The 115343-nt window shown below is 72.2% G+C and carries 102 protein-coding genes, 1 pseudogene and 2 riboswitches (1 of these 105 running past the window's edge); of the genes and pseudogenes, 36 read left to right on the forward strand and 67 right to left on the reverse strand.

All coding sequences use genetic code 11. From position 1 onward, the window contains the following. Positions 1-819: 819 nt before the first annotated feature. The 4 genes and pseudogenes from EMA17_RS19105 to EMA17_RS19120 form a co-directional block, all read right to left on the reverse strand. Positions 820-2409: a Na+/H+ antiporter gene (locus EMA17_RS19105; protein ID WP_126638286.1), complete on the reverse strand. Its 1590-nt coding sequence runs from the start codon at positions 2407-2409 to the stop codon at positions 820-822. Positions 2410-2493: 84 nt separating this feature from the next. Then, the gene (locus EMA17_RS19110) at positions 2494-3438 is read right to left on the reverse strand and encodes an RluA family pseudouridine synthase (protein ID WP_126638287.1); all 945 of its coding nucleotides are present in this window, start codon (positions 3436-3438) and stop codon (positions 2494-2496) included. Positions 3439-3710: 272 nt separating this feature from the next. Continuing rightward, positions 3711-4328: pseudogene (lspA, locus tag EMA17_RS19115) on the reverse strand (signal peptidase II); the annotation flags it as partial. Between the two features lie 31 nt (positions 4329-4359). After that, the gene (locus tag EMA17_RS19120; protein WP_246126764.1) at positions 4360-4824 is read right to left on the reverse strand and encodes a TraR/DksA family transcriptional regulator; all 465 of its coding nucleotides are present in this window, start codon (positions 4822-4824) and stop codon (positions 4360-4362) included. A gap of 628 nt (positions 4825-5452) precedes the next feature. On the opposite strand from EMA17_RS19120, the gene ileS reads away from it, so the two are divergent. Next, positions 5453-8602, forward strand: a complete 3150-nt coding sequence (ileS, locus tag EMA17_RS19130; RefSeq protein WP_126638290.1) for an isoleucine--tRNA ligase — start codon at positions 5453-5455, stop codon at positions 8600-8602. Between the two features lie 137 nt (positions 8603-8739). Here ileS and EMA17_RS19135 read toward each other — a convergent pair whose 3' ends face one another. From EMA17_RS19135 to mraZ, 17 genes are all read right to left on the reverse strand, one after another. Then, positions 8740-10029: a DivIVA domain-containing protein gene (locus EMA17_RS19135; protein ID WP_126638291.1), complete on the reverse strand. Its 1290-nt coding sequence runs from the start codon at positions 10027-10029 to the stop codon at positions 8740-8742. A 45-nt stretch (positions 10030-10074) separates the two neighbouring features. Then, positions 10075-10359 carry a YggT family protein gene (locus tag EMA17_RS19140; protein ID WP_020552920.1) on the reverse strand — a complete coding sequence of 95 codons (285 nt, stop codon included), beginning with the start codon at positions 10357-10359 and terminating at the stop codon, positions 10075-10077. Positions 10360-10424: 65 nt separating this feature from the next. Beyond that, positions 10425-11069: a cell division protein SepF gene (locus EMA17_RS19145; protein ID WP_078977600.1), complete on the reverse strand. Its 645-nt coding sequence runs from the start codon at positions 11067-11069 to the stop codon at positions 10425-10427. A gap of 73 nt (positions 11070-11142) precedes the next feature. Next, positions 11143-11868: a YggS family pyridoxal phosphate-dependent enzyme gene (locus tag EMA17_RS19150; RefSeq protein WP_126638292.1), complete on the reverse strand. Its 726-nt coding sequence runs from the start codon at positions 11866-11868 to the stop codon at positions 11143-11145. A 43-nt stretch (positions 11869-11911) separates the two neighbouring features. After that, positions 11912-12643: a peptidoglycan editing factor PgeF gene (gene pgeF / locus EMA17_RS19155; protein WP_126638293.1), complete on the reverse strand. Its 732-nt coding sequence runs from the start codon at positions 12641-12643 to the stop codon at positions 11912-11914. A gap of 73 nt (positions 12644-12716) precedes the next feature. After that, a complete protein-coding gene (gene ftsZ, locus EMA17_RS19160) occupies positions 12717-13889 on the reverse strand; it encodes a cell division protein FtsZ (RefSeq protein ID WP_246126765.1) in 1173 nt (390 codons plus the stop codon). Between the two features lie 290 nt (positions 13890-14179). Beyond that, positions 14180-15004: a cell division protein FtsQ/DivIB gene (locus EMA17_RS19165; protein ID WP_126638295.1), complete on the reverse strand. Its 825-nt coding sequence runs from the start codon at positions 15002-15004 to the stop codon at positions 14180-14182. A gap of 21 nt (positions 15005-15025) precedes the next feature. Further along, the gene (murG, locus tag EMA17_RS19170) at positions 15026-16120 is read right to left on the reverse strand and encodes an undecaprenyldiphospho-muramoylpentapeptide beta-N-acetylglucosaminyltransferase (protein WP_078979537.1); all 1095 of its coding nucleotides are present in this window, start codon (positions 16118-16120) and stop codon (positions 15026-15028) included. Positions 16121-16125: 5 nt separating this feature from the next. Next, a complete protein-coding gene (gene ftsW / locus EMA17_RS19175) occupies positions 16126-17445 on the reverse strand; it encodes a putative lipid II flippase FtsW (protein WP_126638296.1) in 1320 nt (439 codons plus the stop codon). A 9-nt stretch (positions 17446-17454) separates the two neighbouring features. After that, positions 17455-18939 (reverse strand): UDP-N-acetylmuramoyl-L-alanine--D-glutamate ligase, encoded by a 1485-nt coding sequence (murD, locus tag EMA17_RS19180; protein WP_126638542.1) that lies wholly within the window; start codon positions 18937-18939, stop codon positions 17455-17457. A gap of 20 nt (positions 18940-18959) precedes the next feature. Then, entirely contained in the window at positions 18960-20018 is a 1059-nt protein-coding gene (gene mraY / locus EMA17_RS19185) for a phospho-N-acetylmuramoyl-pentapeptide-transferase (RefSeq protein ID WP_126638297.1), read from the reverse strand. Next, positions 20015-21436: a UDP-N-acetylmuramoyl-tripeptide--D-alanyl-D-alanine ligase gene (locus tag EMA17_RS19190; protein ID WP_126638298.1), complete on the reverse strand. Its 1422-nt coding sequence runs from the start codon at positions 21434-21436 to the stop codon at positions 20015-20017. The genes mraY and EMA17_RS19190 overlap by 4 nt, the downstream gene beginning before the upstream one ends. Continuing rightward, positions 21433-23106: a UDP-N-acetylmuramoyl-L-alanyl-D-glutamate--2,6-diaminopimelate ligase gene (locus EMA17_RS19195; RefSeq protein WP_126638299.1), complete on the reverse strand. Its 1674-nt coding sequence runs from the start codon at positions 23104-23106 to the stop codon at positions 21433-21435. Before EMA17_RS19195 ends, EMA17_RS19190 begins: the two co-directional genes overlap by 4 nt. A gap of 48 nt (positions 23107-23154) precedes the next feature. After that, a complete protein-coding gene (locus EMA17_RS19200; protein ID WP_126638300.1) occupies positions 23155-24918 on the reverse strand; it encodes a peptidoglycan D,D-transpeptidase FtsI family protein in 1764 nt (587 codons plus the stop codon). A 1464-nt stretch (positions 24919-26382) separates the two neighbouring features. Then, positions 26383-26979, reverse strand: a complete 597-nt coding sequence (gene ftsL, locus EMA17_RS19205; RefSeq protein ID WP_174861395.1) for a cell division protein FtsL — start codon at positions 26977-26979, stop codon at positions 26383-26385. A 25-nt stretch (positions 26980-27004) separates the two neighbouring features. Further along, complete coding sequence (gene rsmH / locus EMA17_RS19210) at positions 27005-27958, reverse strand: 16S rRNA (cytosine(1402)-N(4))-methyltransferase RsmH (RefSeq protein WP_126638301.1); 954 nt, start codon at positions 27956-27958, stop codon at positions 27005-27007. Positions 27959-28239: 281 nt separating this feature from the next. Continuing rightward, positions 28240-28680 carry a division/cell wall cluster transcriptional repressor MraZ gene (mraZ, locus tag EMA17_RS19215; RefSeq protein WP_126638302.1) on the reverse strand — a complete coding sequence of 147 codons (441 nt, stop codon included), beginning with the start codon at positions 28678-28680 and terminating at the stop codon, positions 28240-28242. A 347-nt stretch (positions 28681-29027) separates the two neighbouring features. Between mraZ and EMA17_RS19220 the strand changes: the two genes are divergently transcribed. The 4 genes from EMA17_RS19220 (at position 29028) to EMA17_RS19235 (ending at position 34843) form a co-directional block, all read left to right on the forward strand. Continuing rightward, positions 29028-29552 carry a beta-class carbonic anhydrase gene (locus EMA17_RS19220; protein ID WP_246126766.1) on the forward strand — a complete coding sequence of 175 codons (525 nt, stop codon included), beginning with the start codon at positions 29028-29030 and terminating at the stop codon, positions 29550-29552. Between the two features lie 245 nt (positions 29553-29797). Next, positions 29798-30985 (forward strand): AAA family ATPase, encoded by a 1188-nt coding sequence (locus EMA17_RS19225; RefSeq protein ID WP_126638304.1) that lies wholly within the window; start codon positions 29798-29800, stop codon positions 30983-30985. 1 nt (position 30986) lies between these two features. Then, positions 30987-32396 carry a DUF58 domain-containing protein gene (locus tag EMA17_RS19230; protein WP_126638305.1) on the forward strand — a complete coding sequence of 470 codons (1410 nt, stop codon included), beginning with the start codon at positions 30987-30989 and terminating at the stop codon, positions 32394-32396. Next, complete coding sequence (locus EMA17_RS19235) at positions 32393-34843, forward strand: transglutaminase TgpA family protein (protein WP_126638306.1); 2451 nt, start codon at positions 32393-32395, stop codon at positions 34841-34843. Before EMA17_RS19230 ends, EMA17_RS19235 begins: the two co-directional genes overlap by 4 nt. A 207-nt stretch (positions 34844-35050) precedes the next feature. Here the strand turns inward: EMA17_RS19235 and EMA17_RS19240 are convergent, their stop codons facing one another. From EMA17_RS19240 to EMA17_RS19265, 6 genes are all read right to left on the reverse strand, one after another. After that, a complete protein-coding gene (locus EMA17_RS19240; RefSeq protein WP_078977583.1) occupies positions 35051-35443 on the reverse strand; it encodes an SCO2097 family morphological protein in 393 nt (130 codons plus the stop codon). Positions 35444-35734: 291 nt separating this feature from the next. Continuing rightward, positions 35735-36946: a DNA polymerase IV gene (gene dinB, locus EMA17_RS19245; protein WP_126638307.1), complete on the reverse strand. Its 1212-nt coding sequence runs from the start codon at positions 36944-36946 to the stop codon at positions 35735-35737. Positions 36947-37009: 63 nt separating this feature from the next. Further along, positions 37010-37768, reverse strand: coding sequence for a methyltransferase domain-containing protein (locus EMA17_RS19250; RefSeq protein ID WP_126638308.1), 759 nt, complete (start codon positions 37766-37768; stop codon positions 37010-37012). Positions 37769-37820: 52 nt separating this feature from the next. After that, positions 37821-41300, reverse strand: a complete 3480-nt coding sequence (locus tag EMA17_RS19255) for a DNA polymerase III subunit alpha (protein ID WP_126638309.1) — start codon at positions 41298-41300, stop codon at positions 37821-37823. A gap of 58 nt (positions 41301-41358) precedes the next feature. Further along, positions 41359-41874: an SAV_6107 family HEPN domain-containing protein gene (locus tag EMA17_RS19260; RefSeq protein WP_371863019.1), complete on the reverse strand. Its 516-nt coding sequence runs from the start codon at positions 41872-41874 to the stop codon at positions 41359-41361. Positions 41875-41886: 12 nt separating this feature from the next. Continuing rightward, positions 41887-42174, reverse strand: coding sequence for a DUF6504 family protein (locus tag EMA17_RS19265; protein ID WP_126638310.1), 288 nt, complete (start codon positions 42172-42174; stop codon positions 41887-41889). A gap of 308 nt (positions 42175-42482) precedes the next feature. Here EMA17_RS19265 and EMA17_RS19270 point away from each other — a divergent pair, with 308 nt between their 5' ends. Then, entirely contained in the window at positions 42483-43349 is an 867-nt protein-coding gene (locus EMA17_RS19270) for a 1-aminocyclopropane-1-carboxylate deaminase/D-cysteine desulfhydrase (protein ID WP_126638311.1), read from the forward strand. Between the two features lie 536 nt (positions 43350-43885). Then, positions 43886-45376 (forward strand): phytoene desaturase family protein, encoded by a 1491-nt coding sequence (locus tag EMA17_RS19275; RefSeq protein WP_218042932.1) that lies wholly within the window; start codon positions 43886-43888, stop codon positions 45374-45376. Between the two features lie 51 nt (positions 45377-45427). Here the strand turns inward: EMA17_RS19275 and EMA17_RS19280 are convergent, their stop codons facing one another. After that, positions 45428-45721, reverse strand: a complete 294-nt coding sequence (locus tag EMA17_RS19280; RefSeq protein WP_126638312.1) for a hypothetical protein — start codon at positions 45719-45721, stop codon at positions 45428-45430. A 70-nt stretch (positions 45722-45791) separates the two neighbouring features. Continuing rightward, complete coding sequence (metF, locus tag EMA17_RS19285; RefSeq protein WP_126638313.1) at positions 45792-46745, reverse strand: methylenetetrahydrofolate reductase [NAD(P)H]; 954 nt, start codon at positions 46743-46745, stop codon at positions 45792-45794. Between the two features lie 164 nt (positions 46746-46909). On the opposite strand from metF, the gene EMA17_RS19290 reads away from it, so the two are divergent. Beyond that, a complete protein-coding gene (locus tag EMA17_RS19290) occupies positions 46910-48001 on the forward strand; it encodes a polyprenyl synthetase family protein (protein ID WP_126638314.1) in 1092 nt (363 codons plus the stop codon). 480 nt (positions 48002-48481) lie between these two features. Here the strand turns inward: EMA17_RS19290 and EMA17_RS19295 are convergent, their stop codons facing one another. The 4 genes from EMA17_RS19295 to EMA17_RS19310 all read right to left on the reverse strand — a co-directional run bounded on the left by EMA17_RS19295 (position 48482) and on the right by EMA17_RS19310 (position 51354). Continuing rightward, on the reverse strand, positions 48482-48988 hold the full coding sequence (locus EMA17_RS19295; RefSeq protein WP_126638315.1) for a guanyl-specific ribonuclease: 507 nt from the start codon (positions 48986-48988) through the stop codon (positions 48482-48484). Positions 48989-49102: 114 nt separating this feature from the next. Further along, the gene (thiE, locus tag EMA17_RS19300; protein ID WP_126638316.1) at positions 49103-49747 is read right to left on the reverse strand and encodes a thiamine phosphate synthase; all 645 of its coding nucleotides are present in this window, start codon (positions 49745-49747) and stop codon (positions 49103-49105) included. Between the two features lie 10 nt (positions 49748-49757). Then, complete coding sequence (locus EMA17_RS19305; protein ID WP_126638317.1) at positions 49758-50123, reverse strand: Rv2175c family DNA-binding protein; 366 nt, start codon at positions 50121-50123, stop codon at positions 49758-49760. A 46-nt stretch (positions 50124-50169) separates the two neighbouring features. Further along, positions 50170-51354, reverse strand: a complete 1185-nt coding sequence (locus tag EMA17_RS19310; RefSeq protein WP_126638318.1) for an NAD(P)/FAD-dependent oxidoreductase — start codon at positions 51352-51354, stop codon at positions 50170-50172. A 116-nt stretch (positions 51355-51470) separates the two neighbouring features. Continuing rightward, positions 51471-51582: riboswitch (TPP riboswitch) on the forward strand. On the opposite strand from EMA17_RS19310, the gene thiO reads away from it, so the two are divergent. The 4 genes from thiO (at position 51578) to pknB (ending at position 55917) form a co-directional block, all read left to right on the forward strand. Continuing rightward, positions 51578-52762, forward strand: a complete 1185-nt coding sequence (gene thiO / locus EMA17_RS19315; protein WP_126638319.1) for a glycine oxidase ThiO — start codon at positions 51578-51580, stop codon at positions 52760-52762. Its footprint overlaps the riboswitch before it by 5 nt. Further along, on the forward strand, positions 52759-52986 hold the full coding sequence (thiS, locus tag EMA17_RS19320; protein ID WP_078977569.1) for a sulfur carrier protein ThiS: 228 nt from the start codon (positions 52759-52761) through the stop codon (positions 52984-52986). The genes thiO and thiS overlap by 4 nt, the downstream gene beginning before the upstream one ends. A gap of 5 nt (positions 52987-52991) precedes the next feature. Continuing rightward, positions 52992-53804 carry a thiazole synthase gene (locus EMA17_RS19325; protein ID WP_126638320.1) on the forward strand — a complete coding sequence of 271 codons (813 nt, stop codon included), beginning with the start codon at positions 52992-52994 and terminating at the stop codon, positions 53802-53804. A 79-nt stretch (positions 53805-53883) separates the two neighbouring features. Further along, the gene (gene pknB, locus EMA17_RS19330) at positions 53884-55917 is read left to right on the forward strand and encodes a Stk1 family PASTA domain-containing Ser/Thr kinase (protein WP_160161467.1); all 2034 of its coding nucleotides are present in this window, start codon (positions 53884-53886) and stop codon (positions 55915-55917) included. Positions 55918-56085: 168 nt separating this feature from the next. Here pknB and EMA17_RS19335 read toward each other — a convergent pair whose 3' ends face one another. Further along, positions 56086-56730, reverse strand: coding sequence for a sulfite oxidase-like oxidoreductase (locus EMA17_RS19335; RefSeq protein ID WP_126638322.1), 645 nt, complete (start codon positions 56728-56730; stop codon positions 56086-56088). Positions 56731-57002: 272 nt separating this feature from the next. Here EMA17_RS19335 and bfr point away from each other — a divergent pair, with 272 nt between their 5' ends. Next, a complete protein-coding gene (gene bfr, locus EMA17_RS19340; RefSeq protein WP_126638323.1) occupies positions 57003-57485 on the forward strand; it encodes a bacterioferritin in 483 nt (160 codons plus the stop codon). Between the two features lie 111 nt (positions 57486-57596). Continuing rightward, complete coding sequence (locus tag EMA17_RS19345; RefSeq protein ID WP_246126767.1) at positions 57597-57923, forward strand: (2Fe-2S)-binding protein; 327 nt, start codon at positions 57597-57599, stop codon at positions 57921-57923. On the opposite strand, the gene EMA17_RS19350 is transcribed toward EMA17_RS19345, so the two are convergent. Together EMA17_RS19350 and EMA17_RS19355 are read right to left on the reverse strand one after the other, a co-directional pair. Then, entirely contained in the window at positions 57924-58949 is a 1026-nt protein-coding gene (locus EMA17_RS19350) for a threonine aldolase family protein (protein WP_126638324.1), read from the reverse strand. A gap of 80 nt (positions 58950-59029) precedes the next feature. Continuing rightward, positions 59030-60364, reverse strand: coding sequence for a class II 3-deoxy-7-phosphoheptulonate synthase (locus tag EMA17_RS19355; protein WP_078977563.1), 1335 nt, complete (start codon positions 60362-60364; stop codon positions 59030-59032). Positions 60365-60745: 381 nt separating this feature from the next. Between EMA17_RS19355 and EMA17_RS19360 the strand changes: the two genes are divergently transcribed. The 3 genes from EMA17_RS19360 to EMA17_RS19370 all read left to right on the forward strand — a co-directional run bounded on the left by EMA17_RS19360 (position 60746) and on the right by EMA17_RS19370 (position 65347). Next, on the forward strand, positions 60746-62611 hold the full coding sequence (locus tag EMA17_RS19360; RefSeq protein WP_126638325.1) for an anthranilate synthase family protein: 1866 nt from the start codon (positions 60746-60748) through the stop codon (positions 62609-62611). 332 nt (positions 62612-62943) lie between these two features. Then, positions 62944-63837: a phosphotransferase family protein gene (locus EMA17_RS19365; protein WP_126638326.1), complete on the forward strand. Its 894-nt coding sequence runs from the start codon at positions 62944-62946 to the stop codon at positions 63835-63837. Between the two features lie 151 nt (positions 63838-63988). After that, complete coding sequence (locus tag EMA17_RS19370) at positions 63989-65347, forward strand: hypothetical protein (RefSeq protein WP_126638327.1); 1359 nt, start codon at positions 63989-63991, stop codon at positions 65345-65347. A 28-nt stretch (positions 65348-65375) separates the two neighbouring features. On the opposite strand, the gene EMA17_RS19375 is transcribed toward EMA17_RS19370, so the two are convergent. The 4 genes from EMA17_RS19375 to EMA17_RS19390 form a co-directional block, all read right to left on the reverse strand. Beyond that, complete coding sequence (locus tag EMA17_RS19375; RefSeq protein WP_126638328.1) at positions 65376-66401, reverse strand: 6-phosphofructokinase; 1026 nt, start codon at positions 66399-66401, stop codon at positions 65376-65378. Positions 66402-66525: 124 nt separating this feature from the next. Then, positions 66526-67230, reverse strand: coding sequence for a response regulator (locus tag EMA17_RS19380; RefSeq protein WP_126638329.1), 705 nt, complete (start codon positions 67228-67230; stop codon positions 66526-66528). Continuing rightward, a complete protein-coding gene (macS, locus tag EMA17_RS19385) occupies positions 67227-68375 on the reverse strand; it encodes a MacS family sensor histidine kinase (protein WP_126638330.1) in 1149 nt (382 codons plus the stop codon). Before macS ends, EMA17_RS19380 begins: the two co-directional genes overlap by 4 nt. Positions 68376-68407: 32 nt before the next feature. Next, positions 68408-69184, reverse strand: a complete 777-nt coding sequence (locus EMA17_RS19390) for a lysophospholipid acyltransferase family protein (protein WP_126638331.1) — start codon at positions 69182-69184, stop codon at positions 68408-68410. 276 nt (positions 69185-69460) lie between these two features. Here EMA17_RS19390 and EMA17_RS19395 point away from each other — a divergent pair, with 276 nt between their 5' ends. From EMA17_RS19395 to EMA17_RS19405, 3 genes are all read left to right on the forward strand, one after another. Then, complete coding sequence (locus EMA17_RS19395) at positions 69461-70240, forward strand: alpha/beta hydrolase (protein ID WP_126638332.1); 780 nt, start codon at positions 69461-69463, stop codon at positions 70238-70240. A 7-nt stretch (positions 70241-70247) separates the two neighbouring features. Continuing rightward, a complete protein-coding gene (locus tag EMA17_RS19400) occupies positions 70248-71078 on the forward strand; it encodes a hypothetical protein (RefSeq protein ID WP_126638333.1) in 831 nt (276 codons plus the stop codon). Positions 71079-71230: 152 nt separating this feature from the next. Beyond that, on the forward strand, positions 71231-73024 hold the full coding sequence (locus EMA17_RS19405) for a serine/threonine-protein kinase (protein ID WP_160161468.1): 1794 nt from the start codon (positions 71231-71233) through the stop codon (positions 73022-73024). Positions 73025-73049: 25 nt separating this feature from the next. Here EMA17_RS19405 and EMA17_RS19410 read toward each other — a convergent pair whose 3' ends face one another. The 6 genes from EMA17_RS19410 to EMA17_RS19435 form a co-directional block, all read right to left on the reverse strand. Further along, complete coding sequence (locus tag EMA17_RS19410) at positions 73050-73760, reverse strand: endonuclease/exonuclease/phosphatase family protein (RefSeq protein ID WP_126638335.1); 711 nt, start codon at positions 73758-73760, stop codon at positions 73050-73052. 115 nt (positions 73761-73875) lie between these two features. Continuing rightward, positions 73876-74814: an ROK family glucokinase gene (locus tag EMA17_RS19415; protein ID WP_126638336.1), complete on the reverse strand. Its 939-nt coding sequence runs from the start codon at positions 74812-74814 to the stop codon at positions 73876-73878. Positions 74815-74976: 162 nt separating this feature from the next. Beyond that, a complete protein-coding gene (locus tag EMA17_RS19420; protein WP_126638337.1) occupies positions 74977-75405 on the reverse strand; it encodes a DUF5304 family protein in 429 nt (142 codons plus the stop codon). A gap of 85 nt (positions 75406-75490) precedes the next feature. After that, positions 75491-76678: an ArsA family ATPase gene (locus EMA17_RS19425; protein ID WP_126638338.1), complete on the reverse strand. Its 1188-nt coding sequence runs from the start codon at positions 76676-76678 to the stop codon at positions 75491-75493. Positions 76679-76685: 7 nt separating this feature from the next. Continuing rightward, positions 76686-77120 carry an SRPBCC family protein gene (locus tag EMA17_RS19430; RefSeq protein ID WP_126638339.1) on the reverse strand — a complete coding sequence of 145 codons (435 nt, stop codon included), beginning with the start codon at positions 77118-77120 and terminating at the stop codon, positions 76686-76688. Positions 77121-77245: 125 nt separating this feature from the next. Continuing rightward, positions 77246-78013: a metallophosphoesterase family protein gene (locus EMA17_RS19435; RefSeq protein ID WP_126638340.1), complete on the reverse strand. Its 768-nt coding sequence runs from the start codon at positions 78011-78013 to the stop codon at positions 77246-77248. A gap of 348 nt (positions 78014-78361) precedes the next feature. Between EMA17_RS19435 and EMA17_RS19440 the strand changes: the two genes are divergently transcribed. Next, the gene (locus tag EMA17_RS19440; RefSeq protein ID WP_126638341.1) at positions 78362-80167 is read left to right on the forward strand and encodes an AMP-dependent synthetase/ligase; all 1806 of its coding nucleotides are present in this window, start codon (positions 78362-78364) and stop codon (positions 80165-80167) included. Between the two features lie 104 nt (positions 80168-80271). Here the strand turns inward: EMA17_RS19440 and EMA17_RS19445 are convergent, their stop codons facing one another. Then, positions 80272-81417, reverse strand: coding sequence for a glycosyltransferase family 4 protein (locus tag EMA17_RS19445; RefSeq protein WP_126638342.1), 1146 nt, complete (start codon positions 81415-81417; stop codon positions 80272-80274). Positions 81418-81494: 77 nt separating this feature from the next. On the opposite strand from EMA17_RS19445, the gene EMA17_RS19450 reads away from it, so the two are divergent. Then, positions 81495-82796, forward strand: coding sequence for a glycosyltransferase 87 family protein (locus EMA17_RS19450; protein ID WP_126638343.1), 1302 nt, complete (start codon positions 81495-81497; stop codon positions 82794-82796). 316 nt (positions 82797-83112) lie between these two features. Here the strand turns inward: EMA17_RS19450 and EMA17_RS19455 are convergent, their stop codons facing one another. From EMA17_RS19455 to EMA17_RS19475, 5 genes are all read right to left on the reverse strand, one after another. Then, positions 83113-84381, reverse strand: coding sequence for a M48 family metallopeptidase (locus EMA17_RS19455; RefSeq protein ID WP_126638344.1), 1269 nt, complete (start codon positions 84379-84381; stop codon positions 83113-83115). 16 nt (positions 84382-84397) lie between these two features. Beyond that, complete coding sequence (locus EMA17_RS19460) at positions 84398-85780, reverse strand: gluzincin family metallopeptidase (protein ID WP_126638345.1); 1383 nt, start codon at positions 85778-85780, stop codon at positions 84398-84400. A 94-nt stretch (positions 85781-85874) separates the two neighbouring features. Next, complete coding sequence (locus EMA17_RS19465) at positions 85875-86225, reverse strand: hypothetical protein (RefSeq protein WP_126638346.1); 351 nt, start codon at positions 86223-86225, stop codon at positions 85875-85877. 65 nt (positions 86226-86290) lie between these two features. Next, the gene (locus EMA17_RS19470) at positions 86291-88006 is read right to left on the reverse strand and encodes an NYN domain-containing protein (protein WP_371863020.1); all 1716 of its coding nucleotides are present in this window, start codon (positions 88004-88006) and stop codon (positions 86291-86293) included. Positions 88007-88170: 164 nt separating this feature from the next. Further along, complete coding sequence (locus tag EMA17_RS19475) at positions 88171-88407, reverse strand: hypothetical protein (protein ID WP_126638347.1); 237 nt, start codon at positions 88405-88407, stop codon at positions 88171-88173. Between the two features lie 256 nt (positions 88408-88663). Here EMA17_RS19475 and EMA17_RS19480 point away from each other — a divergent pair, with 256 nt between their 5' ends. Continuing rightward, the gene (locus EMA17_RS19480) at positions 88664-89302 is read left to right on the forward strand and encodes an exonuclease domain-containing protein (RefSeq protein WP_160161469.1); all 639 of its coding nucleotides are present in this window, start codon (positions 88664-88666) and stop codon (positions 89300-89302) included. Between the two features lie 108 nt (positions 89303-89410). Beyond that, positions 89411-89689 carry an Lrp/AsnC ligand binding domain-containing protein gene (locus EMA17_RS19485; protein ID WP_078977541.1) on the forward strand — a complete coding sequence of 93 codons (279 nt, stop codon included), beginning with the start codon at positions 89411-89413 and terminating at the stop codon, positions 89687-89689. Positions 89690-89815: 126 nt separating this feature from the next. Here EMA17_RS19485 and EMA17_RS19490 read toward each other — a convergent pair whose 3' ends face one another. The 5 genes from EMA17_RS19490 to EMA17_RS19510 form a co-directional block, all read right to left on the reverse strand. Further along, positions 89816-91198 (reverse strand): aminotransferase class V-fold PLP-dependent enzyme, encoded by a 1383-nt coding sequence (locus tag EMA17_RS19490; protein WP_126638349.1) that lies wholly within the window; start codon positions 91196-91198, stop codon positions 89816-89818. A gap of 233 nt (positions 91199-91431) precedes the next feature. Further along, positions 91432-91548, reverse strand: a riboswitch (SAM riboswitch). Positions 91549-91700: 152 nt separating this feature from the next. Then, positions 91701-92783, reverse strand: a complete 1083-nt coding sequence (trpD, locus tag EMA17_RS19495; RefSeq protein WP_174861402.1) for an anthranilate phosphoribosyltransferase — start codon at positions 92781-92783, stop codon at positions 91701-91703. Between the two features lie 85 nt (positions 92784-92868). After that, complete coding sequence (locus tag EMA17_RS19500; RefSeq protein ID WP_126638351.1) at positions 92869-93282, reverse strand: response regulator; 414 nt, start codon at positions 93280-93282, stop codon at positions 92869-92871. Positions 93283-93409: 127 nt separating this feature from the next. Continuing rightward, positions 93410-93820, reverse strand: coding sequence for a ribonuclease E inhibitor RraB (locus EMA17_RS19505; protein ID WP_126638352.1), 411 nt, complete (start codon positions 93818-93820; stop codon positions 93410-93412). Between the two features lie 9 nt (positions 93821-93829). Continuing rightward, complete coding sequence (locus EMA17_RS19510; protein ID WP_246126768.1) at positions 93830-94933, reverse strand: cytochrome c oxidase assembly protein; 1104 nt, start codon at positions 94931-94933, stop codon at positions 93830-93832. 75 nt (positions 94934-95008) lie between these two features. On the opposite strand from EMA17_RS19510, the gene ctaE reads away from it, so the two are divergent. Genes ctaE through qcrB form a run of 4 tightly spaced genes read left to right on the forward strand, consistent with a single transcriptional unit; the run spans position 95009 to position 99210 of the window. After that, positions 95009-95638 carry an aa3-type cytochrome oxidase subunit III gene (gene ctaE, locus EMA17_RS19515; protein ID WP_126638353.1) on the forward strand — a complete coding sequence of 210 codons (630 nt, stop codon included), beginning with the start codon at positions 95009-95011 and terminating at the stop codon, positions 95636-95638. A gap of 46 nt (positions 95639-95684) precedes the next feature. Beyond that, entirely contained in the window at positions 95685-96485 is an 801-nt protein-coding gene (qcrC, locus tag EMA17_RS19520) for a cytochrome bc1 complex diheme cytochrome c subunit (RefSeq protein ID WP_126638354.1), read from the forward strand. Continuing rightward, complete coding sequence (gene qcrA / locus EMA17_RS19525; protein ID WP_170222193.1) at positions 96482-97567, forward strand: cytochrome bc1 complex Rieske iron-sulfur subunit; 1086 nt, start codon at positions 96482-96484, stop codon at positions 97565-97567. The genes qcrC and qcrA overlap by 4 nt, the downstream gene beginning before the upstream one ends. Continuing rightward, positions 97567-99210, forward strand: a complete 1644-nt coding sequence (gene qcrB / locus EMA17_RS19530; RefSeq protein ID WP_126638355.1) for a cytochrome bc1 complex cytochrome b subunit — start codon at positions 97567-97569, stop codon at positions 99208-99210. The genes qcrA and qcrB overlap by 1 nt, the downstream gene beginning before the upstream one ends. Before the next feature lie 160 nt (positions 99211-99370). On the opposite strand, the gene EMA17_RS19535 is transcribed toward qcrB, so the two are convergent. The 5 genes from EMA17_RS19535 to ctaC all read right to left on the reverse strand — a co-directional run bounded on the left by EMA17_RS19535 (position 99371) and on the right by ctaC (position 105305). After that, the gene (locus EMA17_RS19535) at positions 99371-100549 is read right to left on the reverse strand and encodes a L,D-transpeptidase (RefSeq protein WP_246126769.1); all 1179 of its coding nucleotides are present in this window, start codon (positions 100547-100549) and stop codon (positions 99371-99373) included. A 266-nt stretch (positions 100550-100815) separates the two neighbouring features. Continuing rightward, on the reverse strand, positions 100816-102105 hold the full coding sequence (locus EMA17_RS19540) for a L,D-transpeptidase (protein ID WP_126638357.1): 1290 nt from the start codon (positions 102103-102105) through the stop codon (positions 100816-100818). Positions 102106-102324: 219 nt separating this feature from the next. Continuing rightward, positions 102325-102723, reverse strand: coding sequence for a cytochrome c oxidase subunit 4 (locus EMA17_RS19545; RefSeq protein WP_078977531.1), 399 nt, complete (start codon positions 102721-102723; stop codon positions 102325-102327). Then, a complete protein-coding gene (gene ctaD, locus EMA17_RS19550) occupies positions 102720-104438 on the reverse strand; it encodes an aa3-type cytochrome oxidase subunit I (RefSeq protein WP_126638358.1) in 1719 nt (572 codons plus the stop codon). Before ctaD ends, EMA17_RS19545 begins: the two co-directional genes overlap by 4 nt. Positions 104439-104441: 3 nt before the next feature. Continuing rightward, positions 104442-105305, reverse strand: a complete 864-nt coding sequence (gene ctaC / locus EMA17_RS19555; RefSeq protein ID WP_126638359.1) for an aa3-type cytochrome oxidase subunit II — start codon at positions 105303-105305, stop codon at positions 104442-104444. A 235-nt stretch (positions 105306-105540) separates the two neighbouring features. Here ctaC and EMA17_RS19560 point away from each other — a divergent pair, with 235 nt between their 5' ends. Next, positions 105541-106941 (forward strand): cysteine desulfurase/sulfurtransferase TusA family protein, encoded by a 1401-nt coding sequence (locus tag EMA17_RS19560; RefSeq protein ID WP_126638360.1) that lies wholly within the window; start codon positions 105541-105543, stop codon positions 106939-106941. 72 nt (positions 106942-107013) lie between these two features. On the opposite strand, the gene EMA17_RS19565 is transcribed toward EMA17_RS19560, so the two are convergent. Beyond that, the gene (locus EMA17_RS19565) at positions 107014-107991 is read right to left on the reverse strand and encodes a carbohydrate kinase family protein (protein ID WP_126638361.1); all 978 of its coding nucleotides are present in this window, start codon (positions 107989-107991) and stop codon (positions 107014-107016) included. Between the two features lie 190 nt (positions 107992-108181). Here EMA17_RS19565 and EMA17_RS19570 point away from each other — a divergent pair, with 190 nt between their 5' ends. After that, positions 108182-108403 carry a hypothetical protein gene (locus tag EMA17_RS19570; protein ID WP_126638362.1) on the forward strand — a complete coding sequence of 74 codons (222 nt, stop codon included), beginning with the start codon at positions 108182-108184 and terminating at the stop codon, positions 108401-108403. Positions 108404-108460: 57 nt separating this feature from the next. After that, positions 108461-109108, forward strand: coding sequence for a hypothetical protein (locus EMA17_RS19575; protein WP_126638363.1), 648 nt, complete (start codon positions 108461-108463; stop codon positions 109106-109108). A gap of 90 nt (positions 109109-109198) precedes the next feature. Here EMA17_RS19575 and EMA17_RS19580 read toward each other — a convergent pair whose 3' ends face one another. Beyond that, positions 109199-109552: a HesB/IscA family protein gene (locus EMA17_RS19580; RefSeq protein WP_126638364.1), complete on the reverse strand. Its 354-nt coding sequence runs from the start codon at positions 109550-109552 to the stop codon at positions 109199-109201. 258 nt (positions 109553-109810) lie between these two features. Between EMA17_RS19580 and nadA the strand changes: the two genes are divergently transcribed. Next, positions 109811-110932 (forward strand): quinolinate synthase NadA, encoded by a 1122-nt coding sequence (gene nadA, locus EMA17_RS19585; protein ID WP_246126787.1) that lies wholly within the window; start codon positions 109811-109813, stop codon positions 110930-110932. Between the two features lie 135 nt (positions 110933-111067). Here the strand turns inward: nadA and pspAA are convergent, their stop codons facing one another. Together pspAA and EMA17_RS19595 are read right to left on the reverse strand one after the other, a co-directional pair. Next, on the reverse strand, positions 111068-111346 hold the full coding sequence (pspAA, locus tag EMA17_RS19590) for a PspA-associated protein PspAA (protein WP_126638366.1): 279 nt from the start codon (positions 111344-111346) through the stop codon (positions 111068-111070). Next, positions 111343-112116, reverse strand: coding sequence for a PspA/IM30 family protein (locus tag EMA17_RS19595; RefSeq protein WP_078977522.1), 774 nt, complete (start codon positions 112114-112116; stop codon positions 111343-111345). Before EMA17_RS19595 ends, pspAA begins: the two co-directional genes overlap by 4 nt. Positions 112117-112303: 187 nt before the next feature. On the opposite strand from EMA17_RS19595, the gene EMA17_RS19600 reads away from it, so the two are divergent. The 3 genes from EMA17_RS19600 (at position 112304) to EMA17_RS19610 (ending at position 114793) form a co-directional block, all read left to right on the forward strand. Further along, positions 112304-112909 carry a DUF3043 domain-containing protein gene (locus EMA17_RS19600; RefSeq protein WP_126638367.1) on the forward strand — a complete coding sequence of 202 codons (606 nt, stop codon included), beginning with the start codon at positions 112304-112306 and terminating at the stop codon, positions 112907-112909. Next, entirely contained in the window at positions 112906-113676 is a 771-nt protein-coding gene (locus tag EMA17_RS19605; protein WP_126638368.1) for a class I SAM-dependent methyltransferase, read from the forward strand. Before EMA17_RS19600 ends, EMA17_RS19605 begins: the two co-directional genes overlap by 4 nt. A gap of 118 nt (positions 113677-113794) precedes the next feature. Then, entirely contained in the window at positions 113795-114793 is a 999-nt protein-coding gene (locus EMA17_RS19610; RefSeq protein WP_126638369.1) for an aldo/keto reductase family protein, read from the forward strand. A gap of 76 nt (positions 114794-114869) precedes the next feature. On the opposite strand, the gene EMA17_RS19615 is transcribed toward EMA17_RS19610, so the two are convergent. Continuing rightward, positions 114870-115076 (reverse strand): hypothetical protein, encoded by a 207-nt coding sequence (locus tag EMA17_RS19615; RefSeq protein WP_126638370.1) that lies wholly within the window; start codon positions 115074-115076, stop codon positions 114870-114872. A 91-nt stretch (positions 115077-115167) separates the two neighbouring features. Here EMA17_RS19615 and EMA17_RS19620 point away from each other — a divergent pair, with 91 nt between their 5' ends. Beyond that, on the forward strand, positions 115168-115343 hold the 5' end (the start) of the coding sequence (locus EMA17_RS19620; protein ID WP_126638371.1) for a bifunctional adenosylcobinamide kinase/adenosylcobinamide-phosphate guanylyltransferase. 1141 nt of this gene lie beyond the right edge of the window; only the first 176 of its 1317 coding nucleotides appear in the window; the start codon lies at positions 115168-115170; its stop codon lies off the right edge, out of view.

Consider the following 115343-nt stretch of genomic DNA (forward strand, 5'->3'; position numbering starts at 1 on the left):
CGGTGAGCAACGCACCCGTCTCGTCGGGAGCTTCGGGCCTCGGAGCCCCGCACGCCGGCGGCGGCCCACCCCACGGCCCGGACCGAGTTCGCACCGGCAGGCCCGCAACCCAAGGCGCAACGCCCGCCGCGAACGCCCGACCCACTCGGAAAGGCCCCTCAGAGAACTCGACCCGAGTGCCCACCCTGCCCGCCGCTGCAGGCCGATTTTCGGTGAGCAACACAGTCGTCTCGCCGCAAGCCCGGAGTCTCGAAGCCGCGCACGCCGGCAGCGGCCCACGCACCCACCCGGACCGGCCCCGCGCCCGCCGGCCCGCAGCCGAAGGCGCGACGCCCGCCGCGAACGCCCGGCCCACTCGGGAAGGCCCCCGGCTGCCCCGGCCCGACCCCCTCCGGCAACACACCCGTCTCGTCGGGAACCCCAAGCCTCCGAACCCCGCACGCCGCACGCCGCAGCCGCCGCCGGCGGCCCACCCCACGCCCCAGGCCGGCCCCGCGCCGGCCGGCCCGCAACCCCAGACGCAGCGCCGCAGCCGCGAGCGTCCGCGACCCAAGACACCATCCGCCGAGCCCAACCGAATCCCAGCCCGTCCGGCGCTTGAGGACAGCCCGCCGCGGGCGCCCGCCGACGGGAGCACCATCCGCCGAACGCAGCCCGACCCCAGCCCGCTCGGCGTTCGAGGACGCCGGCCCCGCCGCAGGCGCCCGCCGACGGCGGGGGCGGTCACCGGGCGCGGGCGAGGACCCGGCCCGTCCGGCGTTTGAGGGCGGGCCCGGTACGAAGTGGCCCGGCTCGGCGGGGAGGGCCGCTGAGGCGGGTTCACCGTACGCTGCGGAGGTCCAGGCGTCGGAGGACGCGGTCGGCTGCCGCCGGGTCGACGCCGCGGCGGCCCCGGGCCGCGATCACCTCGCGCCGCGCCGCCGCCGTCATCTCCGCCTCGATCTCGTGCAGGAGCTTGATCCGCCGCGAGCGCTCGACCACCGCGGCGGCCAACTCCTCGCCCATGCCCTCCGGCTTCAGCTCGGCCAGCAGCGCCTTCTGCCGCGCCCGCAACCGCTGCACCATCTCGTCCGGGAGGTCGCGCTGCTCGTCCAGCTCGCGCAGCCGCCGCAGCGCGGCCTTCGTCGCCGCCGCCGCGATCCGGCGCTCCTCGTGGCTCTCCGAGTCGTCCGTCTCCGAGACCCCGAGCCGGCGCACCAGCCATGGCAGGCTCACCCCCTGGAGCAGCAGCGTCACCACGATCACGCAGAACGCGATCGCGATCAGTCGTTGCCGCTCGGGGAAGGCGTCGCCGGCGTCGGTGGTCAGCGGCAGCGCCAGCGCGAGCGCGATCGTCACCACGCCGCGCATCCCGGCCCACCACACCACCACGGTCTCGCGCGGATCCGGGGTCTGGCTCTCGCCCGTGGTCGGCAGCCGTGCGTGCAGCCGGCGGGCCAGCGCCGCGACCGGGAACAACCACAGACCCCGCACCACGATCAAGGTCAGCACCACCGCGCCCGCCTCCAGGAACAACCGGCCCCGGTCGCCCCGCAGGTCGTGGAAGATCTCCCACATCTCCAGGCCGATCACCCCGAACGCGACACCGGTCACGACCAGGTCGACGACCTCCCAGAACGAGCGCCCGGTGAGCCGGCCGACCACGTTGTCCGCGTCCTCGGCGACCGAGCCCAGGTAGAACGCGGTGGTCAACACCGCGAGCACGCCGGAACCACGCAGTTCGTCGGCGACCACGTAGGCCAGGAACGGCACCAGGAGGGTGAGCAGCGTCTGCAGCGTGGGCTCGTCCAGCCGGCCGAGCAACAACCGCCCGGCCAGCCCGACCGCGAAGCCGATCCCGACGCCGACCACCGCGGACAGCGCCAACATGCCCACCGCCTCGGCGGGCGAGAACGTGCCGCCGACCACCGCCGCGACCGCGACCTGGTAGAGCACGAGCGAGGTGACGTCGTTGAACAGCCCCTCACCCTCCAGGATCGCCACCAGCCGCCGCGGCAGCCGCAGACTCCCGGCCACCGCCGTCGCCGCCACCGGATCCGGCGGCGCCACCAGCGCGCCCAGCGCGACCGCGCCGGCGAGCGGCAGCCCGGGGATCATCGCGTCCGCCACGGCCGCCACCGCCGCCGTGGTCACCAGCACGAGGGCGACCGCGAGCAGCGTGATCGGCCGGGCGTTGACCGCGAACTCGCGCCAACTCGACCGCTGCGCCGCCGCGTACAGCAGCGGCGGCAACAGCAGCGGCAGCAGCAGGTCCGGGTCGATCCGCAGGTTGGGCACGAACGGCAACCACCCGAGCAGCACGCCGTACAGCGTCAGCAACACCGGAAAGGGCAGCCGCAATCGGCCCGCGAGCGGCACCACCACGACCGTGCCGAACATCAACAGGAACAGCAGTGTGAGCTGACCCACTCCACCCCCAGACCGATCGACCACGATTCGATCTTGGAGGGTTCCCCGAATCGCCGCCGAATCACCGGTCGGCGGGCAATTGCCTCACCTGTCGGTGACCCGCTCCAGGGTCGCGGTCAGGTCGGCCGGGTAGCCGCTCTCGTACCGCACCCACGTGCCGTCGCCGGGGTGTTCGAAGGCCAGGCTCACCGCGTGCAGCCACTGCCGCTCCAGGCCCAGCCGCTTGGACAGCGTCGGGTCCGCGCCGTAGGTCAGGTCGCCCACGCACGGGTGCCGCAGCGCCGCCATGTGCACCCGGATCTGGTGGGTGCGTCCGGTCTCCAGCTTGATCGACAGCAGACTCGCGGCGCGGAACGCCTCGATCGTGTCGTAGTGCGTGACGCTGGGCTTGCCGCCCGTCACCACGGCCCACTTGTAGTCGTGCGTGGGGTGCCGGTCGATCGGCGCGTCGATGGTGCCGGTGTGCGGGTCCGGGTGGCCCTGGACCAGCGCGTGGTAGCGCTTGTCCACCGTGCGGTCGCGGAACTGCTGCTTGAGCAGCGTGTAGGCGCGCTCCGACTTGGCCACCACCATCAGCCCCGAGGTGCCCACGTCCAGGCGGTGCACCACGCCCTGGCGCTCGGCCGCGCCGGAGGTGGAGATCCGGTAGCCGGCCGCCGCGAGGCCGCCGACCACGGTGGTGCCGGTCCAGCCGGGGCTGGGGTGCGCGGCGACGCCGATCGGCTTGTCGATCACCACGATGTGGTCGTCGTCGTGCACGATCCGCATGCCGGGCACGGGTTCGGCGACGAGCTGCACCGGTCGGGGCGCGCCCGGCATCTCGACCTCGATCCAGGCTCCGCCGACCACCCGGTCGGACTTGCCCGCCGCCCGGCCGTCGAGCTGCACCTTCCCGGTGGCGGCCAGCTCGGCCGCCTTGGTGCGCGAGAAGCCGAACATCCGCGAGAGCGCGGCATCGACCCGCTCGCCTTCGAGGCCGTCGGGAACGGGAAGCGTGCGGATTTCGGGGGAGCCGGGATTGACAGTCACGAGATACGAGTATGCCCGGCATCCGGACCGGACTCGACGACGTGGTCGCCGGCCCGGTCCCCGGCGGCCCGCTCGGCGGTCCCGGAGGACGCCGCCGCGGACGCCCGCGTGGCCCCGGCGGGCGCGTCCACGACCCCGTTCCCGGTCCCGGCGGCCCGCCCGGTCTCGGCCTTCGCCTCGCCCCCGACCTCCGCGCCGCTTCCCGCCGCGTCCGTGTCCGCGCGCTCGTCCCCGCCCGTCGGCGTCGCCTCGTCCTCGTCCCCGCCCTCGTCGTCACCCTCGCGCGTACCGTCCGGCTGCAGGCCCAGGAACGACAGCAGCACGATCAGGCAGCCACCCACCACGATCGCCGAGTCCGCCAGGTTGAAGATCGCGAAGTGCTTGGGCGCGATGAAGTCCACCACGTGGCCCTCGAACACGCTGGGCGAGCGGAAGATCCGGTCGGTGAGGTTGCCGAGCGCGCCGCCGAGCAGCAGGCCCAGGGCGATCGCCCAGGGCAGGCTGTTCAGCTTGCGGGCGAGCCGCAGGATCACCACGATCACCGCGCTGGCGATCACCGTGAGCACGATGGTCAGCCCCTGGCCCATGCCGAACGCCGCGCCCGCGTTGCGGGTGGCCCGGAACTGGAGCCAGTCGCCGAGGATGTCGATCGGGGCGTGGTATTCGAGCTTCTTCACCACGATCAGCTTGCTGATCAGGTCCAGGGCGTAGGCGACGGCCGCGACGCCGAGCAGGACCAGGATGTAGCGACGGGTACGCGAACCGGCGGGCGCGGTCGGCTCGTCGCCGTCCGCCCCGCCCCCGGTCGCCCCGGTGTCCGGCTCCCCCGCGGGGGCCTGCGACTCCGCGTCTTCCCGTCGTTCCGCTCCGGTGCCGATGGCATGCTCCAGTCCTCGGACGCGCCGCCGGCGGCCGCGACGGCTACCGGCGCTCTTCGCGCTGCTTGCAGGTCACACACAGGGTCGCACGCGGGAACGCCTGCAGGCGCGCCTTGCCGATGGCCGAACCACACGACTCGCAGGCCCCGTATGTCCCGTCGGCGAGGCGCCGCAGCGCCTTCTCCGACTGGAGCAGCATGCCACGCGCGTTGTTGGTCAGGGACATCTCGTGCTCGCGCTCGAAGTTCTTGGTCCCGGTGTCCGCCTGATCGTCGCCCGCGCCCTCCCCCGAGTCGCGCAGCAGATCGGCGATGCCGTTCTCCGACACCGCGATCTCGGCGCGCAGCTCGTGCGCCGTCTCGATCAGGCCTTCGCGCACCTCGCGCAGCTCCGCGTCGTCCCAGGGATCCTCCCCCGGCCGGACGATGTACATCGTCGGCTCATGGAACCCGCTCGGCGGGGTCGGGAGCGTCGCGGTCGAGGTGGTCACGTGTGCAGGTGCCTTCACGGTGCGTCCCGTTCCTCCCCGTACCGAGGCTCGCGGCGCGGCCGTCGTGGTCGCACGACGCGTCCGCCCGCCACTCGCCTTCTCTGTATCCGTCATGTTCACGGCCCCCTTGTTTCGCTTAGGGATGGGTCGCCCCGGACAACCGGACGCGCCGTCCCGTCACTGAGTGCGCCGGGGCGGCGACGTAAATCGGTTGTGCCCAGACGCAACCACGCTTATCCCTCTTCTACGTGTCCCGTTCGTTACCGGTTCCCGAGCGGATCGTTATGCACCTGGGGGCGGGTGAACTCGGAGGCGCCGGGGCGTGCGCGGGTCGTACAATCCGCAGAGCGAGACGGTGTCGATGGGGACGAGTAGCGTCGCACGCAGCCACCAGCGACCCGGGGACGGTGTGAGCCCGGGGGTGTGCGCGAGGTGAAGATCACCCCGGAGCTGTCGGAGGAAAGGTCGGTCCGGTTGCGGAGCGACCCGTAGAACCGGCCCTCGCGCAGACGAGAGGGTTGTGCCCGCCCGGGCACGGTTGGCGGATCGGGCGGCGCGCGGCCAAGAAGGGTGGTACCGCGGGATCGGCCGACGGCCGTCTCGTCCCTTCGGTAGGCACGCATCACAGCCCGCGGAAGGAAGCCACATGTACCGCCCGGTACCGGCGCAGGTCGACCTGCCCGCCATGGAGCACGAGGTCCTCGCGTTCTGGCGGGACAACGACATCTTCGAGCGCTCCCTCGCGCAGAACGCCGACGGCCCCCGCTGGGTCTTCTACGAGGGCCCGCCGACGGCCAACGGCATGCCGGGGGCGCACCACATCGAGGCGCGCGTGTTCAAGGACGTGTTCCCGCGCTACCGCACGATGCGCGGCTACAACGTGCCGCGCAAGGCCGGGTGGGACTGCCACGGCCTGCCCGTCGAGCTGGCCGTGGAGAAGCAGTTGGGCTTCTCCGGCAAGCCGGACATCGAGCGCTACGGGATCGCCGAGTTCAACGCGAAGTGCCGCGAGTCGGTCATGACGCACGTGGGCGCGTTCGAGGACCTGACCACCCGGATGGGCTACTGGGTCGACATGTCCAAGGCGTACCGCACGATGGACCCGGAGTACGTCGAGTCGGTCTGGTGGTCGCTCAAGCAGATCTTCGACAAGGGCCTGCTGACCCAGGACTACCGGGTCGCGCCGTGGTGTCCGCGCTGCGGCACCGGGTTGTCCGACCACGAACTCGCGCAGGGCTACGAGACGGTCGTCGACCCCTCGGTCTACGTACGCTTCCCGCTCACCTCCGGGCCGCTGGCCGGGCAGGCGGCGCTGCTCGTGTGGACGACCACGCCGTGGACGCTGGTCTCCAACACCGCGGCCGCGGTGCACCCCGACGTCACCTACGTGGTGGCCACCGACGGCGACGAACGCCTCGTGGTCGCCGAGCCGCTCCTCGCGAAGGCGCTCGGCGAGGGCTGGGTGGCCACCGGGGAGCGCTTCACCGGCCGGGAGATGGAACGCTGGTCCTACCGGCGCCCGTTCGACCTGCTGCCGCTGGAGGACGCGAACTTCGTGGTGCTCGCGGAGTACGTCACCACCGAGGACGGCTCCGGCGTCGTGCACCAGGCGCCCGCGTTCGGCGCGGACGACCTGGAGACCTGCCGCGCGTACGGCCTGCCGGTGGTCAACCCGGTGCGCCCCGACGGCACCTTCGAGGCCGAGCTGCCGCTGGTCGGCGGACAGTTCTTCAAGAAGGCCGACGAGGTCCTGGTGGCCGATCTGCGGGCCCGGGGGCTGCTGTTCCGGCACCTGGAGTACGAGCACAGCTACCCGCACTGCTGGCGCTGCCACACCGCGCTGCTCTACTACGCGCAGCCGTCCTGGTACGTACGCACCACCGCGGTCAAGGACGCGCTGCTGCGCGAGAACGAGCGGACCAACTGGCACCCGGACACGGTCAAGTGGGGCCGCTACGGCGACTGGCTGAACAACAACATCGACTGGGCGCTCTCGCGCAACCGCTTCTGGGGCACCCCGCTGCCCATCTGGCGGTGCGACGAGGGTCACCTGACCTGCGCCGGCTCGCTGGCCGAACTCTCCGAGCTGACCGGGCGCGACCTGTCCGGTCTGGACCCGCACCGGCCGTACATCGACGAGGTCGTCTTCGGCTGCCCGGCCAAGGCCGCCGACGGCACCGCGTGCGGCGAGCGGGCGACCCGGGTGCCCGAGGTGATCGACGCCTGGTACGACTCGGGGTCGATGCCGTTCGCCCAGTTCGGCTACCCGTATCGCAACCGCGAGTTGTTCGAGCAGTCCTACCCGGCGCAGTTCATCTCCGAGGCGATCGACCAGACCCGCGGCTGGTTCTACACGCTGATGGCGGTCGGCACGCTGGTGTTCGACAGGTCGTCCTACGAGAACGTGGTCTGCCTGGGGCACATCCTGGCCGAGGACGGCCGGAAGATGTCCAAGCACCTGGGCAACATCCTGGAGCCGATCCCGCTGATGGACCGGCACGGCGCCGACGCGGTGCGCTGGTTCATGGCCGCGGGCGGCTCGCCGTGGTCGGCCCGTCGGGTCGGGCACGGCACCATCCAGGAGGTGGTCCGCAAGACGCTGCTGACCTACTGGAACACGGTCAGCTTCCAGGCCCTGTACGCGCGCACCGGCGGCTGGACGCCGAGCGCGAGCGACCCGGCCCCGGCCGAGCGCCCGCTGCTCGACCGGTGGCTGCTGTCCGAGCTGAACACCCTCGTGGGCGACGTGGACGCGGCCCTGGAGGCCTACGACACGCAGCGCGCGGGCAAGGCGCTCACCGCGTTCGTGGACGACCTGTCGAACTGGTACGTGCGCCGGTCCCGGCGGCGGTTCTGGAACGCGGACCCGGCCGCGCTGGCCACGCTGCACGAGGCGTTGGTCACGGTGACGAAGCTGATGGCGCCGCTGGTGCCGTTCATCACCGAGCGGGTCTGGCAGGACCTGGTGCGTCCGGTCACCGCCGACGCCCCCGCGTCGGTGCACATGGCGACCTGGCCGACCGCGGACCCGGCGCTCGTACAGCCCGAACTGGGGCGGCGGATGGCGCTGGTGCGGCGCCTGGTCGAGTTGGGCCGGGCCACCCGGGCGGACTCCGGCGTCAAGACCCGGCAGCCGCTGGGCCGGGCGCTGATCGGCGCGAGCGGCTGGGACGAGTTGTCCGACGAACTGCGCGCGCAGATCGCCGAGGAGCTGAACGTGGTCTCGGTCGCGGCGCTGTCCGAGGCGGGCGGCGACCTGGTCGAGTACAGCGCGAAGGGCAACTTCCGGGCCCTGGGCAAGCGGTTCGCCAAGCGCACCCCGGTGGTGGCCGGTGCCATCGCGGCGGCCGACGCGGCGGCCCTGGCGGCGGCGCTGCGTACCTCGGGCACCGCGGTGGTCGACGTCGAGGGCGAGCCGGTGGAGGTGGTGGCCGAGGAGGTCATCGTCACCGAAACCCCGCGCGAGGGCTGGACGGTGGCCGGCCAGGACGGCGCGACCGTGGCGCTCGACCTGACCATCACCCCCGAACTGCGGCTCGCGGGTCTGGCCCGGGACGTGGTCCGGCTGATCCAGGAGGCGCGCAAGAACAGCGGCCTGGAGGTGTCCGACCGGATCCTGGTGTGGTGGGCCGCGGACGAGTCGGAGGAGACCACGTCGGCGCTGCTCGCACACGGCGGTCAGGTCGCCGAGGAGGTGCTGGCGACGCAGTTCGCCCAGGGCTCCCCCGAGGACGAGGAGTTGTTCGAGCACGGCGACCCGGCGCTCGGTCTGCGTTTTTGGCTGCGCAAGGTCTGACCGACCGGGCGGGGCGACCGCGGTCGTCCCGCCCGAGCCTCGGCCGCGCCGTACCCGAGCCGTGAAACCCGAGAAGCGCCCGTCCCCCCGAAGGGGGCGGGCGCTTCTCGGATGACCGACCGACGCTCAGTGGCCGGTCAGTTGTCGGGGTCCTCGTCGATCAGGAACCCGCGCATCGGCGACGGCTGCTGCATCTGCTGCGGCTGCGGAGCCTGCGGACGCACCGGCGACATCTGCTGCGTCATCGCCGGGCTCATCTGCTGCCCGATCGACGGCGTCATGGCCGGCGACATCGACGACGGCTGGGACATCGACTGGCCCATGGACGGTGCCATCGACTGCGACATCGGTACCGGCGCGGACGACATGGCCGGCGGCAGCGAGGCCGTGGCCGGGGTCCGCGGCGGCGCGAGCGAGTCGTCGGCCTGCGACTCCAGCTGACGAAGCTGGCTCTCCAGGTACGACTTCAGCCGCGTGCGGTACTCCCGCTCGAACGCGCGCAGGTCGTCGACCTTGCGCTCGAGCGTGGCGCGGGCGCTCTCCAGCGAGCCCATCGCGACGCGGTGCTTCTCCTGCGCGTCACGCTCCAGGGCGTCGGCCTTGGACCGCGCGTCGCGCTCCATGCCCTCGGCCCGGGTGCGCGCCTCGCCCACTATCTTGTTCGCCTCGGAGCGGGCCTCGGCGATCGCCTGGTCGGCCGTCTGCTGCGCCAGCGCGAGCACTCGGGCGGCGCTGTCGCCACCGGGGTTGCCCATCTGCTGCTGCGGTCCGCCCGGACCGAGCTGCGGCGGGCCGCCCTGCAGCTGGTGCTGCTGAAGCTGCTGCTGGTGCTGCGGCGGGCCCTGGAGCTGGTGCTGGCCGCTCATGCCGGGACCGCCCATGCCGGGGCCGCCCTGCAATTGGTGCTGACCGGGCTGCAGTTGATGCTGCTGCTGACCGGGCAGCTGGTGCTGGCCGCTCGGCATGCCGGGGCCACCCTGCAGCTGATGCTGCGGCGGGCCCTGGAGCTGGTGCTGGCCGCTCATGCCGGGACCGAGCTGCTGCGGTCCCCCCATCGGGTGCTGCTGCGGTCCACCGGGACCGAGCTGCTGCGGGCCGCCCTGCATCGGATGCTGGCCGCCCTGCATTCCCTGCGGCCCACCCATCTGGGGCGGCGGGGGAACCGGGGTCGGCCCGGATATGGCTGCCGGGACGGGCGCGTCGGGGCGTTCGCGCTCCTTGCGCTGCTGGGCCTGCTGCTGACTCTGTGCGGCGGCCCTGGTCGCCGCCGCGAGTTTCGCTCGCAGATCCTCGTTTTCCCGGAGAAGTCGGGTCAGTTCGCCCTCGACCTCATCGAGGAACGCATCGACCTCGTCCTCGTCATAGCCCTCGCGGAGACGGACGGTCGTGAACTGCTTGTTACGCACGTCTTCGGGGGTCAACGGCATCTCTTCACCTCAGCGTGATCGTCGGCATCGGACAGACGGTACCGCTTACAGCCTGCCCACGACGGAGATCAGGATGTAGACGATGATCATCAGTACGAAGAAGGACAGGTCGAGTGCTACACCCCCGAGGCGCAGCGGAGGAATGAACCTGCGCAGCAACTTCAACGGTGGATCGGTGATGGAGTACGTCGCCTCCAGCAGTACCACCATGGCCCCGCGCGGCTCGTACGACCGCGCGAACTGGAACACGTAGTCCATCACCAAGCGGAAGAACAACACGATCAAAAAGCAGTAGAGCACGATGCGGATGATCTCCAGCGCGATGCTCATTTACCTGCCCCCTCGTGTGCCGTCCCTCTGGTCAGGACCGCACCTAGCCTCAGTTTTCGCACACCTCAGCTCTGATTGAAGAACCCGCCCTCGGCGATGCGGGCCTTGTCCTCGGCTGTCACATCGACGTTAGCAGGCGATAGGAGGAAGACTTTTTGGGTGACCCGCTCGATGCTGCCGTGCAGGCCGAACACGAGCCCCGCGGCGAAGTCCACCAGGCGCTTGGCGTCCGTGTCCTCCATTTCCGTCAGGTTCATGATCACGGGCGTGCTCTCGCGAAAGTGCTCGCCGATCGTGCGGGCTTCGTTGTAGGTACGCGGGTGCAGCGTCGTGATGCGGTAGGGCTCACGTTCGCTGACGACTTTGTGTACGGTCACCGGTGTGCTGCTCTCGGGACGGCGTTCGGGCATGGCGGACACTGTTGCGCGGTGTTCTTCGAGGCGGCCTTCGTCGCGAAGGGCCCCCGCTTCGCGGAGGGCAGTAGCTCCACGAACGGGATCGTCGCGACGTTCCCGCGATTCCCCACGCGGTTCGCGTACTTCACGTGGCTCCTCACGACGCTCGTCCCGTCGCTCCTCGCGACGATCGGTGCGCTCGACCCGGTCGCGGCCGTCCTGGCCGATGTCGTCCTCATCGTAATCGTCATACTCGTAGACATCGTCCTCCACGAGGCCGAGGTAGACCGCCATCTTGCGCATTGCGCCGGCCATGTTCCGCTTCCTCCGGTCTCACGGTGGATCGGCTCAGGTCACCGTGGGTCGTGCGATCCACTTCACGGCGACGCTACCGGAGGGAGGGCCGGACTCCGAGCACCGCAGTACCGATGCGTACATGTGTCGCCCCGGCCTCGATGGCCGCTTCGAGGTCGTTGCTCATCCCCGCGGAAACCATGTTCGCAGCCGGATGGGCCTCGCGTAGGCGGGTTGCGATTTCTCGCAACCGGGCGAACGCGCGGGCGGGTTCGACGCCGAGCGGGGCCACCGCCATCACGCCGCCGAGGGTCAGTCGCGGCGCCTCGGCCACGGCGTCGGCGAGTTCGGCCAGGTCGGTCGCGGACACCCCGCCTCGGGCGGGGTCTTCGTCCAGGCTGACCTGCAACAGCGCGGTGATCGAACGTTGTTGCCGCTCGGCCGCGGCGGACAGCGCGTGTGCGAGCCGAATCCGGTCGAGCGAGTGCACCACATCGGCGTAACCGGCCACCGACTTGGCCTTGTTGGTCTGCAACTGGCCGACGTAGTGCCAACGAAGGTCGAGGTCCTTCGTGGCCGCCGCCTTCGGCGCGGCCTCCTGGTCGCGGTTCTCGCCGACGTCGCGGACGCCGAGTTCGGCGAGCAGGCGCACGTCGCTCGCGGGGTGGGTCTTGGTCACCACGACGAGGGTGACGTCCTCGGGCGAACGGCCGGCCGCGGTGCACGCGGCGGCGATCCGGGCCCGGACGTCGGCCAGGTTGGCGGCGAGCTCGGCCCGCCGTCGGGCGGTCGTGGCGGTCGCTGAATCGGGCGTGTCCATGGGCCCATCGTCGCCGACGCCGGCCCGCCGCGCCCGGGCGGGGTCAGTCCTCGGCGAGCCACACGTAGCCGGCGATCCGACCCGTGGCGCGGTCGCGCCGATAGGAGAAATGGTCGGCCGACTCGCGCGTGCAGATGTGCGATTTCTCACCCGACACAACCCCCTGCGCGGCGAGTTGCGCCCACACTCCGGCCGGTATATCGAGCCCGGGCGTGCCCTGGCGGGTGCGTGCGCGGGCCGCGGGGACGAGTGCGGACACTTCGTCGCACATCGCCTCGGGAACCTCGTAGCAGGCGCCGCAGACGGCCGGTCCGGTCCACGCCTCGATCCGCGACGGGTCGGCGCCGAGGCCGCGCATCGCCTCGATCGTGGCGGGCACCACGCCCGCGGCCAGCCCCGGGCGGCCCGCGTGCGCGGCGCCGATCACGCCGGCGTACGGATCGGCGAGCAGTACCGGGGTGCAGTCGGCGACCAGCACCGCGAGCGCGAGCCCCGGGACGGCGGTGACCACGGCGTCGGTGCCGGGCACCGGCTCGGCGGTCGGACCGGTCAGCACGGCCACCGTGTCGCCGTGCACCTGGTTCATCCACACCACCCGGTCGGCCGAAAGGCCCAACGCCTCGGCGGTGCGTGCCCGGTTGGCGGCCACCACCTCCGGGTCGTCGCCCACGTGGTCGCCGAGGTTCAACTCGTCATACGGCGCGGCGCCCGTGCCGCCCCACCGGTCGGTGAAGGCGAGACGGGCGCCGCCGGAAGCGGCCCTGCGCGTGAACACGTTCGGGCCACCTCGTGGTCGTGTCGAAATTTTTCGAACTCTTGCGTCGCCGACTGCCGACGACGCTTTTCTTCTACTTCATGAACGGCGGGATGTCGAGATCCAGATCGTCCTTGATCGGTTCCGGCACCAGCGGGGTGCGCGGGCCCGGCGTGGTCGGGGTCTGGTAGGTCGTCTGCGGCGGGTCGTTGAGCACGCCCTGCCCGATGGTCGAGCCGCCCGGGCGACCGGCCGGCTCGGGGCGGGCGGGCGGCTGCGGCGCCGCCGCCGGCTTGCCCAACTCGCTCTTGGACGGCGGTTGCCCACCGTCGAACCCGGCCGCGATCACGGTGACCCGGACCTCGTCGCCGAGCGCGTCGTCGATCACCGCGCCGAAGATGATGTTGGCCTCGGGGTGCGCGGCCTCGCTGACCAGCTGCGCGGCCTCGTTGATCTCGAACAGACCGAGGTCGGAGCCGCCGGAGATGGAGAGCAGCACACCCCGGGCGCCGTCGATCGACGCCTCCAGGAGCGGGCTGGAGATGGCCATCTCGGCCGCCGCGACCGCACGATCGTCCCCGCGCGCCGAGCCGATCCCCATCAGCGCCGAACCCGCCTCCGACATCACCGACTTGACGTCGGCGAAGTCGAGGTTGATCAGGCCGGGCGTGGTGATCAGGTCGGTGATGCCCTGGACACCGGACAGCAGCACCTGGTCGGCCGAGCGGAACGCGTCCAGGACGCTGACCTGCCGGTCGGAGATGGACAGCAGTCGGTCGTTGGGGATCACGATCAGCGTGTCGACCTCGTCGCGAAGCTGCGCGATGCCGTCCTCGGCCTGGTTCGCGCGGCGCCGTCCCTCGAAGGTGAACGGGCGCGTGACCACGCCGATGGTGAGCGCGCCGAGCGAACGGGCGATGTTGGCCACCACGGGGGCGCCGCCGGTGCCGGTGCCGCCGCCCTCGCCCGCCGTGACGAAGACCATGTCGGCCCCCTTGAGGACCTCCTCGATCTCCTCGCGGTGGTCCTCGGCCGCCTTGCGCCCGACATCGGGATTCGCCCCGGCCCCCAGGCCGCGGGTGAGTTCGCGGCCGACGTCGAGCTTGACGTCGGCGTCGCTCATGAGGAGGGCTTGGGCGTCGGTGTTGATCGCGATGAACTCGACGCCCTTGAGACCGACCTCGATCATCCGGTTGATGGCGTTGACCCCGCCACCGCCGATACCGACCACCTTGATGACTGCGAGGTAGTTCTGGGGTGCTGCCACGTCGAAGGCCTCTCGCCTCGAGTTCCGGTCGGCGTGCCGTGGTTCCGGCATGCCGACATTTGCCGACTTGGGGAGGTCGGGACGCGATTTCCGCGAGCCACCAAAACCCTCACCCTCAGGTATAGAGTCAGCCCCGTTCGCATCGAACGGCGCCGATCCGAACAGTGCGGATAACTGCTTTGTCAACCTGGGGCTAGGCCGACACTAGGTCCCCATCGGACGCGGTTCAACGAACACGCCGAACCTGTCCCTATTGTTTTATCGCAATGGCCGAGTGCTTCCGTCCCCGGTCACGGCGTGCTCGGGGTCGAAACCGCCGCGCCGGATGCCCCCGAAGCCGGCGGCTGCGCGGGCGCCGGCGGCGCGAGCGAGGGGAACGGTTGGGTTCGGGTCACCGGCGCGTCGGGCGCGCTGACGTCGTAGAACTTCGCCGGCCGCGTCAGCAGCACGGTGAGCACCAGCGCCTTGCGATCCGACGCCTCCGCCCCGCCCCACGACACGGTCTCGCCCTTGTCCAGCACCAGCACGATGTCGTCGCGCGTCCGGGCGGTGATGTCCCGTACACGCTGGGCGACCGGCGGCGGCAGCGCCGAGACCACCTGGACCACCCCCCGTAGCGTTTCCCGGCTCACCGTGTTGGCGTCGACCTTGACGATCGGCACCCCCGCGGGCGCGGCGTCCACCGTACCGAACCGTACGCCGTCCTTGTCGATCTCCGCGTACCGGTCCGCGTCCGGCACCACCAGGGCGGTGACGCGTTCGCGGACCGTGATCCGCACCGTGTGCGGCCAGTCGCGTTCCACGTGGACCGAGGCCACGCGCGGGATCGCGGCCACCCGGGCCCGGATCGCGTCGAGGTCGATCCCGGCCAGTGGCTCGCCGACCGGCACCGCGGCGACCTTGGCGACCTGGTCCCCGGACAACACGACCGGCCCGCCCACGGACACCGTCCGGGCGTCCAGGAGCGGCGAGTGGTAGACGATCCCCCATCCGGCGCCCGCGAGCACCACGAGCACCACCAGGACGAGGAGCGGGCGCAGATTGGTCCAGCGCCGCCGCGGCGCGCGGCCGGGCCCGGCCGGACGGGCCGGCGCGCGCTCCTTCGTGTCGGGCAAGGACGCTCCTCGGGCCGGCGGCTACTGGGGCAACCGCGCGGCGGCGATCGCCTCGTGGACCATCCGGACCAGTTCCTCGTCGGCGTCGCGCCGACCGAACTCGGCCGCGGCCTTGCCCATGTCGTGCAGGCGACGCGCGTCGGTGAGCACCGGCAGCACCGAGGAGCGGATCCAGTCGGGCGTCAGGTCGGCGTCGTCCACCAGCAGGCCGCCGCCCGCCTTGACCACCGGCTGGGCGTTCAGCCGCTGCTCGCCGTTGCCGATGGGCAGCGGTACGTAGGCCGCGGGCAGCCCGACCGCGGCCAACTCGGCGCAGGTCATCGCGCCGGCCCGGCACAGCACCATGTCGGCCGCCGCGTAGGCCAGGTCCATCCGGTCGAGGTAGGGCACCACGACGTAGGCCGGTCCACCGGGCGGCGAGTCGATCTTCAGCTCGTTGTTGGGGCCGGCCGCGTGCAGCACCTGGACCCCCTCGGCGAGCAGTTGCCGGGCGGTCGCGGCCAGCGTCTCGTTCAGCCGCCGGGCGCCCTGCGAGCCGCCGAACACGAGCAGTGTGGGCCGCATCGGGTCCAGGCCGAACATCGCCCGGGCCTCGTCGCGCAGCGCGTTGCGGTCCAGGGTGGCGATCGCGCGCCGCAGCGGGATGCCGATGTAGCGGGCCCCGCGCAGCTTGCTGTCCGGCGTGCTCACCGCGACGAATCGGGTGTAGCGGGCACCGATCTTGTTGGCCAGGCCCGGACGGGCGTTGGCCTCGTGCACCACGGTCGGCACGCCCTGGCGTTTGGCCGCCAGGTAGCCGGGCAGCGCGACGTAGCCGCCGAAGCCGACCAGGCAGGACGCCTGGGTGCGCTCCAGCACGGCCGCGGCCTCGCGGATCGTGCCGCGCAGCCGGCCGGGCACGGTCATCAGCTCGGGCGTGGGCTTGCGCGGCAACGGCACGGCCGGGATCAACGCCAGTTCGTAGCCGCGAGCGGGAACGAGCTTGGTCTCCAGGCCCTTGGCCGTGCCGAGCGCCGTGATGCCCACGTTCGGGTTCTGGCGGCGCAGCGCGTCCGCCAAGGCCAGAGCGGGCTCGATGTGCCCGGCGGTTCCTCCGCCGGCAAGGACGACATGCACCTGATTCACCCATCCCTGCGCGGCAGGATCCGCGCGAACGCTCGACGAACCGCCCCGGGCCCGCGTGCGGCGAGCGCCGCCTCGGCCTTTGGTTCACCTCGGGCGAAGGACAACAGCATGCCCACGGCGAACATGGTCGGAAGCAGGGCGGAACCTCCGTAGGACACCAATGGCAACGGCACTCCGGCGATCGGCAGCAGGCCGAGCACCGCCCCGACGTTGATCATGACCTGGGCCATGATCCACGCGGTCGCGCCACCCGCGGCGAGCCGTACGAACTGGTCTTTCGTCCGACTCGCGACGCGGACACCTGCATAGCCTAGGGCCGCGAAGAGGGTGAGTACGGACAGCGTCCCCACGAGACCCAATTCCTCGCCGATGACGGCGAAGATGAAGTCTGTGTGCGCCTCGGGCAAAGTGCCCCATTTGCCATAGCTGGTCCCGATTCCACTGCCGAACCAACCGCCGGTGGCCAACGAATAGATGCCCTGGGCGGCCTGCAACGTGCTGCCGTCGGGGTCGGAGAACGGGTCCAGGAAACCCGCGAACCGGGCGGCCCGGTGCGGCTTGAGCACGATCAGCACGGTGGTCAGCACGCTCACCACGGCGATCGCCATGGCGAACAGCCGACCCGGCGCGCCGGCGATCCACAGCAGCGCCAGGACCAGCACGGTGATGATCATCGCGGTGCCCATGTCGCCGCCGAGGAGCACCAGAAACAGGATGATCAGCGCGCCGGGCAGCAGCGGCACGAACATGTGCCGCCACTGGCCCAGCAACCGGCGCTTGCGGGTGAGCACGTCGGCCCCCCACAACACCAGGCCCAGCTTGGCGAACTCCGAGGGCTGGATCTGGAACGAGCCGAAGCCGATCCAGTTGCGGTTGCCGTTGACCTCGATACCCAGACCGGGCACCAGCACCAGACACAGCGCGCCCACGCAGCCGAGCAGGAACGGATAGGCCAACCGGCGGTACCAGCGCAGCGGCAGACGTGACGCGATCCACATCAGCGGGAAGCCCATCGCGACCGCGATCAGCTGCTTGGTGAAGATCTCGTCGAAGGAACCGTAGATCGTCCGCGAGGTGATCTGCGACGCGGACAGCACCATCACCAGGCCGAGCACGGTGAGCAGCAGGCCGGAGCCGAGCAGCAGGTAGTAGGCGGTCAGCGGGCTGTCCATGGCCCGGCGCAACTCCCGCCGGAACGGTCCGATCCGACGCGCCTCGGCGGCCGGACGCGGCGCGGGCAGCCGCGAGCCGCCCCGCGGCCGCCGCTCGTCGGCGGCCGCGGGGCGTGCCTCGCGAGTCTGCCGACCGGAGGACATCGCGCCCGGTCAGCCCGCCGCCGGCCCGAGCCCGCGGACCGCGTCGGCGAACGCGTCGCCGCGCTTGCCGTAGTTGGCGTACATGTCCATCGAGGCGCACGCGGGCGCGAGCAGCACGGTGTCACCCGGACGCGCCAGCGCCGCCGCCTCGCCCACGACCAGTTCCATGGCCCCAGTGTCGGTCGCGGCCACCTCCACCACGGGGACATCGGGGGCGTGTCGCGCGAGCGCGTCCCGGATCACCGCGCGGTCGGCACCCATCAGCACCACCGCGCGCAGCCGGTTCTTCGCGCCGGAGACCAGGTCGTCGAAGGACGCGCCCTTGGCCAGGCCACCGGCGATCCACACGATGTCCCGGTAGGCGGCCAGCGAGGCCGCCGCGGCGTGTCCGTTGGTGGCCTTGGAGTCGTCCACGTAGTCGACGCCGGCCACGGTGGCCACGTGCGCGATGCGGTGCGCGTCGGGCCGGAACGCGCGCAGCCCGTCGCGCACCGCCACCGGTGGCACGCCGTAGGCGCGGGCCAGCGCGGCGGCGGCCAGCGCGTTGGCCACGTTGTGCGGCGCGGGCGGGTTCACGTCGCCCACGGTGGCCAGCTCCGCCGCGGTGCTGTGCCGGTCGGCCACGAACGCGCGATCGGCCAGCAGGTCGTCGACCACCCCGAAGTTCGAAAGGCCCGGCGGCCCGAGCCCGAAGCCCACCGCGCGGCAGCCCTCCTCGACCTCGGCCTCGTGCACGAGCTGTTCGGTCTGCGGGTCGGCCAGGTTGTACACGCAGGCGATCTGGCAACCGCCGTAGATCCGGCCCTTGTCCGCCGCGTACGCCTCGGGCGAGCCGTGCCAGTCCAGGTGGTCCGGCGCGATGTTGAGCACCGCCGCGGCCAGCATCCGCGGCGCGCCGGCGTCGTCCTTGGGGCTTTCCTCCCAGGTCGGCAGCCAGTGCAGCTGGAAGCTGGACAACTCCAGCGCCAGCACGTCGTACGCCGGTTCGCCGTCCCCGTCGCGGGCCAGCACCGCGTCCACCACGGGCGTGCCGACGTTGCCCGCGGCGGCGACCCGCTTGCCGGATGCCTCCAGGATCGAGGCGAGCATCCGCACCGTCGTGGTCTTGCCGTTGGTGCCGGTGATCGCCAACCAGGGCGCGGGATCCACGCGCGGCCGCAACCGCCACGCCAACTCCACGTCGCCCCACACCGGTACGCCGGCCGCGCGCGCCGCCGCGAACAGCGGCTTGGTGGGTTGCAGTCCGGGCGAGGCGATCAGCACGTCGACGCCCGCGGGCAGCGTCTCGTCGTCGCCGAGCCGCACGTCGACGCCGAGCGCGCCCAACTCCTCGGCGCGGCGCCGCGCGTTGTCGTCGGCGCTGCCGTCGATCGCCACGACCCGGGCGCCGAGGCCGTGCAGCGCCCGCACCGCGGACGCGCCGGTGACCCCGGTGCCCGCGACGCAGAACGACAACTCGGCCCACGGCGCACCGTGATGAGTGAAGGTGCTCAGGTCTTTCGTACTCACGTCTCTTACGTTCCCGTAACCCAGCCCGCGTAGAAGATGCCGATCCCGAGAATGGCGCACAGGCCGGCGATGATCCAGAACCGAACCACGATGAGTACTTCGGTCCACCCCTTGAGTTCGAAATGGTGCTGGAGCGGCGCCATTTTGAACACCCGTTTGCCGGTCATCTTGAAGTAGCCCACCTGGATGATCACCGACAGCGAGATGATCAGGAACAGGCCGCCGATGAGCGCGGACAACAACTCGGTGCGGGTCAGGATGGCCAACCCGGCGAGCGCACCGCCCAGGGCGAGCGAACCGGTGTCGCCCATGAAGATCTTGGCCGGCGAGGTGTTCCACCACAGGAAGCCGAAACACGAGCCCATCATCGCCGCGGACACGATCGCCAGGTCGAGCGGATCGCGCACGTCGTAACAGCCCACGCCGGGCGCGTTCAGGCACGACTGGCCGTACTGCCAGACCCCGATGAAGGTGTACGCGCCGAACACGATCACCGAGGCGCCGGTCGCCAGACCGTCCAGACCGTCGGTGAGGTTCACGCCGTTGGAGTGACCGGCGATCAGGATGTAGGCCCAGATCACGAAGAACACCGGCGTCAGGTCGAGCGCGGTGTCCTGCACGAAGGACAGGTGTGTGGACGCGGGGGTGAACCCGCGCGCGTCCTTGAACTGGATCGCGAGCAGCGCGAACGAGATGCCCACGAACGACTGTCCGGCCAGTTTGGCCTTGGCCCGCAGACCCAGGCTGCGCTGCTTGACGATCTTGATGAAGTCGTCGACGAAGCCGACCAGGCCCAGGCCCGCCATCAGGTACAGCACCAGGAGCGCGGACGCGCTCGGCGTCTCCAGGGTGATCGCCTTGGCGGCGCCGTAGCCCACGAGCGCGGCCAGGATGATCACCGCGCCGCCCATGGTGGGCGTACCGCGCTTGCTGTGGTGTCCGGCCGGACCGTCGTCCCGGATCAGCTGGCCGTAGCCGCGCTTGACCAGGATCCGGATCGCGAGCGGCGTACCGATCAGCGACAACACCAGGGCGATGCCGCCGGCGATGAGGATGGCCCTCACCCGTGCACCTCCGCGTTGCTCACGTCGTCCCCGGCGGCGTCCGCCAACAGCGCGTCCGCGAGCCGTTCCAGGGCGACCCCTCGGGACGCCTTCACCAGTACGACGTCGCCCGGGGCCAGTTCGCCCCGGAGTAGTTCGACGGCCGCCTCTACGTCGGGCACCAGCACCGACTCCTCACCCCACGAACCCTCGTTCTTCGCGCCCATGTCGATCCAGGCGGCCTCCCTGCCGCCCACGGCCACCAGTCGGTGGATGTTCAGGCGTACCGCGAGTCGCCCGATCGCGTCGTGCTCGGTCAGCGACTCCTCGCCCAACTCCCGCATGGCGCCCAGCACGGCGAACGTACGATTGCCGCCCGCCATCGCGACCAGGGCCTTGAGTGCGGCCCGCATCGACTCGGGGTTGGCGTTGTACGCGTCGTTCACGACGGTCACACCGTCGTCCCTGCGGGTCACTTCCATCCGCCAGCGGGAGATCGTACCGGCCGCGCCGAGGGCGGCCGCGATCTCCTCGACGGTCATGCCCACTTCGCGTGCCACGGCGGCACACGCGAGTGCGTTCGCCACGTGGTGCTCACCGTACAGGCGCAAGATCACCGGCGCACTGCCCTCCGGCACGCACAGCGTGAACGAGGCCCGTCCGCTCTCGTCCAGTGTCACGTTCTCGGCCCGTACGTCCGCCTCGGCGCTCTCGCCGAAGGTGACCACGCGGGCCCTGGTGCGCGCGGCCATCGCGTGCACCAACGGATCGTCCCGGTTGAGCACGGCCACGCCGTCGGCGGGCAGCGCCTCGACCAGTTCGCCCTTCGCCTTGGCGATGCCCTCGCGCCCGCCGAACTCGCCCATGTGCGCGGAGCCGACGTTGAGCACCAGACCGATCCGGGGCGGGGCGATCGTGCACAGGTAGGCGATGTCGCCGACGTGGCGCGCGCCCATCTCGGCGACCAGGTAGCGGGTTTCCTCGGTCACCCCCAGGACGGTCATCGGCAGGCCGATGTCGGTGTTGAAGTTGCCGCTCGGGGCGATCGTGGGGCCTCGGCGGGCGAGCACCTGGCCGAGCAGGTCCTTGGTGCTCGTCTTGCCGGAGGAGCCGGTCAGCGCGATCACCGCGGTCTCGGGACGCCGGTCGAGGATCGTCCGGGAGAGTCGGCCGAGCGCCCGGACCACGTCGTCGACGAGGATCGCCGGGGTGCCGGTCTCGCGCTCGGCGAGGACCGCGACCGCGCCGGCCTCGATCGCGGCGCGCGCGTAGTCGTGCCCGTCCACGTGCGCGCCGCGCACGGCCACGAACAGCGTGCCGGGGCCGACCTTGCGGGAGTCCACGACCATTCCGGCGGTGATGTGCGCGTGCGGATCCGCGCCGCCCGCCGGCCGCCCTCCGAGAGCGGTGGCGATCTCGGCAAGAGTGGTGGAAATCACTGGTTCGTCTCCTCGGCACACGAGGTGCCGGTCGCCGGGACGCCTGGGTTCGGGGTCTCGGACGTCGGGGTGTGCGTTGATGGTGCGGGAGTCACGATCCTCGCATCGGTGGACTGCTTGGGGGACGCGGGGCCGGCGTGCATGGTTCTGGCCAACGCCGCGCGCAGTTCGACGCGGTCGTCGAAGGGGTGTTTGATCCCGTTCGCGAACTCCTGGCCCTGCTCGTGTCCCTTGCCCGCGATCACCACGGTGTCGCCCGACGCGGCCCGGTCCACCGCGAGCGCGATCGCCGCGACCCGATCCGGCTCGACCAGCACCGCGCCCCGCGAGGCGTCGGCCTCGCGGAGACCGGCGAGCATCTCGTCCAGGATCGTGTTCGGGTCCTCCGAACGCGGGTTGTCGCTGGTGAGCACGACCACGTCGGCGAACCGGGCGGCGGCCGAGGCCATCAGCGGGCGCTTGGCCCGGTCCCGGTCCCCGCCCGCGCCGAGCACGATGGTCAGCTCGCCGGAGGTCACCGGGCGCAGCGCGCGCAGCAGCGTCTCGACCGCGTCCGGGGTGTGCGCGAAGTCGACCACGGCCTCGAACGGTTGGCCGACGTCGACCCGCTCCATCCGCCCGGGCACCCCCGGCGTGCGCCCCACGCCCTCGACCGCGTCGTCGAGCGAGACGCCGCCGGCGGTCAGCGCGACGATCGCGAGCAGCGCGTTGGACACGTTGAACGGGCCGGCCAGGCACACCCGGGCCTCGGCCTTGTGCCCGTCGGGCCCGACCACCGTGAAGCGGCTGCCGTCGGGGCCGAGTTCGACGTTCTCGGCCCGCCAGTCGGCGTCCGGGTCGCCGGTCGCGGACACGGTCAGCACCGGCACGCTCGCCAGCTTCGCGAGCCGGCGGCCGTACGCGTCGTCCACGTCGATCACGCCGATCCGCGAGCGGCGCGGCGTGAACAGGTCGGCCTTGGTCCGGAAGTAGTCCTCCATCGACGGGTGGAAGTCCAGGTGGTCCTGGGACAGGTTGGTGAACAGCGCCACGTCGTAGACGGTGCCGTCGACCCGGCCGAGCGCGAGCGCGTGGCTGGAGACCTCCATCACCGCGTCGGTGACGCCGCTCTCCAGCATCGACGCGAGCAGCGCCTGCACGTCGGTGGCCTCCGGCGTGGTGCGCACGCTGGGGACCACCTCCTCGCCGATCCGGGTCTCGACGGTGCCGATCATCCCGGTGACGCCGCCACCCGCGCGCAGCCCGCCGTCGAGCAGGTAGGCGGTGGTGGTCTTGCCGTTGGTGCCGGTGACGCCGTACATGGTCAGGTGCTCGGCGGGCCGCCCGTACACCCAGGCGGCGATCTCACCCAGTCGGCCGCGCGGATCGGCCACCACGAGGGTGGGCAGACCGCTGTCGGCCGCCAGGGCCGCGCCCGCCGGGTCGGTGAGCAGCGCGGCCGCGCCCGCCTTCGCGGCCTGCGCGGCGAACGCGGCGCCGTGTACGTGCTCGCCCTGCAACCCCGCGTACAGATCGCCCGGGCGCACGGCCCGCGAGTCGTGGGTGACGCCGGTCAGCGTCGCCTCCGGATCGCTCGGGCCCCCGGTGAGCGGGACGGCGAGAAACCCGGCCAGGCCGGTCAGCGGTTGAGGGCGCACCTCGGCGGGGCGGCGCAGATCACGGTTGGGCACGGCGGGCAGGCTACCGCGCTTTGGGCCGTCGCCTGGTGCCGGCACCGATCACCACTCGATCGGGAGATCGAGTGGCGCGGTACCGCTCGGGGCGATCCGACGGCTCTGCAGGGCGAACGTCATCACCTGCTGGAACACCGGCGCGCACAGGCTGCCGCCACCGCCGTCGATGCCCGGCGCCTGGAGCGTCACCGACACCACGACCTGCGGGTTGTCCGCCGGGGCGAAGCCGATGAAGGACGTGGTGTAGCCGTTGTAGTGGCCGGTCTTGGGGTCGAACCGGTTGGCCGTGCCGGTCTTGCCCGCGACGCGGTAGCCGGGGATGCGACCGTTCTTGCCGGTGCCGCCGTCGTCGGCGACCACGGTCTCCAGCATGTCGCTCACCTGACGGGCGGTCTCCGGGCTGACCACGACGGTGGACTTGGGCGCGGCGGTGGGCTTGAACTTCCCGTCCGCGTCGGTGCTGCCCTTGACCAGGCTCGGCTCGATCCGCACGCCGCCGTTGGCGATGGTCTGGAACACCGAGGTGGCCTGGACCGAGTTGACCGACAGGCCCTGGCCGAACGGGATGGTGTACTGCTGTGACCCGCTCCACTTCTGCGGCTGGGCCAGGATGCCCGGCGTCTCGCCCGGGAACTTCAGCCCCGACGGTTGCCCGACGCCGAACCGGGTCAGGTACTCGTGCAGCTTGGCGTTGGCCTCGGCGCGGCCCGGGCCCAGCTGTTCCGAGGCCAGGATGGTGCCGATGTTGCTGGACTTGGCCAGGACGCCGGCCAGGGTGAGCTGCTGGGTCGGGTGGTCGTGCTCGTCCTTGAACAGTTGGTCGGCGCGGGCGAGCCGGTTGGGTACGGTCACGTGGGTGCCCGGGGTGGCCCGGCCCTCCTGGATCACCGCGGCCATGGTCATCACCTTGCCGGTGCTGCCCGGCTCGTACGCCTCCTCCACCGCCCGGTTGCCCAGGTTGTGCACGTCGTTCGGGCCGATGTGGTTGGGGTCGTAGCCGGGTGCGGTGGCCATCGCCAGGATCTGGCCGCTGCGCACGTCCTGGACCACCACGGTGCCGGACTCCGACTTGGTCTCGGCCACCTTCGCGGTGATCAACTGCTCGGCGTACCACTGGAGGTCGCGCGAGACGGTCAGCTGCACGTCGGAGCCGGCCACCGCCCGGGTGCCGGTGAGGTCGGAGGTGGGCACCCGACGGCCGTAGACCATCTCCTGCGTGGTGCGGCCGTCCTTGCCCGCCAGTTGGCCGTCGAGGGTCATCTCCAGGCCGCCGCCGCCGTGCCCGGTGGCGTTGACGAAGCCGACCAGGTTCGCGCCGACCGGGCCGGCCGGGTAGATCCGCTTGCTGTGCTTGGTCGAGTAGATGCCGACCAGGTCGTCGCGGCGCACCTTGCCGAGGTCCTTCTGCGCCTGCCGGACGGTGTTCCACACGGCGGGATCCACCTGCGGGGCGAGCACGACGTAGCGGGACTTGGGGGTGCGCAGTTTGGCCTCGATGGCCACCGGGTCGCCGGCCACGAGCGGGGCCAGCGCCAGCGCGGTGGCGTGCGGGTCGTACTTCTGCACCTGGGTGGGGTCGGCGGTGACGTCGTAGGCGTCCACCGACTTGGCCAGGCTCACCCCGGAGGCGTCGGTGAGCGAGCCGCGCTCGGCGGGCACGGTGACGGTCTGGGTGCGCTTGGCGGCGGCCTGCGCGGCGTACGCGGGCGCGTCCAGGGCCTGGAGTTGGAGCAGTCGGCCGGCGAACAGGGTCAGCACCACGCCGAGCGCGATCAGCCCGATCCGCAGCCGCTTGCGCGGGTCGCCCATCCGGGCGGGGCGTACGGGGCGGCGCGTGGCGCGCGGGTGGGCGGGCCGGGCGGCACTCGGCCGCGCCCGTCCCGAAGCCCCGGCCCGCTCGTTCCGCGCGGCCTCCCGAACCCGCCGCCCGGCACCCTCGCCGGAGGCCGCGCGCACCGGCCGCGACCGCTCCGGCCGGGCCCGGTCACCCGAGCCGTCCACCGGCCGGGGGCGTCGGGCGGCCGAACGCTCGTCTCGCGTGGCGGCGGCGTCCCCGGCCCGCCGCACGGACCGCCCGCTCTCCTCCCCACCACGCTCCCGCGCCCGCGACGCCCGAAGCCGCCCACGATCCTCCCCGGACCCGGCCCGGGCAGAGGCGCCCCGCGCCCGCCCGTCGGTCCGGGAGGACGCGCCGTCCACGCGCGGCCGGCCCGACGGGGCACCCTCGGCCCGCGCCCGCCCCACGTCGGCCCGCGGGACCGCGTTCTCGCCGCGCCCCGACCCCCGACGCGCCGACCCGTCCGCGCGCCGCGAACGCCCGGAGTCCGCCCGGGAAGCGCCGTCGTCGGCCCCAGCACGCTCCGATCCCCGCCGCACGACCCCGTCCGCGCTCCGAGCCCGGGGGGAGGCGCCATCGCCCCGCGACCGGCCCGAGCCGTCCCGGGAAGACGCGCCGGCCGCCCGCGAACGCCCCGAATCGTCCCGGGCGGCGTCCTCGGCCCGCGAACGCCGTGGGCGCTCCCCGGACACGGCGCCGTCGGCGCCCGACCGGCCCGCACCCGCACCGGACCCGCCGCCGGCCGGGCGCGGCAAACGCTCACCGGAGCCGGCCTCACCGGCACGCGAACGGCCCGAGCGGGACGCGTCGGGGCTCTCGGGTCGCCCGGTGCGTCGCACGGGCGAATCGGACTCGTCGCCCGGCCGGCGCGGTCGCCCGGGTCGAACGGCCCGGGCGCGGGGTTCCGCACCCTCCCCGTCGCGCGCGCCCGCACCACGCGGCGCGGCCGGGTCGCCCTGACCGCGCGGGCGGGGACGCCGCGCGTCCGGCGCGCCCGTGCGGTCCGCCGCCGGCCGGGGTCGGCGCGCCGAGGACCCGGCCGGGTCGGCACCGGCGTCGCGGCGGCCCCTTCCGGCGGAACGCGGCTCGTCGGGATCACGCGGATCACGGGGGTCACGGCGTCCGTCGGTCAACGCGGGGTCCCTTCAAACCGAATGCGGCAGCAGGCCGATGTGGCGGCAAGCCGAATGTGACAACAGGTCGAATACGACAGCGGGGCGAACGCGACAGCGCACCGCACCCGGCGGCACACCCGTACAACGAGCGGACGAACGCGCGGCGCCGGGCGAAACCCGACCCGACCCCACCGACCCGCCCGCCACCCGGACCCGACACGTCGAAGCGCGCCGCCCTCTCGCGGCGCGCGGCACCCCACGGCCCCGGCCCGCCCGTGGACCGCGCGCCCGGGCGGGCGGCACGATCGGCGGAGCCTCGGGTCAACGAGCCGCTTCCGGCGCGGCCGGGGCCGCCGGGGTCTCGGCGACGGGCGCGGCAGAGGTCGCCGGTGTCTCGGCGGCGGGTGCCGCCGGCGGCACCGGTGCCGGAGTCCCGGCCGGGTCGACCCCGGCCTGGGCCACCGGCGCGCCCGGCCCCCCACCGGCGGGCGGCGGTGCCGTGGCGGCGGCCGGCGGCGCGCCGGCCGGTGTCGCCGGGGCCTCCGGAACCAACGGCGGCTTGGACGTGGCGGGCTTGGGCACCCCGAGCACCCGTCCGGTCGCGGGGTCGATGAAGACCGGACTGCCCCCCGGAACCAGCCCCAGCTCCTGGGCCCGCCGGGCGAGTTCGCCGGGCGCCGCCTTGGCGTCCAGCTCGCGCTGCAACGCCTCGCGGTCGTCGGTGAGCTGGTCCTGGCGCTTTTGCAACCGGCCCACCTCGAACGAGCCCTGGTTGAGCGCGGTGTTCAGCAGCAGCAGGGACAACAGGCCGCCGCCGAGCAGGGCGACCACGAGCACCACGAACGGCGTGCGCGTCGTCCCCTTCGCCCGGCGCGCGGCCAGACGGATCCGGGTCATCGTCTTCGCCGCGCCGCTCATCGGCTCCCCCGTCCGCCGCGTCGATTCACCGGTCTTCCCGCACCCGCTCCGCGGCCCGCAACCGCACCGACGCCGCACGCGGGTTCTCCTCGTTCTCCCGCTCGCTCGCCTTCTCCGAACCGCGCGTGAGCAGCGTGAACCGCGGTTGCAACTCCTCCGGCACCACCGGCAGGTCCGGCGGCGCCTTGCTCTGCGCTCCGGCCGCGAACACCCGCTTGGTCATCCGGTCCTCCAGCGAGTGGTAGGACATCACCACGATCCGCCCGTGCACCGCGAGCGCCCGCACGGCGGCCGGCAACGCCCGCTCCAGCACCGCGAGTTCCCCGTTGACCTCGATCCGCAGGGCCTGGAAGGTACGCTTGGCGGGATTGCCGCCGGTCCGCCGGGTCGCGGCCGGGATCGCGGTGCGCACCACGTCGACCAGCCGCGCGCTCGTGGTGAACGGCTCCTTCTCCCGCTCGCGCACGATCGCGTCGGCCACCCGGCGGGCGAACCGCTCCTCGCCGAAGTCGCGCAGGATCCGGGCCAACTCCGCGGCGGTGTAGCCGTTCAGGATGTCGGCCGCGGTGATGCCCACGGTGGGGTCCATCCGCATGTCGAGCGGCGCGTCCTGCGCGTAGGCGAAGCCGCGATCGGCCCGGTCCAGTTGCAGCGAGGACACGCCGAGGTCGAACAGGATGCCGTCGATCCGCTCGATCCCGAGCCGGTCCAGCACCTCCGGCAGTTCGTCGTAGACCGCGTGCACCAGCGTCGCCCGCTCGCCGAAACCCGCGAGCCGGGCCGCGGAGCGCTCCAGCGCCTCGGGGTCGCGGTCGAGGCCGATCAGCCGCACCTCGGGGAAGGCGGTGAGCAGGGCCTCGCTGTGTCCGCCCATGCCGAGCGTCGCGTCCACCACGACCGCTCCGGGGGCGCGCAGCGCGGGGGCCAACAGGTCGACACACCGCTCCAACAGGACCGGAATGTGGGCGGGTGCCGTCACGGCCCCTCCACCATCGTCGCGTTCACTCCGGGCCCTTCGTCGTGCGGAAACCCGCAGTCTAGAGGCCGAGGTGCAACCTTCTCGCGGAACATGCCGCGAACCGTGCCACCAGGTCCCCGCCCGCTCGTCTGGGGAAGTGACCTCTGGCACCGGGGAAGGAGTGCCAGAAAGCTCGGAGCGGGTGGAGACCTCGCGGCAGGTGCGCCGGGCGAGGCCACGTTCGTGAGGATGCGACTCGGGGAGTTCGAGGAGAGGCGGCGCGTCGCCGCGCTCGGATCGGCTCAGATCAGGCCGGGCAGCACCTCCTCGGACAACACGGCGAAGGACCGCTCCTGCTCCGCGAGGTAGTCGTGCCAGGTCTCGGCCGCCCACAACTCGACCCGGGTGTTGGTCCCGATGACGACGCAGTCCCGACTGTCCCGGTCCAGACCCGCGTAGTCGCGCAGGGGTTGCGGCACCAGCACCCGCCCCTGCTTGTCCGGCACCGCGTCGGAGGCCCCGGCGTAGAGCACGCGCATGTAGTCGCGCGCCGCCTTCGAGGTCACCGGAGCCCGGCCCAATTGCTCGGCGATCCGGGTGAATTCCGCGATGGGCCACACATAGAGGCAGCGTTCCTGCCCCTTTGTGATCACAAGGCCCTCCGCCAACTCGTCCCGGAACCGCGCCGGCAGGATCAGCCGGCCCTTGTCGTCCAACCGGGGCTCGTACGTGCCCAGAAACACCGAGCACCTCCGGCCGCCGTCAGGAGCTTGTGGGCTCCATTTCTCGCCACTCTACTCCACCAAACCCCACGGTCAACCCTTTTCGGGCGCGTCACTCTGTTCCCACTGATGACAAAAGCCCAGTTCAGAAGGGGTGTCCGGGAAGAACCACCCGATTGCGCGCCCCCCGCACGCCACTCCCCCGCATCGGGCGCGGGTTTCAGCCGTTCCACCCTTGGGCTCCCGGTATGAATCTCCCATTCGGGGATTAGCACTCATAACGCAAAAAAGTGATGAATATCCGCATGTCGGGCGGTGTGACTCCCCCCACGAGGCGGATGGGGTTCGCGGTCGCTAACGTCTCGACCATGGTCGATCGTCTTGTCGCAGCCAACCGCCTCTACGCGGAGCAGTACCGGAACCCCGGTATGTCCGCCGTGCCGGTCCGCCACACGGCGGTCGTCACCTGCATGGACGCCCGTCTGGACGTGCACGCGATGCTCGGTCTCGAACTGGGTGACACGCACGTGATCCGCAACGCGGGCGGCGTGGTCACCGACGACGTGGTGCGTTCGCTCACGATCAGCCAGCGGCACCTGGGCACCACGCAGGTGGTACTGATCCACCACACCCAGTGCGGCATGCTCACCGTCACCGAGGACTTCCGCCGCGAACTCGAGGCCGACACGGGCCTGCGCCCGCAGTGGGCGGTCGAGGCGTTCGTCGATCTCGACGGCGACGTGCGCCAGTCGATGAACCGGGTGCTCCGCTCCCCGTTCCTCCCGCACCGGGAGACCGTGCGCGGTTTCGTCTACGACGTCACCACCGGCCTGCTGCGCGAGGTTTTCCCGCTCTCCGACGTGCAACCGGAAGACGCCCCCGAGCAGTCATAGGCTCCGTCGCCTCTCCCGTCGACCCGAATTCCGGATCGGCGCGGCATCATCGAGGGGATCGACCCGTCTCGGCCGAGCCTTTTCCGCCGAGCGGATCGCCCCGCACGCCGCGTCGGCTACCGTCCGGAGTCGCATGCGCGTTGTCCGGGCCGTCCAACGGGGTGACGGCAGCGCACGCTACCGGGAGAATCGGCCTGTGGCCCTGACCCAGGGCGTGTACAACGCGGTTCCAGGGAGGGGCACGGGTGTCGACGTTCAACGATCAGGCCGGTCTGGGGGATCTGACGGTCACCACCGATCGGATCCGCGGGGCCATGGAGACCGTGATCGAGGGCAAGCCCGAGGTCGTCCGCCTCGCCTTGACGGTGCTGCTGGCCGAGGGCCACCTGCTCGTCGAGGACGTTCCGGGAGTCGGCAAGACGATGCTGGCCAAGGCCCTCGCGCGATCCGTCGATTGCGACATGCGACGGGTCCAGTTCACCCCGGACCTGCTGCCCTCCGACATCACCGGCGTCAGCGTCTTCGACCAGGAGAAGCGCGAGTTCGAGTTCAAGCCGGGCGCCATCTTCGCCAACATCGTGGTCGGCGACGAGATCAACCGGGCCTCGCCGAAGACCCAGTCCGCGCTCCTGGAGTGCATGGCCGAGTGCCAGGTCACCGTCGACGGCACCACCTACGAGTTGAGCGCGCCGTTCATGGTGATCGCGACGCAGAACCCGGTGGAGATGGAGGGAACGTATCCTCTGCCCGAGGCGCAGCGGGACCGCTTCATGGCCCGCGTCTCGATGGGATACCCGGCGATCGACGCCGAGTTGCGGATGATCGGCGGCCACAGCGCCGGCTCCCCGCTGACCGACCTGACCCCGGTCGCCGACGCCCGGGACCTGGTCCGCCTCGCCGACGCGGTACGCCGGGTGCACGTGTCCCCGGCCGTCGCGCGCTACGCGGTCGACCTGGTCAACGCCACCCGCCGCTCGCCCGAACTGCGCCTGGGCGCCTCGCCGCGCGCCACCCTGCACCTGGTCCGCGCGTCCCGGGCGGCGGCCGCCCTGGACAACCGCGACTACGTCCTGCCGGACGACCTGCAGACCCTGGCCGTGTCGGTGCTGGCCCACCGCCTGCTGCCCACCGCCGACGCGCAGATGGCCCGGCGCACCCCGGAGCAGATCGTCGCCGACATCGTGCGCCAGGTCCCGGTGCCCGGCGCCCCCGCCGGTCAGGCCCCGCACCCGGCCCAGGGCCGGCCGGTCGGCGCGCCGCAGATCGTGCCCGCCCCGCCGGTGCCGCCCGCCCACCAGCCCTATCCGGGCGGCGTCCCGCACCACAACGGCGGCCGGCCGTACCCGACGCAGGCGCCGACCGCGCACGAGGGCTACGCGCCGGTGCCGTCCGACGGTCGCCTCGGCGGCACGGGCTCCGGGGCGGCGCGCTGACGTGCGTACCGCACTGTCGGGCCTGACCACCCGGGGGCGCTCCTTCCTCGCGGCGGGGATCGCCGCGAGCATCTGCGCGGTGGTCCTGGGCCAACGCGACCTGCTGCGGGTCGGCTTCCTGCTCACCGCGCTGCCGCTGGTGGCGGTCCTGATCGTCGCCCGCACCCGGCACCTGGTCACCAGCGCCCGGGGGTTGGAACCGCCCCGGGTCGCGGCCGGCCACGAGTCCCAGGTGCGGCTGCGCGTGGACAACGTCTCGCGCATCCCCACCGGTCTGCTGATGCTCGAGGACCACGTGCCCTATGTACTCGGCTCGCGGCCCCGCTTCGTGCTGGACCGGATCGAGCCGCACGGCAACCGGCACGTGTCCTACCGGGTGCGCTCGGATCTGCGCGGGCGTTTCCCGGTGGGGCCGCTGCGCCTGCGGATGGCCGATCCGTTCGGGATGTGCGAGTTGACCCGTTCCTTCGCCGCCCGGGACACCCTCGTGGTCACCCCGGCCGTGCAGCCGCTGCCCGCGGTGGACCTGGGCGGCGAGTGGACCGGCTACGGCGACAGCCATGCCCGCAACGTGTCCGCGTCCGGCGAGGAGGACGTGGTCCCGCGCGAGTACCGGCACGGCGACGACGTGCGCCGGGTGCACTGGCGCTCCACCGCCCGGCGCGGCGAACTGATGGTGCGCCGCGAGGAACAGGCCTGGCAGAACCGGGCCACCGTACTGATCGACACCCGCGCCGGCGCGCACGTCGGCGACGGGCCGGCCTCGTCCTTCGAATGGGTGGTCTCGGCCGCCGCGTCGGTGGGCGTACACCTGTGCCGGCGCGGCTACACCACCCGGCTGCTCGACGCCGAGGGCGACGCGCTCGCCGGGGACCTGGAGGGCATCCGGGCCGCGCCCGGCGACCTGGAGGGTTTCCTGCTCGACGCGCTCGCGGTGGTGGCGACGGTGCCGGTGAGCGCCCTGGACCAGGCCGAGCCCGCCCTGCGCGACCCGGCGGGCGGCGGGCTGACCGTCGCCGTGCTCGGCGCGCTGACCGAGGACGACGTCAAGCGGCTCGGCCGGGCCCGACACCGGTCCGGGCGCGGGGTCGCGATCGTCCTGGACGTGAGCACGTGGGGCCGGGTGCCCGGCGCGCTGCCGCACGACAGCGCGGTGGGCCTGCTCCGCCAGGCCGGCTGGCGGGTGCTCTCCGCCCGGGCCGGCTCCCGGCTTTCCGAACTGTGGCGCTCGGCCGGTCGGGTGGGCGACCCGGCCGCCGCCGGCTCGATGTCCTACGCCGGCACCGCGCGCGCCGCCGCCCCCGCGGCCCCCGCGCCCGTGACCACGCCCGCCGCCTCGGGTCCGCCGCCGCGCCCCCGTGCGGCGCCCACGATCGGGGGCTCCACCGTCGACGGAGGGGAACGGCCATGACCGGCCGACTGCGTCTGGCCCTGGTCGCGGCCCTCGCGACCGCGCTGACCTCGTCCGCACTGCTCCCGTTGGTCGACGCGGGCGGCTGGATCGCCCAGGGACTGGGCGCGATCCTGCTGGTCGCCCTGGTCGGCGAGGGGGCCCGGCGGATCCGGGTGCCGCGCCCGATCGTGGGACTGACCCAGGTCGCCGCCCTGGTGCCCTACCTGCTCCTGGTCTGCGTCCCCGACGCCAGCGGCCCGATCCCGACCCCGAGCAGCGTCGACGCGTTCGTGGAGTTGATGCGCACCGGCGGACAGGACATCCGCGAGTTCAGCACACCCGCCCCCGCCACACCCGGGATCGTCGCGATCCTGCTCACGGTGATGGGCGGCGTGGCCGTGATCGTGGACATGATCGCGGTGACCTACGCCCAGGCCGCCCCGGCGGGTCTGCCGCTGCTCGCGCTCTACAGCGTGCCGGCCGCGCTGTCCCAGTCCGGCCTCGGCTGGGCGGTCTTCCTGATCGCGGCGCTGGCCTACGTCCTGCTGCTGCTCGCGGAGGGCCGCGAGCGGTTGCTGCGCTGGGGCCGACCACTGACCCCGCCGATACCGCCCGGCCATCCGCCGATGCGCCAGTATCGCCCGCCCGCCCGCGGCGGCGGCCGGATCGGCGTGGCCGCGCTCGCGGTGGCCGTGGCGGTGCCCGCGCTGATCCCGCTGAGCGCCAACCGGCTCCTGGACAAGAACGACAACGGACCGCAGTCGCATCGGCTGACCACGATCAACCCCGTGGTCAAGCTCTCCGACGAGCTGAACCGGGCGGAGAACCGGGAGTTGATGCGCTATCGCACCACCTCCGCCGCGCCCGGCTCGATCTATCTGCGGATCTCCTCCCTCGACCGGTTCGACGGCCGCTCCTGGCAGCCGTCGGAGCGGCAACTGACCGACGTGCCGAAGGACTTCCCCAAGCCGCCGGGCCTGGACCAGGCGGTGCGCACCACCGAGGTGATCACCCGGGTCGAGTCCGACCGGGACTACGACCAGGGTTCGCTGCCGATGCCCTACCCGGCGACGCAGGTCCAGGTGAAGGGCAGTTGGCGCTACGAGCCCGAGGGTCGCCTGCTGCTGGCCGACAACAAGCAGGGCCTGCGCGGCCTCGGCTGGACGGTGACCAGCCTCGACGTCGAACCGACCCCCGCCCAGCTCAAGGCCGCCGGCGCGCCGCCGCCCGCGCTCGCGCCCTACGTGGCGCTGAACCTGCCGACCGACATGGTGAACCGGATCCGCCAGCAGGCGCTGCGGATCGGCGGCAACGGCACCTCCTACGACCGGGCCCGGAACCTGGAGGAGTGGTTCGCCCGCTCCAACCAGTTCCGCTACGACACCAAGGTCCCGCCGGGCAACGGCACCTCGGCGCTGGAGAACTTCCTGGAGCAGAAGGTCGGCTACTGCGAACAGTTCTCCTCCGCGATGGCGGTGATGGCCCGCACCCTGGGCATCCCGGCGCGGATCGCGGTCGGCTTCATCCCGGGCACGCAGCAGGCCGACATGAGCTACAAGGTCAGCAGCCACGACGCGCACGCGTGGCCGGAGCTGTACTTCTCCGGCGCGGGCTGGATCCGGTTCGAGCCGACCCCCTCCCGGGGCAACTCGCCCTCCTACGCCCAGCAGGACGTGGCACCGGTCGCGCCGTCGGCGACCCCGGGCAGTGCGGGCGACCTGCCCTCCAAGCAGCCGCAGACGGCGCCGAGCGCGGCGCCGTCGACCGCCACGACCACCGCGCCGGCCGCCGTCGGCGCCTCCTCGGACGGGCCGCGGTTGTCCGGCCGGGTGCTGCTGATCGGCGGCGCCGTGCTGCTGGTGGCGCTGCTCGTGGTGGCGCCGATGCTGGTCCGCTCCCGGGTACGCCGACGCCGGTTCGCGGCGCTCACCCGGGACGTGGCGGCCGACGTCGATGCCGAGGACCGCGCCGGGCCGGTGCTCGGCGGCTGGGCCGAGGTGCTGGACACCGCCCGCGACCTGGGCCACCCGGCACCGGACGCGGAGACCCCGCGCCAGGCCGCCGAACGGCTGCTCGCGGTGCTGGCGGTCGACGCTCCCGCCGCCGAGGGTGCCGGGGACGTCGACGACACCGGGCGACTCGCGGCGGGATCGGCCGTGCTCGCCGCCCGCGAGGCACTGCCCCGGATCGCGCTCGCCACCGAACGGCTGTTGTACGCGGCCGCCCCGCCGGTCCGCGAGCCGGGCCTCGGCGAGGACGTGCGGGCGGTCCGCCGGGGCCTGTTGGCCCGGGCCGGACGCGGGCGCCGGTTGCGGGCGAGCCTGCTCCCGCCGTCGTTGCGCCGCCGGGGCGGGCAGAGCCGGGGCGAGCGTCGGTACACGCTCGCCGAGCGGTTCCGGCCCCGGCTGTCGCGCCGCCGGGACGAGGGCCCGGGCGGCACGCCCAAGCCGGCCGACCTCGGCTGAGCGGCGGGCGGCCCCGGCCGCCCGCCCCGGGGCACCGGGACACGACGACGAAACGCCGGTGGCGGTGACCTCCGATTCCCTCGGAGGTCACCGCCACCGGCGTGGTCGTTCGTATGCCGCCCCGTCTCGACGTCGCGCCCGGGACTCACCCGTGGCGACCGGGTCTCCCCGGTCGCGTCGTCGACGCGGTGCGGTACGCGCCGAACGTCAGCCGTTCTCCTCGCGTCGACGACGCCAGCGGTCCTCGATGCGGTTCATCACCTTGGCCTTGCGCCGCCGCGGTGCGCGACCGCGGCCCGCGCCGCCGCCCTCGCCCGCGTCGGGCGTCGCCGGTCCCCGGCGCCAACCGGTGACCGCGAGGAGCGCCCCACCGAGCATCGCCAGAAAGCCGATGACACTGACCCAGATCTGTTGGACCATCATGCCGGTCATCAACAGGACGATGCCGAGCAGGAATCCGAGGATCGCCTGAACGGTGCGTCGCCGGGTATGCCGGCGCATGCCGGCTGCTTCGAGCGCTGTCGCGAATTTGGGATCTTCGGCGTAGAGCGCTCGCTCCATCTGCTCAAGCATGCGCTGCTCGTGCTCTGAGAGCGGCACGGCGTCCTCCTTCGTCGGCCGCGACGCGACCTTGCGGCCCTTTCAGGATAGGCAGGTAATCGCTGTCGTGAAAGCCACCCTCGGCACGGGCTCGACGCCCGACACCGCATGAGGGTTCACCACATCGATTCCCGCCCCTTCCAACACTCCTGCCCTGTCCGGCGCACGCTCATGTCCCCCGGTCAGGGCTTCGATGATATGCGGCCCGGGCGGGTTCGCGCTGAGGGATGGGGCCGGGCGGGTCCGCGTCGGCGGCGCGCGGGGTGCCCGGGGCCGGCGGCCGGCGGCCGTTCAGCGCCCTCGCGGGCCCCGCGCCCGGGGTCCACGATCGAGCAGGGTGGCGGCGGTGAGCGCCGAATCGCCGAATCGGCCGCGCACCGCGTCGGCCGCGCGCTCCACCTCACGCCGGCCCGGATCCCGCTCGCCGAGCACCAGTTGGCGCGGACAGCCGCCGCCGACCAGGCCCTCCACCCGGATCCCGACCAGGCGCAGGCGGGCCCGTTCCAGGCCCAGCGCGCCGTGCAGCAGGCAGGCCACGTGGTAGATCTCGTGGCCCACGTCGGTGGCCTCGCGCAGGGTCCTGCCGCGGGTGATGGTGCTGAAGTCGGCGAACCGGATCTTGATCGTGACGGTCCGCCCGGCCGTCTTCGCCCGGCGCAGCCGGGTCGCGGTGCGGTGCGCGAGGGCGAGCAGGGTGCGGCGGATCGCCACCGGGTCGTCCACGTCGGTGGGGAAAGTCTCCTCGGCGCCGATACTGCGTTCGGGTTCCCAGGGGATCACCGGCCGGCGGTCCCGCCCCCAGGCGAGTTCGTACAGCCCGCGCCCCGCGGCGGCACCGAGCGCGCGGCTCAGCGTCTCGACCGAAGTGTGGGCGACATCACCGATGGTGGTCAGGCCCAGATCGGTCAGCAACGCGCCGGTGCGCTCGCCGACGCCCCACAGGCGGTCCACCGGGAGCGGGTGCAGGAAGTCCACCACCTGCTCGGGGCGGATCACGCTGAGCCCGTCGGGTTTGGCCAGGGCGCCGGCCAGCTTGGCGGTGAACTTGGTGTCCGCGATGCCGACCGAGCAGGTGATGCCCTGCTCGTCGAAGATCCGGGCGCGGATCGACTCGCCCACCGTCTCCGGCGGCCCCAGACGGCGGGTGACGCCCGCGAGGTCGAGGAACGCCTCGTCCAGGGACAGCGGCTCCACGCGCGGGGTGATCGAGCGCAGCACCTCCATGACGCCGCCGGACACGCGGGCGTAGTCGTCGTGTTCCGGGGAGAGGAAGAGCGCGTGCGGGGCGAGCCGGCGGGCCCGGGAGGTGGCCTGGCCGGCGTGCACGCCCAGCGCGCGCACGTCGTAGGTGGCGGAGAGCACCACCCCGCGCGGGCCCTGGCCGGCCACCACCAGGGGGGTGTCGCGCAGTGTCGGGTCGCGGCGGATCTCGACGGACGCGTAGAAGGCGTCCATGTCGACGTGCATGATCGCCTGCGGCGGTGCGGATCGGGCGGTGCTCATCCGGCACCGCCCGTCCGGGCGTCGCGGCCGGGGCGGGAAGCGGGCCCCGGGCCGAAAGCGGGGCTAGTTCGCCGGCTTGCCCGCGAGCAGGTGCAGTTGGGTGGCCAGGGCGCGGTACTCGGGCTGTTCGGCCGCGGCGCGTTCGAGGTCGAGGAGGGCGTCGAACGAGCCCGGGTCGTCGACCAGGACGCCCGGGACCAGGTCGGCGAAGACCCGGATCGCGTGCACCGGGCCCGCCTCCAGGCCGGCCTTGGCGACCAGCGCGGTAAGGTCGGCGACGGTGAACCGGCGCGGCATCGGGTCGGCCGGGCCGTAGCGGCCCTCGGGATCGGCGAGCAGGTCGCGGGCCTGGTCGAAGTGCCCGGCGAGGGCGCGGGCCAGGACCGCGCCGGTGCGGTTGGCCGCGAGCAGGCTGAGCGTGCCGCCGGCGCGCAGCGCGCGGACGATCCGGCCGAGGTCGGCGGCGGGGTCGTCCACCACCTCGAGGACGCCGTGGCACAACACCACGTCGGCGGCGTCCGGCTCGACCACGTCGAACAGGTCGTGGGTGTCGCCCTGGAGGGCTCGGACCAGGTCGGTGACCCCGGCCTCGGCGGCCCGGCGCTCCAGCGCGGCGAGCGCGTCGGGGCTGGGGTCGACGACGGTGACCCGGTGTCCGAGTCGGGCGATGGGCACCGCGAGGTTGCCGGTGCCGCCGCCGGTGTCGAGCACGTCGAGGACGTCCCGTCCGGCCGCCTCGGCCCGTCGGTCCAACGCCTCGCGCAGCACCTGCCACACGACGGCGGTGCGCATCGAGCTGCGCCTGCGCGTCTGGTCGGACACGAACACCCTCCTCCGGAACCGGTCGGGTTCCACCTTAGAGCGTGTGCGGAGGTCATCCCGCGCTCCCGGGGCTGGCGTGCCACAGCTTGCGCGGGGGCTGCTTGGCGGCGGTGCCGGCGGGACGCAGGTCGGCGTACGGGGAGACCTTGAAGCCGCTGGCGTGCACCAGGACCCGGCGCTCGGCGGGCGCGGCGGACGCCGGCCGCGTTCGGGCCATCAGCTCGTGCACCGCCGGAACGCCGCCGACGCTCCAGGCGTCGTGCAGCGCGCCCAACTCCCAGCATCCGGTGGCCCGCAGCGACACGCCGCGCGGTCCGGTGCGGCGCAGCACCCCGCGCACCACCAGCAGCCAGGAGTGGAACAGCGTGGCCGCGTACGGGTCCTGGGCGTCCTCGAAGAAGGTGGTGTCGACCGGTCCGGTGGCGTCGTCCAGGGTCAGGAAGATCACCCGGCGGCCGGAGCGGATCGGCGGCGTCTGGGTGGCCACCTTGACCCCGGCGACCAGCAATTCCTCGCGGTTGCGCCGGTTCAGCAGGTCGCGGGCGCGGGTGACGCCCAGGTCGGCCAGGAACGGCGCGTGGAAGTCGAGCACGTGCCGGCCGGCGTCCAGACCGAGCACGTCGAGTTCGGCCCGCACCCGTTCCACGTCGGTGAACTCGGGCAGGCCGGTGGCCGGCGGGATGTCGGGGGCCAGGCCCAGGTCGAGTTCGGCGCCCTCCTGGTGTCGGCCGCCCCGGCCTCGACCGGCCCGGCCGAGGCGGTTCAGGTCGGCGAGTTGCAGGAGCAGGTCGCGGCGGGTGGTCGGGGCCGGGTGCACGGCGTCGAACGCGCCGATGGTGATCAGCCGTTCGGTGGTCGGGCGGGACGCGCCGCCGCGGGCCCGGAAGTCGACGAGGGAGGTGTACGGGCGGTGCGCCAGGACGTGGGCCACCTCGTCGGCGCCGATGCCCTTGACCTCGGCCAGCGGGATCCGGATGCCGGGCGGTCCCTCGGCGAGGGGCTCGACCCGGTAGACGTCGTCGGAGCGGTTGACGTCGACGCCCAGGATCGGCACGCCGAACTGGCGCGCGTCGTCCAGGATCAGCCGTTTGGGGTACATCCCGGGGTCGTGGGTGAGCACGCCGGCCAGGAACGCGGCGGTGTGGTGCGTCTTGAGCCAGGCGGACTGGTACGTGGGCAGCGCGAAGGCGGCGGCGTGCGCCTTGCAGAAGCCGAACGAGGCGAAGGCCTCCAGGACGTCCCAGATCTTGTCGATCACCGGCCGGCTGTAGCCGCGGTGCGCGGCGAGTTCGTACAGCCAGCTCCGGACGGCGGGTTTTCGCTCGTGGCTGCCCAGCGCGCGGCGGGCCACGTCGGCGCGGGCGAGGTCGCAGCCGGTGGCGATGTGGATGATCCGGATCACCTGTTCGTGGAAGACCACCACGCCGCAGGTCTCGGCCAGCGCCGCGCGGAAGTCCTTGTGGATGTAGTAGGGCTCGGTCCAGCCCTGGCGGGCGGCGAGGAACGGGGTGACCATGTCGCTCTTGACCGGGCCGGGCCGGAACAGCGAGATGTCCACGATGATGTCCTCGAACGTCTCCGGGGCGAACTTGCCGATCAGCTCGCGCTGTCCGGGCGATTCGATCTGGAAGCAGCCGAGGGTGCGCGTGGAGCGGATCAGGTCGAACGTGGCCGGGTCGTCGTGCGCGATCGTGTCCAGGTCGGGGGCGGCGCCGTCGACCCGTTCGATCTCGGCCACCGCGTGCGCCATCGCGGACTGCATCCGCACCCCGAGCACGTCGAGCTTGAGCAGTCCCAGGTGTTCGACGTCCTCCTTGTCGAACTGGCTCATCGGGAAGCCCTGCGCGGAGGTCTCCACGGGGGTGCGGTCGAGGAGCGTGGGGTTGGACAGCAGTACGCCGCACGGGTGCAGGGCGAGGTGTCGGGGCAGGCCGTCGAGCCGGGCGGCGAGCGCGAACAGGCCGTCGAAGCCGCCGTCCCGGGCGAGTCGGTGGTTGCGCAGTTCGGGCAGGTCGCGCAGGGCCGGGCCGAGGTCGCGGGCGCGGATGTGCGGGAACGCCTTGGCCAGTTCGTCGATCTCGCCGGCGGCCAGGCCCAGGGCCGCGCCGACGTCGCGGATGGCGTGCCGGGCGCGGTAGGTCTCGGCCATCGACACGCAGGCGCAGCGCTCCGGGCCGAAGACCTCCATGATCCGCCGGTAGACGTCGGTACGGCGGGCGGATTCCACGTCGACGTCGATGTCGGGCAGCGCGGTGCGCCGGTCCGAGACGAAACGCTCCATCAGCAGGCCGTGTCGGAGCGGGTCGACGCCGGAGATGCCGAGCAGGTGGTTGACCAGGCTGCCCGCGCCGGAGCCGCGGGCGGCGCAGCGCACGCCCATGTCCCGGATCAGGTCGACCACGCCGGCCACGGTCAGGAAGTAGGACGGCAGGCCGAGTCGGCCGATCAGCGCCAGCTCGTCGTCGAGGCGACCCAGCGCTTCGGTGGTGGGGGCGATGCCGCGCAGCCCCAGGCCCGCCTCGCACCGCGCGCGCAGTTCGGCGCCGGCCCGGCTCGCGGGCACGCCCAGCACCTCCGGCTCGGGGTAGAACACGCTGCCGATGCCCAGGTCCCGGGCCGGGTCCAGGACCAGTTCGTCGGCCAGCGCGCGGCCGGCGCCGAGCAGCGCGGCGGCGGTGCCCCGGCCGGCCAGGCAGGTGATCTCGGCGGCGACGGCGACCATGTCGAGGGTGGGCTTGAGGTATGCCTCGGAGCCGGTGCGGGCCAGGTGGTGCGGGCCGAGCGGGACCAGCCGGCGGGCCGAGTCGAGCACGTCGGCGACCACGGCGTCCTCGCGGTCGGCGTAGCGCACCGCGTTGGTGAGCACGGCGGGCACGCGGTGGGTGTCGGCGAGAGTGAGCGTCCGGGCCGCGTGGACGGCGGATCCGGCCCGGCCCGGCGGCGCGAGATGGCACACCAGTTCGAGGTACAGGGCGTCGTCGGCCATCACGGCGCGGGCCCGGGCGAGCAGTCGTGCGGCGAGCGCGGGCCGGTCGGCGGCGAGCGCCCGGCCGACCTCGGAGTCGGGTCCGGCCAGTACGACCACGGCGCCGTCGGTCGCGGCCAGCGCCTCCCAGGTGGTCACCGGGTTGACCCGGTCGCGCCGGTGCGCGTCGCTGATCAGCCGGCACAGCGCGGCCCAGCCGGCCTTCCCCCGGGCGAGCACGGTGACCCGGGGATGCCCGGGGTCGGTGAACGCGCCGCCGCGCGCGGGGGTGCGCCGGACCCGGGCCGGCGCGACGGGATCCGGCTCGGCGGGCAGCACCGCCAGCTCGGCGCCCAGGATCGGCCGAATGCCCGCCGCGAGGCAGCCGCGCGCGAAGGCGACCGCGCCGTACACCCCGTCCCGGTCGGTCAGCGCGAGGGTGTCCAGGCCGTGTTCGACCGCGCGCTCGATCAGGGTGTTCGGGTGCGAGACGCCGTAGCGCATCGAATGCCCCGACGCGACGTGCAGGTGGGCGAAGGGGCGGTTCGATCGATTCGGTCGGTTCATGGGTGGTGCCGGTTCTCGGGTGGGGGCGTGCGGTGGCGGGGCGTTCGAGGGAGGGCGTTCAGTCGACGGGAGGGGGCGGGGCCGGGATCGGGGGCAGCGCGAGCAGGCGCACCACCAGGCGGAAGAAGGTCTCGACGTCGCGGATCAGGTCGTCGGCCTCGCGGCCGGTGACCGCGCCGGGCAGGCCCGCCTCGGCGGCGGCGCGCTTGCGGGCACCGGACGCGAAGAAGGCGGCCCACTCGACCAGCTCGGGCGCCACCTTCGGCAGCAGCTCCCACGCGCTGCGCGGGGCCCGCCGGCGCCGGCCCGGGCGCTGCTCGTCGGCCTGTGCCCGGGCGGCGAGCACGGCCGCGGCCACCCGCAGCGCGGCCAGGTGGGCGGTGGCGTAGCGCTCCGCCGCGTCGGGGTTGACGGCGGCCTCCGTGAGCCCGCGCCGAGCCTGGGCCAGCAGGTCGAGCGCCCCGCGCGGGGCGGACGACCAGCGCACCGGCGCTCGTCGGATCGGCGGCGGCTCGGGTATGTGGGCGGACTGGTTCACACTCGTGCGCACACTCGCGCTCGCGCTCGCGCTCACGGAGTCACCTCCTCAATCGGCGGTCCGAGCCAGCGTCCAGGTACCGGCGCCGGCGTCCAGGCTGAGGTCGTAGACGCCCAGGGGCGCGCTGCGACCGGCCCCGGCCTCCACACGCCACACCTCGCGCTCCCCCGTCGTCACGACGGCGGCCCGCGAACGCGCGTGCTGCCACCACTCGCCGGTCTCGACCCAGTGGCCGAGCACTTCCCGGACCACGTAGAGCCGGTCGTGCCACAGGAACCGCGCGGGGTCCCCACCACTGCGCAGCACCTCCACCGGATCGGTGTGCAGACGCGTCATACGGCTCCTCCTCCGCCGAGGCCCGGGCCGCGATGCGCTTCCCCACGCACCGCGACCCCGGCCGCCCATCCGTTTGCCCCGTGCCGTTCGAGTCGAACTTTTTTCTCGAACAAAAGTTCGATCCCGTTTGCCAGTAAAGCTCTCTCCCCCACCCACGTCAACGTCATTGCCGCAGTACCGGGCGAACCGTCGTGTTCGATCGATGTTCGAGCATGTTCGAGTCGAACCGCCCCCGTCCCGTCCACCGTGACAGGCCACTCCGACAGCCGACGCCGCCGACGAGCCGGCCGACGTGCGACCCTGCCCGGGTGCGACCACGTCTGCCCTCGCCGCTGTGCGAGCTGTCCGATCCCCGCCTGACCACCCTCGGCCTGCGCCTGCGCCTCAAACGGGACGACCTGATCCATCCCGAGGTGCCGGGCAACAAGTGGCGCAAGCTGAAGTACAACCTGGTGGCGGCCCGCGAGCGGGGCGAGCACACCCTGCTGACCTTCGGCGGCGCCTACTCGAACCACCTCCGGGCCACCGCCGCCGCCGGCCGCGCGCTCGGCCTGGCCACCGTCGGCGTGGTGCGCGGCGAGGAGCTCGCCGACCGCCCGCTCAACCCGTCGCTCGCCTTCGCGGCCGAACGCGGCATGCGGCTGGTGTTCGTGGACCGCGCCACCTACCGGGCCAAGCACACGCCGAAGGTGCTGGAGCGGCTGCTCGCCGCACACGGGCCGGCGTACGTACTGCCCGAGGGCGGCAGCAACGAGGCCGCCGTGCGCGGGTGCGCGGAGCTGCCCGCCGAACTCGGCGACGACGTCGACACGGTCTGCGTCGCGGTGGGCACCGGCGGCACGCTGGCCGGGATCGCGGCGGGACTGCCCGCCGGGCGGCACGCGATCGGCTTCGCGGTGCTCGGGGGCGGCTTCCTCGCCGACGAGGTGGCCGACCTCCAGCGCCGCACCTACGGCGCCCCGACCGACAACTGGCACGTGGAGAACGACTTCCACCACGGCGGCTACGCCCGGCGCGGCCCGGAACTGGACACCTTCCTCGCCGACTTCGCGGCCCGACACGGCTTCGCGCCCGAACCGGTCTACGTGGGCAAGATGTTGTTCGGGCTGTTCGCCCTCGCCGAGCGCGGCGCCTTCGCCCCGGGCACCCGGCTGGTCGCGGTGGTCACCGGCTGACCCGGTCGCGCGACGCGCTCGAACCGGGGCCGCGCCGGCGCGGGCGGTCCGGGCCGCACGACGCGAAAAGCGGTGGTCCGCCGTCCCCACGACCGGACCACCGCTCCGAACGACCCGCCGCCCCCCGCCGGCCGTCGTTCCCGTCCATCCGTTCCGTCGCCCCGTGTCGCCGGTCCCGATGTCGTCGCCCGCCTCCGCCGTCCCCCTCGAACGGCCCTCCCCGAGGCTCCCCCTGGGCTCTCCCCGTGCCGACAACTCTGGCGCTCGGCCCGGGGGCGCGACATCCGTACGGATACTCAGAAGCGCACCGAGTACCGGGGCCATATCCCCGTCGATCATCGTTTCGGGGCACCGCGGATCCGTGGAAAGAAATCTTCCCCGCGCGTACAACCCTGGACGGGGGTCGCGAGTCTTACCAATCGTGACCCGCTGGGGGGTGGGCCCGTAGACCGTGGGGAGCGGTCGCGGGACGGAGCGGGGGACCAGGCCCGGGGGGCGGGCCTGGTCCCCCGCTTCCGCATATACGCTCTACCGACGTGGCTCGCATTGTGATCGTCGGCGCAGGTATCGGTGGATTGGCGGTGGCCGCTCGGCTGGCCACGCTTCGACACGAGGTGACGATCTGCGAACGGTCGTCCTCGACCGGCGGGGCCTCCGGGTCGATCGTCCGCGACGGCTTCACCTTCACCACCGGCCCCGGGCTGCTCACCCTGCCGGCCGTCTACCGCGACCTGTTCCTCAAGACCGGCGCGGCGATCGAGGACGTGGTGGACCTGGTCCCGCTCGCCTCCCCCACCCGCGAGTCGTTCGCCGCCGCGACCGGGGCGCGTACCGTCGTCGACCTCCCCAACGCCTCCCGGTCCGGGATCCACGACGCGTTCGAGGCGGGCTTCGGGGCGGGTGCGGGCGACGATTGGCAGCGGCTGCTGCACCGGGCCGGCGAGATGTGGGGGATCACCCGGAAGAGCTTCATCGAGGCGCCGCTCCTGGCCGACCCGGCCCGGCGGGCCGAGCGGCTGCGCAGCGCCGGGAGCGGGCGGGCCGACCTGCGCGTCACCGCCCCGTGGCGCTCGTTGCGCTCGCTCGGCCGGGCCACGCTGAGCGATCCCCGGCTGCGCGCCCACCTGGAGCGCTTCGCCGCCGAGGCGGGCTGCCATCCGGGCAAGGCGCCCGCGACGCTGGCCACGCTGCCCTACCTGGAGGAGACCTTCGGGGTGTGGTGGGTGCGCGGCGGCCTGCACCGGATGACCGAGGCGCTGCACGCGCGCTGCCTGCAGCGGAAGGTGCGGGTGCGCACCGACACCGAGGTCGTGGCGATCGAACGCGAGGGCGATCGGGTCGGCGGCGTGCGCCTGGCCGACGGCGGGCGCCTGACCGCCGACATCGTGATCACCGACCTGCCCACCGACCCGCACGCGGCCGGGCTGCTGTCCGGCCCGGGGGCCGCCGGGGCGCGACGGGTGCCGGCCGCCTCCGCGACGCTCGAACTGCATCTCGCGCTGCGCGGGCACACCCCCGGGACGCCGCACCGCACCTATCTGTTCGCGGACGATCCGGATCGGGAGCCGGACGCGCTGTTCGCCCGACGCCCCGCGCCGCCGAGCGATCCGACGTTGTGCGTGCTCGCCCCCGACGACCCGGCGCTGGCCCCCGAGGGGCACAGCGCGTGGACGGTACAGCTGCGCGTGCCGCCGCACGGCGTCGTGGACTGGGCCTCGGCCGCCGTCCGGGACACCTGCTCCGCGACCCTGCTCGACCTGCTGGCCCGGCGCGGCCTCGACGTGCGCGACCGGGTCCTGTGGTCCGAGTTGCGCACCCCCGCCGACGTGGCGGCGGCCACCGGGGCTCCGGGCGGCGCGGTGCCGGGCGCGGGCGCCGACGGTCCGCGCAGCGCGCCGCGCCGGGTGCCGAACCGGTCGGCCGTACCGGGTCTGTTCTCGGTCGGCGCGAGTGCCCATCCGGGCGGCGGGCTGCCCCGGGTCGGCATGTCGGCGGCGCTGGTGGCGGAGCTGATCGGGCGCGCGTAGGGCCTGGCTCGCGGTGTCCGGCCGGGTTCGGGGTTTCCGGTCGGGCCGGGTTCAGCGGGCCTTGGCCCGGCGGCCCTTCGGGCGGCGACCGCTGACCGTCCAGCCGTGGTGGTAGGCCTTGCGCACATAGCGGGTGGTCAGGAACTGGCCGACCGCGAAGCAGAACGCGCCGATGCCGACCACCACCGGGTTCTTGATGCCGACACCGGCGGCCACGCCGACGAAGCCGACGAAGGCCAGCACGCGGTAGCGGAACGGGGCGCCGTGTTGCCACAGCACCTCGGTCAGCAGCCACAGTCCGATCGGCACGAACAGGATGTAGAGCACCACCAGGCCGAACTGCACGGTCGATCCCTCCGTTACCGGTTCGTGGCCTCACCCTAGAGGGTGAACCGGTCGTCGGGAGGAAAGCGCGTCAGCCGACTTCGGTCGAACCGGCGCCCCGTGCCGCGCCGGCGTCCCCGTCCAGCCCGAGGTTCTGGTAGATCTCGGTGGTCGCGGTCGACCGGTTCAAGGTGATGAAGTGCAGGCCCGGCGCGCCCTCGGCGAGCAGCCGCTCGGACATCCGGGTGGCGTACTCCACCCCGATCGCGCGCACCGCCGCCCGGTCGTCGCCGACCGCCTCGACCGCCGCCGACAGGTCGGCCGGCACCGAGCAGCCGCTCAGCTCGTCGGCCCGCACCAGCGTGGTCGGGCTGGTCACCGGCATCACCTCGGGGATGATCGGGATGTCGCACCCGGCCGCCGCGACCCGGTCGCGCAGGCGCAGGTAGTCCTCGACGTCGAAGAACATCTGGGTGATCGCGTAGTCGGCGCCCGCGCGGCACTTGGCCACGAAGTGCCGGATGTCCTCGTCCCAGTCGCTCGACCGCGGGTGCATCTCCGGGAACGCGGCGATGCCCACGCAGAAGTCGCCCGACGCGCGCAGCAGTTCGACCAGTTCGACGGCGTAGGTGAAGCCGTCGGGGTGGGCGACCCACTCGCCCTTCGGGTCGCCCGGCGGGTCGCCGCGCAGCGCGAGCACGTTGCGCACGCCCGCGTTGGCGTACTGCCCGATGATGTTGCGCAGCTCGGCGCGCGAGTGGCCGACCGCGGTGAGGTGCCCCACGGGGGTGAGCGTGGTCTCGGTGGCGATCCGCTCGGTCGTGTCGACGGTCAGGCCCCGGCTGGAGCCGCCCGCGCCGTAGGTGACCGAGACGAAGGTCGGCGCCAGTGCCTCGACGCGGCGGATGGCCTCCCACAGGGTGCGGGTGCCCGCCTCCGTGCGTGGGGGCATGAACTCGAAGGAGAAGGACCGGGTGCCGTCCGCGAGGAGATCGCGAATGGCCGGAGTTCGACTGATTCGGGTGGCTGCCGCACCGAGAGACATGCACGCAGGTTATCGGGCGTTCCGCGCGGTGAGGTAGACCTTCCACTCCGCGAGACGACCGGGCGACCCGGGCTTCACGGCGGGCGACCAGGGGACTCGCACCCGGCGCAAGTTAGGCTGCCCCGTATTTCCTGTTCGTTTCCCCGCCTTCGACGGAAGACTCCATGGCTGCCGAATCCTTCCCCGTACACCCCCTGGACCGGGGCGGCCTCCGGCAGCGGATCAATGCCGCGCTGGGCGATTTCATGGACCGACAGGCGCGGGTGCTCGCCGACGTGGGCGAGGGCATGGTCCCGGTCACCGCGGCGCTGAACGACTTCGTGCTCGACGGCGGCAAGCGGCTGCGCCCCGGCTTCTGCTACTGGGGGTGGCGCGGGATCGCCGGTCCGGGGCGGGCGGACGAGGCCATCGTGCGGGCGGCCACCGCGCTGGAGCTGCTCCAGGCCAGCGCGCTGATCCACGACGACCTGATGGACAGCAGCGACACCCGGCGCGGCAAGCCGGCCGTGCACCGCCGATTCGAGGGGTTGCACGGAGAAAATCGCTGGGTCGGCTCGGGCGAGTCGTTCGGCTCGGCGGCGGCGATCCTGCTCGGTGACCTGTGCCTGTCCTGGTGCGACGAGATGTTCGGCGCCAGCGGGGTGGACGACCGGGCGCTGCGCGCGGCCAAGCCGCTGTTCGACGTGATGCGCACCGAGGTGATGGCGGGCCAGTATCTCGACGTGCTGGAGCAGGCGATGGGCGGCGGCTCGGTCGAGCGGTCACGACGGGTGATGCGGTTCAAGTCCGCCAAGTACACGATCGAGCGCCCCCTGCACGTGGGGGCCGCCCTGGCCGGCGCCGACCCGGCCGCCTTCGCCGCCTACTCCGCCTACGGGCTGCCCCTCGGTGAGGCCTTCCAGCTGCGCGACGACGTGCTCGGCGTCTTCGGCGACCCCGAGCGGACCGGCAAGCCCGCCGGGGACGACCTGCGCGAGGGCAAGCGCACCGTGCTGCTCGCGCTGGCCGGCGAGCGGGCCGACGCCGCCCAGAACGAGGTGCTCACCGCGCTGGTCGGCGATCCGGCGCTGAGCGACACCGGGGTCAAGGAGCTGCGCGCGGTGATCGAGGACACCGGGGCGCTCGCCGACGTCGAGACGATGATCACCGACCTGACGGAGCGGGCCCTGACCGCCCTGGCCGGCGCGCCGATCGCCGAGGACGCGCGCGAAGTCCTGCGCGAGCTGGTCGACGCCGCCACGGTACGCAGCGTCTAGGACCGGGCGGACGGGGGTGCGCGGACCGAGCGCGAACGGCGCGCCGAGGGCCGCGGGCCGGTGGTGTTCCGGCTCGGCCACCCGCCCCCGGTGCGGGTGCGCGGTGTGCTCGTCGCGGTCCTCGGACAGCGCCTGCGGCGGATTGCGGCCGACCAGGTAGATCCCGCCGATCACGGCGCCGAGTACGAGCAGCGGGAACAGCAGCGCGCCCCCGTTGTCCGGTGTCGCGCTCGGGCGGGACGCCGGGATCCCTGGTGCGCCGGCCGCGAGCCGCGGGTTCGGGATCCGGGATCGGCCGGGCGTCGTGGCGGGTGTCGCGGGGTGCGGCAGGTCGTGGGCGCGGGCATCCTCTGCGGACCCCGGACGGAAGGAGACGTCGGGTGTGTCCATCTCGGCAGTCTGGCCGCCGGATCGATCCGACTCGGCCGGAATGCGCCATCCTCCGGCCCAACCACCCGATCGGCGCACACCGGGCGCGGGTCAGGGCAGGACGGCCGCGAAGCTCGCGTAGTGGTCGTCGCTGTAGAAGCGCTCGGTGTTCCTTCCGGTGACGATCCGCCGTGCGCCGCGATCGGCGGACCCGGGGGTGCGGACCGTGTACTCGCGGTAGTAGCCGTCGGGCCTGCCGGGGAGCAGCTTCTCCCGGTTGCCGAAGACGATGCCGTCGCGGGAGTACGGGAACGGGCCGCCGGCCGCGATCAGGGCCAGCGTCTCGCGGGCCTCGGCGGGCAGGTCGCCGGCGGCGACGGTACGCATCCGGGCGGGCACCCAGGTGGGACGCGCGGACGCGGTGTCGCCGCGCCCCGACATCGACGCGGTACCGACGGACGTGCCGGCCGCGGTGGACGCCGCCGGCGTCCGGTTCGCCCCGGTGCCGGGACGCGCCCCGTCGCCGTCGCCGCGCGTGAACGCGAGGACCAACGCGAGTGCCGCGACGAGCGCGAGCACCGTGACGACGACCAGATTGCGCCGCTGGGCACCGGACATGTCCCGCATCGTGCCGGCCCGCCCGCCGCACCGGGCCGATCCCGGAGCCGTACGCGCCGAACGACACCCGAACCGCGTACACGGCCGCTCGGGTGCGAATCCGTCGGCCCGGGGTCAGCCCGAGGTCAGCCGTTCGACGAACCGGGCCGTCGCCTCGGCCGGGTCCGCGGCCTCGGTGATCGCGCGGACCACCACCACCCGGGTCGCGCCGGCGGCCAGCACCTCGTCGAGGTTGCCGAGGTCGATGCCGCCGATCGCGAACCACGGCCGGGTCGGCCGCAGTGCGGCGGTGTACCGCACCAGGTCCAGGCCCGGGGCGGGTCGGCCCGGCTTGGTCGGGGTCGGCCACACCGGTCCGGTGCAGAAGTAGTCCACCCCCGGCTCCACGAGCGCCGCGTCCACCTCGGCCTCGGCGTGCGTGGAGCGCCCGATCAGCACGTCGCCGCCGATGATCGCCCGCGCCGCGGGGACCGGCAGGTCGTCCTGTCCCAGGTGCAGCACGTCGGGGCCGATCGTGTGCGCGACGTCGGCCCGGTCGTTGACCGCGAGCAGCTTCCCGTGTCGGCGGCAGGCGTCCCGGAACACCTCCAGGTATTCCAGCTCCGGTCGGGCCTCCAGGCCCTTCTGCCGCAACTGCACGATGTCCACGCCCGCGCCGAGCACCGCGTCCAGGAACGCGGGCAGGTCACCCTGCCGCTCCCGCGCGTCGGTGCACAGGTACAGGCGCGCGTCGGCCAACCGTTCCTGACGGCTCGTCATCGGCCCGGCCTCAGATCGCCAGCGCCTGGGCGCGTCGCCGCACCTCGGTCATCCGGTTCTCCTGCAGCGCCTGCACCGGCGTGCCCGGCAACGTGTCGTCGGCGGTGAACAGCCACTCCAGCGCCTCCTCGTCGGAGAAGTTCGAGTCGGAGAGCAGGGTCAGCGTGCCGACGAGGCCCTTGACGATGTTGCCGTCCTGGAAGAAGTCGGCGGGCACCTGGAGCGCCCGGTGCTCGCCGCGGCGCACCGCGAGGAACTTGCGCTCCTTGAGCTGCTGCCGGACCTTGAGGATGTCCACACCGAGGATCTCGGCGATCTCGGGGAGGGTCACCCAGGCGGGGACGAGGGCTTCGGTTTTCGGGTCGATCTCGCTCATCCGGCCAAGTCTAGGTTCCGCGGCCGGCCGCGCCCGCCGGCGCCGGTCACCGGACCGTCGACTTGAGCGGGTTCTCCGGGTCGGCGAAGCGTTCCCGGTCCACCGGGGTGCCCAGTTGCACGAGCTTGCGGCCCTGGGCGAGGTCGCGCGGACGGGCCACCGCGAGCAGCGCCACGAGCCGGTCGCCGGCGAACCAGCCCGCGGACCACTTGCCGTCCTCGCCGGCGTCGCGGAACACCAGTTCGTCGCCTTCGCCGTGCCGGCCGACGTACTGCACCATGCGGCCGAACTGGTCGGACCAGAAGTACGGGACCGGGTCGTAGGCCTGCTCGCCGCCGAGCAGGTTGGCCACGAGCACGCGCGGCGCCTGGAGCGCGTTGTCCCAGTGCTCGACGTGCATCCGGGTGCCGTAGCGGGCGGATGGGAACTCGACGCAGTCGCCGACCGCGTGCACCCCGGGCATCGAGGTGGCCAGGTGCTCGTCCACCTCGACGAAGCCCCGCGCGGTGCGGGCGACGGCCGATCCCGCCAGCCAGTCGGTGGCCGGGCGTACACCGATGCCGACCACGATCGCGTCGGCGCGCAGCCGGCGGCCGTCGGTCAGGTGTACCGCGCCCGGCTCCAGGCGATCCACCCGCGCGCCGAGCAGCAGTTCCACGCCGGCCTCGGCGTACCAGGGCACGAAGCGCTCGCCGATCGGGTCGGGGAAGGGTCCGGCGAGCGGGGTGTGCAGCGCCTCGACCACGGTGGTCGGGCAGCCCGCGGCGACCGCGGCGGTGGCCACCTCGGCGCCGATCCAGCCGGCGCCGACGATCACCACGTGCGCGCCGGGCACGAGCGCGGCGCGCAGCGCGCGGGCGTCGTCGATGGTGCGCAGCACGTGGACGCCGGGCACCTCGGCGGCGCCGGGCAGGTGCAGCACGCGCGATCCGGTGGCGATCACCAGGCGGTCGTATTCGATCGTTCCCGCGTCGGTGTCCACCACACCCTCGCGCAGCCCCGTGGCGGTGCGGCCGAACAGCACCTCGGTGTCGAGCGCGGCCCAGTCCGCCTCGAAGGAGGTGTCGTCGGTCTTGCCGGCCAGGACCTCCTTCGACAGCGGCGGGCGGTCGTACGGCGCGTGCGCCTCGGCGCCGAGCAGGGTGACGCGTCCGGCGTACCCCTGTTCCCGCAGCGCCACCACGGTTTGCAGGCCGGCCATGCCGGCACCCACGACGAGCACGTTGTCCATGCGGGGCAGCCTATGACGCGCGCCCCGGTCGCCGACGAGCAGGGTCTTGACTCAGTCAAGGAGATCGGCGGGCGCCGCTCGGGTGCCCCGGATGGCGCCCGGGGCGTGTCGTAGTGTGGAGAGGTCACGGGAGCCCGGTGAGACCGGGCTGAGAGGGGGGCTGCGAGCCCCCGACCGTCCGAACCTGATCCGGGTCATACCGGCGAAGGGAGTTCTGCTCATCATGTCCAACACCGGCACGGCCGGCCCCCCGGGCGTCGACGTCGTGGTCGTCGGCGCGGGCGTCGTCGGGCTGTCGATCGCCTGGCGCGCCCGCACCCGGCACGGCCTCGCCGTCACCGTGGTCGACCCCGCCCCCGGCACCGGCGCCTCGCACGCCGCGGCGGGCATGCTCACGCCCGTCTCCGAACTCCAGTACGGCGAGGAGAGCCTGCTCCGGCTGAGCATCGAATCGGCCCGGCGCTACCCGGAGTTCGCCGCCGAACTGGCCGACGCCGCGGGGCTGCCCTCGGGTTACCGCGCGTGCGGCACGATCGCGGTCGCGCTGGACGCGGACGACCGGGCGGTGCTCAAGGACCTGCACGCCTACCAGGAGCGGCTCGGCCTGCGCTCGGACCGGCTGACCAGCCGCGAGTGCCGCCGCCTCGAACCCATGTTGTCCCCGGCGATCACCGGCGGCCTGCACGTCGGGGACGACCACCAGATCGACAACCGCGCCCTGGTGGCGGCGCTGCTCGCGGCCTGCGCGCGGGCGGGCGTGACGATCGTGCGCGAGGGCGTCGAGCGTGTCCTGGTCGCCGCCGAGCGCGCGTACGGTGTGCGACTGCGCGACGGGCGGGCGCTGACCGCCGATCAGGTGCTGCTCGCCGCCGGGTGCCACTCGGCGCGGATCCCGGGCCTGCCGCCCGAGGTGGTGCCCCCGGTGCGTCCGGTCAAGGGCGAGATCCTGCGGCTGTCCGTACCGTCGGCGATGCGCCCGCTGCTGTCCCGCAACATCCGGGGCGTGGTCAAGGGCGGCAGCATGTACCTGGTCCCGCGCGTGAGCGGCGAACTGGTGATCGGCGCCACCGAGCACGACCTCGGGTTCGACACCGAGGTCACCGCGGGCGGGGTCTACGAACTGCTCCGCGACGCGCACGAACTCGTCCCCGGCGTGACCGAGTTGCCGCTGGTCGAGACGCTGGCGGGGCTGCGCCCGGGCAGCCCGGACAACGCGCCGATCCTGGGTCGCTCCGCGCTGGCCGGTCTGGTGGTGGCCACCGGCCACCACCGGCACGGCATCCTGCTCACCCCGATCACCGCCGACACCGTGGCCGACGTGCTCGCGCACGGCACCACCCCCGACCTCATCGCGCCCTTCGGGCCCGACCGTTTCACGACGAGCGCCGCCCGGAAGGTGATGGCATGACCGACATCGACGACATCGGGAGCATCGAGGTCTCCGTCAACGGCGACCGGCGCGACGTGGCGACCGGCACCACCGTGGCCGACCTGGTGGCCACGCTGACCACCGCCGCCAAGGGCGTGGCGGTCGCGGTCGACGAGGCCGTGGTGCCACGCGGCGCGTGGGCCGAGACCGTGCTCGACGCGGGCAGCCGCGTCGAGGTGCTGACCGCCGTGCAGGGAGGGTGACCACGATGGCCGACGACACGCTGGTGATCGGCGGGGAGTCCTTCACCTCGCGGTTGATCACCGGGACGGGCGGTGCGCCGAGCCTGGAGGTGCTGGAGCAGGCGCTGATCGCGTCCGGCACCGAGATCACCACGGTGGCGATGCGCCGGGTGGACCCGGGCACGGCGGGCTCGGTGCTCGACGTGTTGCGCCGCCTCGGCATCCGGGTGTTGCCGAACACCGCCGGGTGCTTCACCTCGGGCGAGGCGGTGCTCACCGCGCGGCTGGCCCGGGAGGCGCTGGAGACCGACTGGGTCAAGCTCGAAGTCGTGGCCGACGAGCGTACGTTGCTGCCGGACGGGGTCGAGTTGGTGGACGCCGCCGAGCGGCTGGTCGACGACGGGTTCCGGGTCCTGGCGTACACCAACGACGACCCGGTGCTCGCGCGCCGGCTCGAACAGGTGGGCTGTGTGGCGGTGATGCCGCTGGGTTCGCCGATCGGCTCGGGTCTGGGCATCCGCAATCCGCACAACATCCGGCTGATCACCGAGCAGGCCGGCGTCCCGGTGGTGCTCGACGCGGGTCTGGGCACCGCGTCCGACGCGGCGCTCGCGATGGAGTTGGGCTGCGACGCGGTGATGTTGGCGACCGCGGTCACCCGGGCACAGTCGCCGCTGCTGATGGCCGAGGCGATGCGGCACGCGGTGGAGGCCGGCCGGCTCGCCCACCGCGCCGGGCGCATTCCGATGCGCCACCACGCGCACGCGTCGTCACCCACGGCCGGCATGCTGGACGCAAGCCCCGAACATCCCGCCTTCCGAGCCGTACCGGCCCCGTGAACCGCGTCGGCCCGGCGACGGGGGAACCATGGGGAAGACCGTCGGCGTCCACGAGGCAGTGGACCCTACACTCCTGAACATGGACACGACCTTGAATGATCCGCTCGTCGGGCGGCTGCTCGACGGTCGATACCGGGTCGATGCCCGAGTTGCCGCAGGTGGCATGGCCACGGTGTACCGGGCGCTCGACACTCGACTCGATCGCGTCGTCGCCCTCAAGGTGATGCACGCCGGGCTCGCCCAGGACCCCGAGTCCACCCGCCGCTTCATCCTGGAGGCGAAGGCCGCCGCGCGGCTGTCGCATCCCAACGTGGTCAACGTCTTCGACCAGGGCACCGACGGCACCGTCGCCTATCTCGCGATGGAATACGTCGAGGGCCGCACGCTGCGCGAACTGCTGCAGGACCTGGGCAACATGACCCCGCGCGAGGCGTTCGGGGTGCTGGAGCCGATGCTCGCCGCGCTGTCCGCCGCACACCGGGCGGGCTTCGTGCACCGCGACGTCAAGCCGGAGAACGTCCTGATCTCCGACGACGGCGGGATCAAGCTCGGCGACTTCGGCCTGGCCCGCGCGACCACCACGACCGCGACCGCGGCGACCGGCAAGGTCCTGGTCGGCACGGTCGCCTACCTCGCGCCCGAGCAGGTCGAACGCGGCGAGTCCACCCCGCGCTCCGACGTGTACGCGGCGGGCGTGGTGCTCTACGAGATGCTGACCGGCCGTCAACCGCACCACGGCGCGACCGCGGTCGAGGTCATCTACAAGCACGTGCACGCCGACGTGCCGCCGCCCTCGCACGCGGTGCCGGGCCTGTCCACCACGCTGGACACGCTGGTCCGCGCGGCCACCGTGCGCGATCCGGAGCAGCGGCCGGGCGACGCGGAGGAGCTGCTCGGTCTGGTGCGCCGGACCCGGCACGCGATGCCCGACGCGGAGTTGGACTTCGGCGCGGCGCTGCGCCTGCCGCCGCCGCCCGAGCCGATCAACGACAACGCCACCAGCGTGTTCCGGGCGGGCGAGGTGATGCTGCCGCCGCATCTGGCGCCGCTCGGGTTGAGCGTCGACTCGATGGACGACGAGCAGGCGCGCTACGGCGGCTACGGGGAGCCCTACTCCGAGGAGCAGCAGGTCTACGCGCCGGCCGCCGCCCCGGGGGTGCCGGCCCAGGCCCCCGGCGGCGGGTATCCCAACCAGCCGGCGCTGCCCGGCCGACGGCGCCGGCGCGGGCCGTCGCGGGGCGTGCTCGTGCTGGCGATCGTGCTGCTCGTGGCGGCCGCGATCGGCGGCGGCGCGTGGTGGTACGGCTCGGGCCGCTACGCCGACGTACCCGGGGTGCTGAACATGACCCGGGCCGACGCGGAGAAGCGCATCAAGAACGCCGGCCTCAAGGTGGAGTACATCGGCGACGGGGAGTTCAACGAGATCGTCGCCAAGGACTCGGTGATCTCCACCGACCCGGCCCCCGGCAAGAACGTGTCGAGCGGATCGACCGTCAAGGTCAAGCTGTCCAAGGGCCCGGAGCGGCACGTGGTGCCGGCGCTGGCGAACCTGAAGCTGGAGGACGCGAAGAAGGCGCTCGCCGACGCGGCCCTCAAGCCGGGCACCGAGACCAAGGTGGCCAGCCCCAAGCCGCCGGGCACGGTGGTGGGCAGCACGCCGGCCGCCGGCGAGCAGTTGCAGCGGGACAGCGTGGTCGCCCTGACGGTCAGCCGGGGCCCCGACACCCAGGTGCCGGACCTGACCGGGCTGAGCCTGGACGAGGCCAAGGCCCGGTTCCAGCCCACGAGCGGGGTCACCGTCGAGGCGGACCCGACCGCGCAGTTCTCGGACACCGTGCCGCAGGGTCGGATCATGTCGTTCGTGCCGGGCGTCAACGCCAACGTGCAGTACGGGACGAAGATCGTGGTGGTGCTGTCCAAGGGGCCGGACCTGGTCCAGGTACCGCCGGTGACGGGGATGAGCCCCGACGACGCGGGTCGCACCCTCCAGGCCGCGGGGTTGCGGGTCAACAACCGGATGATCCCGCTGATCCCGGCCAACGTCGGCAAGCAGGATCCGGCGGCCGGCTCGATGGTCAAGCGCAACAGCGAGGTCTTCATCTCGAACTTCTAGTCGCGCCCCGTCCCGCCGGGCCCTCGGGTCCGGCGGGACGACCCGTACGAAGGCCCCGCTCCGACTCGCGTCGGGCGGGGCCTTCGGGTGTGCCGGGACGTGTCTTCGAACCCCCGTCGGGCTCCGCGGCGTCCGGTGCCGTGCATCGTGGGTCCGGGCGGGCGCGGCTCAGGTCAGCGCGGGGCCCTCGCCGGTCTCCTCCTGGTAGGAGTAGCGCTGCTCCTGCCACGGGTCACCGATGTTGTGGTAGCCCCGCTCCTCCCAGAAGCCGCGCTTGTCGGCGACCATGTACTCGATCCCGCGCACCCACTTGGGGCCCTTCCAGGCGTACAGGTGCGGCACGATCAGCCGGACCGGGAAGCCGTGCTCCGCGGTCAGCGGCTCGCCGTTGTGGTGGGTGGCCAGGATCGTCTGGTCGCTCGCGAAGTCGAACATGCGCAGGTTCGAGCTGAAGCCGTACTCCGCCCACACCATCGCGTGGGTGACCTCGGGCGCGGGCGGGGCGATCTCCATCAGCTTGGCTATGGTCAGCCCGGTCCACTCGTTGCCCAGCATGCTGAACTTGGTCACACAGTGGAAGTCGGCGACCACGGTCTCGTGCGGCAGCGCCGAGAACTCGTCGTGGTTCCAGCAGTGCTTCTCCCCCGAGGCGGTCGCGCCGAAGACGCGGAAGTCCCATATCTCGGGCTTGAACCGCGGGACGGGTCCGTAGTGCAGAACGGGCCAGCCGCGCTGGATCCGCTGGCCCGGCGGAAGTCGCGGATCGCGGTCCGGAGCCTCGGTCCCACCTTGTGCCGCTTCCGTATGCCCCATACCTCACATGGTCCCAGACGCCCCGACCGACTATCGACCGCCCCTGCCGGCGCCGAAGCCGCGGACCGACCCGTTTTCGCGGCGCCGCCCGGGACGGGCGGGCGGTCGGCGCGCGGCGGGACATGTTCGACATTGGAAGGCAAGGCTGCCCTTCGTGGCGGAAGTGCTACCAAAAGTGACAGGATTCGAAGGAACTCCCGCCTCATGTGTGCCCGGGGTTCCCCCACGTCTTTCATGTTCACAGCCCGTCCCACACCGGAAGGTGCGTCGCGATGCACAGTGACCCGCAGATCATCGAGCTCCTGAACGAACAGCTCACGGCGGAACTCACCGCGATCAACCAGTACTTCCTGCACGCGAAGATGCAGGAGCACCGGGGTTACATCAAGCTCGCGGCCTGGACCCGCCACGAGTCGATCGACGAGATGAAGCACGCCGAACGGCTCACCGACCGCATCCTGATGCTGGAGGGCCTGCCGAACTACCAGCGCCTGAACGCGCTGCGCATCGGCCAGAACCTGGAGGAGATGTTCCGCGCCGACCTGGCGGTGGAGATGGAGGCCGTGGAGCGGCTGCGGCGCGGGATCCCGCTGATGCGCGAGAAGGGCGACGTGACGTCGGCCAACATCTTCGAGGAGATCCTGGCCGACGAGGAAGAGCACGTCGACTACCTGGAGACGCAGCTCGGCCTGCTCTCCGAGGTGGGCGAGCAGCTCTACATCGCGGGCCTGCTCAAGCAGCCGAACGAGAGCTGACCGAAAGCACACGATCGATCGGGGCTTGTGTCACCGATCACCCGGTATTCCCCCCGGCGAACCCTGAGGTTACCCTTACCTAAGTAACCTCGCCGCTGGGGGGAAATCTCCGTGTATGTCTGCATGTGCTTCGGCGTCACCGACCGTCAGGTCAACGACCGGATAGCCGACGGCGCCCGCACCATGCGCGAAATCGCCCAGTCCTGCGGCGGCGCGGGCACCGACTGCGGCCGGTGCGTCAAGAGCATCACCGCGATGTTGCCCCGCGACGAGTCCCGACGCCGGCGGCGCGAGTCGTGCGGCGAGGCGGACACCTGCGCGACCGCCTGCGAGGGCACCGCCCCGACCGTCGAGCCCGTCGCGCTGCCGATGCCGACCGTCGTCGCCGCGGCCCTGCCCGACAACGTGGTCCCGCTGCGCCGGCACTCCGCCGCCTGATCAGCCCTTCGCCGCCTGCGCGATCGCGCTCGCGGCCCGCGCGCAACCGGCCGCGTCCACGTCCATGTGCGTGACCAGGCGCACCAACCTCGGCCCGAACGCCGACACCAGCACCCCCTCCGCCCGGCAGCGCTCGGCGACCGCGGCCGCGTCCGGCTGCCGCTCCCCCAGCTCGACCAGCACGATGTTGGTCTCCGGGTCGACCACCGCGAAGCCCGCGTCGCGCAGCAGCACGGCCAGCTCCCGCGCGTGCTCGTGGTCCTCGGCCAACCGCTCGACGTGGTGCTCCAGGGCGTACCGTCCGCCCGCCGCGAGGATGCCCGCCTGGCGCATGCCGCCGCCCATCCGGTGCCGCATCCGCCGCGCCTCGGCCTCGTACTCGGCGGGCATCATCAGCACCGACCCGGCCGGTGCGCCGAGCCCCTTGGACAGGCACACGCCGAGCGAGTCGAACAGCGCCCCATAGGTGCGCAGCGGGGTTCCGGTGGCCACGTGCGCGTTCCAGATCCGCGCGCCGTCGCAGTGCAGCGGCAGCCCGTATCCGCTCACCAGCTCGCGGATCGCGGTCAGCCGCTCCAGCGGGTACACCGAGCCGCCGCCCCGGTTGTGCGTCTGCTCGACGGCGACCAGGTCGGTGCCCACCGTGTACGGGTTCCCGACCCGGATCAACCGGGCCAGGTCGGCCGGGTCGAGCAGGCCGCGCGGGCTGAGCGTGGTCCGGGTCTGGACGCCGCCCTGCGCCGCCGCCGCGCCGTCCTCGTGCGCGACGATGTGCGCGTCGGCGTCCAGGACCAGCTCGCCGCCCGCCGGGACGGTCAGCCGCACGGCCAGCTGGTTGGCCATCACGCCGGTCGGCGTGAACAGCGCGAACGGCTGCCCGAACAGGTCGGCGACGTACTCCTCCAGGTCCCGGACGGTCGGGTCCTCGGCGTAGACGTCGTCGCCCACCTCGGCGGCGGCCATCGCCGCGCGCATCGCGGGGCCGGGCTTGGTGACGGTATCGCTGCGCAGGTCGATGAAGGTCATGGCGGCAGCATTACAGACGCCGCCGAGGGCGGATCCTCCGGTGGGAGGGTCCGCCCTCGGGGCGCGTCGGTCGGGCCGGATCAGCTCTTGCGGTACATCTCCGCGACCAGGAAGGCCAGGTCGAGCGACTGGCTGCGGTTCAGCCGGGGGTCGCACGCGGTCTCGTAGCGCTGGTGCAGGTCGTCGACGAAGATCTCGTCACCGCCGCCCACGCACTCCGTGACGTCGTCGCCGGTCAGCTCGACGTGGATGCCGCCCGGGTGCGTGCCGAGCGCGCGGTGCACCTCGAAGAAGCCCTTGACCTCGTCGAGGACGTCGTCGAAGCGGCGGGTCTTGTGCCCGCTGGACGCCTCGAACGTGTTGCCGTGCATCGGGTCGGACACCCACACCGGCTGCGCGCCGGCCGCGGCCACCTTCTCCACCAGGGCCGGGAGGTTGTCCCGGACCTTGCCGGCGCCCATGCGGACGATGAAGGTCAGTCGGCCCGGGTCGCGGTTCGGGTCGAGCTTGTCGATCAGCGCGAGCGCGTCCTCGGGAGAGGTGGTCGGGCCGAGCTTGACGCCGATCGGGTTGCGGATCCGGGAGGCGAACTCGATGTGCGCGCCGTCGAGCTGCCGGGTGCGCTCGCCGATCCACACCATGTGGCCGGACACGTCGTACAGGTCGCCGGTGCGCGAGTCGACCCGGGTCAGCGCGTCCTCGTAGTCCAGGATCAGCGCCTCGTGGCTGGCGTAGAACTCCACGGTGCGGAATTCCTCGGGGTCGGTCCCGCACGCGTGCATGAAGCGCATCGCGCCGTCGATCTCGGCCGCGAGCCGCTCGTAGCGCTCGCCGGAGGGGGAGAGCGCGACGAAGTCCTGGTTCCAGGCGTGCACCTGGCGCAGGTCGGCGTAGCCGCCCGTGGTGAACGCGCGCACCAGGTTCAGCGTCGCCGAGGACGAGTGGTACATGCGCTTGAGCCGCTCGGGGTCCGGCATCCGGGCGGCCTCGGTGAAGGCCAGCTCGTTGACCGCGTCGCCCCGGTAGGACGGCAGGGTCACCCCGTCGCGGGTCTCGGTGCCGCTGGAGCGCGGCTTGGAGTACTGCCCGGCCATCCGGCCGACCTTGACCACCGGCACCGAGGCCGCGTAGGTCAGCACGACGGCCATCTGCAGCAGCGTCTTGAGCTTGTTCTTGATCGCGTCGGCGGTGTTGCCGACGAAGGTCTCGGCGCAGTCGCCGCCCTGGAGCAGGAACGCTTCGCCCTTGGCCACCGACGCGAGCCGACCACGAAGCTGGTCGCACTCGCCGGCGAAGACGAGCGGCGGATAGGAACGGAGGTCCGCGAGGGCGGAGCCCAGGGCCTCGTTGTCCGGCCACTCGGGCTGTTGCGCCGCCGGGAGGGTTCGCCAGGATTCGATGTCGTTCAGGGTCACCGCTCAAGACTAAGCGGAGTGGCAACCCGATTGAGGCCGGCGCCCGGAGAGCGAGACGCGGAACACGGGTGCCGGCTCCACCGACGCCCGGCGAGCGCGGCGCGAAACCCCCGGGATCCGGCGAACCCCGCCGGAAAGCGGTGACCCCGCGCGGTCGAGGGGATAGGATTCCGGGCGTGATCGCGATCAGTTTCCATCGACACTCCTGGTGGCCCGTCCCTGCGGCGGCCCACTGAATTCGCGATCACCCCACGATCCGACGGCCGCCCGGCAGGGCGGCCCTTTGTTTGTCCCGGACCCGGCGGCGCACCCGCCCGGACCGGACGGACAACCGGCGGATCGCCCGGTCGGGAGGGCGTCTCTTCCGACCGAGGAGCACCCATGCGCACCGCCGACGCCCTGTCCCCGCTGTTCTCCGCCGCCCCGCCGCCGTTCGCGCTGATCCGGCGCGAGCACTCGCCCGTGGTCGAACTCCTGACCGGCGAGATCGTCGACGCGCCCGGCCTCGACGCGCTGCCGCTGCCGGCCGCCGGCGACGGGCCCGGGCACGAACTGCTCGCCCTGGTGCCGTACGGGCAGATCCGCGAGCGCGGGTTCGAGTACCGCGAGGACGGCACGCCGCTGCGCTGCCTGCGGGTCACCGAGCAGCACGAGCTGCCCCTGGCCGAGGTGCTGGCCGCGCTGCCGCAGGTGCCGGTCGCGCTGCGCGGCGGCGGCTTCGACGTGGACGACGAGAGCTACGCCGTGATCGTCAAGCGGGTGATCGAGGAGGAGATCGGCCGGGGCGAGGGCGCCAACTTCGTCATCCGGCGCGACTACCGCGACCACATCGAGGACTACACGCCCGCCTCGGCGGGCACCCTGCTGCACCGGCTGCTGACCCGGGAGAGCGGCGCGTACTGGACCTACCTGATCCACACCGGCGAGCTGACCCTGGTCGGCGCCAGCCCCGAGCGGCACGTGAGCTCGATCGGCGGCGAGGTGGTGATGAATCCGATCAGCGGAACCTATCGGCATCCCGCCGAGGGTCCCTCGCGCGAGGGGTTGCTGGCCTTCCTGCGCGATCCGAAGGAGATCGACGAGCTGTTCATGGTCGTCGACGAGGAACTGAAGATGATGAGCGAGGTGTGCGACCTCGGCGGCGCGGTGGAGGGCCCCTTCCTCAAGCCGATGGGCCACCTCACGCACACCGAATACCTGCTGCGCGGGGTGACCTCGCAAGACGTGGGCACCGTGCTGCGCGGCACCATGTTCGCGCCCACGGTGACCGGCAGCCCGCTGGAGAACGCGTGCCGCGTGATCCGCCGGCACGAGCCGACCGGGCGCGGCTACTACTCGGGGGTGCTCGCGCTGATCGGGCGCGACGGGGAGGGGCGACGCACGCTGGACGCGCCGATCCTGATCCGGACCGCGTACATCACCCCCGACGGCGGCCTGCGGGTGCCCGCGGGCGCGACCCTGGTCCGGCACTCCACCCCCGAGCACGAGGTGGCCGAGACGCACGCAAAGGCGGCCGGGGTGCTGGCCGCGCTCGGCGTGGTGCCGGCCGCCGGGGCCGCCGGGAACACGACGCTCGCGGCCGATCCCGACGTGCTAGCGGTACTGGCGGAGCGTAATGCCGCGCTCGCCCCGTTCTGGCTGCGGCCGCGGGACGGGCACGCGCTGCGCGCGCCGGAGCTGGCGGGGCGGCATGTTCTGGTGGTGGACGGCGAGGACACCTTCACCGCGATGCTCGCGCACGTGTTGCGCACGCTGGGCCTGCGGGTCGAGGTCAGGTCGCACGACGACGTCACCTCGCGGCGGGTGCGCACCGCCGACCTGGTGGTGCTCGGCCCCGGACCGGGCGACCCCCGCGACACCGCGCACCGCAAGATCCGACTGATGGGCGCGTTGTTGCGGACCCGGCTCGACGCGGGCGGCCCGCTGCTCGCGGTCTGCCTGGGACACCAGTTGTTGTCCCACGAGCTGGGCCTGGAACTGATCCGCGAAGAGCGGCCGTACCAGGGCAAGCAGGAGACCATCGACCTGTTCGGCCGGCCGGAACGGGTCGGCTTCTACAACGCGTTCACCGCGCTGCGGCCGACCGCCGGGGTGCCCAACGTGGAGTTCGCCGCCGACCCGTTCAGCGGCCGGGTGCACGCGTTGCGGTCGAGCCGGATGCGGCTGGCGGGCGTGCAGTTCCACCCCGAGTCGGTACTCACCCACAACGGCCTGGCCATCGTGCGGGAGCTGCTCGCCGGGTTGTGAGCGCCGCGGGTGGGCGCCGGCGGGCGCGGGCCGGGTGGGCACCCGGTCCGCGCCCGGCGCGGCGCGGCCGCGCCGGGTCGCCCGCGGGGGCGCGGATCCGCCGGGAGCGCATCCGGCGTCGCACCGGCGTGCGACCATAATCGCGTTGCTCGCCGCGGTACGACGGAGGATGCTCGACCCCGTTCGTTGGCCGATCCCAGTGGAGGGGGTTCCCGTGGGCTCCGATTGTCCGCCGCACGACCCCGTCGACTGGAGCGGTCGCAAGCGCTGTCGCAAGTGTGGAGTCACCTTCGGCGGACCGCGCCCGCTGCCCCCCTCGCCACCGGACGCAGATGGCTGATTCGCCGCCCCCGCCGCCGAACTTCCATACGGCGCCGCGCACTCCGTGGGACGCACTGCCCACCGACGCGCGCGCCGCGGTCGAACGGTGTGCGGGGCGCGTGCTGGGGGTCGCCACGGTGTGGGCCGGATTCAACTGCGAGTTCGCCGCCACGGTGACCACCGAACGATCACGCTTCTTCGTCAAGGGTGTTCCGCGCGATCATCCGGCCGCCCGCCAGCAGCGGGTCGAGGTCCGGCTCGCGCCGCACGTGCACACCGTCGCGCCCCGGCTGCGCTGGGAGGTGCGGCTGGACGACTGGGTGTTGCTCGGCTTCGACCACATCACCGGCCGGCACGCCGACTTCGCGCCGGGCACCGCCGATCTGCCGCTGGTCGCCGACGCGCTGCGCCGACTCGGCCGGGTCGCCGTACGAGACCTGCCGCTGCCGCGGATCGAGGAGCGCTGGCGTTCGCTGTTGACCCACCGTCAGCTCGAACTGCTGCGTGGGGAAAGCCTGTTGCACACCGATCTGCACCCGCACAACGTGCTGATCGGCGGCCGGGGGCCGCGCGCCTACCTGGTCGACTGGGCGCAACCGGCCCGCGGCCCGGCCTGGATCGAGGTCACCATGGTCGCCGGCCGGCTGATGGACGAGGGCCACACCGCCGAACAGGCGGCCTCCTGGGCGGACCGCTTCGCGTGCTGGCGCACCGTCTCGCGGGAGGCGATGGAGACCTTCGTGTTCGCCGCCACCAACCAGTGCTCGCGCGGCATCGGCGCCGCCGACGCCGCACCCTGGAACGCCCGCCTGACCGCCCTGGCCGAGGCCCGCGCCGCCCGAACCCACCGCCGCGCCTGCCCCACCCGCCCCGTCGGTTCGCGCCGCCGCTCGACACTGGACTGACCCTCGCCCCCCGAGGTTTCGCACGGGCCGCCCGCGAAGCCGCCCGCCGGGCTGCCCGAATATCCCCTGGGGCCCACGGTGTACCGCCCGGTAGGCTCCGGCCGTTCGCACATTCGGTCGAACGGGCTCCTTCCTACGACGGGTACTCCGCATGCGTCTGCGTCGTTGTCTCGCCTCGACGGCGTTCCTCGTGCTGCTCGGGTCGCCCACGGCCGTCGCGGCCCCGGTCCCCACTTCCCCGGCGGCGGAGGTGCCGCCGGGCGACGAGCAGGTCGAACTGACCGGGGTACCGGACCGGATCCGGCCGGCCGTTCCCGTCGAGCTCACCGCGACGATGCGCAACGCCGGTCCGGCCCCGCTGCTCCTGGAGCCCGAGGTGTCGATCGGCGGGGATCGGGGGATCGCCCCGGAGCAGGTGCGCCTGGAAGTCCTCGACCCGGTCGGCGGCACCTGGGTGCTCAGGCCCCTGGGCACGCTCGGCTCGACGGCGCTGCCGTTCCCCGGCGCGGCCGCGATCACCGAGACCTCGGGTCGGCTCGCACCCGGCGCGACGGTCGACTTCCGACTGCGATTCACGATCGCGGCGAACGTTCCGACGCAGTTCGTCCAGGTCTCCATGGGCGGCCGAAGCCACTCCCCGAACACCGGCGACGAGCCGCGCTTCACCAGGGGCTTCGCGATCGACGCCGCGCTGCTCGGGCCGGACGGCGGCGCGCCCACGCGCCCCCCGTCCCCGGACGAGACCCGCCCGCCGTCCGTGCCGAACGCGGGCCCGGACCGGTCCGGCGGTGTCGCGAGGATGTTCCCCACGGCGCGGCGCGGCGACGGTCCGACGTTCAATCTCGTCGGCGTCCCCGGTCGACTCCAGGCGGGCGGCGGCGCGGCCGAGTTCAAGGTCACGTTCACCAACGACACCGGCCGGATCATCCCCGGCGTGCGTCCGGAGGTGGTGTTCACCACCGGCCAGTCCCCGATCACCCCGCGGCAGTTGGTGGTCGAGGTGTACGACTCCTACGACCGGGGCTGGAGTCCGGTGTCGCTCCGAGTACTCACCGACCCCGCCAACGGCCGCGACGCGCACCTCGCCGGTGTCCTGACGCCCAAGCCGTGGGACGGCCAACGGCAGCTGCCGCCCGGCGAGTTCGCGACCATCTCGCTCCGGGTGTCGATCCCGGACGGCTCACCGGTCGCGGGCGGCGACCTCGCCGTACTCGCCGGGGGCGCGGCCCCGAACGGGGTGGGCCCCGACCTCTCCTCGCGCAGCGACTACCAGGTGCTCCACGTGCCCAACCCCGGCGGGCCGACGCGCGCGCCCACGCTGCGGCCCGAACTGCCGCCGACCGCCCCGGACTCGGCCGCCGGGCAGCGCAGGGAGGACCACGACGACACGTTCACCTTCGCCACCGTCGCGATCTGGGTCACCCTGGCGGTCCTCGGCGGCACCATCGTGCACTTCGCCCGCAAGAACCGTCGGCAGGGCGCCGGGACCCCGCTCGGACCCGACGCCTGACGCCCGACCCCGGCGCGCCGTCACGGCATCAGCCGAACAGCACCTTCGCCTCTTCGTACAGCGCCGGCGGCACGGTCTTCAGCTCGCGCGTGGCGGCCTCCAGCGGCACCGTCACCACGTCGGTCCCGCGCAGCGCGACCATCCTGCCCCATTCGCCCGCGTTGACCGCGTCGATCGCGTGGAACCCGAACCGGGTGGCCAGCCAGCGGTCGAACGCGGTGGGCGTGCCGCCGCGCTGCACGTGGCCGAGCACGGTGGTGCGCGCCTCGTGTCCGGTGCGCTTCTCGATCTCCGAGGCCAGCCAGTCGCCGATCCCGGACAGCTTGACGTGGCCGAACGCGTCCAGCGTCTGGTCCTTGGTCACCATCTGACCGGCCAGCGGGATGGCGCCCTCGGCGACCACGATGATCGGCGCGTAGTTGGTCCGGAACCGGCTGTCCACCCAGGCGCAGACCTCCTCGACGTCGAAGTTCTGCTCGGGGATCAGGATCACGTTGGCGCCGCCGGCCATGCCGGAGTGGATCGCGATCCAGCCCGCGTGCCGGCCCATCACCTCGACGATCAGCACCCGGCGGTGCGATTCGGCGGTGGTGTGCAGGCGGTCGATCGCCTCGGTGGCGATGTTGACCGCGGTGTCGAAGCCGAACGTGTAGTCGGTCGCGTTCAGGTCGTTGTCGATGGTCTTGGGCACACCGACGACCTTGACGTCGTGCTCGTGCAACCGGGTCGCCACGCCGAGGGTGTCCTCGCCGCCGATCGCCACGAGCGCGTCCACCTCGAACTTGCCCAGGTTCTCCCGGATCCGCTCGATGCCGCGATCGACCTTGATCGGGTTGGTCCGGGACGAGCCGAGGATGGTTCCGCCGCGCGGCAGGATCCCGCGTACGGCCTTGACGTCGAGCGGCATGGTGTCGCCTTCGAGCGGACCGCGCCAGCCGTCCCGAAAGCCGATGAATTCGTACCCGTAGTCCTGGACGCCCTTGCGGACGACCGCACGGATCACCGCGTTGAGACCCGGGCAGTCGCCGCCGCCGGTCAGTACTCCGACACGCATCGAAATCTCCGATTTCTTCCGTCCGGCACGATTCGCGGCCCACGCTACCGGTGCGAGCGGCCACCTCGACTCTTCCCACCACCCGTTCGAGGTACCCGACTTGATCGTGTCGGCTTGATCGCGCCTAGTCGTCCAGGCCCTTCTCGATCGCGTAGCGGACCAGTTCGACCCGGTTGTGCAGTTGCAGCTTGTTCAAGGTGTTCTGGACGTGGTTCTGCACCGTGCGGTGGGACAGGAACAGGCGCTCCGCGATCTGCTTGTACGACAGCCCCTTGGCGACCATGCGCAACACCTCGGTCTCCCGGTCGGTCAGCCGCGGCGCGGTCGGGCCGCCCGCCGCGTCCCGGCGCGGCGGATCGGTGGCCATCCGGCGGAACTCGCCGAGCACCAGGCCGGCCAGCCCGGGGGTGAACACCGGGTCGCCGACGGCGGTCCGGCGCACCGCGTCGACCAGTTCCTCGCGGCTCGCGGACTTGACCAGGTAGCCGGTGGCTCCGGCCTTGACCGCCTCCAGGACGTCCTCCTGCTCACCGCTGGCGGACAACACCAGGATCCGCACCGCCCGGTCGAGGCGGACCAGTTCGCGGGCCACCTCGACCCCCGGCAGCTTGGGCAGGTTCAGGTCCAGGATCACCACGTTCGGCGAGGTGGCCCGGGCCCGGCGGACCGCCTCCGGGCCGTCCCCGGCGGTGGCGACCACGTCGTAGCCCGCCGCCGAGAGGTCGCGCGCCACCGCCTCGCGCCACATCGGGTGGTCGTCCACGACCAGGACGCGCAGCGCGGCGGCCGGTGCCTCGTCGGTCGGTGTGCCCGTGTTCGTGTCGTTCATCCGCTCCCCTGCCTCGGCACCCGGAACTCCAGTTCGGTGCCTTCTCCCGTCACCGACGACCACACCACGGTGCCGCCCAGATCGCGCACCCGGCCCTCGATCGACTGGGCCACGCCCAACCGCCCCTGGGCCCGGGCCGCCTCGAGTCGCCCCGGTTCCATCCCCGGGCCGTCGTCCCGGACGCTGACCACGATCTCGTCGGGCTCGTCCTCCAGCAGGATCCACGCCCGCGCCCGCTCGCCCGCGTGCCGGCGCACGTTGTCCAGGGCCGCGGAGACCGCGGCGGCCACCTCGCGCGCCGCGGGCGTCGGCAACAGCACGGGCGTGCCGGGCGAGGACACGGTCACCCGCGCCCCGGCGAAGCCGCCGAGCAGCACCCGCAGGTCCTGCCGGGCCGGGTCGCCGTCCGCGCCGGAGCCGGGCAGGTCGGCCGACTCGACCCGGGCGGGCGTCGCCGAGATCAACTGCCGCAGCGCCACCTCCTGCTCACCGGCCAACCGGCCGAGCCCCGCCGCCTCGCCGCCGAGCTCGGCGCCCCGGCGCTGCACCAGGGCGAGCACCTGGAGCACGCTGTCGTGGATGTCGCGCGCCAATCGTTCGCGTTCGCGGGTGGCGGCCTCCAGTTGCAGCGCGCGGGTCAGCGCCTTCTCGCTCACCCGGGCGATCTCGACGACGTAGCCGACCGCACCGCCCGCGAGCAGCAACAGCACGATGTTGTGCTGGTTGTCGGCGGTGAGCGCGCCGCGTTCGAGGGTGTCGGCGGCGCCTATCGTCAGCGCCGCCACCGAGCCCGTCTTCCAGCCGCCCTTGATCGCGCACGCCAGCACCGGCGCCGAGGCCCACACCGTGGGCAGCGTCATCGTGCCCTGGGCGACCCGCTCGGGATCGTCCAGCCAGCGGGTGGAGAGCAGACACCCGGCCGCGACGCAGAGGTCGACGATCAACCAGGGAGGTTCGCGAAACCTGGGGTCGCGGAAGCCGTACGCGGTCACCGCCGTCCACACCACGAGCAGCGCCATGACGGCCCACCCGCCGACCGGGTGGTCGTACTCGTCCGCGACCTGGGCGTAGCGCGCGATCGCGTAGACGAGGGCGAGCGTGCGATATACCGTCAGCGCCCGCCACAGCGACTGTTCGACCCCCATCCGAACCCCCCAGAGGTGCCGGGTGGACCCGGTCAGCCGGCGGGTCGGCCGAGGCCGCCCGAGTCGTCGTTCGTCCCGGACGCGGCATCGGGGTCGGCGGTCTCGGCGGCCTTGGCCGCCGCCTGCTTGCGCGCCTCGTCGATCCGCTTCTTGGCGTCGGCCGCGTACATGTCGACGTACTCCTGGCCGGACAACTCCATCAGCGCGTAGATGATCTCGTCGGTGATCGCGCGCAGGATGAAGCGGTCGTCCTCCATGCCCTCGTAGCGGGAGAAGTCCAGCGGCTCGCCGATCCGGATGCCCACGCGCATGACCTTCGGCACGATCTTGCCGGGCGGCTGGATCTTCTCGGTGTCGATCATCGCGACCGGGATCACCGGCGCGCCCGACTCCAGCGCCAGCCGGGCGATCCCGGTCTTGCCCCGGTACAGCCGGCCGTCCGGCGAGCGGGTGCCCTCCGGGTAGATGCCGAACAGGTGGTCCTCGCGCAGCACCTTGAGCCCGGCGTTCAGCGCGGCCTCGCTCGCCCGGCCGCCGCTGCGGTCCACGGGCAGTTGGCCCACTCCCTTGAAGAACGCGGCGGTGAGCCGGCCCTTGACCCCTCGGCCGGTGAAGTAGTCCGACTTGGCCAGGAAGGTGATCCGCCGCGGGACGACCACGGGCAGGAAGAACGAGTCCGAGAACGAGAGATGGTTGCTCGCCAGAATGGCCGGGCCCCGGTCCGGGATGTGCTCCTGACCCTCCACCCAGGGGCGGAAGAAGAGCCTCAATACGGGGCCGACGATCATTTTCATCAGCCGGTAGAACAACCCTGACCTCCTCCTCGGGACAGGACGAACCCTAGAGCATCGCTCCCGGTCGGGACCTCGGTACGGGAGTTGTCGCCGGCGCCACGCCGCTGTACGCATCGCGCACGCCCGTGGGACGATTCGAGGGCGCCCAGGTGTTGGGGGTAAGGGGCGGAACCACTCGCCTCCCGACCCCGTTATGGAACCTGTACCGCCGTCGGCCGGCGGTCGCCACCCCACGTGGCGCCCATCCGGTCGGCTCGCCCCGCCCAGCCCGTCGCCCGAAGGAGCCCGTTGGTGTCGATCCTGCCCGGTGCCGAGCCCGACCACCACGACGGCGGTTCGGTGGGCGTCCTGCTGTGCCACGGGTTCACCGGCACGCCGCAGTCGTTGCGGCCGTGGGCCCGACACCTCGCCGCGGCCGGGCTGACCGTGTCGCTGCCGCTGCTGCCCGGTCACGGCACCCGGTGGCAGGACATGAACCTGACCACGTGGCACGACTGGTACGCCGCCGTGGACCGCGCCTTCGACCGGCTGCGCGAGCGCTGCGACACGGTGTTCGTGATGGGTCTGTCGATGGGCGGCGGACTGGCCCTGCGGCTCGCCGAGCAGCACGGCGACAAGGTGGCGGGACTGGTCCTGGTGAACCCGTCCGTACAGGCCGACGACCCGAAGGTGCGCCTGCTGCCGGTGTTGCGGCACGTCATACCGTCGGTGCCCGGCATCGCCTCCGACATCCGCAAGGAGGGCTCGGTCGAGCTCGCCTACGCGCGCACCCCGGTGAAGGCCGCCTACTCGCTGTCCCGGTTCTGGCGGGTGGTCGGCGCCGACCTGCCGCAGGTGACCCAGCCGGTGCTGCTCCTGCACAGCCCGCACGATCACGTGGTCTCGCCGGCCAACTCCGAGACGGTGTTGGCCAGGATCTCCTCCACGGACGTCACCGACGTCCTGCTCAACGACAGCTATCACGTGGCGACGCTCGACCACGACGCGGAACGGATCTTCGCATCCAGCCTGGAGTTCGTACGCCGGCTCGCGCCGGACGCGCGGACCCCGGAGACGGCCGAGAGGGACTGAACGAACGGTGCGCGGACGTGGCAACGGACTCGACGCGGAGTCCTTCAAGCCCCTGACCGACCTCGATCCCGAGGCGGCGGACGTGATGCTGGTCGCCCTGCGGGACGCGGGGGTGGCGGCGTACGTCTCGACGCTGGAGCCCCGGGATCCGGACGAGGAACCCGAGCAGATCGAACGCCTGTGGGTGGACGCGGCGGCGACGTCGCGGGCGCGGGCCATCCTGCGCTCGCTGACCGAGCCGTCCTCGCCGCGCGCGCGGGCCAAGGAGCCGACGGCCGGACCCGCCGACATCCCGTCGGTGGAGCCGCCCCGCGCGCAGTCGGCCGAACCGGCGGACGACGATGCCGGGGCGCCCGCCGAGCGGCCGGGCGACGACGAGGTGTGGGCGCAGATCGTCGCGTCCTTCGACAACGAGGTCTCCGACCCGGTGCCGCGCTGGCCGGTGGCCGAGGACCTGGGCGGCGAGCGGCCGGGGCCCGAGGGGCCGGCCGACGGCTCGTTCAAGGTCGGCCTGCCCACCGCCGCGGGGCCGCGCGACTACTCGCTCGCGCCGCCGGGACCGCCGGTGATCAACGAGTTGGACGAGGACCCCGACGAGCACTTCGTGCCGCCTCCGCCGCCCCCGCTGCCCAAGACCGACGCGGCCACCAAGATCGCCTGGATCGCCCTGGTCGGCGGGCCGCTCTACCTCCTCGTGTCGGTGCTGCTCGGCCGCGCGGTCGGACCGTGGACCTCGTTCGCCGCGTTCGCCGCGTTCACCGGCGGCTTCGTCGCGCTGGTGGCGCGGATGCGGCGGGACCGGGACGAGGACGACCCCGACGACGGCGCGGTGGTCTGACCCGCCGAGGGCGCGCCGGCCCGAGCCGGCGACGGGATCACCGTGTCGGACGACGTCGGATGACCCGTTTCGGCGGGATTCGGCTTGATCCCGACCGGTTCTGACGGGGCGTCATGCCACATTGGAAGTCCCCGGCCGGGTACCTTCCTTGCGTGGACGCGGACAACGAGGGACGCCTGGTCGGCGGGCGCTATCTGCTCGCCGAGCGACTGGGGCGCGGGGGCATGGGTGCGGTCTGGCGGGCTCGGGACCAGGTCCTGGGACGCGAGGTCGCGGTGAAGGAGATGTTGCCGCAACCGGGCGCCGACGACACCGAACGGGCCCGGCTGCGCGAGCGCGCCGCCCGTGAGGCGCGCGCCGCCGCGCGGCTGAGTCATCCCTCGGTGGTGCGCGTCTACGACGTGGTCGAGGAGGACGATCGGCCGTGGATCGTCATGGAGTTGGTGCCCTCGCGCTCGCTCGCCGAGGTGATCCGGGGCGATGGGCCGATGGCCGCCGAGGCGGTCGTGGAGATCGGCCTCGCCATGATCGACGCGCTGCGCACGGCGCACGCGGCCGGGATCCTGCACCGTGACGTCAAGCCGGGCAATGTGCTGATCACCCCCGACGGCCGGGCCGTGCTCAGCGACTTCGGCATCGCGGTGGTCGAGGGCGACTCGTCGGTGACCCAGTCGGGCGTGGTCCTGGGCGCCCCGGCGTACATCCCGCCGGAGCGGGCCAAGGGCCTGAGTCCCACCGCGGCCTCGGACCTGTGGTCGCTCGGCGCGACCCTGTACGCGGCGGTCGAGGGCAAGGCCCCCTTCGAACGCTCCACGCCGCTCGCCACGTTGACCGCGATCGTCAGCGAGGACCCGGTGCCGGCCAAGCACGCGGGCCCGCTCGACCCGGTGCTGCACGCGCTGTTGGCGCGCGATCCGGCCCGGCGACCGGACGCGGCCGAGACCGAGGCGATGTTGCGCGACGCGCTGCACGAGATCCGGGAGGAGCGGGCGGCCACCCGGGCGTTGCCGCCGGCGGCGCTGCCGCCCGCGGCGGAGCCGATACCCGCGGCCGTACCCGCGCCGCGGACCGCCCCGCCCGAGCCCGACGCGATATCCGGGGGCGAGCCGGAGATCGTCTCCCCGCTCGTCGCCCCGCCCGCGAAGCCCCCGAAACCGGCTCGGGAGGACCGCCCCGCCCGGGCCTTCCCGTGGCTGCCGCTGCCGGCCGCGATCGCCGCCCTGGTGGTCTTCGGCGTCGTGGTCGGGCTGATCCTGTTCCTGATCGCCCCGGGTGACGACAAGAACGATCGGGCGAAGGGCGCCGCCGGCTCCGACTCGCCCTCGCCGCGGTCGGATTCGACGCCACCGTCGAGCCCCGGGCCGGCCGCCGAGACCGCCCCGGTCGGCGGACAACTCACCCAGCCGCCGAACACCGCGCCCCCGCCGAGCAATTCGGCGCCGCCGCCCGCGCAGACCACGCCGCCGCCCCAGGGCTCGACGCAGCCGCCGACCGGCGCCGACGGCCTGCCGGCGGGCTGGACGTCGTACACCGGCGCCACCACCGGCTACCGGATCGGCCTGCCGCCCGGGTGGCGAAGGGTCAAGACCGAGGACAGCCAGGAGTTCCTCGCCAACGCCGAGGGCACCCTCAAGCTCAACGTGGACACCGTCGCCAGTTCACCGACCGACCCGGTCGAGGACTGGAAGAAGGCCGAGCCCGACGTCCGCCGTCGATTCACCAACTACCAGAAGGTGAGCATCGAGAAGGCCGACTACCGTGACTACCCCGCCGCCGCCTGGCACTTCACCTACGGCAGCGGCACCCGGCACCACGTGCTCAACCTCGGCTTCACGGTGCCGTCCGGGCGCGGCTACTCGCTCTACATGGACACCCCGGAGGCGGTCTGGAACGACCCGGCCACGCAGGAGCTGCTGGCCGGCTTCATGGCGAGCTTCCGGCCCTGAGTCCGGATGGGCCCGGTGATCCGGGTCAGCCGACGGGTATCCGCAGGGTGGCCAGCACCGGACGGTGGTCGGAGGCGGCGGCGTAGTCGGCGTCGGTGACGTCGTCGGGGACGCCGCAGCCGAGCACCTCGACGCGCCCGGAGACGAACACGCCGTCCGGACGGCGGCCGGGGTCGCGGCGCGGCGCGGTGAACTCCGAGCCGCTGGGCGCCGTCGGGTATCCGTCGCGGAGTTCCGCGGCCAGTCGGTCCCAGCCGGGACGGCCCGCCGATTCGTGGAAGTCCCCGGCCAGCACCCGGTGTTCGACCCCTGTCCCGGACAGTCGGCGGAGCAACTCGTCGGCCTGTGCCGGTCGTTCGGCCGCGGTCGGTCCGAACTGCGCGCTGGCCACCGCGAATTCGGCGCCGCCGACCGCCACCACCGCGCCGGCCGGTCCCGGCGCACGCCGCCCGGACGCGGCCGGCGGCAGTTCGTCGTACGCCCGCCGCACGCTCACCCGCAGACCGCCGAGCACGAGCAGCCCCGACGCGGTGCCGCCGCCGGCGATCACCACCAGGCCGCAGTCGCGCGCGAGGCGGGCCACCGCCTGCCGACGGCGCAGGAAGCGGGGGCCCTCCTGGACGCAGAGCAGGTCGGGCGCGGCGTGCCGGACGATCCGCACCAGGGCGTCCCGATCGTCGCGCAGCGAGCGCACGTTGTACGACATGACCCGGATCTCTCCGTTGCCGACGGCCACTGATGCCCCCTTGCCCGGTTCGGACCTCCCGGCCCGAACCACGATCGACCAGCTGTGTACGTACGCCCGCCCGGTCCCCGGGAGGCGCTGTGTTCCGCGCGTGGCGGCGGTGTCGTCAGTGGCGGGCCAGGTCCGCCGCGCCGACCAGTCCCGCGTCGCTGCCCAGGGTGGCGACCACGACCTCGGCGCCGAGCCGGTGGCCGCGGCGCAGCACGCCGCGGTAGGTCTCCAGGGCGGGGACGAGCAGGAGGTCGCCCGCGTCCGAGACGCCGCCGCCGATCACGAACGCGGCGGGGTCGAGCACGGCGGACAGGTCGGCCAGGCCCTGGCCGAGCCAGGTGCCCAGCTCGCGGAAGGCGGCCAGCGAGACGGGGTCGCCGAGCAGCGCGGCCTGGGTGACGTGCGGGCCCTGGATGCCGGCGGGAGTGCCGTCGCCGAGGGCGAGCAGCTTCTCCGCCGCCTCGGGCAGTCCGGCCGCCCGGTCGCGGGCGTAGCGGGTCAGCGCGCTGCCGCTGGCGTACTGCTCCCAGCAGCCGTAGTTGCCGCACGGGCAGGCGAGGCCGTCGGGGACCACCCGCATGTGGCCGGGCTCACCCGCTATCCCGCCGCCGCCCCGGTACAGCTCGCCGCCGAAGACGATCGCGCCGCCGATGCCGGTGCCGACGGTCACGCACATCACGTTGGTGTGCCCGGCGGCCGCGCCGAAGCGCACCTCGCCCCAGGCCGCGGCGTTGGCGTCGTTCTCGACCACGACCGGGAGGCCGATCAGCGCCTCCATACGATCGCGGAGCGGCTCGCCGACCCAGGCGCCGACGTTGGCCGAGAACAGCACGGTCGAACGGTCCGCGCCGATGAATCCGGCCGCGCCGAGGCCGACCGCCTCCACGACGTGGTTGCGCCGCAGGGTGTTGACCGCCTCGGCGATCACCTGCGCGGTGCCATCGGCGTCCTTGGGGGTGGCGACCTTGAGCCGATCGAGGATCACCCCGTCGGCGTCGACCACACCCGCGAGGATTTTGGTGCCACCGATGTCGACACCGATCGTGAGTCCCATGTCGTCCCAAGCTCGTTCGCGTGCATTGCCCGCAACGGATCGTACTGGTCCCTTCCCCACCCCCACCCCACGCGTACGCCCGCCGGACACCACCCGGCCGCCCACGACGCGCGCCGGACCGCCGCGGGCCCGGGCGGCGAGGTCGCCCGACCGTGCGCCCGGCTACTCGTCGTCGTCGAGCCGGATCCGCTCGCTCTCGGCCGGCTTCGCGGCCCACCGGCGCTCGCGGTCGCCGACGAAGGCCCGGTACGCGGACGCCAGCTCGGTCCCGGCGGCGGCCAGGTGCGCGGCCACCTCGGGATGCCTGCGCGCCACCTGCTCGCGCACCGCCCCGGCCTGCTCCACCAGGGTCTCGGCCAGCCGCCGCGCCTCCTCCGCCAACCGCGCGGCCGGCGCCTGCTCCCCCTTGTCGGCCCCGATCAACGACTCCCCGAGCCGCCGAGCCTCCTCGCCGAGCCGCGCCCAGGGGTCGACCCGCTCCCGCGCGCCGTCGCCCTCCGCCTTCGCGTCCGCGACCGGCGGCACCTCGTCGGTACTGCCCGCCCACGCGTCCGCCGCGTCCTTGCCCGTCGCCCGCTCATCAGGATCCATCCGACGCATTCTCCGCGCTCCCACCGCCCGACGCGAACACTCCGCCCCGATTCGCGGCGAATCCGCGTCGCTTCGGCCGGTGGCCCTACTGCGACGCGCGCATCCAGACGGCCGGGTCCGGGACGAAGCGGACGCGCAGGACGCCGTCGCGCAGTCCCGCGCCCTCGATGAGGCAGCGGCGCAGGGCCGAGGGCAGGCGGATCAGCCGGCGGTGCGGGCCGATCGTGATCACCAGTTCGTCGCCGCGGCGCAGCAGGTCCAGGTCGTCCCGGTCCGTGCCCGGCAGGGGTAGCAGCAACAGCAGCCGCTCGCCGTCACGTTCGATCGTGTGCCCGTCGTCGTCGGCCGCGCCGCCCGGGCCCACCGGGCCGAAGTGCACCGCCACGTCGGCGAGTTCGCTCGCGCCCAGCGGTTCGGCGGTCAGCACGGGGATCTGCGCCAACGGCACGCGCGGGAACAGCGCGCACAACGCGTCCACGGTCTCGCGCGCCACCTCGGCCCGGGCCCGTACCGCCGGATCGGGCGAGTCGGCCGCGCCGACCCCGTTCACGATCACGTCCTCGATGCGATGCCCGTACAGCGACAGTGCCGAGGCGGCCCGCCGCGCCGCGGCCAACGCGACCGTCCCGGGCCGCACCACCAGCCGCACGGTCGTGGTCGGCGCCGCCACCAGCGCGCGCAGCACCTCCAGTTCGGCGGCCACCCGCCGGGCCGTGTCGTACACCCAGTCGTCGGGCATCGGCACCCCGGCGACCGCCGCGAGCACCGGCCGCAACGCGCGCGCCGCCTGCCGCTCCACCGGCAGCAGCCGGTCCACGTAGCGGGCCAGCCCCTCCGGCACCGCGAGCGCCGGCACCGCCCGCTCGGCGGCGGGCAGGTCCACCACGATCAGCTCGTGGCGTCGCGAGTCCACCGCCCGCGCCAGCACCCGCAACGCCAGCACGTCCCCCGCGCCCGGCGGCACGGTGATCTCCTCGGGGTCCAGCGGATCCACCCCGACCACCCCGAGTGCCGCGCCCAACCGGCCCTGCACCAGCAGGAACTCGCGCTCGAACTCGGCCCGGACCGCGACCCGCTGCACGGTCAGCCCGGGCAGCACGTCGACGGGATCGGCGCCGACCGACACGTCCAGGACCGTGTCCACGTCACGGGTGCCGTCGGCGGCGAGGAGCAGCGTGCGCCGCCCGGCCCGCGCCGCGGCCACCGCGGTCGCCGCCGCGACGGTCGTGCGCCCGGCGCCCGGGAGACCGGTGACAAGCAGGACCCGCGTCACCGCCGGGTCAGCTCTCGACGCGCTTCTTGAGCCCGGTCAGGGCCCGATCGATGATGACCTTCTCCGCCTTGCGCTTGAGCATGCCCAGCATCGGGATCTTGACGTCGACGGTGAGTTCGTAGGTGACCTCGGTGCCGCCGGCGATCGGGCCGAGCGCGTAGCGTCCGTCGAGCGACTTGAGCATCTGGCTGGTCACCAGGGTCCAACGCACCTCGCGGTCGTCCTCCCAGGTGTAGCCGAGCACGTGTTCGTCGCTGATCACGCCCGCGTCGAGCTTGAACCGCACCCGCACCGCGCGCCCGGTCGACTCGTCGATCTCCAGGACCTCGGTCTCCTTGACCTCGCCGGTCCACTCGGGATAGCCCTCGAACCCCGCGATGACGGCCATGACCTCGGCCGGCGTGGCGTCGATCGTGATGGTCGAGCTGGTCCGTTCAGCCATCGTGAGGAGTCCTCCGGAAGCTCGCGTAGCCGTTGTTGGCCGCCTCGACGACACCTCGGGATGGTCGAGTACAGCCGATCCGCTCGAAGGTTATCGTGCCCGACCTGCGGGGACGCGGCACCGGCTCACCAGGTGAGGACGTACGGTTTCCCGGTGGCCTGGAAATGCCCCACGTTGACACATTCGGTACGGCCGATCCGCATCCGCGCGCGCAGCGGCTGATGCACGTGTCCGAACAGCACCAGGTCGGGCTCGCTCTCGTGGATCGCCCGCAACACCGCCTCGCTGCCGCGCTCGAACCGCCGGGCGACCACGTCGTAGGTCAGGTCCGGCACGGCGGGCGGGATGTGGCAGCACAACACGTCGACCCGACCGACCGCGGCGACCTTGGCCGCGTACTCCTCGTCGGAGATCTCGTACGGCGTGTGCATCGGGGTGCGCAGCCCGCCGCCGACGAAGCCGAAGGTGCGACCGCCGATCTCCACCACCTGGCCGTCGAGCACGGTCACCCCCTCGCGCGCGTAGTCGGGCCACAGTTCGGGCACGTCGACGTTGCCGTAGGTGACGTAGGTGGGCGTGGGGAAGGCCGCGAACAGCGCGGCGTACTGGCGGCGCACCGCCGCCTCGATCGCCTGTCGGGCGCCGCCCGGCACGCCCGCCCACAACGAGCCGGAGAAGGCCCGGGCCTCGGCGAAGCGGCGGGCGTTGCGCAGCGCGAGCAGTTCGCGGGTGTTCTCCACGCCGAACAGGTCGGTGAAGATGCCCCGGTCCAGGTCGTGGTAGTCGAGGAAGAGCACCAGATCGCCCAGACACACCAGGGCGTCGGCGCCGTCGCCCGCGCGGGCGAGCGCCTCGGCGGCACCGTGGACGTCGCTCACCACGTGGACCCGCATGTCGGTCACTGTACTGACGGCCCCGAACCGAAACCGACGACACCGGGGGGTTGCCTCCGTCACACCCGCCCCGCACGGCGAATCGATACTCTCGACATGCCCGGTCGAATCGGGACGGATGCTCGTCGGCCCCTCCGCGAATTCCGAGTCGATACGGATGTGGGCTTGTCCGTAGCGTGAGACCGGGCACAGGATCCTCACGACCCCTGTCCCCCAGACCTACTTGCCAGTAACGTCTGCCCCCGTCAACGAGTCGGCAAGATGGACAGCCACCGAGACGGCCGGCAACACCGACACCGGCACCGGCAGCGCCGACCTCCGGCGCCGAGACCGCAACGAGGAGCATCAGTGCGCGAGTGCAGCGTCCCGGCCCTGGCCGAGGTTCCCGCCGAGGGCAACCTGACCGACCTCATCAAGCGCAATGCCGCAGAGGCACCGGATGCCCCGGCGCTGGCCCGCAAGGTGGGCGGACGCTGGACGGACGTGACCTCGACCCGGTTCCTGGCCGAGGTGTACGAGGTGGCCAAGGGCCTGATCGCGGCGGGCATCGAGCCCGGCGACCGGATCGGCCTGATGTCGCGCACGCGCTACGAGTGGACGCTGCTCGACTTCGCCATCTGGTGCGCCGGCGCGATCTCGGTACCGGTGTACGAGACCTCCTCGGCCGAGCAGATCGAGTGGATCCTGTCCGACTCGGGGGCGCGGGCGGTGGTCGTGGAGAACGCGGCGCACCAGGGCGCGGTCGACCGGGCCCGCGAGCGGCTGCCGGAGCTGGCCCACGTGTGGCGGATCGACGAGGGCGACGGCGAGGCCGCGGTGCCGGCGCTCACCGCCGCCGGGCGCGAGGTGCCCGACGCGGTGGTCGACGAGCGGTGCGCCGGCCTGCGCGCCGACTCGGTCGCCACCATCATCTACACCTCGGGCACCACCGGGCGGCCCAAGGGCTGCCTCCTCACGCACGGCAACTTCCAGGCCGAGCTGGGCAACGTGGTCGCGCTGCTGAGCCGGCTGTTCGTGCCGGAGAAGTCGAGCTGTCTGCTGTTCCTGCCGCTCGCCCACGTGCTGGGCCGGATCCTGGAGATCGGCTGCATCATGGCCCGGGTCCGGGTCGGGCACTGTCCGGACGTCAAGCAGCTCACCGGCGAACTCCAGGCCTTCCAGCCGACCTTCGTACTCGCCGTGCCGCGCGTGTTCGAGAAGGTCTACAACGCGGCCTCGGCCAAGGCGCAGGCCGACGGCAAGGGCAAGATCTTCGAGATGGCCGCCGATACGGCGATCGCGTACAGCGAGGGCATGGACAGCGCGAGCATCAGCCTGGGCCTGCGGATCAAGCACAAGGTCTTCGACAAGCTGGTCTACGGCAAGCTGCGCGCGGCGCTCGGCGGCCGGGCCACGCACGCCATCTCCGGCGGCGCCCCGCTGGGTACCCGACTCGGCCACTTCTTCCGCGGCATCGGCTTCACCGTCCTGGAGGGCTACGGCCTGACCGAGACCTGCGCCGCGCACACGGTCAACCCCGCCGAGGGCATCCGGATCGGCACGGTCGGTCGGCCGGTGCCGGGCTCGGCCGTCCGGATCGCCGAGGACGGCGAGATCCTGGCCAAGGGCCCGAACGTGTTCACCGGCTACTGGAAGAACGACGCGGCCACCGCCGACGCGTTCGAGGACGGCTGGTTCCGCACCGGCGACATCGGCGTCCTGGACGACGAGGGCTTCCTGACCGTGACCGGGCGCAAGAAGGAGATCCTGGTCACCGCGGGCGGCAAGAACATCGCGCCGGCCCTGATCGAGGACCGGATCCGGGCCCACCCGCTGATCAGCGAGTGCATGGTGGTCGGCGACCGTCGCCCGTTCGTCGGCGCGCTGATCACCATCGACCCGGAGGCCTTCCCGACCTGGAAGGAGCAGAACGGCAAGCCCGCCGACGCGACGGTCGCCGACCTCGCCGACGACCCGGACCTGCTGGCCGCCGTCCAGGACGCGGTCGACGAGGGCAACAAGGCCGTTTCGCGTGCCGAGGGGGTGCGCAGGTTCCGCGTGCTGACCATCAACTTCACCGAGGAGAGCGGCCATGTGACGCCGTCCCTCAAGCTCAAGCGCAACCTGGTGCTCAAGGACTTCGAGCAGGACATCGAGAAGATCTACGAGAGCTGAGCGCACGCGGGCGGGCCCGGGCGGGCCCACGCGCGCGGGCGCGACGCATCGAGGGCGGGCGGCTCCGGGAATCCCGGGCCGGCCGCCCTCGGCGCGTGTGTCGCTCAGCCCGCCTTCGGGTCGAGCAGTGCCCGGAGGCGTTCCGAGAGCAGGTCCCACCGCCAGGCCCGCTCCACCCAGCCGCGGCCCGCCGCGCCCATCCGGGCGGCCCGCTCCGGGTCGGCCAGCAGGCCCGCGACCCGGTCGGCGACGGCGGCCGGCGAGTGGCCGTCGACCACATGACCCGTCTCGCCCTCGAGGACCGCGTCGGGCGCGCCGCCCGAATCGCCCGCCACCACCGGCCGGCCCACCGCCGACGCCTCCAGGTAGACGATCCCCAGGCCCTCCACGTCCAGGCCGCGACGCCGGGTGCGGCACGGCATCGCGAACACGTCGCCCGCCTCGTGGTGCGCGGGCAACTCGGCCCACGGGACCGCACCGGTGAACACCACCGAGTCGCGCACGCCGACCTGGTCGACCATCGTCTCCAGGCGGTCCCGGTACGGCCCGGCGCCCACGATCAGCAGCGCCGCGTCCGGCACCCGGCGGCGGATCCTCGGCAGCGCGTGCACGAGTACGTCCTGGCCCTTGCGCGGCACGAGTCGCGACACGCAGACCACCACCGGCCGATCGCTCAGGCCGTGCCGGGCGCGCACCTCGGCACCGCCGACGTCCGGGCGGAACACGGTCTCGTCCACGCCGGGCGGCAGTTGCACCATGCGCGCGGCGGCGGCCGGGGTGAGCGCCGGCGCGATCCTGCCCCGGGTGTACTCGCCCAGGTAGGTGACCGTGTCCACCCCCTCGCCGATCCGCCGCAACAGCCGCCTGGCGCCGGGCAGCGCGGCCCAGCCCGCCTCGTGTCCGTGCGTGGTGGCCACCAGCCGCTCCACGCCGACCGCCCGCAGGCTCGGCGCCATCAGGCCCAGCGGCGCCGCCGCGCCGAACCACACGGTGTCGCAGCCCTCGGCCCGGGCGATCTCCCGGGCCCGGCGTACCGCACCCGGCGTGGGCACCAGCATCGACGTACGATCACGCACCACCGGGAAGGGCTGCGCCGCGTCGAACGCGACCGTCTCGGCCCGGTCCCGCCACGAGGACGTGTAGACCACGACGCCGTCCGCGGGCAGCCGCAGCGCCATGGAGTGCACGAAGGACTGGATGCCGCCGGGCCGGGGCGGGAAGTCGTTGGTGACGATCAAGGTCTTCATCACGAACGAGGATCCCAGACCCGGCGCGCCGTCCGGCGGAAGGATCCGGTCGAAGCGGGCACTCTCTGTACGATCCGTCGGTGAGCCTTCCCTCCTGGCACCGCGCGCGGCATCCGTTCCGGACGCCGTCGAGCGCGCTCTGGGCCGTCGTGCTCGTCTGGGCGGCGACCCGGGCGGTGTTGCTGCTGACGGCGATGGAAGTGGTGCCCAATCCCTGGCCGTTCGTCACCGGTGACGCGCGGGCGATCTACCGCGAGTGGTTCCACGTGTTGCGCTCGGGGACCTTTCCGGTGGACGACGTGCGCTGGCAGTACCCGCCGGGCGCGGCCGGGGTGTTGCTGCTGCCCGGGCTGCTGCCGTTCGACTACGCGACGTCGGTGTACCTGCTGATGCTCGTCGCCGACGCGGCGGTGGTGTGGCTGCTGGCCCGGGGTGTCCCGCGCGGGGTGCCGCCGTACGGCGCGGCGTTGTGGGTGGTGGCGGTGCCGCTGCTCGGGCCGATAATCCTGGCCCGGTACGACCTCGCGGTGACCGCGCCGACGGTGGCGGCGCTGGTGCTGATCACGGGCCGGCGCGCCGATCGACACCGGCTCGCGGGGCTGCTGGCGGGCGTCGCGACGGCGATAAAACTCTGGCCGGCGCTGATCTTCGTGGGGTTGCGGGGGCGCCGCGGGCCGGCCCGGGTGTACGCGTGGGCCCTGCTCGGCGCCGCGGTGGTGGTGCTCGGCTTCGCCGCCGCGCTGCCGGGGGCCTTCGCGTTCCTGGGCTACCAGCGCGAACGCGGGATCGAGGTGGAGTCGGTGTTCGCCCTGCCGTTCCACCTCGCCTCCTGGTGCGGGTGGAGCGGGCAGGTTCGGGAAAGCTACGGATCGCTCGAATTCCACGGTCCGTACATCACCGCGGTCGGCCGGCTCAGCCTGCTCGCCAGCGTGCTGGGCTTCGGGTGGCTGCTGCTGTGGCGGGTGCGGGCCCGCCGGTTCACCGCGACCACGGCGCCCGACGCGGCGCTGTGCGCGATGTTGATCTTCGTGACGACGAGCCGGGTGATCAGCCCGCAATATCTGGTGTGGCTGATCGGCCTGGCGGCGGTGTGCCTGCTGCGGCCGGACACCACCCAGCGCCCCGTGGCCGTACTGCTGCTGTGCGCGATGCCGCTGACCACCCTGGAATTCCCGATCTGGTTCGGCGAACTCCTCCGCAGCGACCCACCCGCGGTCCTGGCCCTGACCGCCCGCAACACCCTGCTGGTGACGGCGACGGTGATGTCGGCCCGGCGGCTGTGGCGGGCGAGCCGCGTTGTCGACGACACGACCCCGGCGGCCCCCACGACACCCCCGAGCCCGACGGACCCGCACCGATCCGCGGCGAAATCCACCGTGTAGGCACGCCGAACGGCGCGCCACGCCCCTTCGACACCATCGCAAGCCCCCGACGCGCCGACCACACGCCTGTGCACGACCCACCGCCCACAACACACTGGAACCCGACGACCGCAACGACTCTCGTTCGCGCTCCTGGCCAAGTGGGCGCTCAAGCCGACCACGGCCGAGGAGGAGGACCGCGCCGTCTTCGAGATGCCGGAGCGCCGCGAACGCGAATTCGTCGAGCACAAGCGCCGGGAAGCCACCAGGTGTCGGCGGGACGGTTGCTCGTGACCGTCGTCCGCATACGGCCCGGCCCATGAGCCCGGCCGCGCGGCTACCCCTTGCCGTGCAGGCGTTCCCAGTCTCGTGCCGAGGCGATGCGTTCGGGGGCGGACGGGTGGGAGGCGAAGAGGAATTGCAGGATCGGGTTCGGGGTGACGTTGGAGCGGTTGGTCACGGCCAGGCTGTGCTGCATGCGGATGAACGCCTCCGGGTCGCGGGTCAGGTCGAGGGCGTGTACATCCGCCCGGGCCTCCAGGCGGCGGCTGATCAGCATCTCGCCGGGGCCGGCCAACGTGCCGATCACCGCGACCGCCGCGAGCAGCAGGGCGAGCGAGCGCGGGTCGCCCGCCGCGTCCGCGCCGGCCCGACGCAGCAGCGGCGACCAGGACATCAGCAGACCGAGGCCGCAGACACCGGCGGCCATCGCGGCGGCGCCGATCAGCGTGCCGTGCAGCACGTCGTTGCGCTTGGCGTGGCCCAGTTCGTGTGCCGCGATCAACTCCACCTCGCGCGGATCCGCGTCGCGCACGGTGGTGTCGTAGACCACGATCCGCCGAGTGGAGCCGAACCCGGACACGTACGCGTTGAGCGCGGTGGTCCGCCGCGACGCGTCCGCGACCAGCACGTCCTTCACGGGCACCCCGTCCCGCTCGGCGAGTTGCATGAGCGAGGTGCGCAGCGGCCCGTCGGGCATCGAGTGGAACCTGTTGAAGGCCGGCTCGACCAGCAGCGGGTACAGGAACGAGATCGCCACCACGAGCAGCGCGCCCCCGCCGGCCGCGATCAGCCAGCCGGCCCGGGGCAACGCCCGGACCAGCGCGTACAGGGCGAGCACCACCACGAGCAGCAGCCCGGTGGACATCGCGAAGCCCTTGCCCAGATCGGCCCACCAACTCGCCCAGCTCTGCACGGACAACCCGTGGCGCCGCCGGACCACCTCCAGGCGGGCCGCGAACGGCAGCGTGGCCAGCCGACCGATCAGCGCGAGCGCCAACCCGCCGAGCAGGATCCGCCAGGCCCAGCCGCCGCCCAGGGGTCGGGCCACCGCCTCGATGATCCGCGCCCCCGCCGGGGTGAGCCCGAGCACGAGGGACACCACCAGGGACAGCGCCATGGACAGGTAGGCGGGTGGGCGCGCGGCCCGGGCCAGCGCCTGTCCGCGGGCGATCTCGGCGGCGGTGAAGTCCCGGGCCGCGTCCGGGTGGGTGAACCCGCCCGGCGGCTCCGGCAGCGGACGCCACGGCGTGGTCACCACGACCGCCACGAGCAGCACAGCGCCCGTGCAGATCAGGCAGATCAGCAACAACCTCTGGACCGACATGCCCGCCGTGCCCCCGTCATTCGGCCTGCGTCCGCAGGTAGTCGAGCCAGGTCTTGGTGAACGCGTCGGGGCCGGTGCCCAGGACGGACACCATCGCCGACGACAGGGCCGACGCCGAGTCGGGCGCGCCGACCCCGGGCGGCCGTTCGGCGCCGACGGTACGGTACAGCTCGACCAGCTTGGCCCGGCCCCACCGCTCCGCGATCAGTTTGCAGGCCAGCCACCCCATCTCGTACGCCTGGGGCAGGTCCTCCTGCGTGGTCTCGAAGCCGGCGTCGGCGGGCAGCTGTACGGGCACCTTGCCCGCCTTGACGTCGCGGCGCAGTTCGGGGGCGGCGGTGCGCATCGTCTGCGCCGACTCGAGGTAGCCGACGTAATCCGCGAACCCCTCGGAAAGCCAGGTCGGCGTCCACGCGCGGGTGAACGCGCGGCTCGCCACGTGGGTGATCTCGTGCGTCATCACCACCCGGCGCTCCAGGTCGCCCAGCTCGCGGAACGCGTCCGGGTTGACGATCACCCGGTCGGCGGCGGCCGCGTCGGCCGCCGCGCCGCGCTCGCCGGTGGTGACCGCGGCGATCTTGGCGTACTTGCTCGGTTCGGCGCCGAGCAGCCGGGCCATCTCCGCCTGGGTGCCGGGCACCACCACCACCGCCCGCCCGGGCCAGGACTCGCCCCACACCGCGCTCACCTGCGGCACGGCCTTGTCGGTGGTGTCGGCGAACTCGCGCAGCGCGGCGCGGGTGCCGATGCCGAGCACGATGCTGTGCGTGCCCTGGACCACGGTGACCGGACCCAGGTCCCACACCTGGGCGGGGGTGCGCATCCCGGCGGCGGCGCCGTCGCCGTCCGCGGCGAGGTACCAGGTACCGCCGCGCAGGACGAAGGTCGGGAACTGCGGCACCCGCACCGGCGCCACGTCGTGTCCGGTGATCCGGTAGAGCAGGTCCACCTGGGCGGTGAACACGGGCCCGCCGAGCGCGCTCTTGCGCGCGGCGGGGAGGTCGAACGCGTCGGGCGTGACCATCTCGTACTCCCACGCGGCGAACGGCACCTCGGCGATGTTGTCGAAGACGCCGATCTGGTTCTGCCGAAACGTCGGGTTCTGCGGGTCGAGGGTGGACACGAGCGCCTCGCGGTCCCGGGTGCGGAACGCGTTCGCGCGCCGCTCCAGGAGCGCGCCGATCGCTATCCGGCGGGCGTTGGCGTGTTGCTCGCCGTCGCCGCTCGCCCCGGGGCCGGCGGAGCGGCCGGCGTGGATGCCGGGAGGGGTGCGGGTCACCGTGTCGGCGACGAATCGGGTCACCCCGAGGACGGCCCCGAGTTGGGCGAGCGCGCACACCACGACCAGAACGGGCAGCAGGCTGCGGATCCGGCGCGCGGCCCGATTCGGGTCATCCACCGCTCGATCGTAACGTGGGCCCGCGTGCTCCCCGCCCGGAACGGGGACCGAAGGCGCGGCGAGCGGGTGTCGCCGACCCGCCCCGCCGCCCGGTTCACCCCCGGCGGTCGGCCGGGCGGCGAACGGTCGGCGACTCGCCGCTCTCGCGCACCGACCCGCCCGGCGCGGCGAACATCCCCTCCGCCGCGAACAGGCGCAGCGCGGTCAGCGTCTCCTCGTCCAACTCGATGTAGTCGGGCCGACCGGCGGGGTCGGGGTGCGACCCGGGGTCGGCCGGATCGCCGAGGTCGCCGAAATCACCGAAAGAAGCGGTATTGGATAATTCGGGCGATATGTCGATGCCGATGGCTCGGGCGCCGATCAGGGCCGGCCCGATCGAAGCCGGGATCGCGCAGCCGGCGCCGGCGCGCCCTCGGCCGCGGTGTGTTCGACAGGCGATGCGCATGTGACTCCTCCCCCTCGTCGACCTTCCTCGTCAACGGTAGGGAGCACTACCGACACGCGGTGCGGTCAACCGCGGGTGAGCCTGCGCAGCAACATCGTCGAGGGCACCGGACGGGCACCCGCCTTGCGCACGCCCTCAGCCACCTCACGGTCGGTGGAGACCACCACGACCGGTCGGCCCGGCGGCTCGGCCCGGACCAGCCGGCGGATCAGCTCGTCGGCCGTCTCGCCCGGCTTGCTGAACATCACCCGCACCCCGCGCGCGGGAGCGAGCAGTACCGGCGCGTCCAGCTGCGCGCCGTCGAACACGCAGGTCACCTCGCAGCCGGTCTGCGCGGCGAGCCCGGTCAGCCCGCCGACCAGCCGGTCGCGCTGCTTGTTCAGCGCGAGCGTGGGATAGCCGGTCTTGGTCACGTTGTAGCCGTCGATGACCAGGTGCGCCTGGGGCAGCGCGAGCAGCTGGTCCAGCAGGGCCGGGTCGTCACCCTCCAGCGCGCGCTGTGCGATGTCCTTTATCCCGGACGCGCCCGGCACCACCGCGTCCACCATGTCGGCCGGCCTGATCCCGACCGGGGGCAGCGCCAGCTCGCGACGCAGGCCCTGGGCCGCCTCCAGGACGGTGTCCAGGAGCAGCCGGACCCGGGTGTCCTCCATGCTGCGTCCCTCGCGGGCCGCCCGGCGGCTGGCCTCCAGGGCCGATTCGACCTCGGCGACCCGGCCGCGCAGCCGGCGCGCCTCCTTCTCCGCGGCGGCGATCGCGGCCTGCGCCTCGACCCGCACCGCGTCCAGCTCGGAGCGGGCCCGGCGGGCCTCCTTCTCCTCGTGCTTGGCGCTGCCCTGCAGGCCGCGCACCTGACGGCGCAGGTGGTCGGCCTCCTTGCGGGCCGTCTCCAGCTCGGCGCGCAGCCGCTCGTGCTCGGTCTTCGAGGCCGCGCGCAGTACGCCGACCTCGTGCTCCAGGCGGGACAACGTCTCGGCGGCCTCGGCCTCGGCGCGGTCGGCGGCGGCCTCCTTGGCCGCGTCGCCGGCGGTCTCGATCAGCCGGACCCAGCCGCGCGGGCGCAGCAGGTAGGCGGCGGCGGCCACGTCGAGCGGGTCGGCCGCGGCGGGCACCTTGCCCGCTTCGAGCGCCTCGGAGATCTCCGGCAGACCCTTGCGGAAGCGCTCCGCTATGCGCTGGCGGAACACCGGATCGTTCTCCAGCGCGGCGGCCAGCGGCGTCGCGGCGAACTTGGCCCGGCGCTGATGGGTGAACCGGGCGAACCGGCGCAGCGGCCCCGGGACCTCGTCGGCGGTCATCGTGCCGAGCGCGTCGGCGGCCACCGAGATCACCCGAACCCGAACCGCCTCCGGCAACGGCCCGGTCAACACCTCGGGCTCGACGACCGGCGCCTCGGACGCACCCCGCCCCGTCTCGGGGTCGACGGCCGCCTCGACGCTCGCGGCCGCCTCGACGGCCCCGGCGGGAACGTCGCCGGCGGAATGCGTACCGGCCGGCGGCTCGGCGGCCCCGTGCGCCTCCGAGGCGACGGCGTGATGCACGGCCCCCTCGGACCGCGCGGACCGTAGCGAACCCGCCGCGGACTCGACGAGCCCGTTGGCCCCGGCCTGCCGACCCGGTTCGACGGGCTCCGCATCGGTCGCGGCGTCGGTCGCGGCATCCGGCGCCGCCGCGGTCCCGGACCGCGCGTCGAGGTCGGGCTCGGCGGCCGGCACCGCCTCGGCGGCGTCGGCGGCGTGCGCAGGCGTGACCTCGTCCGCGCGGGTATCCGGTCCGCTCACTGCTCCTCCGGTCCTTCCCGTTCCCTCGAGGCCCCTCCCCGCGTCACCGTTGCCGGGACGCCGACGCCTTGATCATGGCGTGTTCCGCACCGCCGACGGTCGCGCCGGGCCGCCCCGATGCCGAAACGATGCACAGTCCCATTGTCCCCGGACGGTCACGGCGATCAGGTCGCGTCGGGACGCGCCACCAGTTCGACGGAATCGGTCGCGTTGCACCAGCGGCAGCGCACCGACTCGATCTCGTCCGAGACGATCTCGCGCTCCTCGACCCGGGGGGCGCCCGCCAGGTCGAGGTGGGTGAACTCCACGGCCTTGGTGGTCCGCGTCACGTCGAACCGGGTCAGGTTGCCGCACAGCGTGCAACGCCACCGGGTGTCCTCGGTGGGGGCCTGGATCGACATGCGTGTTCCTTTCCTGGTTCGGTCCGCGAAGCCTTACCCGTTCACCATCGGCCGCGTACACCCCATGATGCCGGGCTGCGAGAGGTACCTGGGCGCGGCCGTGTCGGGCCGGAAACGTACCGTCCGGTACATGAGCAGCACCGCGCACCGGGATTGCCGGTCACGAGGTTCGGCGGGTCAGGGCTTGCCGGCGGCCGACCCGCCGCGGCGTTCCCGCCCGCCGGACAGTATCGCCCCGGGCCACGAGTTGCGAACCATGCCCGGATCCCGAGCGATTCGTGACGAGGTGGAGCGACAGGTGTTCACGGTCGTCGATCTGGAGACCACGGGCCTGGATCCGCAGGAGGCCCGAATCACCGAGATCGCCGCCGTACGGGTGCGCGGGGCGGACCGCCTGGGCGAGTTCGCGACCCTGGTCGCGCCCGGGGTGCCGATCCCGGAATTCATCACCGACCTGACCGGGATATCCGACGATCTGGTGGCCGACGCGCCCCCGCTGCGTCTGGTGCTGCCGGCGTTCACCCACTTCGCCGAGGACGCCATCCTGGTCGCCCACAACGCCCCCTTCGACGTGGGCTTTCTGCGTACCGCGAGCATCGCGTGCGACCACGCCTGGCCCGACTTCCGGGTCGTCGACACCCTCGCCCTGGCCCGCGCGCTGCTGCCCGCCGGGACCCTGCCGAACCTGCGGTTGGGCACCCTCGCGCGCTACTTCGAGGCACCCACCGACCCGACCCACCGAGCGTTGGCCGACGCACGCGCGACGGCACACGTACTACGCGCGTTCATCGATCGGATGCACGCGAGCGGCCGCCACGAACTGGCCGACCTCCTGGCCCTGGGCCGCCCTCCGACACCCGGGGTCCGCGAGCGCCAAACCACTCCGATCGGGTGACCCGCGACCCGGATTCGAGTACACATGGTTGCGCCGGCGATCCCGCACCGACGGGCGCGCGCCGACTAAGCTCGGGCACCTTGTCGTCGACAGCCGGAGGACTACCCCGTGATCACCGCGATCGTGCAGGTCAAGACGCGTGTGGACCAGACCCCGGAAATCGCGGAGGCGATCGCCGCGATCGAGGGTGTGAGCGAGGTCTACTCGGTGACCGGTGAATTCGACCTGATCGCCATGGTGCGCGTACGCGCCCACGACGACCTGGCCGACGTCATCCCCGGCCGCCTCAACAAGGTCCCGGGAGTAGAGGCCACCACCACCCACATCGCCTTCCGCACCTACTCCCAACACGACCTGGAAGCAGCCTTCGCCATCGGCCTCGAATAACCGGAGCCGGACGAGCCCGAGGCCCGTCCGGCCCACCCCACCCAAACCCCGGCCAACCCACCAAGCCCGTCCGGCGTTCGAGGACGACCCGCCCCGTCCGGGGCCGGGCGCGCGAACCCGCCCCCGTCACGCCACAGGCAACTCCGCGTCGGGAACGCACCGGCCCCCATCCACCGTGTAGCTCCACCGCGCGCCCCGCTCCACCACTTCCCGAACCGCCGCCGCGAAGCGGTCCAGGTGCTCGACGGGCGTCCCCAGACCGAAGCTGACCCGGATCGCGTTCAGGTTCTGCTGCCCCTCCGGCGCGTCCGGCGACCCACACTCGGTCGGCTGATCGGCCCGCCCGCCCAACAGGTGCCGCACCAGCGGGTGCGCGCAGAACAGCCCGTCCCGCACCCCGATCCCGTACTCCGCCGACAACACCGCCGCGAACCGCGAGCTGTTCCACCCCTCGACCACGAACGAGAGCACACCCACCCGCGCCGACTCGGGCCCGAACAGCTCCAGCGTCCGCACCTGGGGAATCTCCGCCAACCGCGCCCGCAACCGCGCCAACAACGCCTCCTCGCGCGCGACCAACGCCGCCGGCCCCGCCTCGGTGATCGCCCGGCACGCGGACGCCAACGCGTAGGCGCCGATCACGTTCGGCGACCCCGCCTCGTGCCGGGCCGCGCCGCTCTGCCACTCGACGTGGTCGCGCGAGACCGCCTTGCTCGCCCCGCCGCCCGCCAGGTACGGCTCCGCCGCGTCCAGCCAGTCCCCGCGCCCCGCCAACACCCCCGAGCCGAACGGCGCGTACAGCTTGTGCGCCGACAGCGCGATCCAGTCCACGTCCAGGTCCGCGACCGACACCGGGTGGTGCGGCGCCAGTTGCGCCGCGTCCAGCACGATCCGCGCCCCGAACCGGTGCGCCACCTCGGCCAGTTCCGCCACCGGGAACAGCTCGCCGGTCACGTTCGAGGCACCGGTCACGCACACCAGCCGAGGCCCGTCACCGGAGCCTTCGAGCGCGGCCTCCAGCGCCGCGACCGCCTGCGCCGGCGAGGACGGCGCCGCCAACTGGGTCACCCCGGCGTGCCGACGCCACGGCAGCAGCGCCGCGTGGTGCTCGGTCTCGAACACGAACACCCGGGTGCCGCGCGGCAGTACGGAGGCGAGCAGGTTCAGCGAGTCGGTGGTGCCCCGGGTGAACAGCAGCGTGTCGTCGCCCCGCAGCCCGAGGAACTCCGCGACCGTGGCCCGGCTCTGCTCGTACAGATCGGTGGACAACTGCGACAGGTAGCCGGCGCCGCGATGCACGCTGCCGTAGTACGGCAGATAGCCGGCCACGTCGTCCCACACCCGCTGCAGACACGGCGCGCTGGCCCCGTAGTCGAGCGCCGCGTACTCCACCTCACCTCCGGTGACCAGCGGAACGAGCACATCCCGCCCGACCACGGGCAGGGGGGCGGCGATGGCGACATCGGCGTCGAAGGCGGCGGAAGCGACGGAAGCGGTACGGGCGGTCATGGCGAATCTCCTCGGCAGACGGGAACCGACCCGCGCAATGTCGAGAAGTCGACATCAAATCGGCGCAGGGTGATCCCCGGATGAAATGTGGTCTCGGAACAGCGACGCGCGACGATTCAGCGCGTACGGAATGGGCCGATCAGCCCGTTTCGAGAAAGAGATTTCACGCCATCACATGCTCCCCGGGTACAGGACCCGGTTCGCATGGGGCAATTGCCTGCCGTCACACCAGGGGTCCGCGCTTGCCGGGACGCCTGACGACGCCCGACCGTGTCATCACCCGGGGCACCCCACCGCGGAGCGAGGGTTGCCGGACAGCAAGCCGGGGCTTTCCACTGTCACTCGTGACCTGCGCAGAATTATTACCGCAGGAATCGCCGCGCGCAACGACCACCCCACCGGTTCCACATACTGGACACCGCTCGGACGCCCGACCGGGCCGAAACGCGACGACGCCGGGCAGGCCGTCCCCGGCCCGCCCGGCGTACACGTGCGCCTCCGGCTACCCGCGCGCGAACGACCGCGTCACGCCGACCCACCGATCGAGCGCCGCCCGCGCCGCACCCGAGTCGATCGCCTCCGCCGCCCGCTCGATCCCGGCCGCCAACTGCTGCGTCAGCGACCCCTCTCCCGGGCCGAGCGCGGCCAGCGCCGCCGCCGAGTTCAACAACACCGCGTCGCGCACCGCGCCCTTCTCCCCCGCGAGCAGCTTCCGGGCCACCTCCGCGTTGAACATCGCGTCGCCGCCGCGCAGCGTCTCGATCCCGTTCAACGCGATGCCCAGGTCGCGCGGATCCACCCGGTCCTCGCGCACGTGCCCGTCCCGCACGATCCACACCTGGGACGTGGTGGTCACGGTCAACTCGTCCAACCCGTCGTCACCGCGGAAGACCAACGCGGTGGCCCCACGATCGGCCAGCACGCCGGCCACGATCGGCGCCATCCGCAGATCCGCGACCCCGATCGCGTGGTGCCGCACCCGGGCCGGATTGGTCAGCGGGCCCAGGAAGTTGAACGTGGTCGGCACCCCCAGCTCGCGCCGCGCCTGCGCGGCGTGCCGCAGCGACGGGTGGAAACGTTGCGCGAAACACAACGTGATGCCCGCCTCACCGGCCGTCCGGGCCACCTGCTCCGGGGTCAGATCCAGCACCACGCCGAGCGCTTCGAGCACGTCGGCCGCGCCGCTGGCGGACGACGCCGCCCGGTTGCCGTGCTTGACCACGGTCTCGCCCGCGCCCGCGACCACGATCGCGGACATGGTCGAGATGTTCACCGTACGGGCCAGGTCGCCGCCGGTACCGACGATGTCCACCGTGCGGCCGGGCACCTCGATGGTCGACGCGTGCTCGTACATCGCCCGCACCAGACCCGAGACCTCGTCCACGGTCTCGCCCTTGGCCCGCAGCGCGATCACGAACCCGGCCACCTGCACCGGCGTGGCCTCGCCGGTCATGATGTGGTCCATCGCCCACGCCGTGGCATCCGCCGGCAGGTCGTCACCCCGCATGAGCGAGGCCAGGAGGTCGCGCCAGGAACGGGCCGCCGGGTTGCCGCCGCTCTGGTACGTAGAGGCCGAGGCGCCCATGGTCCGCTCCCGCAGTGTCATCGGATAAGTCGGCGCCAGCGTACCGACCGGGGCCGCCGATACCCGACGGTCATCCGCGATGCGGTCAGGCCGGCTGACGTCCCGCGATCCGCCCGCGGATCAGGTCGGCCGCCGCCGAGGCGAGCGTGCGCGGGTCCAGCGGATGCGCGACCACCGCGTCGGCCCGGCACCAGGTGGCCAGCCACGCGTCCTGCGGGCGGCCGACCAGGGTGAGTACGGGCGGACAGTTGTAGATCTCGTCCTTGAGCTGCCGGCACACACCCATGCCGCCGGCGGGAGCGGTCTCCCCGTCCAGGATCACGAGGTCCACGCCGCCCTTGTCCATCGCCTCGATCACGGCGGGTTCGGTGGCGCACTCCAGGTATTCCACGAACGGCACGTCGACGGCGGGCCTGCGCCCGAGCGCGAGGGTGACCTTCCGACGGGTGTTGCGGTCGTCGCTGTACACAAGGACGGTCATGGTCTCGCCGTGCGTCATGTCCACCTGCCTGAGTCCGGGTACGGGACGACAACTAGGATCCGCCCCGGATGTTAGCGCTTTTCCCCGCGGGAATGTGGGCCTCGTCACGCCCCGATCCCGACCCGACCACCCGGGTCCGCCCGGCTCACGCGCGAGCCAGCACCTCGTAGCCCTCGGCGTCCCCGCCCAACCGCTGCGCCAGTCCCGCCATCCGGGTGCGTTCGCGGGCCGGTTCGAGGCCGGTGAGCACCTGCTGTCGCGCGATCCGCACGCGCAGCGGCCGCTCGTCGGCCGCGACGACCGTGACCGCCCACCCGTCCGCCGCCAGGATCCGGGTCGCCTCCGCGACCGCGTCGTGATCCGGCAGGGTCACCAGGTGGCGCATCACGAACGGACCGGCCTCCACCGCCACTCCGGCCGCCCGCATCCGCGCGACCACCGCCGAGTCGGCACGCGCCGGATCGAAGCAGGAGCCGACCACGACCAGCGTGCCGTCGTCGACGAGCGCGGGCACCGGCTCGGCGCGCCGCCGGCGGAGGAAACGTTCCAGGATCATGCCGCGACGCTACTCGGCCGCGCCCGCCGACCTCGGCTCGGCCCCACGGGCCACCCGGACAGCCGAATCGCCCTCCTCCGTTCGGGCAGAGTCACCCGCAAGAGTGCTCTTCGCGACGGATTTTCCGACGCCCCCGACGCCCTCGCCGCCCGCCGCCGCCTCGCGCGCCAACCGCTCCTCCCGGGCCTTGCGCCCGGCCTCGATCAGTTCGAGTCGATCGAGCCGCCGATCCTCGCGCACCGCCTCGCGTTCGGACGCCTTGGCCCACTGCACGAACAACACGAGGAAGACGAGCAGCCCGATGATGTCGCCGCTGCCCCACAGGATCCCGCCGGCGGTGCCCTGGTCGGACAGCGGACTCGCGCCCCAGTCGCGACCGAGGTCGTTGTACCAGTCACCGGCCAGCACCGTGGACGAACTCATGATCGCGATGCCCAGCCAGGCGTGGAACGGCAGCGTCGCGAAGACCGCCAGCAACCGCATCGGATGACTCGCGCGCGGCATCGGGTCGAGCCCGAGCAGTGGCCAGAACCACATGCAGCCGATGATCACGAAGTGCACGTGATTCATGTCGTGCATGAAGGTGTTCCGCAAGGTCAGCTCGTACCAGGGCGTGAAGTACAGCGCGAACGGATTGAGCACGAAGACGAAGCCGGCGAAGGCCGGGAAGGTGACCACCTTCGAGAATCTGCTGTGCAGGAGGGCATTGAGCCGATTACGCCACTTGGCCGGCAGGGTGCGCAGCGCCAGGGTGATCGGCGCGCCCAGCGCCAGGAAGATCGGCGTGATCATCGCCAGCACCATGTGCTGCACCATGTGCACGCTCAACAACACGGTGTCGTAGGCGGCCAGCGCCGACTCGGTCGCGATCAGGAACGTGCCGAGGCCCAACCCCAGGAAGGAGAAGGTGCGCCACCGCGACCACGCGTCCCCGCGGGCCCTGAGCTTGTGCACCCCATACAGATAGAGCCCGCCGAACAACATCGCGACCAGGATCGGGATCGGCTCGAACACCCACCCGGTCAGGAGCCGAATGGGGGTCAGTTCGGGCGGGACGTTCCCGGGGGTCGCGTGTGCCAGGAACATCCCGGCATCGCCTGCAGAGCCACTCACGGAACCAGAGCCTAACCCCGACACGTTCAACGAGGGTTACCCCCCGAAGTGTGGGCAGATCCGACGACCGCAATAATGGCCGCCGTGGCGACAGCAACTTCACTAGAAACCGGGCCCCCCTCACACGGGACACACGGGACGCTCAACCGTCCCAACTTGGTCAGCATCGGCACGATCGTCTGGTTGGCGTCGGAGCTGATGTTCTTCGCGGCCTTGTTCGCGATGTATTTCACGATCCGGTCGGTCACCGGCTCGGACGCCTGGCGCGAGCATGCCAGTGAGCTGAACATCCCGTTCTCGACGGGCAACACGACGATCCTCGTGCTGTCCTCGCTCACCTGTCAGCTCGGCGTCTTCGCGGCCGAACGCGGTGACGTCAAGAAGCTCCGCATGTGGTTCATCATCACCTTCATCATGGGCGCCGTCTTCGTCGGCGGTCAGGTGATGGAGTACACGGAGCTGGTCAAGGAGGGCACGACTCTTTCGTCGTCGGCTTACGGTTCGGTCTTCTACCTGACCACCGGCTTCCACGGCATGCACGTGACGGGCGGTCTGATCGCCTTCCTGTTGGTCCTCGGACGCACCTACGCGGCCCGACGGTTCACGCACGAGCAGGCCACGGCCGCAATCGTCGTCTCGTACTACTGGCACTTCGTCGACGTGGTCTGGATCGGTCTGTTCTTCACGATCTACGTCATCAGGTAGACGTCCCGACACTCACTACGCAGACGACATTGGACCGGGGTTATCCGTGAAAAAGCTCTCCGCGCGGCGACGCCACCCCTTGGCGGCGATCGTCGTACTCATTTTTGCGCTCGCGGCCACGGGGGGGCTGTACGCCGCGTTCGCGCCCGCCAAGAAGGCGGAGGCCGACGACTCTGCCTCCATCGCGGTCGAAGCGGGCAAGAAGCTCTACCTGAGCGGATGTTCGACCTGCCACGGGCTCGACGCCCAGGGCTCCTCCGACGGTCCCTCCCTGGTCGGCGTCGGCGCGGCCGCCGTCGACTTCCAGGTGTCGACCGGCCGGATGCCCCTCCAGCAGCCCGGTGCCCAGGCACCGCGCAAGCCCGAGGTCTACACCCCGGCGCAGATCGAGCAGCTCTCCGCGTACGTGGCCTCCCTCGGCGTCGGGCCCAAGATCCCGACGGCGAACATGTACGCGCCCGACGGCGACATCGTCAACGGCGCCGAGCTGTTCCGCACGAACTGCTCGCAGTGCCACAACTTCTCCGGTGAGGGCGGCGCCCTGACCCAGGGCAAGTTCGCGCCGCCGCTGAAGAACGTGGACGCGAAGCACATCTACGAGGCCATGCTCACCGGCCCGCAGAACATGCCTTCGTTCCCGGACAGCACGATGCCCGAGCAGCAGAAGAAGGACATCGTCACCTACGTGCGTGAGACGACGCACAAGGAGCCGAACCCCGGCGGTCTCGGTCTCGGCCGCCTCGGCCCGGTCTCCGAGGGCCTCTTCGGCTGGATCATCGCGCTCGGCCTGCTGATCGGCTGTGCGATCTGGATTGCCGCCCGGACCCCCAAGGCCAGGACCAAATGAGTAGCCAGGACAAATCCGAAGTGCCCGAAGAGCACCTGCCCGAGGTTCCCGCCTCGGCACATGTTCCGGCGGAAAGCGACCCGTTCGCCGACCCCGGCCTGCCGGCCCACGAGCCGCGCCGTACCGACATCGACGAGAAGGCGGCCAATCGCGCCGAGCGTCAGGTCGCGTTCCTCTTCGTGATCTCGATGCTGGCCACGATCGGCTTCATCTGGTCGTACGTCGGCATCGACAAAGACCGCATCATCGACATCTTCTTCTTCGGGAAGATCGGCGCCCAGAACGCCGCCCTCGGCGGCACCCTCGGCATCGCGCTGTTCTGCATCGGCGCCGGCGCGATCCACTGGGCGCGCACGCTGATGACGGACGAGGAGATCGTCCAGGAGCGCCACGAGTTCACCTCGGACCCGGAGACCCGCGAGTACGCGATCCGCGAGTTCACCCAGGGTGCCTCCGACTCGGTGATCGGCCGTCGGCCGCTGATCCGGCGCACGATGATCGGCGCGATGGCCCTGGTGCCGCTGTCCGGCGTCGTGCTGCTGCGCGACCTCGGCCCGCTGCCCGGCACCAAGCTCCGGCACACCGAGTGGAAGCCGGGCACGGAGCTGATCAACGAGGCGACCGGCCTGCCGATCAAGCCGGACGACATCGTCAAGGGCTCGCTGACCATGGCGCTGCCCGAGGGCCTGGTCGAGAAGTACGGCCCGGCCGGTCAGAAGGAGGAGCTCTCGCACGGCTGGCTGGAGAAGGCGGGCATGTCCGCGGTCCTGCTGGTCCGGCTGGAGCCGAAGGACGTCAAGTCCAAGAAGGAACTGGCCTGGGGCTACGAGGGCATCGTGGCGTACTCGAAGATCTGCACCCACGTGGGTTGTCCGATCGGCCTGTACGAGCAGCAGACGCACCACCTGCTGTGCCCGTGCCACCAGTCCACTTTCGACCTGGCGGACGACGGCAAGGTCGTGTTCGGCCCGGCCGCTCGCTCGCTGCCGCAGTTGAAGATCCATGTGAACGAGGCGGGTAACCTCGCCGCGTCGCAGGACTTCGCCGAACCGGTCGGCGCGAGCTTCTGGGAGCGTGGCTGATGTCGAGCGAACAACCCAAGGGCGGCGCGAACAAGAACGCGCCGATCCCGAACAACGCGGCCGTTCGCGCGGCCGACGCGCTGGACAGCCGGCTGGGCATCTACGGCGCGGCGAAGAAGAACCTGCGCAAGGTCTTTCCGGACCACTGGTCCTTCATGCTCGGTGAAGTGGCGCTCTACAGCTTCATCGTGCTGCTGCTGACCGGCGTGTTCCTCACGCTGTTCTTCAAGCCGAGCATGCAGGAGGTCGTCTACGACGGCTCCTACGTGCCGCTGCAGGGCATCCACATGTCGCAGGCGTACGCCTCGACGCTGGACATCAGCTTCGACATCCGCGGTGGTCTGGCGATGCGTCAGATCCACCACTGGGCGGCGCTGATCTTCGTGTCGTCGCTGTTCGTGCACATGTTCCGGATCTTCTTCACCGGGGCGTTCCGCAAGCCGCGCGAAATAAACTGGCTGTTCGGCTTCCTGCTGCTCGTGCTGGCCATGGTCAACGGCTTCACCGGCTACTCGCTGCCCGACGACCTGCTCTCCGGTACCGGTCTGCGCATCGCGGAGGGCGTCGTCCTGGCGATCCCGCTGGTCGGCACCTACGTGCAGTTCTTCCTGTTCGGCGGGGAGTTCCCGGGCGAGGACATCGTTCCGCGCCTGTTCACCATCCACGTGCTGCTGATCCCGGCGATCATGGTCGGTCTGGTGACCGTCCACCTGATCCTGGTCTTCTACCAGAAGCACACCCAGTTCCCCGGCCCGGGCAAGACCGAGAAGAACGTCGTGGGCCTGCCGCTGCTGCCGGTCTACGCGGCCAAGGCCGGTGGCTTCTTCTTCATCGTGTTCGGCATCACCGCCGCGCTCGGCGGCCTGGTGCAGATCAACCCGATCTGGTCCTACGGTCCATACAACCCCGGACAGATCACGGCGGGCTCCCAACCCGACTGGTACATCGGATTCCTCGAGGGATCCCTGCGCCTGATGCCGAACTGGGAGTGGAACATCTGGGGCCACACGTTCAGCTTCAACGTGCTGATCCCGTCCCTGATCCTGCCCGGTGTGCTGTTCACGTTCATGGCGATGTACCCGTGGATCGAAGGCTGGATCACCGGCGACAAGCGTGAGCACCACCTCCTGGACCGCCCGCGCAACATGCCGGTGCGCACCGGCCTGGGTGTCGCCTGGATCACCTGCTACGGCGTGTTGTGGGTCTGCGGTGGCAACGACATCATCGCGACGCACTTCCACATGTCGATCAACGCGATCACCTGGATCGGCCGGGTCGCGTTCTTCGTCGCCCCGGTGCTGGCCTACCTGGCCACGGTGCGGATCTGCAAGGGCCTGCAGCGCCGGGACCGGGACAAGGTCCTGCACGGTCGCGAGACCGGCGTGATCAAGAAGCTCCCGCACGGCGAGTTCATCGAGATCCACGAACCGCTGGACCCGGCGACGCGGCACACCCTCACCGCGCACGAGCAGCCGAAGCCGTACGAGTTGGAAGCGGCCGAGGACGCGAACGGCGTGGCCCGCAAGGTCAAGCGTTCGGACAAGCTGCGGTCGAGGATGTCGCACTGGTACTTCGCCGAGCCGATCGAGAAGCCGACGGCGGAGGAGTACAAGGAGCTGACCAGCGGACACGGTCACCACTGACGCGACCGGGGCCGGGCTGCTGACGCCACATCGGCACGACCCGTAGGACGCGCAGGAACGACGAAGGGCCCCACCGGGGTTGATCCGGTGGGGCCCTTCGTCGTTCACCCCGCAGCCGGCCGTACAGGGCCCTTCCCGGCCACCCCGCGGCCCGCCGGCGTCACAGCGGCCGGGTCGTGCCCGCTCCCGCGACGCTCCTGGTCAGCCAGTCCGGCCAGTCCAGGTTCCACTCGCCGTAGCCGTTGCCGACCGGCTCCATCACCTTGGGATCGCCCGTGTTCACCACGGTGACCACGTCGCCGAGCTTGACCTGGTCGTAGAACCACTTGGCGTTGTCGGTGCTCATGCCCACACACCCGTGGCTCACGTTGGCGTTGCCCTGCGAGCCCACCGACCACGGCGCGGCGTGCACGAACTCGCCGCTCCAGGTCACCCGGGTGGCCCACTCCACGTCGAGCCGGTAGCCGTCGCCGCTGTCCGCCGAGATGCCGACCGTGGTGCCGTCCATCAGCACGTGCGGCGCCTTGCCGAGCACGACCTTGGTGCCCGAGCGGGTGGTGAAACCGGGCTTGCCGGTGGTCACCGGGATGGTCTTGAGGTCGGTGCCGTTGCGACTGACCGTCATCATGTGCGCCCCGGAGTCCACCGTGGCGATCACCGAGTCGCCGACGTCGAAGGCGACCCGCCCCCCGGGGCCGCCGTACACGCCGTGCCCGAAGTCGACCCCGAGCAGACCGGTGAGCACCGCCACCTTCGTGCCGACCGGCCAGTACGCCCTGGGCCGATAGCGCACCGTCCGGTCGTCCACCCAGCCCCAGGCGCCCTCGACCGGCGCGGAGGTGGACACCTCCAGGCGCCGCTCCACCTCGGCGCGCTGCGCGGGATCGGTGACCGGCCGGTGGAACGTGACGGTGATCGGCATGCCGACACCCACCGTCGAGTCGGCGTCCGGCGCCACCGTGTCCACGGTCAACTCGGCGTCCTGCGCGATCGTGGTGAAGTCCTCGGTGCGCGTCGTGGTGTGCCCGAAGGCGTCCACCGCCGACGCGGTCAGCGTGTACCTGGTGGCGTAGCCCAGCGGCTCGGAGTTGGACCAGGTCGCGTCGCCGGGCGCGTTGCCCCCGGGGATCGCCTTGCCGTCGGGTCCGACCAGGTTCACCGCGTACAGCCGGCCGTCGCGCACGCTGACCACGATCGGCCGGCCCGGCTGCGCGGGTCGATCCGGCCGGATGTCCACCGCCACCCGGGCGACGCCCGTGTCGGGACGGGGGTTGTCGGCGTCGCGGTGCTTGTCCCATGTCCCGCAGCCGGCGACGAACACCAGGGGCAGCGCCGACACGAGGGCCGCACAGAGCCACCGGGGGCGAACAGCTCCATTCCGCATCATGCAAGACCTCCAGCCGTGCGGGGCGAGCGCGGAGCACGCGCGGTTGCCGCATCGAGAGTGGCCGGGATGGTCCCCATTCATTCGGATAAGTAAGACAAACCGCCCGATCGCATGATTCCGACCACCGGTCGGATCGCGCGATCGGGCGGTTCGCCCTACCGTGTCGGGCCCCGTCCCGGGCCCGGTCCGCTGTTGTTTCGTTCCTCCGGTCCCGCGCCCTACGCGGCCGGAGCGGCGGGCGGCGCCGTCGAACCGCCGCCGCCGAGCGCGCTGCCCTTGACCCAGGTCGCCCAGTCCACGCTCCAGCCGCCGAGTCCGTTGCCGGCCTTGACGGTCTTGTCGGTGCTGTTGACGACCTCCACCGGGTCACCCTGGGTGACCAGATCGAAGAAGGTCTTCGCGTTGGACGCGCTGAGCCCGATGCAGCCGTGGCTGTCGTTCTGCCGGCCGAACTTGCCGTCGTTCCACGGCGCGCCGTGCGCGTACGTCCCCGACGCGGTCAGGTGCACCGCGTGCCGCACGTTCTTCATGTTGTAGGCGTCACCGAGGCCGACCGTCTCGGAGTCCATCGTGATGCCGTCGACCTTGTCGAGCACGACCATCGTGCCGCCCCAGGTCGGGTAGTTGGGCCCGCCGGCCGAGATCGGCAGGTCCTCCACCTCGGCGCCGTCCTTCTTCACCGACATGTGCTTGGACTTCAGGTCCGCGGTCGCCACCAGCGAGCGGCCGATGGTGAACTTGATGTCCTTGGTCTGCTTGCCGTAGACGCCCGGCGCCGCCTTGGCTCCGGTCAGGTTGGCCTTGAGGTTGACCTTCGTGCCGCTCGCCCAGTACTTCTCCGGGCGGTAGTCGATCCGGTCGTTGCCGTCGAGGTCCTTGAGCCAGGACCACGAGCCCTGCACCGCGGGCTCGCTGACCACCTTGAGGTTGCGCTCGATCGCGGCCTTGTCCTTGATCGGCGCGTTGAACTTCAGCGAGATGATGGCGCCGACGCCCCAGGTGCTGTCGGGCTCGACGTTGAAGTCGGCCACGAAGGTGTCGTCGGCGGACTTGGTGTTGAACTTGCTCTGCGCGGTGACCTCGGCGCCGTCCGCGTTGGCGGCCTTGGCGGCCACCGTGTAGGCCCCGCCGTTGGCCAGCGGCGCGGCCGGCTTCCAGCCGATGCCGTCGGGGCTGATCTGCCCGTCCACGGTCTTGCCCTTGGCGTCGGTCACCACCACCGACGTGAGCTTGCCCCCGGTCGCGTCGACCTTGAGGACGCCGTCGGTCTCCACGCTCTTGGTGCCGTCGGCGGGAGTGATCGCGATCGTCGCCGGTCCGGCCGCGACCTTCTTGTTCGTGCCGCCCCCCGTGCCGCCGGAAGTACCTCCGGAGCCGCCTGGTTCGGTCTTGCCGCCGTCGGACGAGCAGCCTGCGATGAATATGAGCGGCGCCACCATGAGTCCCGCGAAGAGGCGTATGCCGCCGCCCGCTGCCCCCGTGCGCGATGCTCCGTGTATCCGGGGCACGCGTGTCCCTCCCTCGTCCTGGTACTCCCTTGCGCCCATTTGACGCATCGACCCCCCGTCGGGGTTGCTACAACCGGCGAACAGTCACACATCGGTGACATTCGAGGGAGTCGGAGTCCCTTGTAGATATCACACAAGGCCGACCACCCTTTCGGATGATCGGCCTTGTGGCGAAACCGTACTGCGTTGGTTGCGAACCGGTGGCCCGCGACGGCGGTCCTAGTAGCGCTGGTCGGCGCCCCGGTAGAACTCGAAGACCCAGCCGAAGACGCCGATCGCGACGATCGGTGCGGCGAACATCGCCAGCCACCAGCCGAAGATGACGCCCAGGAACAGCAGGGCCGAGCCGAGCGCGAGCATCAGCGGCTGCCAGCTGTGCGGGGCGAAGAAGCCCAACTCGCCGGCGTCGTCGGCGATCTCGCCCTCTTCGTTGTCCTGCGCGAGCAGGTCCATCCGCCGCGCGGTGAAGATCAGGTAGAACCCGATCATCAGCGCGAGGCCGAAGGTCAGCGACAACGCGGTGGTACCGGTCGGGTCCTCGGAGAGCACCCAGTAGACGATCGTCACGGGCAGCAGGAACACGGCCAGGACGGCGAACAGGACACCGTTGAACTTCACTTCTCGGCTCCCTTCGCCAGCTCGGGCGATGCCTCGGAACGCTCGTCGGTGAGGTACTCCAGCGCGGCGATCTCCGGGTGGTGGAGGTCGAACGCGGGCGCCTCGGAACGGATCCGCGGAATGCTCGTGAAGTTGTGCCGCGGCGGCGGGCAGGAGGTCGCCCACTCCAGCGAACGGCCGTAGCCCCACGGGTCGTCCACGGTGATCTTCTTGCCGTACTTGTGCGTCTTCCAGATGTTGTAGAAGAACGGCAGGATCGACAGACCCAGCAGGAACGAGCCCAGGGTCGAGATCGTGTTCAGCGTGGTGAAGCCTTCCGAGTCCAGGTAGTCCGCGTACCGACGGGCCATGCCCTCGGCACCCAGCCAGTGCTGCACCAGGAACGTGGTGTGGAAGCCGATGAACAGCGTCCAGAAGGTGATCTTGCCCAGTCGCTCGTCGAGCATCTTGCCGGTGAACTTGGGCCACCAGAAGTGGAAGCCCGCGAACATCGCGAACACCACGGTGCCGAACACCACGTAGTGGAAGTGCGCCACCACGAAGTAGGTGTCGGAGACGTGGAAGTCCAGCGGCGGCGAGGCGAGGATGACACCGGTGAGGCCACCGAAGGCGAAGGTGACCAGGAAGCCGATGGTCCACAACATCGGTGTCTCGAAGGACAACGAGCCGCGCCACATGGTGCCGATCCAGTTGAAGAACTTCACGCCGGTCGGTACGGCGATGAGGAACGTCATGAAGGAGAAGAACGGCAGCATGACCGCGCCGGTCGGGAACATGTGGTGCGCCCACACGGTGACCGACAGGCCCGCGATCGAGATGGTCGCGGCGATCAGGCTCTTGTAACCGAACATCGGCTTGCGCGCGAAGACCGGGATGATCTCCGAGACGATGCCGAAGAACGGCAGGGCGATGATGTACACCTCGGGATGGCCGAAGAACCAGAAGAGGTGTTGCCACAGGATCGGTCCGCCGTTGGCCGGATCGAAGACGTGTGTGCCGAACTTGCGGTCGGCCTCCAGCGCGAACAGCGCCGCTGCGAGCACCGGGAACGCCATCAGGACCAGCACCGAGGTCAGCAGCACGTTCCAGCAGAAGATCGACATGCGGAACATCGTCAGACCGGGCGCGCGCATGCAGATGATCGTGGTGATGAAGTTGACGGCACCCAGGATGGTGCCGAAGCCCGACATCGCCAGACCCATGATCCACATGTCGCCGCCGATGCCCGGCGAACGCACCGCGTCGGACAGCGGCGCGTACGCGAACCACCCGAAGTCGGCGGCACCCTGCGGGGTGATGAAGCCGGCCACCGCGATGATCGAGCCGAACAGGTACAGCCAGTAGGCGAACATGTTCAGGCGCGGGAACGCCACGTCGGGGGCGCCGATCTGCAGCGGCATGATCCAGTTCGTGAAGCCGGCGAACAGCGGCGTCGCGAACATCAGCAGCATGATCGTGCCGTGCATCGTGAACGACTGGTTGAACTGCTCGTTCGACATGAACTGCGTGCCGGGGCGGGCCAGCTCCGCGCGCATGAGCAGCGCGAGCACACCACCGATGCAGAAGAAGACGAAGGAGGTGATCAGGTACATCGACCCGATCGTCTTGTGGTCAGTGGTCGTCATCCACTTGACGACGATGTTCCCGGGCTGCTTCCGGCGGATCGGGGGCGGCCCGTCCGGGGCCACGGTCTGTGGCTCACTGAGGATTGTCACTCGTCACTTCTTCCCGTGCGCGTCAACGGGGGCCGGCTCGTTGATCTTGCTGCGCAGCTCGCCGGTCTGGCCCTTCGCGGCCAGCTCCTTGAGGTGCTGGACGTAGTCGGCCTTGTCCACGATCTTCACGTCGAAGAGCATGCGCGAGTGGTCCACACCGCACAGTTCGGCGCACTTGCCGCCGTAGGTGCCCTTCTTGGTCGGGACGACCTCGAACTTGTTCGTGCGGCCCGGGATGATGTCCTTCTTGTACAGGAAGTTCGGGACCCAGAACGAGTGGATGACGTCCGGCGAGGTGAGGTCGAACCGGATCGACTCCTTGACGGGCAGGTAGAGCGTCGGCTTCTTGCCGGGCGTGCCCTGCTCGTAGACGTCGACCGTGCCGTCGGCGGGGTCGCCCTTGTAGTTGAAGGACCAGCTCCACTGCACGCCGACCACGTTGATCACGTTGTCGGGGTTCTTGGAGAGCTCTTCGAGCTTGGTCTCGTCACGCGCGGTGAAGTAGAAGAAGACCGCGATCATGATGCCGGGGATGACCGTGTACAGAACCTCGATGGGGAGGTTGTATCGCGTCTGCGGCGGGATCTCGATCTTGGTGCGCGACCGGCGGTGGAACGCGACGCTCCACAGGATGAGCCCCCACACCACGACCCCGACGATCAGCGCTGCAATCCAGGCGCCCTGCCAGAGCGACAGGACTCGCGGACCCTGCTCGGTGACAGGGTTGGGCAGGCCGAGTCTCGGCAGGTCCTTGGAATCGACGGAGCAGCCGGTGGCGGTCGCGGTGACGAGGCCCAGAGCCAGCAGCTGCGGCACCCTGCGCCGCATCCAGCGCCGCGGCGAGCGGTCGGAGCCGTAGGGACTCACGTAGCGCCTTCCCGAATGTCTCGCCCGCGCGCGAGTCGGGGTGGGGAACTTTTCTTCCCTGACGACCCGTTGCGCGGACAGGTATGGATGTTTCTGCGGGCCAAACCCTACTCCAGCCCTATTCGGGTCGCGCGCGGAGGTCTGGTGTGGCGGGCCGGGTAGATGTGACGGTGCGTCCGTTCGGGCGAACGGCCCGAACGCGTCCGGGATTCGGTTATTGGCTACGGTCCGACCCATGGCGTATTTCGACGCGGCCTCCACCGAACCACTGCACCCGGCCGCGAAAGCGGCGTTCCTGAGCACGCTCGACGAGGGCTGGGGCGACCCCGCGCGCGGCTATCACGACGGTCGACGGGCGCGGATGCTGCTCGACGCCGCGCGGGAGACGGTGGCGTCCGTGCTCGGCACCCGACCTGATGAAGTGTCATTCACCACATCCGGGACACAGGCGGTCCAGTTGGGCATACTCGGCGTGCTCGCCGGACGCCGCCGGGTGGGTGCCCATCTGGTGCTCGGCGCGGTCGAACACTCTTCCGTACTGCACACCGCGGACAGTCACGCGGCACGTTCGGAGCAGCGCGGAGCGACCGCGGAAATCACCCGGACGGGGGTGGACCGTACGGGCCGCCTCGACGTGTCGGCGTTCGCCTCGGCGCTTCGTTCGGACACCGCGCTCGCGTGTGTGCAGAGCGCCAACCACGAGGTGGGCACGGTACAGCCGATCGCCGAGGTGGCGGCGGCGTGTCGGGCGGCGGGTGTGCCGCTGCTCGTGGACGCCGCACAGTCGGTGGGCCGGCTGCCGGTCCCGGACGGGTGGTCGGTGCTGACCGCGAGCGCGCACAAGTGGGGCGGCCCGGCCGGTGTCGGTCTGCTCGTGGTGCGCAAGGGCACCCGCTACGTGTCGGCACTGCCCTACGACGAACGCGAGGCGCGGCGGGTGCCCGGCTTCGAGAACGTGCCGGCCATCGTGGCGGCCGCGGTCGCGCTGGGCGCGGCGAGCACCGAGTCGGCCGAGGAGGACGCGCGCCTGTCCGGACTGATCGACCGGATCCGGGCCCGGGTCCGCGAGACGGTGCCCGACGTCGAGGTGGTCGGCGACCCGATCGACCGGCTGCCGCACATCGTCACGTTCTCCTGCCTGTACGTCGACGGCGAGGCGCTGCTGGCCGAGTTGGACCGGGCGGGGTTCGCGGTGTCCTCGGGATCCTCGTGCACGTCCTCGACGCTGACGCCCAGTCATGTCCTGGAGGCGATGGGCGTGTTGTCCCAGGGCAACATCCGCGTCTCGCTGCCGCGCGGCACGCCCGAGGCCGAGGTGGACCGTTTCCTGGCGCTGCTCCCGGGCCTGGTCGCCCGGCTGCGCGCGGTGGTCGCGCAACCGGCGGCGGCGCCGGCCGCGGTCGCCGCCGAGGAGGGTGCGGTGGTCGACGCGCTGGGCCGGCGCTGTCCGATCCCGGTGATCGAACTGGCCAAGCGCATCCTCGACGTCGAGGAGGGCGCGGCGGTCACCGTGCTCTCCGACGACGAGGCGTCGGCGCTGGACATCCCGGCCTGGTGCGAGATGACCGGCCACGAGTTCGTCCGTGCCGAGCCTCGCGAGCGCGGCAGCGCGTACGTGGTCCGGCGCCGTTCCTGATCCGCGCCGCGACGACCTCGGGCGCCGGTCCGGCCGAAGCGGCCCGGCCGGCGCCCGAGGGGTGTCCTCACCTCAGAGCGGCAGGTGCTCCGCGACCTCGGCCGCGGCCGCGTCGCCGTACGCCCCGGCGAGCCGGGTCAGGAACGGTGCGCGGCGCAGCGAGTATTCCTGGGTGCCCACCGTCTCGATGACCAGGGTCGCCAGCATGTTGCCGACCTGCGCCGCGCGTTCCAGGGACAGGCCCCACGAGATGGCGGACAGGAAGCCGGCCCGGAACGCGTCGCCGACGCCCGTCGGGTCGACCTTGGCCTCCTCGGCCGGGCAGGTCACCACGATCGGGTCCGCGTCGGCCCGCTCCACCCGGGCCCCGCCGGGGCCGAGGGTGGTCACCCGTACGCCGACCTTCTTCAGGATGTCCGCCTCGGACCATCCCGTCTTCTGCACGATCAGCGCGCTCTCGTACTCGTTGGTGAGCAGGTACGCGGCGCCCTCGATGAGCCGGCGGATGTCCTCCCCGTCCATCCGCGCCAGCTGCTGCGAGGGGTCGGCCGCGAACGGGTAGCCGCGCTCGCGGCACTCGTCGCTGTGGCGCAACATCGCCTCGGGGTCGTTGGCGCCGATCACGACCAGGTCCAGGCCGCCGACCCGGTCGGCCACCGGCCGCAGTTCGATCTCCCGCGCCTCGCTCATCGCCCCCGTATAGAAGGAGGCGATCTGGTTGTGCTCCTCGTCGGTGGTGCACACGAACCGGGCGGTGTGGTGGGTCTGCGAGATGTGCACCGACTCGGTGTCCACCTGGTGTCGGTCCAGCCACGAACGGTAGTCGACGAAGTCCGCGCCGGCGGCGCCGACCAGGATCGGCGACAACCCCAGGCAGCCCATGCCGAAGCAGATGTTCGGCGCCACTCCGCCGCGTCGGATGTCCAGCTTGTCGACGAGGAAGGAAAGCGAGACCACGTGCAACTTGTCCGAGACGAGCTGGTCGGCGAAGCGACCCGGGAACGTCATCAGGTGATCGGTGGCGATCGATCCGGTCACGGCAATACGCATGGCACGTCTCTCCTGGGGAGTACGGCGAGCAACGGTGCGAACGAGGAAGGGGGGTGGGGAAACCCGCACACACTAACCCACCTCGCTCCGGTGACCTTCGAAAACTACCGATCGGTACATCGTGCCGTCACGCTCTGTGCGAACTAGGCTGGAAATCCCCCGGAGATCAGTCAAGTCGAGGAGTCATGGAATGTCCCCGATGCCCGTGATGCCCGTGATGCCGTCCCAGGCCGAGCCCGAGACGCTCGACGACCTGCGCGGCGACTGCCGTCACATCGATGCGTCGTGGACCACGCCCGGCCCGGAGCGCACGCCGGCCAAGGCGGCACCCGCCGGCTCGCACGCCCCCGCCACCGACGTGCCCGCGCACGGCGCCACCCTCGTGGCGGGCATGTCCGAGTACGGCGACTGACCGTCCCGGGCGGCCCCGCCGCGGGAACCGCCTCGGCGGCGGGCGCGTCCAAGGGCCATGCGTATCCACGGCGAGCCCGATGACCGCATCCGACCCGAACCCACCGCGCGCCGGCGCCCGTTGATCACCGTCCTGGCGATCGTCGGGGTGCTCGGCATCGGCGGCGGTGCCTGGGCGCTGCGGGGCGACGGCGACGAGGGGTCACCCCGTTCGAGCGCCGCCGACCCGAGCGCACCGACGCAGATCGAACCGGCCGCCCCGGGCGGCGCGGCGAGCGGCGCCCCGCCCGCAGTCCCGAACGACGCCGCACCGGCCCGACCCGGCGCGCCCGACGGCGACAGCGGCGCGAGCCCCGACACCTCGACGTCCTCCCCCAGGCTGCCCGGGGCCGCTCCGCACACCTACCACCCGGCCCAGCCGAACACCCGCTTCAGCCGCTACACGGTGGCCCCCGACGGTCGCACCCTGACCGCGTGGTCGTGGGGCGGCCAGTGCGAGACCGACCGCCTGGTGGTCGCGAGCGATACGGCCGACGCGGTGGCCGTCCGGGTGGAGGTCACCCGGATCGGCGACGTGTGCACCGACATGGCCGTGGAGAACAAAGCCGACGTGATGCTTCCCACACCGCTGGGCGCCCGCCGGCTCGTCGACGCCGAGACCGGCGCGACCGTCACCCCCGGCGGCAACCCCTTCACCGCCGGCTGACCGCACCCGCCCCGGACCCACTCACGACGACGCCGCGCCGGCCCCTGCGGGCCGACGCGGCGTCGTGGTTCGGGACGTGTCCCGACGGGATCAGTGGAACGAGTCGCCGCACGCGCAGGAGCCGGCCGCGTTCGGGTTGTCGATCGTGAAGCCCTGCTTCTCGATGGTGTCGACGAAGTCGATGGTCGCGCCGCTCAGGTAGGGCGAGCTCATCCGGTCCGTGACCACCGAGACACCGTTGAAGTCGGCCACGACATCGCCGTCGAGCGAGCGCTCGTCGAAGAACAGTTGGTACCGCATGCCGGAACAACCGCCGGGCTGGACGGCCACGCGCAGCGCGAGATCGTCGCGACCCTCTTGCTCCAGCAGAGTCTTGACCTTGGCCGCCGCCTCATCGCTGAGGAGGATGCCACCGGTCGTGGTGGTCTCGTCCTGGACAGTCATCTGCAAGCTCCCACGTGGTGGTTCGACATTCGTACGCCACTTCCACCGTCGGCAACCGATGGTGGCTCGGCCCTATTCCCACATCATGCTTCGGGCCCTCGCGTTTTACTCATGGTCGCACACCCCCACTCTCGTCAACCTGACATGAACAGGATAGGATTATTAATGTCAAGTAGACGAAAAGAGGTGCGCGCAGTGACCGCGACACACGATCTGGACCTGCCGCCGGGGGTGCGGCCGACGCCGCTCGCCCTGCTGATGCTCGGGCGCGCCGCCGACGCGCGCAGCGAACGCGGCGTCGAGTGTCCCGGCGATCTTCCCTCGCCCTCCGACCCGAACCTGGTGGCCCGGGCGCGCGCGGCCAAGGAGAAGCTCGGCGACCGGGTCTTCATCCTGGGTCACCACTACCAGCGCGACGAGGTGATCGAGTTCGCCGACGTGACCGGCGACTCGTTCAAGCTGGCGCGCGAGGCGGCGGCCCGGCCCGACGCGCCGTACATCGTCTTCTGCGGTGTGCACTTCATGGCCGAGAGCGCGGACATCCTCACCTCCGACGAGCAGCAGGTGATCCTGCCGGACCTGGCCGCGGGCTGCTCGATGGCCGACATGGCCACCTCCGAGCAGGTCGAGGAGTGCTGGGACGTGCTCGCCGAGGCGGGCATCGCGGACGTGACCGTGCCGGTCTCGTACATGAACTCCTCGGCCGACATCAAGGCGTTCACCGGCCGCAACGGCGGCACGATATGCACGTCCTCCAACGCCAGGCGAGCCCTGGACTGGGCCTTCGAGCAGGGCGAGAAGGTGCTGTTCCTGCCCGACCAGCACCTCGGCCGCAACACCGCGGTCCTGGAGCTGGGGCTGAGCCTCGACGACTGCGTGCTGTACAACCCGCACAAGCCGAACGGCGGCCTCACCGTCGAGCAGCTGCGGGCGGCGAAGATGATCCTGTGGCGCGGGCACTGCTCGGTGCACGGCCGGTTCGACGTGAGCTCCGTCGAGGAGGTGCGCGAGCGCATCCCCGGGGTCAACGTGCTGGTCCACCCGGAGTGCCGGCACGAGGTGGTGACCGCGGCCGATCACGTGGGATCGACCGAATACATCATCAACACGCTGGACGCGGCCGAGCCGGGATCCGCGTGGGCGATCGGCACCGAGCTGAACCTGGTCCGCCGGGTCGCCGCGGCGCATCCGGACAAGCAGGTCGTCTTCCTGGACAAGACGGTGTGCTTCTGCTCGACGATGAACCGGATCGACCTGCCGCACCTGGTCTGGACCCTGGAGTCGCTGGTCGAGGGCACCGTGGTCAACCGCATCCGGGTGGACGCGGAGACCGAGAAGTTCGCCAAGGTCGCGCTGGACCGCATGCTGGCCCTGCCGTAGGCCCCGCCCGCCGCGGCGCCCGACGGCGGGTCGTCGCCGAACGTACGCGGGTGGTGCTCGGACGTGAGCGAGCGGTGTGTCCCGGGAACCCCGGGACACACCGCCCACACGCAGCACGGAAGAGCGATGGTCTGGTCAGCCCGGGATCAGGCCGTCCGCACTCAACATCTTCCTGACCTCGTCCACATGCGCGTCCTCCGCCGGCAGCAGCAGGTCGGAGGGCACGATCTCGTCATCCGGCACCGGGGTGCCGAGTTCGCGGACCCTGGACAAAAGCGCCGTCAGCCCCGCGCGGAAGGCGGCGTCCTGGCCACCCTCGATCGCGGCCTGAAGCTCGTCGTCGAGCCGGTTGAGCGCATCGAGGTGCTCCTCCGCGACGTCGAGCTGGCCCTCACCCACGATCCGCACGATCATGTGCCTTCTCCCTGCTTGTCGAACCGCGGCCGGGGCTGACCCGGGCCGATCGCCGGCGGCGGGGTGCCTCCGGACAACTCGGCCTTCATCCGCTCCAGCTCCAGTTCCACATCCGACGTGCTGGACAAACGCTCCAACTCGGCGGTGATGTCGTCCTTCGCCATCCCGGTCGGGTCGTCGAGCGCGCCCGAGGCGAGCAACTCGTCGATCGCGCCCGCACGGGCCTGCATCTGCGCGGTCTTGTCCTCGGCCCGCTGGATCGCGAGCCCGACGTCGCCCATCTCCTCGGAGATCCCGGCGACCGCGCCACCGATCCGCGCCTGGGCCTCGGCGGCCGTGTACGTCGCCTTGATCGTCTCCTTGCGGGTGCGGAAGGCGTCGACCTTGGCCTGCAGTCGCTGCGAGGCAAGGACGAGCTTCTCCTCCTCCGCCTGGAGGTTCTGGTGTTGGGTGCCGAGGTCCGAGATCTGCTGCTGCACACCCGAGCGGCGCATCAGCGCCTCGCGGGCCAGATCCTCGCGACCGAGCGCCAGCGCCTTGCGGCCCTGGTCCTCGAGCTTGCCCGACTGCTGCTGCAGACCGGTCATCTGCAATTCGAGCCGCTTGCGGGAGGTCGCCACATCGGCCACACCCCTACGCACCTTCTGCAGCAGTTCGAGCTGCTTCTGGTACGAGTAATCGAGCATCTCGCGTGGATCCTCGGCCTTGTCGAGGGCCTTGTTGGCCTTCGCGCGGAAGATCATCGCCATTCGCTTCATTACACCGCTCATGGGCCTCGCGTGCCCCCTTCGTAGGCAACCCGTGCTGCTCCCTGAAGCCTAAATGCCCAAGCGACCTTGTGGCAGCAGGGCTTTGCCTCACTTGACGTGTTCCCGCCCGCGAGAGTTCCGGATCGTGCTCGCGCCCGATTCGGGGAGCGTTGAAATCTCCCGCGCCTCGAACACGTAGGCTTTGACCGTGTTCCGACGACGTTCCCACGCAGAGCCCGAGACCGCCGAGCAGTCCCTGGAGCGTCTCCAGGGCGAGTCGGCCGTCCGGGACCCCCAGGCCCCGAAGGGCCGCCCCACGCCCAAGCGCTCCGAGGCGCAGGCCAACCGCAAGACCAAGGTGTCCGTCCCCAAGGACCCCAAGGCGGCGCGCAGGCAGGCCCGGCTGCGGATGCGCGAGGAGCGCGAGACGCAGCGCCAGGCGCTGCTCACCGGCGACGAGCGGGCGCTGCCGGCCCGCGACCGGGGGCCGCTGCGCCGGTTCGCCCGCGACTACGTCGACGCGCGCTACACGGTCGGCGAGTTCTTCCTGCCCTCGGCCGTGATCATCCTGATCCTGAGCATCCTGCCCAGCCTCGCGATCAAGAATTTCTCGCTCTTCCTGTGGCTCGCGGTGATCCTGCTGATCATCCTCGACTCGGTCCGGGTCAACCTGGGCCTGAAGAAGGCGTTGCGGGCGAAGTTCCCGAAGGAGAACCTCAAGGGCGTCACCCCGTACGCGCTGATGCGCTGTCTCCAGCTCCGTCGGCTGCGGTTGCCCAAACCGCAGGTCAAACGAGGCGAGAAGGTCGCATGACGACGATCACCGGGCTGAGCGGCGACCTGCACACGCAGGTCCGCCGCGAGTTGGTGGCCCGCCAACTGGCCGAGCACATGACGAGCCTGCGCGACCGCGGTCCGCTGCGGGTGCTCGACGTCGGCTGCGGGCCGGCCTCGCCCGGCATCCTGCTCGCCCGTGCGGGACACATCGTCACCTCGGTGAACACCGACACCGACGTGCTCACCACGCTGCACGAGGACCTGGCCCGGGAGTCGGCCGACGTGCAGGGGCGGATGCGGCTGGTCGAGGGCGACGGCGCCGAGGCCGGCCGGCACTTCCCGCCGGGCAGCTTCGATCTGGCCGTCTGCCACGACGTGCTGGAGGCCCAGCCCGAGCCCGACGGCATGCTCGCCGCGCTGGCCCGGATGATGACGCAGGGCGGGCTGATCTCGGTCACCTCGCGCAACGCCGGATCGTTGGCGATGCGCGCCGGTGCCGCGGCCCAGTGGACCGCGACGCTCAAGGGCCTGTCCGCGACCACGTATCCCAACCCGGCCGGCGGCACGCTGCGCGCGGACACCGTCGACGGGCTGTGCACGGTGCTCGCGGACCTGGGCGCGCCGGTCCTGGACTGGTACGGCGTGGGCGTCTTCAGCGGCCTCCAGCCCGACGACGCCGAGCCGCCGCGCGGCCAGAAGGCGTGGACGAACCTGCTCGCCTGCGAGGAGGACGCATCGCGCCGCGACCCGTACCGCCTGATCGCGCCGGTCCTGCACCTGGTGGCCGAGAAGACCGTGCGCTAGGTCGCGCCCGGGCTCGGGGCCGGCCGGACGCGTGGGAGGGTCCGGTGTCCCGTCACGGGGACGGTGTGTCCGGTGATGCGGAAGATCGTCGCGCGGGTGTCCGACATAGGGTGTTCGCATGGACTTCCGACACCTCGGCCGCAGTGGTCTCGTCATCAGCGAGATCGCCTACGGCAACTGGCTCACCCACGGCTCCCAGGTGGAGGAGGACGCGGCACTCGCGTGTGTGCGGGCCGCGCTCGGCTGTGGCATCACCACCTTCGACACCGCCGACGTGTACGCGGAGACGCGCGCGGAATCGGTGCTCGGCCGGGCACTGAAGGGCGAGCGTCGCGAGGGCCTGGAGATCTTCACCAAGGTCTACTGGCCCACCGGTCCCGGTCGCAACGACCGGGGTCTGTCGCGCAAGCACGTCCTCGAGGCGATCGACGGATCGTTGTCGCGCCTGGGCACCGACTACGTGGACCTGTACCAGGCCCACCGGTTCGACCACGCGACGCCGCTGGAGGAGACCATGCTGGCCTTCGCCGACGTGGTCCGCGCCGGCAAGGCGCTGTACATCGGGGTCTCCGAGTGGAACGCCGAGCAGATCCGCGCCGCCGCCGAACTCGCCCGCGAACTGCGGGTGCCGCTGGTCTCGAACCAGCCGCAATACTCGATGTTGTGGCGGGTGATCGAGGCCGAGGTGGTGCCTGCCTCGGAGGAGCTGGGGCTCGGCCAGATCGTCTGGTCGCCGATCGCGCAGGGTGTGCTCACCGGCAAGTATCTGCCGGGGCAGCCGCCGCCGGCCGGATCGCGCGCCACCGACGACAAGGGCGGCCAGGACTTCGTCTCGCGGATGCTCACCGACGATGTGCTCACCCGGGTGCAGCAGCTGCGCCCGCTGGCCGACGAGGCCGGTCTCTCGCTCGCCCAGCTCGCCGTCGCGTGGGTGCTGCAGAACCCGAACGTGTCGGCCGCGATCATCGGCGCGTCCCGCCCGGAGCAGGTGCGGGAGAATGTCAAGGCGGCGGGTGTCCGGCTGGACGAGAGCCTGCTGACCAGGATCGACGTGATCCTGGACCCGGTGGTCAACCGCGACCCGGCGCTCACCCTGAGCCCGAGCACGCGTCCGTAGCCGACGTGCCGGCGGGCGCGGCCTCGGCCGCGCCCGCCGGCAGGTGCGATGCGATCGGCGCGGTCCGCCGCGCGGCTCAGCCCTCGGCGGCGCGCAGACTCATGTGTGCGTAGACGACGGCGTCGTCCTCGAGCAGGCTCACCTGCTCGATGCCCGCCGCGAGCAGGTCCTTCCACGTCTCGCCGAGCCAGCTCTCGGCGTCCGACTGGTTGGTGAAGTCCTCGGCCTCCGGGCCCTCGACGGGGGCACCGTCCGCGTCCTCATACCGCCACACCCACGACATGTCGGGCTCCTCATCTCGGATCTCGGACCGTCAAAGACCTGCACAGTAGATCAAGCCCACCCACCTCATAGCCAGGAGCTCGACGACACCCATGGAGCTGACGCTGCTCGGCACGGCCGGTCCCAAGGGCTGGCCCCAGCCGTTCTGCACCTGTGCCTCGTGTCTGGGGTGCACCGGGCCGGCGGTGCGCGGACCCGCGTGTGTGCTGCTCGACGGCACGCTGCTGCTGGACTGCGGCCCGGAGCCCGCGCACGCCGCCGCGCGGGC

The organism is Embleya hyalina (genome assembly GCF_003967355.1).
GTDB lineage: Bacteria > Actinomycetota > Actinomycetes > Streptomycetales > Streptomycetaceae > Embleya > Embleya hyalina.

Excerpts from the sequence above, each read along its gene's own strand:
- qcrA (WP_170222193.1), top strand. The coding sequence starts at position 96,482 with ATGAGTAGCCAGGACAAATCCGAAGTGCCCGAAGAGCACCTGCCCGAG.
- EMA17_RS19145 (WP_078977600.1), bottom strand. The coding sequence starts at position 11,069 with ATGGCCGGCGCAATGCGCAAGATGGCGGTCTACCTCGGCCTCGTGGAG.
- EMA17_RS19435 (WP_126638340.1), bottom strand. The coding sequence starts at position 78,013 with ATGCGGGTCCACGTGGTGAGCGACGTCCACGGTGCCGCCGAGGCGCTC.
- EMA17_RS19475 (WP_126638347.1), bottom strand. The coding sequence starts at position 88,407 with ATGTCGATCCAGGCCCCCACCGAGGACACCCGGTGGCGTTGCACGCTG.
- ileS (WP_126638290.1), top strand. The coding sequence starts at position 5,453 with ATGTACCGCCCGGTACCGGCGCAGGTCGACCTGCCCGCCATGGAGCAC.
- EMA17_RS19420 (WP_126638337.1), bottom strand. The coding sequence starts at position 75,405 with ATGGATCCTGATGAGCGGGCGACGGGCAAGGACGCGGCGGACGCGTGG.
- EMA17_RS19595 (WP_078977522.1), bottom strand. The coding sequence starts at position 112,116 with ATGAGCGGTGTAATGAAGCGAATGGCGATGATCTTCCGCGCGAAGGCC.
- macS (WP_126638330.1), bottom strand. The coding sequence starts at position 68,375 with ATGGGGGTCGAACAGTCGCTGTGGCGGGCGCTGACGGTATATCGCACG.
- EMA17_RS19150 (WP_126638292.1), bottom strand. The coding sequence starts at position 11,868 with ATGGACACGCCCGATTCAGCGACCGCCACGACCGCCCGACGGCGGGCC.
- EMA17_RS19610 (WP_126638369.1), top strand. The coding sequence starts at position 113,795 with ATGGACTTCCGACACCTCGGCCGCAGTGGTCTCGTCATCAGCGAGATC.
- EMA17_RS19350 (WP_126638324.1), bottom strand. The coding sequence starts at position 58,949 with ATGACCTTCATCGACCTGCGCAGCGATACCGTCACCAAGCCCGGCCCC.
- EMA17_RS19500 (WP_126638351.1), bottom strand. The coding sequence starts at position 93,282 with ATGACGCACGGCGAGACCATGACCGTCCTTGTGTACAGCGACGACCGC.
- ftsW (WP_126638296.1), bottom strand. The coding sequence starts at position 17,445 with ATGTCCTCCGGTCGGCAGACTCGCGAGGCACGCCCCGCGGCCGCCGAC.
- trpD (WP_174861402.1), bottom strand. The coding sequence starts at position 92,783 with ATGGGCGCCTCGGCCTCTACGTACCAGAGCGGCGGCAACCCGGCGGCC.
- qcrB (WP_126638355.1), top strand. The coding sequence starts at position 97,567 with ATGTCGAGCGAACAACCCAAGGGCGGCGCGAACAAGAACGCGCCGATC.
- EMA17_RS19565 (WP_126638361.1), bottom strand. The coding sequence starts at position 107,991 with ATGCGTATTGCCGTGACCGGATCGATCGCCACCGATCACCTGATGACG.
- EMA17_RS19615 (WP_126638370.1), bottom strand. The coding sequence starts at position 115,076 with ATGTCGTGGGTGTGGCGGTATGAGGACGCGGACGGTGCCCCCGTCGAG.
- EMA17_RS19605 (WP_126638368.1), top strand. The coding sequence starts at position 112,906 with ATGACGACGATCACCGGGCTGAGCGGCGACCTGCACACGCAGGTCCGC.
- EMA17_RS19200 (WP_126638300.1), bottom strand. The coding sequence starts at position 24,918 with ATGGGCGACCCGCGCAAGCGGCTGCGGATCGGGCTGATCGCGCTCGGC.
- EMA17_RS19465 (WP_126638346.1), bottom strand. The coding sequence starts at position 86,225 with ATGCGCATCGCCTGTCGAACACACCGCGGCCGAGGGCGCGCCGGCGCC.
- EMA17_RS19365 (WP_126638326.1), top strand. The coding sequence starts at position 62,944 with ATGGCTGATTCGCCGCCCCCGCCGCCGAACTTCCATACGGCGCCGCGC.
- metF (WP_126638313.1), bottom strand. The coding sequence starts at position 46,745 with ATGTCTCTCGGTGCGGCAGCCACCCGAATCAGTCGAACTCCGGCCATT.
- thiS (WP_078977569.1), top strand. The coding sequence starts at position 52,759 with ATGACCGACATCGACGACATCGGGAGCATCGAGGTCTCCGTCAACGGC.
- EMA17_RS19335 (WP_126638322.1), bottom strand. The coding sequence starts at position 56,730 with ATGGGGCATACGGAAGCGGCACAAGGTGGGACCGAGGCTCCGGACCGC.
- EMA17_RS19455 (WP_126638344.1), bottom strand. The coding sequence starts at position 84,381 with ATGTCGGTCCAGAGGTTGTTGCTGATCTGCCTGATCTGCACGGGCGCT.
- ftsL (WP_174861395.1), bottom strand. The coding sequence starts at position 26,979 with ATGAGCGGCGCGGCGAAGACGATGACCCGGATCCGTCTGGCCGCGCGC.
- EMA17_RS19505 (WP_126638352.1), bottom strand. The coding sequence starts at position 93,820 with ATGATCCTGGAACGTTTCCTCCGCCGGCGGCGCGCCGAGCCGGTGCCC.
- nadA (WP_246126787.1), top strand. The coding sequence starts at position 109,811 with ATGCTCGGGCGCGCCGCCGACGCGCGCAGCGAACGCGGCGTCGAGTGT.
- EMA17_RS19310 (WP_126638318.1), bottom strand. The coding sequence starts at position 51,354 with ATGGACAACGTGCTCGTCGTGGGTGCCGGCATGGCCGGCCTGCAAACC.
- pspAA (WP_126638366.1), bottom strand. The coding sequence starts at position 111,346 with ATGATCGTGCGGATCGTGGGTGAGGGCCAGCTCGACGTCGCGGAGGAG.
- EMA17_RS19560 (WP_126638360.1), top strand. The coding sequence starts at position 105,541 with ATGGCGTATTTCGACGCGGCCTCCACCGAACCACTGCACCCGGCCGCG.
- EMA17_RS19575 (WP_126638363.1), top strand. The coding sequence starts at position 108,461 with ATGCGTATCCACGGCGAGCCCGATGACCGCATCCGACCCGAACCCACC.
- EMA17_RS19380 (WP_126638329.1), bottom strand. The coding sequence starts at position 67,230 with ATGAACGACACGAACACGGGCACACCGACCGACGAGGCACCGGCCGCC.
- EMA17_RS19415 (WP_126638336.1), bottom strand. The coding sequence starts at position 74,814 with ATGGGACTCACGATCGGTGTCGACATCGGTGGCACCAAAATCCTCGCG.
- EMA17_RS19135 (WP_126638291.1), bottom strand. The coding sequence starts at position 10,029 with ATGCCGTTGACCCCCGAAGACGTGCGTAACAAGCAGTTCACGACCGTC.
- EMA17_RS19430 (WP_126638339.1), bottom strand. The coding sequence starts at position 77,120 with ATGGCTGAACGGACCAGCTCGACCATCACGATCGACGCCACGCCGGCC.
- EMA17_RS19570 (WP_126638362.1), top strand. The coding sequence starts at position 108,182 with ATGTCCCCGATGCCCGTGATGCCCGTGATGCCGTCCCAGGCCGAGCCC.
- pknB (WP_160161467.1), top strand. The coding sequence starts at position 53,884 with ATGGACACGACCTTGAATGATCCGCTCGTCGGGCGGCTGCTCGACGGT.
- EMA17_RS19220 (WP_246126766.1), top strand. The coding sequence starts at position 29,028 with ATGGTCGATCGTCTTGTCGCAGCCAACCGCCTCTACGCGGAGCAGTAC.
- EMA17_RS19370 (WP_126638327.1), top strand. The coding sequence starts at position 63,989 with ATGCGTCTGCGTCGTTGTCTCGCCTCGACGGCGTTCCTCGTGCTGCTC.
- EMA17_RS19480 (WP_160161469.1), top strand. The coding sequence starts at position 88,664 with ATGCCCGGATCCCGAGCGATTCGTGACGAGGTGGAGCGACAGGTGTTC.
- EMA17_RS19580 (WP_126638364.1), bottom strand. The coding sequence starts at position 109,552 with ATGACTGTCCAGGACGAGACCACCACGACCGGTGGCATCCTCCTCAGC.
- EMA17_RS19360 (WP_126638325.1), top strand. The coding sequence starts at position 60,746 with ATGCGCACCGCCGACGCCCTGTCCCCGCTGTTCTCCGCCGCCCCGCCG.
- EMA17_RS19375 (WP_126638328.1), bottom strand. The coding sequence starts at position 66,401 with ATGCGTGTCGGAGTACTGACCGGCGGCGGCGACTGCCCGGGTCTCAAC.
- thiO (WP_126638319.1), top strand. The coding sequence starts at position 51,578 with ATGTCCAACACCGGCACGGCCGGCCCCCCGGGCGTCGACGTCGTGGTC.
- EMA17_RS19140 (WP_020552920.1), bottom strand. The coding sequence starts at position 10,359 with ATGAGCATCGCGCTGGAGATCATCCGCATCGTGCTCTACTGCTTTTTG.
- ctaE (WP_126638353.1), top strand. The coding sequence starts at position 95,009 with ATGGCCGCCGTGGCGACAGCAACTTCACTAGAAACCGGGCCCCCCTCA.
- EMA17_RS19490 (WP_126638349.1), bottom strand. The coding sequence starts at position 91,198 with ATGACCGCCCGTACCGCTTCCGTCGCTTCCGCCGCCTTCGACGCCGAT.
- EMA17_RS19235 (WP_126638306.1), top strand. The coding sequence starts at position 32,393 with ATGACCGGCCGACTGCGTCTGGCCCTGGTCGCGGCCCTCGCGACCGCG.
- EMA17_RS19305 (WP_126638317.1), bottom strand. The coding sequence starts at position 50,123 with ATGAGCGAGATCGACCCGAAAACCGAAGCCCTCGTCCCCGCCTGGGTG.
- EMA17_RS19265 (WP_126638310.1), bottom strand. The coding sequence starts at position 42,174 with ATGACGCGTCTGCACACCGATCCGGTGGAGGTGCTGCGCAGTGGTGGG.
- dinB (WP_126638307.1), bottom strand. The coding sequence starts at position 36,946 with ATGAGCACCGCCCGATCCGCACCGCCGCAGGCGATCATGCACGTCGAC.
- bfr (WP_126638323.1), top strand. The coding sequence starts at position 57,003 with ATGCACAGTGACCCGCAGATCATCGAGCTCCTGAACGAACAGCTCACG.
- thiE (WP_126638316.1), bottom strand. The coding sequence starts at position 49,747 with ATGACGAGCCGTCAGGAACGGTTGGCCGACGCGCGCCTGTACCTGTGC.
- EMA17_RS19295 (WP_126638315.1), bottom strand. The coding sequence starts at position 48,988 with ATGTCCGGTGCCCAGCGGCGCAATCTGGTCGTCGTCACGGTGCTCGCG.
- EMA17_RS19255 (WP_126638309.1), bottom strand. The coding sequence starts at position 41,300 with ATGAACCGACCGAATCGATCGAACCGCCCCTTCGCCCACCTGCACGTC.
- EMA17_RS19290 (WP_126638314.1), top strand. The coding sequence starts at position 46,910 with ATGGCTGCCGAATCCTTCCCCGTACACCCCCTGGACCGGGGCGGCCTC.
- EMA17_RS19325 (WP_126638320.1), top strand. The coding sequence starts at position 52,992 with ATGGCCGACGACACGCTGGTGATCGGCGGGGAGTCCTTCACCTCGCGG.